The 99,688-nt window shown below is 61.2% G+C and carries 87 protein-coding genes and 5 pseudogenes; 56 read left to right on the plus strand and 36 right to left on the minus strand.

All coding sequences use genetic code 11. From position 1 onward, the window contains the following. Positions 1–1,380, plus strand: a 1,380-nt coding sequence (locus GN330_RS22065; protein WP_281349470.1) for a C-terminal helicase domain-containing protein, incomplete at its 5' end; no start/stop codon positions are given. A gap of 152 nt (positions 1,381–1,532) precedes the next feature. Here the strand turns inward: GN330_RS22065 and GN330_RS22070 are convergent. From GN330_RS22070 to GN330_RS22090, 5 genes are read right to left on the minus strand one after another with little or no spacing between them, the layout of a single operon-like run. Then, positions 1,533–2,111: a poly-gamma-glutamate hydrolase family protein gene (locus GN330_RS22070; protein ID WP_156715686.1), complete on the minus strand. Its 579-nt coding sequence runs from the start codon at positions 2,109–2,111 to the stop codon at positions 1,533–1,535. Beyond that, the gene (locus GN330_RS22075) at positions 2,095–2,604 is read right to left on the minus strand and encodes a hypothetical protein (protein ID WP_197435280.1); all 510 of its coding nucleotides are present in this window, start codon (positions 2,602–2,604) and stop codon (positions 2,095–2,097) included. The genes GN330_RS22070 and GN330_RS22075 overlap by 17 nt, the downstream gene beginning before the upstream one ends. 3 nt (positions 2,605–2,607) lie before the next feature. Beyond that, a complete protein-coding gene (locus GN330_RS22080; protein ID WP_156715689.1) occupies positions 2,608–3,528 on the minus strand; it encodes a hypothetical protein in 921 nt (306 codons plus the stop codon). A gap of 3 nt (positions 3,529–3,531) precedes the next feature. Then, entirely contained in the window at positions 3,532–6,177 is a 2,646-nt protein-coding gene (locus GN330_RS22085) for an AAA family ATPase (protein ID WP_156715691.1), read from the minus strand. Beyond that, positions 6,164–6,955 (minus strand): helix-turn-helix transcriptional regulator, encoded by a 792-nt coding sequence (locus tag GN330_RS22090; protein ID WP_156715693.1) that lies wholly within the window; start codon positions 6,953–6,955, stop codon positions 6,164–6,166. Before GN330_RS22090 ends, GN330_RS22085 begins: the two co-directional genes overlap by 14 nt. A gap of 450 nt (positions 6,956–7,405) precedes the next feature. Between GN330_RS22090 and GN330_RS22095 the strand changes: the two genes are divergently transcribed. From GN330_RS22095 to GN330_RS22135, 9 genes are all read left to right on the plus strand, one after another. Then, positions 7,406–9,121 (plus strand): ParB N-terminal domain-containing protein, encoded by a 1,716-nt coding sequence (locus tag GN330_RS22095; RefSeq protein ID WP_156715695.1) that lies wholly within the window; start codon positions 7,406–7,408, stop codon positions 9,119–9,121. A 90-nt stretch (positions 9,122–9,211) separates the two neighbouring features. After that, positions 9,212–9,685: a hypothetical protein gene (locus GN330_RS22100; RefSeq protein ID WP_156715697.1), complete on the plus strand. Its 474-nt coding sequence runs from the start codon at positions 9,212–9,214 to the stop codon at positions 9,683–9,685. Further along, complete coding sequence (locus GN330_RS22105; RefSeq protein WP_156715699.1) at positions 9,682–10,311, plus strand: DUF7007 domain-containing protein; 630 nt, start codon at positions 9,682–9,684, stop codon at positions 10,309–10,311. Before GN330_RS22100 ends, GN330_RS22105 begins: the two co-directional genes overlap by 4 nt. Beyond that, the gene (locus tag GN330_RS22110; RefSeq protein ID WP_156715701.1) at positions 10,308–10,661 is read left to right on the plus strand and encodes a hypothetical protein; all 354 of its coding nucleotides are present in this window, start codon (positions 10,308–10,310) and stop codon (positions 10,659–10,661) included. The genes GN330_RS22105 and GN330_RS22110 overlap by 4 nt, the downstream gene beginning before the upstream one ends. A 490-nt stretch (positions 10,662–11,151) precedes the next feature. Then, entirely contained in the window at positions 11,152–11,739 is a 588-nt protein-coding gene (locus tag GN330_RS22115; protein WP_156715703.1) for a hypothetical protein, read from the plus strand. A 365-nt stretch (positions 11,740–12,104) separates the two neighbouring features. Further along, the gene (locus tag GN330_RS22120) at positions 12,105–13,028 is read left to right on the plus strand and encodes an ArdC family protein (protein ID WP_156715823.1); all 924 of its coding nucleotides are present in this window, start codon (positions 12,105–12,107) and stop codon (positions 13,026–13,028) included. 417 nt (positions 13,029–13,445) lie between these two features. Next, positions 13,446–13,757, plus strand: a complete 312-nt coding sequence (locus GN330_RS22125) for a DUF736 domain-containing protein (RefSeq protein WP_156715705.1) — start codon at positions 13,446–13,448, stop codon at positions 13,755–13,757. 156 nt (positions 13,758–13,913) lie between these two features. Next, entirely contained in the window at positions 13,914–14,204 is a 291-nt protein-coding gene (locus tag GN330_RS22130; protein ID WP_156715707.1) for a hypothetical protein, read from the plus strand. Continuing rightward, positions 14,204–15,589, plus strand: coding sequence for a Fic/DOC family protein (locus GN330_RS22135; protein WP_156715709.1), 1,386 nt, complete (start codon positions 14,204–14,206; stop codon positions 15,587–15,589). Before GN330_RS22130 ends, GN330_RS22135 begins: the two co-directional genes overlap by 1 nt. A gap of 110 nt (positions 15,590–15,699) precedes the next feature. On the opposite strand, the gene GN330_RS22140 is transcribed toward GN330_RS22135, so the two are convergent. The 5 genes from GN330_RS22140 to GN330_RS22160 all read right to left on the minus strand — a co-directional run bounded on the left by GN330_RS22140 (position 15,700) and on the right by GN330_RS22160 (position 21,428). Beyond that, complete coding sequence (locus GN330_RS22140; RefSeq protein ID WP_156715711.1) at positions 15,700–17,157, minus strand: argonaute/piwi family protein; 1,458 nt, start codon at positions 17,155–17,157, stop codon at positions 15,700–15,702. Next, positions 17,154–18,494, minus strand: a complete 1,341-nt coding sequence (locus tag GN330_RS22145; protein ID WP_156715713.1) for a DUF4365 domain-containing protein — start codon at positions 18,492–18,494, stop codon at positions 17,154–17,156. Before GN330_RS22145 ends, GN330_RS22140 begins: the two co-directional genes overlap by 4 nt. Positions 18,495–19,044: 550 nt before the next feature. Next, positions 19,045–20,976, minus strand: coding sequence for a Ti-type conjugative transfer system protein TraG (traG, locus tag GN330_RS22150; RefSeq protein ID WP_156715714.1), 1,932 nt, complete (start codon positions 20,974–20,976; stop codon positions 19,045–19,047). Then, positions 20,897–21,187, minus strand: a complete 291-nt coding sequence (traD, locus tag GN330_RS22155; RefSeq protein WP_156715716.1) for a conjugal transfer protein TraD — start codon at positions 21,185–21,187, stop codon at positions 20,897–20,899. Before traD ends, traG begins: the two co-directional genes overlap by 80 nt. Beyond that, positions 21,180–21,428: a TraC family protein gene (locus GN330_RS22160; protein ID WP_156715718.1), complete on the minus strand. Its 249-nt coding sequence runs from the start codon at positions 21,426–21,428 to the stop codon at positions 21,180–21,182. The genes traD and GN330_RS22160 overlap by 8 nt, the downstream gene beginning before the upstream one ends. Positions 21,429–21,676: 248 nt before the next feature. On the opposite strand from GN330_RS22160, the gene traA reads away from it, so the two are divergent. Genes traA through GN330_RS22185 form a run of 5 tightly spaced genes read left to right on the plus strand, consistent with a single transcriptional unit; the run spans position 21,677 to position 27,638 of the window. Next, positions 21,677–24,985, plus strand: coding sequence for a Ti-type conjugative transfer relaxase TraA (gene traA / locus GN330_RS22165; RefSeq protein WP_343041060.1), 3,309 nt, complete (start codon positions 21,677–21,679; stop codon positions 24,983–24,985). Beyond that, positions 24,982–25,515 carry a conjugative transfer signal peptidase TraF gene (gene traF / locus GN330_RS22170; protein WP_156715722.1) on the plus strand — a complete coding sequence of 178 codons (534 nt, stop codon included), beginning with the start codon at positions 24,982–24,984 and terminating at the stop codon, positions 25,513–25,515. The genes traA and traF overlap by 4 nt, the downstream gene beginning before the upstream one ends. A 16-nt stretch (positions 25,516–25,531) precedes the next feature. Then, complete coding sequence (locus tag GN330_RS22175) at positions 25,532–26,659, plus strand: conjugal transfer protein TraB (protein WP_246188824.1); 1,128 nt, start codon at positions 25,532–25,534, stop codon at positions 26,657–26,659. Between the two features lie 11 nt (positions 26,660–26,670). Next, complete coding sequence (locus GN330_RS22180) at positions 26,671–27,273, plus strand: TraH family protein (RefSeq protein WP_156715727.1); 603 nt, start codon at positions 26,671–26,673, stop codon at positions 27,271–27,273. Further along, positions 27,270–27,638: a thermonuclease family protein gene (locus GN330_RS22185; RefSeq protein WP_156715729.1), complete on the plus strand. Its 369-nt coding sequence runs from the start codon at positions 27,270–27,272 to the stop codon at positions 27,636–27,638. The genes GN330_RS22180 and GN330_RS22185 overlap by 4 nt, the downstream gene beginning before the upstream one ends. A 77-nt stretch (positions 27,639–27,715) precedes the next feature. Here GN330_RS22185 and GN330_RS22190 read toward each other — a convergent pair whose 3' ends face one another. Then, complete coding sequence (locus tag GN330_RS22190; protein WP_156715731.1) at positions 27,716–27,889, minus strand: hypothetical protein; 174 nt, start codon at positions 27,887–27,889, stop codon at positions 27,716–27,718. 134 nt (positions 27,890–28,023) lie between these two features. On the opposite strand from GN330_RS22190, the gene GN330_RS22195 reads away from it, so the two are divergent. Genes GN330_RS22195 through GN330_RS22205 form a run of 3 tightly spaced genes read left to right on the plus strand, consistent with a single transcriptional unit; the run spans position 28,024 to position 31,145 of the window. Continuing rightward, a complete protein-coding gene (locus GN330_RS22195) occupies positions 28,024–28,308 on the plus strand; it encodes a type II toxin-antitoxin system RelE/ParE family toxin (protein ID WP_156715733.1) in 285 nt (94 codons plus the stop codon). Positions 28,309–28,324: 16 nt separating this feature from the next. Next, on the plus strand, positions 28,325–28,639 hold the full coding sequence (locus GN330_RS22200; protein ID WP_156715735.1) for a HigA family addiction module antitoxin: 315 nt from the start codon (positions 28,325–28,327) through the stop codon (positions 28,637–28,639). A 10-nt stretch (positions 28,640–28,649) separates the two neighbouring features. Beyond that, the gene (locus tag GN330_RS22205; protein WP_156715737.1) at positions 28,650–31,145 is read left to right on the plus strand and encodes an AAA family ATPase; all 2,496 of its coding nucleotides are present in this window, start codon (positions 28,650–28,652) and stop codon (positions 31,143–31,145) included. A 147-nt stretch (positions 31,146–31,292) separates the two neighbouring features. Here GN330_RS22205 and GN330_RS22210 read toward each other — a convergent pair whose 3' ends face one another. From GN330_RS22210 to traI, 14 genes are read right to left on the minus strand one after another with little or no spacing between them, the layout of a single operon-like run. Further along, a complete protein-coding gene (locus GN330_RS22210) occupies positions 31,293–31,505 on the minus strand; it encodes a DUF6894 family protein (protein ID WP_156715739.1) in 213 nt (70 codons plus the stop codon). Between the two features lie 26 nt (positions 31,506–31,531). Then, positions 31,532–32,158, minus strand: a complete 627-nt coding sequence (locus GN330_RS22215) for a hypothetical protein (protein ID WP_156715742.1) — start codon at positions 32,156–32,158, stop codon at positions 31,532–31,534. After that, a complete protein-coding gene (trbI, locus tag GN330_RS22220) occupies positions 32,158–33,465 on the minus strand; it encodes an IncP-type conjugal transfer protein TrbI (protein WP_156715744.1) in 1,308 nt (435 codons plus the stop codon). Before trbI ends, GN330_RS22215 begins: the two co-directional genes overlap by 1 nt. Before the next feature lie 10 nt (positions 33,466–33,475). Next, the gene (trbH, locus tag GN330_RS22225) at positions 33,476–33,937 is read right to left on the minus strand and encodes a conjugal transfer protein TrbH (protein WP_156715746.1); all 462 of its coding nucleotides are present in this window, start codon (positions 33,935–33,937) and stop codon (positions 33,476–33,478) included. A gap of 2 nt (positions 33,938–33,939) precedes the next feature. Next, entirely contained in the window at positions 33,940–34,761 is an 822-nt protein-coding gene (gene trbG / locus GN330_RS22230; RefSeq protein ID WP_246188832.1) for a P-type conjugative transfer protein TrbG, read from the minus strand. 41 nt (positions 34,762–34,802) lie between these two features. Continuing rightward, the gene (gene trbF / locus GN330_RS22235; RefSeq protein ID WP_046110280.1) at positions 34,803–35,465 is read right to left on the minus strand and encodes a conjugal transfer protein TrbF; all 663 of its coding nucleotides are present in this window, start codon (positions 35,463–35,465) and stop codon (positions 34,803–34,805) included. A 29-nt stretch (positions 35,466–35,494) separates the two neighbouring features. Beyond that, positions 35,495–36,658 (minus strand): P-type conjugative transfer protein TrbL, encoded by a 1,164-nt coding sequence (gene trbL, locus GN330_RS22240; RefSeq protein WP_343041071.1) that lies wholly within the window; start codon positions 36,656–36,658, stop codon positions 35,495–35,497. Positions 36,659–36,673: 15 nt separating this feature from the next. Further along, positions 36,674–36,934, minus strand: a complete 261-nt coding sequence (locus GN330_RS22245; protein WP_156715752.1) for a DUF2749 domain-containing protein — start codon at positions 36,932–36,934, stop codon at positions 36,674–36,676. Between the two features lie 4 nt (positions 36,935–36,938). Next, on the minus strand, positions 36,939–37,727 hold the full coding sequence (gene trbJ, locus GN330_RS22250; protein ID WP_156715754.1) for a P-type conjugative transfer protein TrbJ: 789 nt from the start codon (positions 37,725–37,727) through the stop codon (positions 36,939–36,941). Continuing rightward, positions 37,705–40,140 carry a conjugal transfer protein TrbE gene (locus tag GN330_RS22255; protein WP_156715756.1) on the minus strand — a complete coding sequence of 812 codons (2,436 nt, stop codon included), beginning with the start codon at positions 40,138–40,140 and terminating at the stop codon, positions 37,705–37,707. Before GN330_RS22255 ends, trbJ begins: the two co-directional genes overlap by 23 nt. Positions 40,141–40,142: 2 nt before the next feature. After that, positions 40,143–40,442: a conjugal transfer protein TrbD gene (locus GN330_RS22260; RefSeq protein ID WP_156715758.1), complete on the minus strand. Its 300-nt coding sequence runs from the start codon at positions 40,440–40,442 to the stop codon at positions 40,143–40,145. Then, positions 40,435–40,806, minus strand: a complete 372-nt coding sequence (locus GN330_RS22265; RefSeq protein WP_156715760.1) for a TrbC/VirB2 family protein — start codon at positions 40,804–40,806, stop codon at positions 40,435–40,437. Before GN330_RS22265 ends, GN330_RS22260 begins: the two co-directional genes overlap by 8 nt. Beyond that, entirely contained in the window at positions 40,796–41,779 is a 984-nt protein-coding gene (gene trbB, locus GN330_RS22270) for a P-type conjugative transfer ATPase TrbB (protein WP_156715762.1), read from the minus strand. Before trbB ends, GN330_RS22265 begins: the two co-directional genes overlap by 11 nt. Positions 41,780–41,803: 24 nt before the next feature. Beyond that, positions 41,804–42,436 carry an acyl-homoserine-lactone synthase gene (gene traI, locus GN330_RS22275; protein WP_156715764.1) on the minus strand — a complete coding sequence of 211 codons (633 nt, stop codon included), beginning with the start codon at positions 42,434–42,436 and terminating at the stop codon, positions 41,804–41,806. Between the two features lie 210 nt (positions 42,437–42,646). Here traI and GN330_RS22280 point away from each other — a divergent pair, with 210 nt between their 5' ends. Beyond that, a complete protein-coding gene (locus GN330_RS22280) occupies positions 42,647–43,351 on the plus strand; it encodes an autoinducer binding domain-containing protein (RefSeq protein ID WP_197435281.1) in 705 nt (234 codons plus the stop codon). A 259-nt stretch (positions 43,352–43,610) separates the two neighbouring features. Continuing rightward, entirely contained in the window at positions 43,611–44,840 is a 1,230-nt protein-coding gene (locus tag GN330_RS22285) for a Fic family protein (RefSeq protein WP_156715768.1), read from the plus strand. A gap of 145 nt (positions 44,841–44,985) precedes the next feature. On the opposite strand, the gene GN330_RS22290 is transcribed toward GN330_RS22285, so the two are convergent. Next, positions 44,986–45,261 (minus strand): WGR domain-containing protein, encoded by a 276-nt coding sequence (locus GN330_RS22290; RefSeq protein WP_156715771.1) that lies wholly within the window; start codon positions 45,259–45,261, stop codon positions 44,986–44,988. A gap of 581 nt (positions 45,262–45,842) precedes the next feature. Here GN330_RS22290 and repA point away from each other — a divergent pair. The 4 genes from repA to GN330_RS22310 all read left to right on the plus strand — a co-directional run bounded on the left by repA (position 45,843) and on the right by GN330_RS22310 (position 49,899). After that, on the plus strand, positions 45,843–47,036 hold the full coding sequence (gene repA, locus GN330_RS22295) for a plasmid partitioning protein RepA (RefSeq protein ID WP_156715773.1): 1,194 nt from the start codon (positions 45,843–45,845) through the stop codon (positions 47,034–47,036). A 69-nt stretch (positions 47,037–47,105) separates the two neighbouring features. Beyond that, on the plus strand, positions 47,106–48,116 hold the full coding sequence (gene repB, locus GN330_RS22300) for a plasmid partitioning protein RepB (RefSeq protein ID WP_156715776.1): 1,011 nt from the start codon (positions 47,106–47,108) through the stop codon (positions 48,114–48,116). 166 nt (positions 48,117–48,282) lie between these two features. Next, the gene (gene repC / locus GN330_RS22305) at positions 48,283–49,626 is read left to right on the plus strand and encodes a plasmid replication protein RepC (RefSeq protein WP_156715778.1); all 1,344 of its coding nucleotides are present in this window, start codon (positions 48,283–48,285) and stop codon (positions 49,624–49,626) included. Positions 49,627–49,713: 87 nt separating this feature from the next. Next, a complete protein-coding gene (locus tag GN330_RS22310) occupies positions 49,714–49,899 on the plus strand; it encodes a hypothetical protein (protein WP_156715780.1) in 186 nt (61 codons plus the stop codon). A 39-nt stretch (positions 49,900–49,938) separates the two neighbouring features. Here GN330_RS22310 and GN330_RS22315 read toward each other — a convergent pair whose 3' ends face one another. Then, positions 49,939–50,805, minus strand: a complete 867-nt coding sequence (locus GN330_RS22315; protein WP_425487195.1) for a recombinase family protein — start codon at positions 50,803–50,805, stop codon at positions 49,939–49,941. 227 nt (positions 50,806–51,032) lie between these two features. Here GN330_RS22315 and GN330_RS22320 point away from each other — a divergent pair, with 227 nt between their 5' ends. Both GN330_RS22320 and GN330_RS23565 read left to right on the plus strand, forming a co-directional pair. Next, positions 51,033–51,422 carry an MbcA/ParS/Xre antitoxin family protein gene (locus GN330_RS22320; RefSeq protein ID WP_154386548.1) on the plus strand — a complete coding sequence of 130 codons (390 nt, stop codon included), beginning with the start codon at positions 51,033–51,035 and terminating at the stop codon, positions 51,420–51,422. Beyond that, on the plus strand, positions 51,419–51,937 hold the full coding sequence (locus GN330_RS23565; RefSeq protein WP_185910482.1) for an RES family NAD+ phosphorylase: 519 nt from the start codon (positions 51,419–51,421) through the stop codon (positions 51,935–51,937). The genes GN330_RS22320 and GN330_RS23565 overlap by 4 nt, the downstream gene beginning before the upstream one ends. A 41-nt stretch (positions 51,938–51,978) precedes the next feature. On the opposite strand, the gene GN330_RS22330 is transcribed toward GN330_RS23565, so the two are convergent. Next, positions 51,979–52,998: an LLM class flavin-dependent oxidoreductase gene (locus GN330_RS22330; protein ID WP_156715782.1), complete on the minus strand. Its 1,020-nt coding sequence runs from the start codon at positions 52,996–52,998 to the stop codon at positions 51,979–51,981. A gap of 118 nt (positions 52,999–53,116) precedes the next feature. Beyond that, on the minus strand, positions 53,117–54,181 hold the full coding sequence (locus tag GN330_RS22335; protein WP_154386606.1) for a site-specific integrase: 1,065 nt from the start codon (positions 54,179–54,181) through the stop codon (positions 53,117–53,119). Between the two features lie 292 nt (positions 54,182–54,473). Between GN330_RS22335 and GN330_RS22340 the strand changes: the two genes are divergently transcribed. The 10 genes and pseudogenes from GN330_RS22340 to GN330_RS23910 all read left to right on the plus strand — a co-directional run bounded on the left by GN330_RS22340 (position 54,474) and on the right by GN330_RS23910 (position 65,641). Continuing rightward, positions 54,474–56,129, plus strand: a complete 1,656-nt coding sequence (locus GN330_RS22340) for a Mu transposase C-terminal domain-containing protein (RefSeq protein ID WP_343041066.1) — start codon at positions 54,474–54,476, stop codon at positions 56,127–56,129. Next, positions 56,087–57,049: a TniB family NTP-binding protein gene (locus GN330_RS22345; protein WP_246188826.1), complete on the plus strand. Its 963-nt coding sequence runs from the start codon at positions 56,087–56,089 to the stop codon at positions 57,047–57,049. Before GN330_RS22340 ends, GN330_RS22345 begins: the two co-directional genes overlap by 43 nt. A gap of 71 nt (positions 57,050–57,120) precedes the next feature. Further along, positions 57,121–58,221: a hypothetical protein gene (locus tag GN330_RS22350; RefSeq protein WP_343041067.1), complete on the plus strand. Its 1,101-nt coding sequence runs from the start codon at positions 57,121–57,123 to the stop codon at positions 58,219–58,221. Between the two features lie 391 nt (positions 58,222–58,612). Beyond that, positions 58,613–59,635, plus strand: coding sequence for a DUF1403 family protein (locus GN330_RS22355; protein ID WP_156715827.1), 1,023 nt, complete (start codon positions 58,613–58,615; stop codon positions 59,633–59,635). 2 nt (positions 59,636–59,637) lie between these two features. Continuing rightward, on the plus strand, positions 59,638–60,360 hold the full coding sequence (scpB, locus tag GN330_RS22360) for an SMC-Scp complex subunit ScpB (RefSeq protein WP_156715787.1): 723 nt from the start codon (positions 59,638–59,640) through the stop codon (positions 60,358–60,360). A 127-nt stretch (positions 60,361–60,487) separates the two neighbouring features. Continuing rightward, positions 60,488–62,431: a putative bifunctional diguanylate cyclase/phosphodiesterase gene (locus GN330_RS22365; RefSeq protein ID WP_246188828.1), complete on the plus strand. Its 1,944-nt coding sequence runs from the start codon at positions 60,488–60,490 to the stop codon at positions 62,429–62,431. A 101-nt stretch (positions 62,432–62,532) separates the two neighbouring features. Next, positions 62,533–62,720: pseudogene (locus tag GN330_RS22370) on the plus strand (DUF4158 domain-containing protein); the annotation flags it as partial. A gap of 1,271 nt (positions 62,721–63,991) precedes the next feature. Beyond that, on the plus strand, positions 63,992–64,780 hold the full coding sequence (locus GN330_RS22375; protein ID WP_246188829.1) for a MaoC family dehydratase: 789 nt from the start codon (positions 63,992–63,994) through the stop codon (positions 64,778–64,780). 155 nt (positions 64,781–64,935) lie between these two features. Further along, complete coding sequence (locus GN330_RS23905; protein WP_246188830.1) at positions 64,936–65,208, plus strand: hypothetical protein; 273 nt, start codon at positions 64,936–64,938, stop codon at positions 65,206–65,208. Then, positions 65,208–65,641: pseudogene (locus GN330_RS23910) on the plus strand (aldehyde dehydrogenase family protein). The gene GN330_RS23905 and the pseudogene GN330_RS23910 overlap by 1 nt, the downstream one beginning before the upstream one ends. Positions 65,642–65,939: 298 nt before the next feature. Here the strand turns inward: GN330_RS23910 and GN330_RS22385 are convergent. Beyond that, positions 65,940–66,668 (minus strand): FadR/GntR family transcriptional regulator, encoded by a 729-nt coding sequence (locus tag GN330_RS22385; protein WP_093037017.1) that lies wholly within the window; start codon positions 66,666–66,668, stop codon positions 65,940–65,942. Positions 66,669–67,117: 449 nt separating this feature from the next. Here GN330_RS22385 and GN330_RS22390 point away from each other — a divergent pair, with 449 nt between their 5' ends. Continuing rightward, complete coding sequence (locus GN330_RS22390; RefSeq protein WP_093037020.1) at positions 67,118–67,432, plus strand: EthD family reductase; 315 nt, start codon at positions 67,118–67,120, stop codon at positions 67,430–67,432. Positions 67,433–67,965: 533 nt separating this feature from the next. Here the strand turns inward: GN330_RS22390 and GN330_RS22395 are convergent. The 4 genes and pseudogenes from GN330_RS22395 to GN330_RS22410 all read right to left on the minus strand — a co-directional run bounded on the left by GN330_RS22395 (position 67,966) and on the right by GN330_RS22410 (position 72,527). Then, entirely contained in the window at positions 67,966–68,397 is a 432-nt protein-coding gene (locus GN330_RS22395; protein ID WP_093037026.1) for a GlcG/HbpS family heme-binding protein, read from the minus strand. Between the two features lie 4 nt (positions 68,398–68,401). After that, positions 68,402–70,597: a malate synthase G gene (locus tag GN330_RS22400; RefSeq protein ID WP_156715831.1), complete on the minus strand. Its 2,196-nt coding sequence runs from the start codon at positions 70,595–70,597 to the stop codon at positions 68,402–68,404. A gap of 45 nt (positions 70,598–70,642) precedes the next feature. Next, positions 70,643–71,057 (minus strand): annotated as a pseudogene (locus GN330_RS22405) (FAD-binding oxidoreductase); the annotation flags it as partial. 252 nt (positions 71,058–71,309) lie between these two features. Beyond that, positions 71,310–72,527 carry a CaiB/BaiF CoA transferase family protein gene (locus tag GN330_RS22410; protein ID WP_156715834.1) on the minus strand — a complete coding sequence of 406 codons (1,218 nt, stop codon included), beginning with the start codon at positions 72,525–72,527 and terminating at the stop codon, positions 71,310–71,312. Positions 72,528–72,769: 242 nt separating this feature from the next. On the opposite strand from GN330_RS22410, the gene GN330_RS22415 reads away from it, so the two are divergent. The 10 genes from GN330_RS22415 (at position 72,770) to GN330_RS22460 (ending at position 87,551) form a co-directional block, all read left to right on the plus strand. After that, the gene (locus tag GN330_RS22415; protein ID WP_156715794.1) at positions 72,770–73,888 is read left to right on the plus strand and encodes an ABC transporter ATP-binding protein; all 1,119 of its coding nucleotides are present in this window, start codon (positions 72,770–72,772) and stop codon (positions 73,886–73,888) included. Positions 73,889–74,096: 208 nt separating this feature from the next. Further along, positions 74,097–75,446, plus strand: coding sequence for an ABC transporter substrate-binding protein (locus tag GN330_RS22420; protein WP_156715796.1), 1,350 nt, complete (start codon positions 74,097–74,099; stop codon positions 75,444–75,446). Positions 75,447–75,501: 55 nt separating this feature from the next. Then, positions 75,502–76,374: a carbohydrate ABC transporter permease gene (locus GN330_RS22425; RefSeq protein ID WP_156715798.1), complete on the plus strand. Its 873-nt coding sequence runs from the start codon at positions 75,502–75,504 to the stop codon at positions 76,372–76,374. 3 nt (positions 76,375–76,377) lie between these two features. After that, positions 76,378–77,328 (plus strand): carbohydrate ABC transporter permease, encoded by a 951-nt coding sequence (locus GN330_RS22430; RefSeq protein ID WP_093037037.1) that lies wholly within the window; start codon positions 76,378–76,380, stop codon positions 77,326–77,328. A gap of 72 nt (positions 77,329–77,400) precedes the next feature. Next, on the plus strand, positions 77,401–79,050 hold the full coding sequence (locus GN330_RS22435; protein WP_156715800.1) for a GMC family oxidoreductase: 1,650 nt from the start codon (positions 77,401–77,403) through the stop codon (positions 79,048–79,050). A gap of 88 nt (positions 79,051–79,138) precedes the next feature. Beyond that, complete coding sequence (gorA, locus tag GN330_RS22440) at positions 79,139–80,521, plus strand: glutathione-disulfide reductase (protein ID WP_156715803.1); 1,383 nt, start codon at positions 79,139–79,141, stop codon at positions 80,519–80,521. Between the two features lie 1,328 nt (positions 80,522–81,849). After that, the gene (locus GN330_RS22445; RefSeq protein ID WP_093037046.1) at positions 81,850–83,502 is read left to right on the plus strand and encodes an FAD-binding oxidoreductase; all 1,653 of its coding nucleotides are present in this window, start codon (positions 81,850–81,852) and stop codon (positions 83,500–83,502) included. Positions 83,503–83,515: 13 nt separating this feature from the next. After that, positions 83,516–84,205 (plus strand): glutathione S-transferase N-terminal domain-containing protein, encoded by a 690-nt coding sequence (locus GN330_RS22450; protein ID WP_093037049.1) that lies wholly within the window; start codon positions 83,516–83,518, stop codon positions 84,203–84,205. 269 nt (positions 84,206–84,474) lie between these two features. Next, entirely contained in the window at positions 84,475–85,989 is a 1,515-nt protein-coding gene (locus GN330_RS22455) for a class I adenylate-forming enzyme family protein (RefSeq protein WP_093037052.1), read from the plus strand. Positions 85,990–86,114: 125 nt separating this feature from the next. Continuing rightward, entirely contained in the window at positions 86,115–87,551 is a 1,437-nt protein-coding gene (locus tag GN330_RS22460; RefSeq protein WP_156715805.1) for an aldehyde dehydrogenase family protein, read from the plus strand. 332 nt (positions 87,552–87,883) lie between these two features. On the opposite strand, the pseudogene GN330_RS24245 reads toward GN330_RS22460, so the two are convergent. After that, positions 87,884–88,018, minus strand: a pseudogene (locus GN330_RS24245) (NrtR DNA-binding winged helix domain-containing protein); the annotation flags it as partial. A gap of 50 nt (positions 88,019–88,068) precedes the next feature. On the opposite strand from GN330_RS24245, the gene GN330_RS22465 reads away from it, so the two are divergent. From GN330_RS22465 to panC, 4 genes are all read left to right on the plus strand, one after another. Continuing rightward, on the plus strand, positions 88,069–89,229 hold the full coding sequence (locus GN330_RS22465; protein ID WP_156715807.1) for an iron-containing alcohol dehydrogenase: 1,161 nt from the start codon (positions 88,069–88,071) through the stop codon (positions 89,227–89,229). Positions 89,230–89,233: 4 nt separating this feature from the next. Beyond that, positions 89,234–89,599, plus strand: a complete 366-nt coding sequence (locus GN330_RS22470) for an acyl-CoA thioesterase (protein WP_156715809.1) — start codon at positions 89,234–89,236, stop codon at positions 89,597–89,599. A gap of 441 nt (positions 89,600–90,040) precedes the next feature. Next, complete coding sequence (panB, locus tag GN330_RS22475; protein WP_156715811.1) at positions 90,041–90,886, plus strand: 3-methyl-2-oxobutanoate hydroxymethyltransferase; 846 nt, start codon at positions 90,041–90,043, stop codon at positions 90,884–90,886. Further along, positions 90,883–91,749: a pantoate--beta-alanine ligase gene (panC, locus tag GN330_RS22480; protein ID WP_156715813.1), complete on the plus strand. Its 867-nt coding sequence runs from the start codon at positions 90,883–90,885 to the stop codon at positions 91,747–91,749. Before panB ends, panC begins: the two co-directional genes overlap by 4 nt. A gap of 71 nt (positions 91,750–91,820) precedes the next feature. On the opposite strand, the pseudogene GN330_RS22485 reads toward panC, so the two are convergent. Further along, positions 91,821–92,392, minus strand: a pseudogene (locus GN330_RS22485) (SOS response-associated peptidase family protein). A gap of 751 nt (positions 92,393–93,143) precedes the next feature. On the opposite strand from GN330_RS22485, the gene GN330_RS22490 reads away from it, so the two are divergent. The 5 genes from GN330_RS22490 to GN330_RS22510 form a co-directional block, all read left to right on the plus strand. Continuing rightward, entirely contained in the window at positions 93,144–93,329 is a 186-nt protein-coding gene (locus GN330_RS22490) for a hypothetical protein (protein WP_093037073.1), read from the plus strand. A gap of 283 nt (positions 93,330–93,612) precedes the next feature. Beyond that, positions 93,613–94,656: a DUF3991 and TOPRIM domain-containing protein gene (locus tag GN330_RS22495; protein ID WP_156715815.1), complete on the plus strand. Its 1,044-nt coding sequence runs from the start codon at positions 93,613–93,615 to the stop codon at positions 94,654–94,656. Between the two features lie 62 nt (positions 94,657–94,718). Further along, positions 94,719–95,324, plus strand: coding sequence for a DUF1419 domain-containing protein (locus GN330_RS22500; RefSeq protein ID WP_156715817.1), 606 nt, complete (start codon positions 94,719–94,721; stop codon positions 95,322–95,324). A 12-nt stretch (positions 95,325–95,336) separates the two neighbouring features. After that, on the plus strand, positions 95,337–95,735 hold the full coding sequence (locus GN330_RS22505; protein WP_156715819.1) for a DUF3085 domain-containing protein: 399 nt from the start codon (positions 95,337–95,339) through the stop codon (positions 95,733–95,735). 86 nt (positions 95,736–95,821) lie between these two features. After that, positions 95,822–99,688, plus strand: a 3,867-nt coding sequence (locus tag GN330_RS22510) for an N-6 DNA methylase (RefSeq protein WP_156715821.1), incomplete at its 3' end; no start/stop codon positions are given.

The following is a 99,688-nucleotide window of genomic DNA, read 5'->3' on the forward strand; positions in this document are numbered from 1 at the left end:
GCCGCGATCGACCTGCGCCTGGTCATGCCGGCCATGGATAGCGAGGACGGCAACAAGCTCAACGCGCTTGTCCGCAACACATTTCGCATCTGGCAGGAGACGGCGACAAGCGAATATCTCCGCAAGGACGGCAAGCCCTTCGACAAGCCCGGCGCCGGCCAGCTCATCTTCTCCGATCTCGGCACTATCAATGTCGAAGCCTCCCGCGGCTTTTCGGCCTATCGCTGGATCCGCGACGAGCTGGTTCGCCTCGGCGTGCCGTCCTCAGAAATCGCCTATATGCAGGACTTCAAGAAGTCCGAGGCCAAGCAGCGGCTGTTCAACGACTTCAATGCCGGCAAGGTCCGTATCCTGATCGGATCGTCTGAAACCATGGGCACGGGCGTCAATGTGCAGGCGCGGCTGAAGGCGCTGCACCATCTCGACGTGCCGTGGCTGCCGTCCCAGATCGAGCAGCGCGAAGGCCGCATCGTCCGCCAGGGCAACCAGCACGACGAGATCGGGCTCTTTGCGTATGCGACGCTCGGTTCGCTCGACGCCACCATGTGGCAGAACAACGAGCGCAAGGCCCGGTTCATCGCCGCGGCTCTCTCGGGGGACACATCCATTCGACGCCTGGAGGACATGGGGGAGGGGCAGGCTAACCAGTTCGCAATGGCCAAGGCCATCGCATCGGGCGATCAGCGCCTGATGCAGAAGGCGGGGCTCGAGGCCGAGATCGCCCGTCTCGACCGGCTCCATGCCGCTCATATCGATGACCAGCACGCCATCCGTCGTCAGGTCCGCGAGGCGGAGCGCGAGATCGAGCTGTCGGGCCGGCGCATTGCCGAAATCGGACAGGACATCGCGCGCCTGGTGCCGACCGCCGGCGATGCCTTCACAATGACGGTGACAGGCGATGCGTTCCGCGAACGCAAGCTCGCCGGCCGCGCACTGATGAAGGAAATCCTGACCTTGGTTCAGCTCCAGCAGGAGGGTGACACGGTCATAGGCTCGATCGGTGGCTTCGACCTGGAGTTCTCAGGCGGGCTCTTCGGTCGGGACGGATATCGCTACACCACCATGCTGATGCGCACCGGCGCCGACTACGAGACCGAGCTTCCCGTCACGGTCACGCCGCTCGGCGCGATTGCTCGCCTCGAGCATGCTCTGTCGAACTTCGAGGGCGAGCAGGACAATTACCGCCGTCGGCAGGAGGATGCCCGCCGGCGTGTAGCGTCCTATCAGCCACGTATTGGCGAAGCCTTTGCCTTCGAGGCCGAGCTTGAGTTGAAGCGGGAGCAGTTGGCCCATCTCGAAGCCGATCTCGCCGCCAGCACGGATAACAATCCCGGCCTTGTGGTTGGGGTAGCTGAAGGTGGCACTCGCCGGGCGGCGTGAACAGGATCTGAGAAACCTCGCCGGCTGCCGAAAGCGGTGGATCATGTGCTTACAACACAAAAGAGCAAGAAGCGGGTAGCTGACCGGCTGGACGCCGATTTGCGGCAGCAACCGAGCCCACGTCGAAACGAGCGAGATCGACGACTCGGCACCTACAGCGCGGAGCGAAGCGCGTCGACAAATCTGGCGTAGGCGTCGTCGTTGTCTTTCAGCGCCTGCCGAAGGCCGGCATAGATTTCGAGCTGTACCCCGGCACGGGTGCTGCCACGGTTGCAGATATTCTGCGGTTCCATGCCGGCGTACTCGCCTTCCGTCACGACGTTGCTGTCAAAACCGGCAGCGCGCAGTGCTTCATGAACGCGGCTCCGCAATTCAGCATCGCGACCGCCGACTTGCAGGGACAGTGCGTCTCCTTCGAGACCATGAATGGTAATCACCTTCTCGCAAGACTCGATCAGCGTCAGCGCCCGCTTCTCGTCAAACCGATGAGAGGTGAGGTGCAGGGTGCGATTGCCCGTTTTTTTGAGGCCCCTGAATGCGTAAAAATTGTGATCGTCACCGGCAATCGACTCCGCAAGCTCGGCGGTGTGGAATTCGATCCCGCCCCCATGGGGCGCCGCGATTGCGACCTTGCCGCCGGCAACAGGCCGCGCAGTGACGTTGTAGTCGACGTTCTCTCGTTCCTTCTGGCTGAGCTCTTCGTAGCTCCCGTATTTATCCTTGCGCGCCATTGCTTCCTCCCGAAGGGCCTTTCCTTTTTCCTTTGAGGAAGATCACACCATCAAACGCGCCGAGCTTGGCTTTGTTGGCGTCCAAATAGCGCTTCCTGTTCGTAACCGCGGCCCCGGTCCCGAGCTCGGTGATCTTGCCGCCCCAAGAGCCGTCGCTAAGTGGGTAAATGACGATGTGGAAGCCATCGGTTTTGAGGTAAGGATTGCCTGACTGCGACACCTTCCACTTTCGCGTGAGCCACCGCTTCCGGCGGCCGGCCACGTTTCTCAGATCCTGTTCGCGGCGACGCGGATTGACGTAGTCGTCCTCCATCTTTTCCGCGCAGACGCAGCCTACATCGAGCCCATCCTGATATTCTTCGTGGGCCATGTGGTGGACGTAGCGGATTTCCGCCCGCCCGCACATTTCGCACTGTCCGTCGGGGAAGCCGAGGTCGGTGACGCCCTCACAGGTCCATCCTTTCTGGGGAACGCCCTTCTGATCCCAAAGCATATCTCAATCCCGATCGCTCGCGCCGTGCAAGGGAGCGCTGCCGTGTAGAAACATCTCCATCTCCTGCTTCAGGAGTTCGTCGTAGCGCGCCGATAGCTCGTCCAGGACTCCCATCATCTTCATCTGGCCGATCGACCAGATGGCTAGACCGCGATCGCCGAACGGGCCTCCGGTTGTCTCCTCGACGATGGCGAGCGCTTCCGCCTCAGTCAGCGGGCGGTGCAATTTCGCGCAAAGATAAGTATAGGTTGCCGGAAATTTTCCCCTGATCGAGCGCCAGGATTCCTCCGAGATCGTGGGCGCCTTAAGCACGGCTTTGCTGACGAGCCATCCTTCCGCGGCATGGGCGATGAGCTCGGGAAGCGCCTCGGCGATGCGCGTGCCCGCAGCGTGCTGAATGAATATTTTCGCTGGCAATGGATCGCGGCTCGCTTGCCATTCGCCCCATGCGAGCTCGACATCGAGCAGCAATGCGTCATTCGCCATCGCCTTCAGCCAACGTGCGGCCGCAGCCTTGTTTCCTCGATCAAACCAACGATCGAGGATTGCCTTCCGCGCCTCCACCGAAAGGAACGGATAGATGGCCGAAAGCAGGCTGTCCGTTCGCGGGCCTATGCGGCGGCCCCTGGCCGGCAGCGCAATCAGGTCCGCGCTTAATCGGTCGAGTTCGCTCGTGTTGCCGCCATCGTTCCCAACGCGGATAAGACGTGTTCGGAGCGCCCGTATGAGCACCTGATCCGCTTCAAGATAGCGGAGTGTGGCGGTGCGCAGTTCCGCCGCGCTGAGGCAAGCCACGTAAGCGTGAAGCAGATTGCGGCCGAGATCGTCCCGGATATGCATCGAGCAAGCTTCAATGCGGCCCAGCTTCAGCGCGAGCGTCTCGTCCTCTATTGCGGGGGTGTCGTCTGCAGCTCTGGATGTCATGGCTCAGCTGGGCTTCTTGGCGTCCTTTTGGCGATCGGCAATGCTTGTGAGCCAGCTCTCCAGCTTGACGACCTCGTCTAGAAGGTCCGCATGCGTGACGGTTTCCGGGTTCAGCGTTTCCGCCGTCGCGTGAAGTTCTTCGGAGAGACGACCGCGCGCGGCTGTGACGGTTTTCACGTCCGCTTCTTCGAGAACGGCTAGCTTGAACAGGCTCGTTCCCCTGATCGCATTGTCGAACCTGCCCAGCACGGGGAAGATGAAGTCGGCAATGCCTTGATCCCACGACTCGCGGAGCTGCTCGATGATACCCTTGGCGAAGATCGTCCGCCTGGCGTCGGCCCAACCATCGAAATGAGGTTTCGCCGCTTTCAGCTCGGACCGGAGCGCCTGGCCCAACTGCCACGCGGACTTCGCTTTCATCGGAAGCTCGGCTTCAACGAAGCCCGGACGACTCTGTTTGCGAGCTACCGTTTGGTAGTGGATCGGCATCGCCTTCGCCTCCGCCTCCCGGCGCAGTTCGAAAAGAAACGCGAGATCGTGCGTGAAAACGACGACTTGCCGGTGCGCGGATTCCTCGACAAGCCGGGCTGCGACACCCTTCCGATGAATGTGATCGAGGGAGGACATCGGATCGTCGAAGACGATGCCGGAATATTGCTTCGCGGTCACTAGCTCGGCCAAAAATGCCGCGAGCGCCACGCAGCGGTGCTCGCCTTCACTGAAAATATCGCCGACCGGCTCGTCCGGCTTCTCGACCAGTGTGACCTGAAAGTACGACACCGCCGCTGCGTCTTTGATCTTTTTCAGCTCGACGGGCATGCGCGCGAGCTTCAGCTTTTCGATCTCTCGGGCGAACCGCCCGCGAAGCGCGTTGGTAACGATGCGATCCGAGAGGTCCTTGTTTTTGTCCGTAACGCCGCGCTTGGCCGTATCCTTGATGGCCTTCCTGATTTCCCGCGCTACCTTGAGCCGCTCGATCTCCGCTTTTAGGTCGGGCACGAGCGCCGAAAGCCCCTCGCGTGTCTTGAGTTCCCGATATTCATCCAGCAGGGCTGTATATTCGGGGCTGCCGTGGTCCGCCGCCAGTTGGGCCGCCCGCGCTCCTAAGCAAGCTGACGCAACGGCGAGCTCGGCTTCCGGCAAGAACGCTAGCTGCTGCGGCTCCGCGGTTTCTCGAAGCAACGCGCGCAGTCGCCAGGCTGCGATCAACGCACATCTCCGTACTGAAATCGCAAGTTCCGCGTCGCCGACATCACCATCAATGAATCTGGTCAGCTCGAGAATCGATTTCATGTCGATCCTCACCTGGCGTGCGTCTGTCAGGAACGCGCGAAAGCGCAACTCGGCGGCTTCCTCCTCCGCGCGCGTGCTGCTCTTCACGAAACCCTCGAAAGCGTTGCGTCGCTTGATTGCCTCATCACCCAGCGGCTGCTGACAAAGCACGCAAAGCTCGTCATGGCCTTCTTCATCCGGAAAATGCTTTTCAGGGTAGGCCACGTCATCGGAGTATTTCCGGGCAGCCTCCCAGAGCGCGCGCCATGTCGGTTCACCGATATGTGGCAACGGCGATGCCGAGAATAAGTCATCAGACGCAAGCCGAGCGGCCGAAACAGCAGCGTCGCGTTCCCCCCTCAATTTCTCGCGGGATTGAAAGGCGTTTGCAGAAGCCGCTTCCGCAAGCCGCTTCAGCATTGCAGCACCATCGTCGAGACGGCTCTTGTGCTGGGCAAGACGCGTCGAGGCGCGCTGCGGATCCTGTGCAAGATCGCCTTCGAGCGTGATCAGCCGATGGTTTTCGTCGTCGGAGAGTTTTGCGAGCAGATCCAGCTGGACGACATTCGAAGTGGCGGAAAGTTCGAGGACGAACGCACCTGCCGCCGTGGCCGGATGGAGCTTAGAGTTCCTGATTGAAAGCGGCGTCTGGGCAGACAGCTCGGCGAGCTTGGCATCCAGATTGCTTTTCAGCTTGTCGCAAGCGCCGGCGAGGCCTTCGAGGACCTGCATCGGCTGCGGGATGTAAGCAACCGCGTTGGTCTTCTCGACGTGGACGTTTGCGCTGCGCGAGTCAAAGATGCTGATTGACGGCAGATCGGGATTCGCCGGCGTATCGGGCGTCCATGCGAAGCTCTGCTCGACCAGTCCACGCACATAGGCCAGGCTTGCCGACTGCGGCGCCTGAGGACTGCCTTCAATGTCCCTGAGAATCTTCACCCCGCGGTCACGCGTCCGGCACGCGTGCTTGAGAATACGGACGAAGCCGGATTTGCCCGAACCGTTGTCGCCGTAAATTGCCGTGAGGCCGGTCTTGGAGAATTCGAGCATCTGGTCGGGGGCGAGAGCGTTTATGCCCGTTGGTTTCTCGATACGCAGCAGGGAAATCGGTGCGCCCGTGGTTTGCTGTGCGGAGACGTGATCGCCAGACAAAAACTCATGCGGAAGAGTCGGGTCGAGGCAGAGTTTTGTCAGCTCGTCCAGGTCGTCGGAGGAAAGCGGCCCGCCGGCAACAAGGCGCCTTAGCGCATCCCGCTGCCATACCGGACGATCGCGCGACCATGCCAAGATCTCGGCAAATGCGTCGCTCTCGCCGAAGACCTGCCCAAGGTCCGGCGTCGCGGAAATCGTAGGCGCTTCGTCCTTAAGCCCCTGCATCCTCACCCCGCCCCGACCTAGCCTTGAGTGACTTTAAGGAGAGTAAGACAAAGGGCTGGCCGTGATCGATATTCACGCGCAAAGACGTCTCTCCATACTCTCCCGGAGGTGCGAGGGCGACAAGCAGCCTGCTCTGCAGCGTGTGCTCTTCGCACTCGGGCGGAAGTGTCATGCGCTCGGGAAGGCGGCGGAAGAACGACGTTTCATACGCCCAGACATCGTTGCCCTTCAGCAAGACGAGAAGCTGGCGGATGCGCCGGCGCAGCGCGATCTCTTTCCCGGGCTCGATATCCTTCAGTATGTCCCTCTTCGCATACGTGAGACCGCCAAGGATTTCGAACAGCTCTTCCGCGTAGGCGCTAGTCTCTTCGGTCAGCGCAATTTCGATTGCCGTGACGAGGTCATGGGAATGCGATGCTTCGTGGTAGAGGCGCGTCTCGTTCGATGTGGCGTAGGCATAATCCCAATCGAAGCGCGGAATGATCTGCGGCGGCTCCTCTGAGGCAGAGTCCATTTGCGGGAAAGGAGGAACGGGTAGCGGCGAGGGTACTTCCGCCGGTCTTCCTTCCGAAAAAATGATGTGCTCGCGGCGGACGCCAAGTGCTTTGGCCAATCGGTCGACCGTCGTGATAGGAATAGCGGCGTTGTCGTTTTCAATCATGCGGAGCATGCGTTCGCTGACGCCGATTTCTGCTGCCATCTCCTTTTGCGTGCTCAGACGGTCGAGCCCCTCACGCAACTCTTTGATGGTGGCTCCCTTTTGGGTGTATTTCTTCATATGTGCCTCTTTCCACTTGACACCATCCTACATCGGGATTGGCCAAAACGGGAGGCAGACGATCGGCATGCGAACGGCAAATAGGCGGCAAGAGCCCGCTCGTGGATAATATAGCGCCACTCGTTCCCATATCAGCTGCGCGAGCCACTCCGGCGGCTAGCTCTCCGGACCCTCCAAGCGGAGACGGAATTTGGTGAAATCGGGAGGGAAAGGAAACCCTCCTCGCGGATCGGCCGCACCGCTGACGCTGGCGCTCAACCGCCTGGCTCGCGATCCCGGCCGCGTCGTCCTTCGCAGGGCTGATAGCCCCGCTTGGCCTGCCGAGCAGGGATGCTCGACAGGCAGTTGCACCGGCCCGTCCGCTCCGCGGGCCGGGGGATGTCTTCGGAAAGAAGACGGAGAAGGACCCGCGACCGGCGTGGTCCGCAACCCCGAAAACGGAGCATCCCAATGGAACTCAAGTTTGTCGATCCGCGTGCGCTGAATGAGAATCCCGACAAGGCACGGCGTTCGAAGTCCAGCCCGCAGGCGGACGCCCTGCTGCTTGCCACGATCAAGGCCGTCGGCATCGTGCAGCCGCCTGTCGTCGCGCCGGAAACCGATGGCGGCAACGGCTATGTCATCGACGCCGGGCATCGCCGCGTGAAGCAGGCGATCGCGGCGGGCCTTGAGGAAATCGCCGTGCTAGTGATCGAGCGCTCCGAGGACGGCGGCGCCATGCGCTCGCTGGCCGAGACGCTCGCCCATGAGCAGCTCAATCCCGTCGACCAGTGGCGGGCGATCGAGCGCCTGGTCGCGCTCAACTGGACCGAGGAGGCGATCGCCATCGCGCTGGCGCTGCCGGTCCGCCAGATCAAGAAGCTGCGGCTTCTGGCGAACGTGCTGCCGGCCATGCTCGATCAGATGGCCAAGGGCGACATGCCCGATGAGCGCCAGCTTCGTACCATCGCTTCCGCCGCGCTCGAGGATCAGAAAGAGATCTGGAAGAAGCACAAGCCGTCCAAGGCCGATCCGCAGGTCTCATGGTGGGCTGTCGCGCAGGGTCTGACCAGGACCCGCATGTTCGCCAAACATGCCAGTTTCGGCGACGATCTGGCCCAGGCCTACGGCATCGCATGGGTCGAGGATCTGTTCGCCCCCGCCGATGAGGACAGCCGTTATACGACCGATGTCGACGCGTTCCTTGGTGCACAGCAGGAGTGGATGACGAACCATCTGCCCAAGCGCGGCGTGATCGTCGAGGCCGGCCAGTGGGGCGAGGCCAAACTGCCGCCCAAGGCCGAGCGGATTTATGGCAAGCCCGGCAAGTCGGATCATACCGCTATGTATCTCGACCGCGATGGCAAGGTGCAGACAGTGGCCTATCGCATGCCCGAGGTAAAGAAGCCGAACGGCAAGGGGGCCGCGTCGGACGATGCCGGCGACACAACGGTCGTGGCCAAGTCCCGCCCGGACGTGACGCGCAAGGGGATCGAGATGATCGGGGACTTCCGCACCGACGCCCTCCATGACGCTCTTGCCCGCGCGCCGATCGAGGAGGACACGCTGATGGCGCTGCTCATTCTCGCCTTCGCAGGCAGGAACGTCTCGGTCGATTCCGGTTCCTCGGACACGGTGTATGGCCACGCGCGGCTGGAGCGCCATGCAGCCCTTCTCTTCGGGGAAGGCGGCAGGCTCGACTACGACCGTGAGACGCTCCACCAGGCCGCTCGCAAGGTTCTGATCGAGGTCCTCTCGTGTCGGGAGAACCGCACCAACAGCGGCATCGTCGCTCGGGTCGCCGGCGACACCATTGGCGCCGACGGCTTCCTGCCGAACATGGGTTCGGACGAGTTCATGTCGTGCCTGTCGCGGCCGGCACTGGAAGCGTCCTGCAAGGGCACGCCGGTCCTGCCGCGGGCCCGGGTGAAGGATACCCGCGCCGCCCTTGTCGAGCACTTCAAGGAAGGTACGTTCGTCCATCCTTCGGCCCTGTTCGCGCCCGACGTCGCTGAGCTGACGAGCTGGGCGACCCGGCATGCGGCGCCGGACGAGGATGACGAGGGCAGCGTGCCGGAAGTCGACGAGCTCGACGGCGATCAGACCGAGGCCTCCGCCCACGATCATCCGGTCGATGACCACGACACCGTCGAAAACACCGAAGCCTGGCGTGTCGCCGCCGAATAGGCCGCCAATCCACATCATCCCGAACCATCCCCGCCGTCGGCAGTCGCGCCGGCGGCGGTTCCGTTTCCACCATGAGCATTGGAGACCACCATGTCCGCTCAACTGATCTACGATCTCGCCCCGCTCGGTTCCATCATCCGCTACTCCGACGGGGCACCGCGCCCGCCGGAGCGCCATCGCAAGAAACTCTCGGCATGGGAAAGCGCCAATGGCGGCGGCCGCCTGATCGGCAAGACGCCAGCCCGGCAGACTCCGCAGTATTCATCTCCCGCGCATTTCACGCTGCATGAAGGCGACTATGGCAGCGGCGGCGTCATCGTCCTGCGCGTCCACAAGAGCTTTTCGGTCGATTGCGGTCTTAAATTCGTCGTGACCTCCCGGCCCGCATCGGGTTCGGTCCGGGTCTTCGACCGTGCCGGCGAGGGCGCCGAACTCGTCCATCTTGCCGCCAGCCGCCAGGACGCGGAGGTCTGGCTGCAATCCCATGGATATCCGAACGCTGTGCTCGAGGACGTATCCGCCAACACCGTGGCGGCCGACGTCGTCGAGGGGAGGGCGGCATGAACGCCCCTCAATCCGAGGCAATGACCGACAACACCTCCGGATTCCCGGAAGTGTATTACGGGCGAACGAGCGATGGCCTCTTCGCGGCGCTGGTTGGCGAGAATGCCTTTGCGATGATCCCTCGCCAGAACGGCGAATACTATCTCGGCCATGCCTGGAAGCTGCCTCTGCCCATCTACGAATGGAAGCAGTCCAGCTTCTATGGTCACGGCGGGCAGCTCGACGGCAAGGCGGCGTTCCGTGCCCGTGTCGAGGAGAATGCGGAGCATCAGCGGCAATTGCGTAGATTGGCCCGTCGCAGCATCCCGGCTCGGCACGCAACCCCCTGGGGGCTATCGGATCATGCCACGCACTATGCCGAGGGCATCGTCTGCCATTCGACCCCGAGCTATGGCGGGTTCCATCTCGACCCTGACCGCAATGCTCATATCCATCCCCTTCTGAGGAGCGCCGACTGCTTCTACGAGGAGGATTGCTGCTGGGCGGCCGTTGCGAAGGCCTTTCCCGATCTCTTCACCGATTTCGAGAAGCGGTGCGCCGAGGAGACAATCCGGCACTGGTATCCCGACGCCTGGCCAAGATCCCTCACGTCCACATCTAAACGATTGCTGGAGGCCGCGTCATGACGATTGCAGAGCACATCGCCATGCTGGCGCGCATGGAAGCTGCCCGCCGGGAGACGCATGCCCATCTCCGGCTGATCGAGCGGCAGATCGTGGCGCGTGCGGAGCGCCTGATCACCACCTTCCGCGCTAGATCACGCGACTACCGGAAGTCCAGGTCGACATGGAGCCATGCCGACGAGCAGCTCTACCAGGCCACGCTGTCGGAGCTGGCCTTCTCCCGACACCGCGAGGTCGATGGGCTGACACGCAAACTCGCCCGCCAGGATGCGGCGATCGCCGCCTTCCGCCGCCGCCACGGTCTGTCGGAGGCCGATCCGGAGCCGGATATGGCGGGCCTCCGCGCGGCCTGATCCGTTGCAGCGCATCTCCATGCGCGATTCCGCGTGCCCCGACCTGCGATCGGGAGGGCAGCCCTGTCGGAACGTGTGGCGGGGCTGTGCGGGTAGCCGGGCAATGTCCGAGTAGAGCCCCTGTGGCGGCTGTCCGGTCGTGATGCCGGCGGAGCGGATTGATCTGTCGGAGATCCTCTCGCAAGCCAGTCTCATGGGACCGACCCCGTGCCGGTCTTTCCGGCGGGTTTGCTGCGGTCTGAACCAGCGGCTGGCCCCTTCAAGGCCGCTATCGCGCCGCGGAGCGGCCGGCGCCCGCCGATCTCGGCAAGGCCGGCCCGCGTCCCGCGCAGGGTCGCAGACCCCGCTTGCCCGCAAGCCAACCTTGCTCGCCTGGCAGGCCCCGGACCCTGAAGCGTCCAGCTTCCGCCGGTTCCTTTCGACCGCACCCGCAGGGAAGACCGGCACCGGGCCGGATCGCCCAAAGGGCATCGCTAGAAAGGAAGGCTCAATGTCCAGTTCAACCCGCTCCACGAAGACCAAGGCTCGCGTCGTCCAACTCCGCAAGGGGACCACCCTCGAAATGGTGCGCCTGTGCTGCCCGGACGCCAATCAGTCCGCACTCATTTCCGAGAGCTTCGGACTTGCCGTCCTCGACAGCGACGGTATCCGGGACTTCCACGAGCGCACCCTGATCGAGAGCGCCGACGCCCTCTCCGAGGGTCTTTCCGATAAGGCCATGCAGATCCATCTCCAGCGCATCGTCGGTTCCTATGTTGGGTCCGCTTTCGGAGCGGGGCAGTTCTACTCCAAGGCCGTGACCGAGGCCAAGGACGCGACCGCCCGGCTCGCCAACGACATGCGCGACGAGGATCGCGACGGCCCGGTCGGGTTCGACAGCGCCGCCCAACGCAAGCGCGAGTTCGCTGCCGACATGGGTATCCAGGCCCACGCTCTGCGCATGGCGGCCGAGGGCATGGTCGCGGCCTACGAGCACGTCGTCGGCGAGAGCTGGAAGCCCTATGAGCGCCAGGCCGATAATCCCGGCCAGACCGTCAGCCGGCAGGCCGCCGACCTCCAGATGGCCGCTCTCGGATAGCCGATACGGGCGGGGCTTCGGCTCCGCCCTTTCCTTGTCCGTTTCTTCGCTGGCCGGACCCAATGGGGCGTCGGCCTTTTTTCTATGTTGCGGCCGACGCCGCTGGCTTGCGCGGGACCGAGAGGTAATGAGGGAAGCAGGAAGACCCATGGCGATACCGGCGCAATCGCGGCCGTCACGATCGGTGGCCCTGCTCCGGTCCTCGCTCCGCGAAACGGCGAGGCCGTCCTCCACTGTCGTTCCGGCCCGGCTGCGACGTCTCTCCTTCTTCCGATTGATCCTCCCGGGTTCGCGAACCTGCGGTCCTCCGCGGTCGGACCTCGTGACGGCCGCGATCGGCGCGGCCTCGAATGGAGGTTCTGATGATGAACAGGAAAGACAAGAAACACCGTGTCGACATCTACGCCAAGATCACCGACCGCATCGTCGCGGATTTGGAGAAGGGTGTTCGTCCGTGGGTCAAGCCCTGGAGTACTGCCAACACCGCCGGTCGCATTACGCGGCCGCTGCGCCACAATGGAACGCCCTACCAGGGCATCAACGTGATCCTCCTGTGGTCGGAGGCCGTCGCACGAGGCTTCGCCTCGCCCATCTGGATGACGTTCAAGCAATCGGTCGAGCTTGGCGGGCATGTCCGCAAGGGCGAGACCGGCTCGACCGTCGTCTATGCCAGCCAGTTCACCAGGACCGAGACCGACGAGCGTGGCGATGAGGTCGAGCGCGGCATCCCGTTCCTCGAGGCCTATTCGGTCTTCAATGTCGACCAGATCGAGGGACTGCCGGATCACTATTATGGTGCGCCGCAGCCGGTGATCGATCCCGCCACGCGCATTGCCCACGCCGATACGTTCTTCGACGCGACAGGCGCCAGGGTCGTCTATGGAGGCACGAAGGCGTTCTACGCGCCCTCATCCGACCACATCCAGCTTCCGGTCTTCGAGAGCTTCCGCGATGCGGAATCCTTCGTTGCCGTCAGGGCGCACGAGACCATCCACTGGACAGCTCCGGTCCACCGGGTCAACCGCGATCTCAGCCGCTACCACAAGGATCGGAGCGAACGCAGCCGCGAGGAATTGATCGCCGAACTGGGGTCGGTGTACCTCTGCGCGGACCTCGGCATCGTGCCGGAGCTCGAGCCGCGGCCGGACCACGCCAGTTACCTCAAGTCCTGGCTCGAGGTGCTCTCCGACGAGAAGCGTTTCATTTTCTCGGCCGCCGCGCATGCGCAACGCGCAGCCACCTACCTGCATGGTCTTCAGCCGGCGGCCAGGGTTGCGGAGGCGGCCTGATGCCAAGGCCGACCGTTGCCGTCAGGGAACTCCGCCGTGGGCCGGTGTATGATGGGAGGCCGGGATGGGGATGGGCGCCTCTCGCCGTACGGAGACCCAGGCGGTGATGCCGATGAAGAGACGCCCGTCTTCATTCCGGTTGTTTCTGCGACGGGCACGCCCACCTGCGTCCTCGATGTGGCTGGTCTGACCGAAGGGCGATCTCGCTGCGCTCGGTCTCGCTCTTATCCCCGCAACGTCGGTCTCGACTTTCTTCCCCTGGCCGCTGCGCGTCCATTCCTTGCGGATCAAGAAAGTCTCTTCCCGCCGCCCTCCATTTCATTCCGGCCCCTCGGGGTGCGTGTCGATCGCCTCCGGTCTGTCGACCGCCATCGAGGTCGCGATGGTCGCGGCCCGAGAAAACAAAGGAACGAGACAATGGCTACCATCGGCACCTTCACCTCGACTGGCAACGGCTTCACTGGCACGATCAAGACCCTCAACCTCAACGTCAAGGCCAAGCTGGTCCGCGTCGAGAACTCTTCCGACAAAGGTCCGCACTTCCGCATCTTCGCGGCAGCCAACGTCGAACTGGGCGCCGCTTGGCAGAAGACCTCCAACGAGGGTCGCGACTACCTCTCGGTCAAGCTGGACGATCCGAGCTTCCCCGCTCCGATCTATGCCACCCTAGTCGAGGTGGAAGGCGAGGAAGGCCTGCAGCTGATCTGGTCCAGACCGAACCGGGACTGAGCGCCACCAGCATAGGGCCCCGCCATCCGGGCGGGGCCTGATGCTTGACGCCGCGGTCAAAAGGGATGTCCGGCCTTAGCTGTGAAAGGACCGCCGAGACTGGCTTTCGAGCCGAATTTCGGCTATACAAAAGAGCAAGTTATTGGAGCCTGGAGCATGACCTCAACGCTAGTGGAAAGCCCCGTTGTCGCGGATCGCGCGCACGCGTTGCGGCTTGCCAAACAGGTCATCAAGACCCTCGACCAGACACAGCTTGAGCCTATCGTCGCAGCGATGCTGACCGATGGTCACAAGGCTGCGCTTTCGGCAATGGCTGTGTCGCGAGACGAGCCGAACCTCTTCGAACAGTTCCTCGTCCTGTGTGAAGAGGCCGGGCTGTTGAGCGAAGCGGATTGCGATCAGCTGGGCGATGCCTATGTCGAAGCAAGGCGTGCCCGTGCCGCTTGATGAGTGACCCATATTTTTACCCGGGCACCACAGTCCTCATCAATCATTTCAACATCAGGGATCAGGCCAAACTCGATAGCAAGGAGCGTCGAGAAACCCTGAAGACGTTGAAGGGTCTGTACGACAATCCGGTCAAAGCCGAATTCGGACTCGCGCACCTGCTGGAAATACACCGGCGCATCTTTGCCCCGGTGTATCCGTTCGCCGGCGAAATCCGCCGCATCGATATGGTCAAGGCCGAGGAGAAGCTGGGCGGCGGCAGTGTCGAGTACGCGCCGTTCCATCTGGCGCGCCTCCAGGCCGAGCACTGCCTGAAGCAACTCAATGCCCGCGACTGGTCGGGTCTCAGGGACCTGTCCCGGCCGCAGGACATGGCCGCATTTGCAGGCAACATCATCGACGTGTGGAAGGTCCATCCGTTCCGGGAGGGCAATACGCGCACGACTATGACCTTCATGCACCAGTTTGCGGCGGCCAAGGGCTTCGCGCTGGACCGTCAGTTGATCCGTGCGAATGCTGAATATGTCCGTCACGCGCTGGTGGTCGGCACCCATGGTGAAACCCATTATCTGACACGCATCCTCACCGACGCGCGCCAACGCGAACATGCGCGCGAGCAGAGCCAGGCACGGATGGAGGCCCAAAGCCGCACCGACATTGGGCAGGTAGAACGGGCTGCATTGCTTCCCGGCCGGACCCTCGCCACGGAAGTTCCGAAGGTCGAGCTGCTAGAACGGATCGCCGCTTCCGAAAGCGCCACCGAGGCGATGAAACGCCTTGTCACCACGGCAAAGACGGTATTTACCGACTACCGGCCGGTGGTCGAAACTATCAGGAGTGCCGCTTTTGACGGCGAGATCGGCGATCGGCAGATGATTTTGGAGCTGCGGGATGCCCCAGAACGGTTCGGGCCGCTCGCGGGCAAGGGCGCCATTCTTGCGAGCCGGCAGGAGCGGGAGGCGCATCGCAACGCTGTCGCTGCACAGTCCGCCCTTCGCGGGATCGCCGAGAGTTACCTCAAGATCGTGCATGGTATCCGGCAGACGATGCAGCAGCACCGTCATGACGAAGTGCGGCGGGCGAGCGTGGAGGTCCCGCGGCCGAGCGATCAGCTCATGAGCGCGCTTGATCGGGGTGATGTGCTCTCGCCCGACCTCAAGGTCGAATTGCGGCAGACTACGAGCGCATTCGAGCGCCGTTTCGGCGATGATTTGGCCGCATTGCGCTCGGGCAAGAATCTGGGTCCACTTGCCACTAGGCACGGCGTCGATGAGAAGCAGCTCGAGGAAGCGAGAGGCGTACTGAAAGCGCTCGACAGGGCCCAGGCTCAGGTGCGCACCAGGGCACAATTACGGTCTCTCGATAGGGGTGGCCCTATCCGATAGTTTCAAACCCTCTGGACGAGGCATTCAGCTATGCCTGTCGACCGGCCGTGCGCGGTCGGTCAACCTCCTTGGACTTCGCCTTTGTGTCGCACTTCCACTTGTAGAAGGGATTATGTGTATCTGCGGAAATCAGGCGAAACCGCCGTTCCGAATTCAATATGCTTCAGGATACGCCCGACCTCCCGCGCCGCCTTGATTGGCGCAGGCAGTTTCTGGTCGAACTGCGTGCTGTTCCAGTTGACCTTGGTCAGCGCCAGAACCTCTCCGGCAATCTTGGTGATGGCGCTGTCGCAGTTCTCGTGCGGCACCAGCAACAATGGACGCGGAACCCGCAGTCCCGGGAACGTGCCATAGTACGGCACACTGCCGCGCGTGTAGAGCAGACCCTTTCCTCGAAGATCGACAAAGGTGCCCCGCAATACCGGGTAATTCCCGTCGCGAAAAATGGCGATCGGCGAGCTTTCCTGGACCCAGACTAGATCGCTGAGGTCGATTCCGGCGCGGTGCAGCGCGGCATCGATTCCTTCAGCCTCTTCCGCCCTGAACCTGGAGGTCTTCAGGATGACGATACGCGCGGGGACATGACGGTGATGGGCCTTATAGGCAGCAATCGACTGGGTCACCAGGTCATCGGCATCCTCAGCCGTGAGATAGGGATGACGGCCCTTAGACTCCGTTTGCGCACGGGCGCCGCGCAGAATGAGACCGCGACCGCGCTCATCGAACATCTGCGCTGTACTGGTCCAGAGCTGCTGGCCATCAACGTCACGGTAGAAGCCGATGCCGAGAAAGCTGGTCCGCAGGCCCGCATCATCCGGCAACAGACGCCACGGGACCTTTCCCGCCTTGTAGAAGAGAGCGTTCAGCAGATTCCAGGCGCGGGTTGCTTTGGCCTGCGTCTGGCGGTTGCTGCCACGTTTCACCTTGCGCGGGATCTTGGCAGCGTCGTCCCATGTATCAGGCCAGACAATCTGCGTCGGCACATCGAGGTGCAGCGTCTTTGCCTTCAGCAGGTCACGAAAATTCAGCAGGCCGTCCCTGTCATCCTCGTCTTCATCCTCCGCTGCCTCTCCCTCCTCGCTCTTTGCGTTCACCAGCTTTTCGATCAACGCAACGGGCAAGGCTAGGACGATGACGTCCGGCTTGACGCTGCTTTCGATCAGGGCAGTCAACTGCTGCGAAATCATCTCCACGGCCTGGCGCACGGCCTCGTCATGCCGGCCTATGGCCCGGATGTCGTTGACCTGGCTGCGAGACAGCGTACCTGCCGCACCATCCGGCACCTCAAACTTGCAGCGAAACGGATTCTGATTGCCCAGACCCGGAAAGTCCGGGTTCAGGTTGATCAGCTGCTTGCCCTCACTTTCGATGCCCCGTCCTGTTTCATCAAGAAACTCCGTGAACCCCGCGACCGTATCGTCGGTGCCAATCACGCCCACGCGCACCACTTCACCCGAACGGGGCTGAAGCGGCCCGAATTCGCGTAAGCCCTGCCGCGGATCGCAATGCTGCCCGCCGTCGCCGAATTCCAGAACAGGTTCATCGAACACGCGCGTCCTGAATGTCATGCGGACAGCCCTTCCTCAAACAGGTCCGCAGCTTCCATCTCCCTGGCTCGAGGGTCGGTACGGTTCCACGTATCTTCAGGAACGGCCTGCGCCAGTTCTATCAACGGCAAATGCTCGAAACCAATGAGATGATCGTTTGCGCCCGTTTTCTCGAAGAGGTCATCTTTTTGCACGGCGCTTTCCGCAAGAAGGCTTTGCCACATGATGACTTGCCCACGCACCGCCGCGTTACGTTCGAGCCGCTTCTTCCCGGCCAGCAATGCGCCGGGAAAAGGATGCGGAATGAACCCGTTGCGCGTGAAATAGAACGTCGGATCGATAACGATGAACCACTCATCGCCAAGCCGTTCAAAGCGAAAGTTCGCGGCGTGGTGACGGACATAGCCCGGCTTGTCGGGAAATTTCTTGTTCGGATAATAGCCCACCACCCTGGCCGATGCGTCTTTCACGCTTGAGGCGTATTTGTAGCGGCGCGATTTGTTGACCCCCAGGGCATGGAAGTAAAACAGCCTCTCCTTGGCAAGATGGCTGATCTGGCCGGATATCTGGCGCACGACACTGCGGCGCAAGAGATCGATCGTGTCATTCGTGTCATCGGGATCATCGTTCTGGGTGAAGAGCGCGGTCTCAACCGCTTCGACCTGATCGAGGTCGACAATGGCGCTTGTTCCAAACTCTCTCGGATCGAAGAAGGATACAAAACGCCGCTTGCGAATGACCCAGTCGAAGCGCGTGTTCTTCTGCTTAAGCAGATCAGGTATGGCGTCTCTGCCTGTGCCGAACGGTGACGAGGCCACGAATATCTCGTCCGGCGGCCGGATACGCATCATGTTCATGATGGCGTTCTCGCCCGTATTCAGAGGCGGGAGATAAACACCGGGCGTATGCCGGTCGATCGTCAAAGCGGCCAGGCGGTCGGCGCAACCGGGACCAAATACATCTTCGTCCTTGTCGAACCGAAGACGGCGCTCATCACCGCGCAGGCTGTCTGTCACATCCTTCCAATACGCGGATCCGTCGGATTGTCGCCACAGCACGATGATGACCGGGATGTTGTACCTGCGCCAATAGGCGAGATCGTCTGCCTTCAGCACATACTCAAATTGGCGGTCGGTCTCCCGAATATACTGGCCCCTTGCCGTCGCCTTCACCTGGACGCCCAACAGTTTTCCAAGCGGGGCGCCGCTGCGCGGATCGCGCAACTCAATCAGGCCGTCGGTTCCGGCCTCCAGCCTGCCACGGTTCTCATAGATGAATCCTGTTTCGAGCACGATCTTCTTGACCGCAGTCTCGCCAAGTTCACCCAGAACCTGGTTGTCGGTGATTCTCTTGCTCATGGCGCGAGTATAGGCGCTTTCCTGCTGCCTGCGAGCAGATTGTTCCCGTTATGTTTCCGCATCCCCACATTTCACAGCAGCGCGCGTCACTACGCGGCCGGGCTGTCGTGAAGGAACCGCTTTGCGGCGTCTGCCGCCTTTCGGCTTCGATCTCTCGCGTATCTGAAGGGGGTGGTTTCGACGCAAGCAGACCTTCTCGTTGGAGATCGCCACGTCTGTTACAATCATGCCGTCACCCTACCCGCCGTTCGGCAATGGTCAGCAACGGTCCGAATACCGAAATCATACTTAGAGTCCTTGCTGGCAGCCACCCATGTGGGCGTTGTCGTAATGCTTGAAGGAACCCTTTTCGTCAGCGAGCATAGTTGTGTGAGCGGCCGACGTCAGGCGGCCAAGATACAGAGCCCCGTGCCGTCCCTGTTTTCCACACCGCCAACGGCGGGGCGGAGCGAAGCGGAGCAGGCGAGGGGGCTGAACGCGCTTCCCACATTGCGCCGAAGAGAAGCCCCCGAGCTTGTGGTAAACGGGGGCGGGACGGCTTCCGTTTTAGCTAGGATCCAGCCGCTCCCGTCTTCGGTTGAAAACCGCTCTTGCCGACGAGCGCAGCCATTTCCGGACGGCGGAAGTAGATGGCGCGACCGCACCGCAGCGGCGGATTGCCACCGGTCAGGATGATCTGCTCATCGGCGCGCATTTGGGTGACTTCATGCGGCAGGATCAGCGGGCGTTGCGAGAGCTGTTGGGAGCGGGTGCGGGACGAACCCATGTCGCGCGAGGTTCGGCTGACCTGGTTCACCTCCACGGTGGTCATGCCGCAGCGCTCGGAGATGTACTTCGCTGTCTCCGGATCGTTGATGGCCGAGAACGACACCCAGGACGCGGACTCGAACCACTTGGAGGTCGCATCACGGCCGCCAAAGGCTTCGCGCATCTGACCGAGTGACTGGAACAGCATCAGCAGGGTGATGCCATATTTGCGGCCAGCATCGCGGGCGGTTTCGATGATGCGCATGTAGCCGAGGCGGGCGGCCTCATCGAGAAGGAACAGGGCGCGTTCCTGCATGTCTCCGTTGCGATTGTAGATTGCCTTGAGGAACGCACCGATGATGACACGGGCCATGCCGGGATGATTTTCGAGCGTCGACAGATCGATGTTGATGAACACCGTCGTGCGCCCGTTGGCGATATCGTCGGTCCTGAAAGTGTTGCCCGACACGATGGCTGCGTAGCTGTCGTAGGAGAGCCAGTGCGTCTCCTTGGCGGCGGTCGCATAAACGCCGGAGAAGGTTTGCGGCGTCATGTTGATGAAGGGGGCGATGACCTCCTTGACGAACCGGGAGGTCGAGCTTTGATAAAGATCGGCGAGCTTTTCCTTGAGCGTTTCTTCCGGCTCGGCGAGCCGCGCGCGAACGACGCGTAACGACCGTTCGCGTTGCGTATCGTCCGGATCGGACAGCATCACGTCGGCGATGACGCCGGTGATGAGCTGTTCGGCCGAGACGCGGAAGAAATCGTCAGCGCCAGAGGTGACGCGCGGCTTCTCCGACATCAGCCAGGCCGCCACCGAGGCAATGTCTTCCTCTGGCGCATTGCCGAAGCGGCCGATCCAGTCGAGGACGTTGAAGCCGATGTCGGGGCGTTTCGGATCGAGAATCAGGACGTCCTGCCCATGCGCCTCGCGATGCGCGGCGACCATAGGGGCAATCTCGGTCGAGGGATCGAGGACGATCAGCGAGCCCTTGAACTTGAGTGCGGTCGGCACGACCACGGAGGTGGTCTTGTAACCGCCGGAACCAGCGAAGACGATGCCGTGGGTCGAGCCGAAGCCGCAGTCGAAGCAGACCAGCGGTGACTTTCCTCCCTTGCCCCACGTCTCCTTGCGGCGCGGATCGAAGTTGATGCCGGCGACGGCATCCTCGTCGACGCGATAGCGTTCGCCGAGCACGATACCGCCGCTTTCAGGAAAGAGACGAGCGATTGTGGCGCCGTTCATCCAATGGCTGTCGCCATGGATGGCGCGACGGCCGGAGAGCCGTTTCGGACCTGTCGCTCCAAACGCGGCATTGCCGCGCAGCGCAACCCGCAATCCGAACATGCCGGCGACGAAGGCCGTCGCCGCGCCGCCGATGGGGTAGAGGTCGAGGTAGGAGAATATCGTTCCTTCGGGCACATGGCTGGCGAAGGTGGACAGGCGCGTCATCTCGGACAACGCTGCGAAGGCGACGGCGGCAAGGCCGCCGATCAGGACGCCGAGGCCGGCCGACTGAATTGCAAGTGAGCCATTCGCGGCGAACAGGAAGATGACACCGATCGCGGCGGCAGCTGCATAGGGCAGGGCAAGACCGATCCGCCCAAGCGTCTGATAACTCTCCGGCGAATTCCCGAATGACGCAAGCCAGGTCTCAATCCCCTGGAGCGCGAGCACGATCCCCAACATCATCAATGCCGGTGCGGCCAGCAGCATCAGCTTCTTTGCTGTCATTGTCGAATATCGCCTTTCCGATTGCTGCCCATCGGGCCCGCTCTTGCTTGTCTCCGAGCTGCCCGGCAGCCTCGACTAGTGCGCCTAGGATGACGGCGCGATCCTCGCTGCGAAGCCCCGCCTTTACGACGAGCCCGCCGAGCTGGATCTTCTCGCGCGCATCCTTCTTTCGGGCTTCCGTTTGTGACGCCCGATAGCGGCGTTCATGCATCAGAAGCGTCCGCTTGAGAGCGAGCAGCCGGCTCGGATGCCTTCTGCTTCGTTCTCGTTTGAAATCGCTTTGCCATCTCTTCGAAGCCTGCGACCAGCTCTGTGTCGGACGCATTCACGTCGCCCAATCCGGCCTTTAGCGCGAGCCGGCCGATGCGTTCGGCCTCCTTGGTCTCGGCAAGCTTCAGCTGCTCCTGCAGGCGTTCGATTTCCTCGCGGATGCGGGAGGAGGGTCGTCTCATCGGCTGGTTCTCCGGTTGCGGGGATGGTCAATGCGATGCGGAGAGTCGCATTGGACGTGCGCGCAGCGCACCCTGCGAAAAACCACAGGTAGGCGAAGCCTACGCATTGCGGGAAGAATCCCGCCGTTCGGAAGAACGGTCCAAGGGCGCAGTAATACGTTTCAAGCAACGTTGCTGCGTTCGGCCCCCGGGAGGGACCGCGCTCGACCGAACTGCATTCGCGTTCGGATCGAGAAAGCACCTGTCCCGTGGCGATCACGCACTTCACGCCCCAACTGATCAGCCGCGGCGAAGGCCGCAGCGCTGTCGCGGCGGCCGCGTATCGCCATTGCGCCCGCATGGAGAACGAGCGCGAGGGCAGGGTGGCCGACTTCTCGCGCAAGCCCGGCATGGTGCATGACGAGTTCGTGTTGCCGGCCGATGCGCCGGACTGGGCGAGAGCACTTGTTGCCGATCGCTCGGTTGCCGGCGCATCCGAAGCCTTCTGGAACAAGGTGGAGGCGTTCGAGACCCGCAAGGACGCTCAACTCGCCAAGGAGTTCATTCTGGCTCTGCCGCGCGAGCTGACGACCGAGCAGAATATCGCAATGATGCGCGAGTTCGTCGCCGAGCATGTCAGCACGCGCGGGCTGGTCGCGGACTGGGTCTATCACGATGCGCCGGGCAATCCGCATGTGCATCTGATGACGACACTGCGGCCGCTGACTGAAGAGGGATTCGGCGGCAAGAAAGTGCCCGTGATCGGAGAGGACGGACGTCCGGTCCGCTCGAAGTCCGGTCAGATCATTTACAAGCTCTGGGCTGGTGACAAGGCGGACTTCCTCGCTTTGCGGGAGGCCTGGTACGCCGCGCAGAACAAGCATCTCGAATTGAACGGCCATGACATTCGTATCGATGGCCGCTCCTATGCCGAGCGCGGTATCGAGCTGGAGCCGACCACGCATATCGGGGTTGCCAGCAAAAACATTCAGCGGGAGGCGGAGGCTGAAGGGCGCGCGGCCAGGCTTGAACGGCTCGCATTGCACGAGGAAACGCGGCGCGAGAATGCACGCCGGATAGAGCGCCGACCGGAGATCATACTGGACGCGATCGCGCGCGAGAAGAGCGTCTTCGACGAGCGGGACGTCGCCAAATATCTGCACCGCTATGTCGATGATCCCGGCCAGTTCGCGAACTTGTTGGCGCGCGTCATGGGAAGCCCGGAAGCCGTGAAGATCGAGGCGGAAGGGGTCGATCCGGAAACCGGCGAGCGACTGCCGGAGCGTTTTGCGACGCGTGACATGATCCGCATAGAAGCCGAGATGGGGAACCAGGCCGAGCATCTCGCGACGAATGGCCGGTTCGGCGTCTCAGTGAGCGCGCGGGCCGAAGTCATTGCCGGCCAGGCGCAGATTTCCGACGAGCAGAGCATCGGCCTGGAACGCATCACCGGCGACGAGCGCCTTGCCATCATCGTCGGCCGCGCGGGCGCCGGCAAGACAACGATGATGAAGGCAGCGCGCGAAGTATGGGAGGCTTCGGGCTATCGCGTTGTCGGCGGGGCGCTTGCGGGCAAGGCCGCCGAGGGGCTGGAGAAGGAAGCGGGCATTGCCTCGCGAACGCTGGCGTCCTGGCAACTTCAATGGGAGCGCGGCCGTCTTCACCTGGACAACAAGACCGTGTTCGTGATGGACGAGGCGGGCATGGTGTCGTCGCGCCAGATGGCGGACTTCGTTTCGGCCATTGCCCATGCCGGCGCCAAGCTTGTTCTTGTCGGCGATGCCGATCAGTTGCAGCCGATCGAGGCGGGCGCTGCGTTCCGCTCGCTTGCCGATCGCGTCGGCTATGCCGAGCTCGGCACGATCTATCGGCAGCGTGAGCAATGGATGCGCGCTGCCTCGATGGATCTTGCCCGAGGCAAAATTGGAGCGGCGATCTCCGCCTATCAGGGGCAGGGACGCCTGGTCGGCATGGAGTTGAAGGACCAGGCGGTAAGTGCGCTCGTCCGCGACTGGATTGCAGACTACGACCCGAACCGATCGAGCCTGATCCTTGCGCATCTTCGCCGCGACGTGCGGACACTGAACGAGCTGGCACGCGGCGCGCTTCTCGAGCGTGGTTTGATCGAGCAAGGCCACGCCTTCCGCACGAAAGACGGCATGCGAAATTTCGTGGCTGGCGACCAGATCGTGTTCCTGAAGAACGAGGGTTCGCTTGGCGTCAAGAACGGCATGATCGGTCGCGTTGTCGAGGCAGAGAAGGGCCGCTTCGTCGCCGAGATCGGAGACGACAAGAGAAGGGTGGACATCGACCAGCGGTTCTATCGCAATGTCGATCATGGCTATGCGACCACCATCCACAAATCGCAGGGCGCCACCATCGATCGGGTGAAGGTGCTCGCGACCCTCTCGCTCGACCGGCACCTGACCTATGTGGCGATGACCCGGCATCGCCATGACGTGAAGCTTTATTACGGACGCCGCTCTTTCGAGAAGGCGGGCGGGCTCATCCAGAACCTGTCGAAGCGTGGGGCCAAGGACACAACACTCGATTTCGCCGGATCGAAGCTCTACGAACAGGCGCTTTCCTATGCCAACAGTCGCGGTCTCTACGGCGCGCGCGTGGCGAAAGCCCTGATCGAAAACCAGCTCCGTTGGATCAGGGAGCAGCGCGATCGGCTCGAGACGGCCGCTGCCAGGCTCTCAAGCCTCATCGGGCGGTTCGACCGTGCCGCCGATCGTCAGGCAGCGGCTGCGGCGACCGCGACTGCCTCGTCCGTTTCCCAGCCCTGGATTCGCGGTATCGCGACCTGGGCCCAATCCATCCCGCAGCTCGTGGAGGCCAAATTGCAATCAGACGCCACACTCACCCATGCCTGGACCCAGCTTCGCGACCGCGTTGCCCAAGTCTATGAGAAGCCCGATGGTGCGATGACTGCGATGAACCTTTCCGCAATCATGGGCGCCAATGAAGCGGAAAGGCGGGCAGCGCAAAGCCGCATCGTCGACCAGCTCGGTCGCGATCCGGAGGCTTTCGGTGCAATGCGCGGCAAGACCGGCATGTTTGCCTCATCGGAGGCCAAGGCCGAGCGACAGCGGGCCTTGAACAACGTTCCGGCGCTCAGGGACAACCTTGCCCGCTATATGCGGCTACGCGCCGAGATCGGAGATCTTCGCACCGTCGAATTGTCGCGCGAGCGCGACCGCAGCCGGGTCGACATTCCTGCATTGTCCGGTTCGGCGCAGAGCGTGCTTGACCGCATCCGCGATGCGATCGATCGCAACGACCTTTCGGCCGCGCTCGGTTTTACCCTGGCCGACAAAATGGTGAAGGCAGAGATTGACCAGCTCAACAAGGCGCTCGACCAGCGGTTTGGAGAACGGGCCTTCCTTGGCTCGAAAGAGGCCAAGGGTCCGGCCTATGACGCAGCCGCGGCACAAGTCGCCGAGGGCGACCGCTCCAAACTGGTCGCAGCCTGGCCGAGCTTCAGTGCCGCGCAGCGCGTTGCGGCCTACGAGCGGGCGCAGCAGCAGACCCGGGCCGAGAGCCAAATCCGCGATCAGGGCATGACCCGATGACGAGACAGGGCAGGGCGCTTGCGATCATCGGCGCCGGCACCGTCCTCCTCGGTTCGATGGCGGCAGCCTTCACATGGGGCGGCTATCGGGTGAACGTCACACCCTCATATCCGTTGGGCCTTTGGCAAATAGAAACGCTGGACCGACCGATTGCGGTCGGCGACCGTATCTTCATCTGCCCGCCTGCCGGTTCCTCCGTCGATCTTGCCCGCGAGCGCGGATATCTGCCGCGCGGGCTGTGTCCGGCCGGGACCGCACCGCTCATCAAGACCGTCGTCGCATTGGCCAGCCAGTCCATCCGTGTCGAGGGCCAGGTCATCATTGATGATGCGCCGTTGCCAGCTTCCACTGTTCATTCCCGTGACGCCGAGGGACGGCCGATGGCCCCCTGGACGGGCGGCGTCGTGCCCGAGGGCGAATTGTTTCTCCATTCCGATTTCGTTGGTTCCTATGATTCAAGATATTTTGGGCCGCTTCCGGCCGCCGGCGTCCTTGGCCTCGCACGGGAAGTCCTCACCTTCACGCCGTAGTCTCCTGCACGCGGCCTTGTTCGTCGCCGGCGGCGTCATCACCGGCGCATTCGGATGGAGCGGGCATCCGCTCGCCTTCGCCGTCGGCATAGCCTTCCCGGCGCTTTGGGCCTTCGCTCCTTCGCGCACGGTTGCGGGTCTGGTCGCGCTGGCGCATTTTCTCGGTGCATCGCGCGGCCTGCCGGTCGGCGCCTCGATCTTTTTCGGCGCGCAGCTCGCCATCGGCCTTGGCCTCTGGCTTGCCGCCTCGCTCATGTTTGTTGCTGTCCATGCTGCGCTGTGGACATCGCGCGGCGGCTGGCGCCGGCCCGTTCGCTACGCGACCGCCGCCGTCCTTATGAGCGTGCCGCCGTTCGGGATTGTCGGTTGGGCCCATCCGATCACAGCAGCCGGAGTTCTCTTCCCGGGCTGGGCCTGGTTCGGCCTTGCCGCGACCGCCGCCCTGTTGCTCGCGATGACGACACGCATATGGCCGATTGCAGCCGGCGTTGCAGCGCTCGCCTTCGCCTGGTCAGCCTCGAGCTGGACGCCGCCGGTCGAGCCGGAAGGCTGGCGGGGCATCGACACCAGGTTCAGGTTCGAGCAGCCCGGCCAGTATGCCGATTATCGTCAGCAGGTCTCGACAATACGACTGGTCGGGGCCGCCGCCGGCGACGGCGCCCGTGTCGCGATCCTGCCGGAAAGCGCCGTGGGCTTGTGGAGTGCCACCACCGAGCGGCTTTGGACGCGCGAGCTTTCCAGCCTCGACATCATGGTCAATGGCGGCGCGGCCATCGTCGATCCTGTCGGCTACGACAATGTGATGATCGGGGTTTCGGGGAAGGGCGCGGAGATCCTTTACAGCGAGCGCATGCCGGTCCCGGTTTCCATGTGGCAACCCTGGACCACCGGCGGGGCGCACGCGCGGTTCTTCGCCAATCCGGTCTTCGAGTTCGCCGGGCTTAAGGTTGCGCCGCTCATCTGCTATGAGCAGCTGATCATCTGGCCCGTCATCCAGTCGATGTTGCATGCTCCGGACGTGATTGTTGCGACCGGCAATGCCTGGTGGACCGGCAACACCAATATCGTCGCCATCCAGCGGTCGAGCGCGCAGGCCTGGGCCTCGCTGTTCGGTCTGCCACTGGTGATGGCGTTCAACGAATAGGAGATAGGGTCATGATCGATGCCGAACTGATTCAGCAATGCGCCGATCCCAGCCTCAAGCTCGAGATCGTCCAAAAGTTCATCGAGGAAGCCGGCGGCGCCGACCATCTGACCGTCACGGTGCGGGCAGGGGAGCGCATCATCCTTGTACCGAAGCCGACCACCGAGGACGAGGCGATGCAGCTCATTCAGCAGAATTTGGGTCAGTCGGTCGTCAAGGTAGGGGTGACACAGTATCCGGCCGGTCTCGGCATTCAGGACAAGTCCGAGCTCAGCCCCGACCTCCTCGATTCCTGCAAGAATATCGGAATGGGCACCGCGCTCTTTGCCAAGGTCTATCGCATAGTCACCGAGTGGCACGGTGCGCCCGCCCAGGAGGCTCTTGACGACGCAATCCTCGCCTACAAGACCGGCCGGTTCGAGGGCCGCCAAGTCTTCTATGAGTCCGACCCTGGCGAAACCGAGCTTGCCAAACCGCAGTCAGCGGAGCTTGGCGAGCGGGTTGCGGCCGAGGGCACCGGGCCATCGGAGCCGTCTCTTTCGGAGGAAGACCCGAACAAGGCCGGTATCCGCATCGATCTCTCCGGAATCAGCAACAACAATAAAGAGCAATGAGCAGCCACATCACCGTCACCATCATGCTTTGCGTATTGTCGTGCGAACCTACCGAAATCCGCGTCTGGGACGGGGATTCCTTGCGGCTCGGCATGACGCAGGAGGCAGAGGCGATCCGAATCTTCAACATCGATGCGCCGGAAATCGAGGGACAGTGTGCCTATGAAAGCGATCTGGCGCAGCACTCGAAGCATAGGCTCGCAGAGCTGCTGGCCGGTCAGCGCGTGGAGATCCTGCGCGAAGGGGCCGATCGCTATGGCCGCACGCTCGCCGTAGTCCGCGTCAACGGACGGGATGCCGGTGACATTCTTGTTCGCGAAGGCCTCGCGCGGACGTGGAGCGGCCGGCGCGAGCCGTGGTGTTAACGAGACGTGCGAGCGTCCAACCTTATGGAACGTTTTTGGAGTGGCCGTTTTCGACCTGGCGTGCTGAAAATGGACCTTCAACGAAGATAGCGCTCAGGCGGGTCGGTCAGGATGACGCGCAGTTGCTTGCCGGGGAAGGCTTCGATGACATACAGCTCGGCGTTCTTGACCGGCGTATCCAAGGGGCAGTCGTTGGACACCCGCAGCGTCTGCTTCGCAGGCAGCGTACCCGCGTCAGGGCTGTAGACCATGGTGCATCGCGTGCCCATGCGATTGCCAGCCTAGTCACTCTACGTCGCAGGGTGGAGCTGTTTTGCTGCGCATGCAGTTGACGCGACCATTGACGCTTGACGTAAAGCGTCAAGGCCTATACGGTCTATGATGCATGATCCTGAGCTATCGAGACAAGAAGACTGAGCAGTTCGCGAAGGGAGAGTTCGTCAAGGCCTTTCAGGGTTTTGAAGATCAGGCAGCCCGGCGGCTGTCTATTCTGAACGCGGCACTCTCGCTCGATACGCTCCGCGCCCTGCCAGGAAATCGGCTCGAAACGCTCAAAAGTGATCGCGCCGGACAGTATTCCATTCGCATCAATCAGCAATGGCGCATCTGTTTCGAGTGGCTGGCCGATCAGACCGGGCCGAGCAATGTTGAAATCGTGGACTATCACTGAGGAAGGAGATCAGGCCATGTTTATGAGAGCCGTACATCCCGGCGAAGTCCTGAAGGACGAGTTGGAAGAGCTGGGCGTATCGCCGACCGAGTTTGCGCGGCAGATCGACGTGCCGCCAAACCGTGTCAGCCAGATTATCGCCGGAAAGCGCGCCGTCACCGGCGATACCGCGCTGCGCTTCGGGCATTGGTTTGGCACCGATCCGCAGTTCTGGCTCAACCTGCAAAGCGCCTTTGAAATCCGCGTCGCGGAAGATAGGGCCGGGCGGGAGATCGCGCGGCTGCCGGTGCGGGCCGGAGCGTCGGGGCCTAACGCCCCGAACGCTGCCTAAGGTCTGACCCGTGCGTATCACCCGGCTCCACATTCAGAATTTCCGCTGCATTAAAGACCTCGCCATCGACCTTGGCGAGACCACCGTCTTTATCGGGCAGAACAACGCCGGGAAAACCGCGATCATTGATTCTGTCCGCATCGTTCTGACAAGGCGGTGGGGGCAGCGCGGCACGGGCTTCACTGAGAACGACGTTCACCGGCCCGACCCCGATGGAGATCCCCGCGCGCTCCCGCCTGTGACCATCACGCTGATCATGGAAGAGGGCGAGCCCGGAGAGTGGGACCCTGACATGGTCGCTGCGCTCAACGACATCCGGCGCGAGCTGGGGAGCGGCAAAGGCCGCGGCCCGCACTGGCTGATTTTCAATGACGAGGCGCACCACGCCTACCGTCGCGGCGACGCGGAGGCTGACGACCAGTCACTCGACGAGGACAAGGACCTCGCAAAGAAGAACGAGCGGGAAGCGACAATCTGGATTGAAGGGCTCGACCGGATCAACAAGCTCGCGGGCGGCAGCCGTAGGCGTGGCATCAATCTCTGCATCGACCTATCCGCGACGCCCTTCTACATTCAAGGCTCCGGCAACGAGGTCGGCAAGCCGTTCCCGTGGGTCGTGTCCGATTTTGGCTTGCTCGACGCGATCGAATCCGGGCTGGTCAAAATCCCGCAGCTCCCCGCGCGGGACGTGACGGGTGCCGAAGAGGCCGCCTATTTCAACATCTGGAGATGGGTGCAAGCAAAGGCGAAGGAAGAGGGCTACGGCACCAACCTGACCCCCGAAATCGTGATGAACTATGCCAGCGCGCCGATCAATCTTCTGGCGGCGGAGTGGCATCAGCGATTCGTAGAATGGGAGCAGTTCTCGAAGCAGCAACACAAGCACCCTGTGCCGCCGGTGTTCATCGTGGTCTGCCGTGACACCGCCGTCGCGAAAGAGGTTCATGCTTGGCTGGCGAACGGGAATGACGGCTACGGCGTGTCGCCGCCATGGTTCCGCAACACGCCGGGCCAGGAAGTGACGGTCCGCATCGACTCCAAAGTCATCGAAGACATCGAGGAAGGCGGCACCAAGGATGAGACGCGCCGGTTGCGCTTCATCCTCGACACCGTGGGCAAGGCCGAGTGGCCGGGCGGCAAGGTGCCGGAGGATTGGTCGGAACTGGTACGCAAGCACAATGATAAGGTCGAGAGCGACGACAATGACGGCGCGCTGAAATGGATCGACGAGCGCATCCCGCCCGGCAGGGACGTGCGCTGTATCGTCTCTGTAGCCATGCTCGCAGAGGGCTGGGACGCCAACACTGTCACCCACATCGTCGGACTGCGCCCGTTCGGTTCGCAACTTCTATGCGAGCAGGTCGTGGGCCGCGCGCTGCGCCGCAAGAGCTACGCGCTGAACGAAGACACCCAGATGTTCGCCGAAGAGACGGCCAAGGTCTTCGGCGTGCCGTTCGAGTTGATCCCGTTCAAGGTCGCTCCGGCGGGGCCGACGCCGCCGCAGCCAGACCCCAACCATATCTATTCCGTGCCGGAGAAGGCGGCATTCGAGATCACCTTTCCGATCGTGACTGGCTATCATCAGTCCGGTCAGTTCGAGGTCTTCGTCGATTGGGATCAAGTCGCCAAGGTGACCATCGATCCGATGAAGATTCCGCAGATCGTTGAGTTGACCCCGCTCACGACCCCGGATGGCGCTCTTGCGGCCTACGGTCCCGGCGAGAAGCCGGTTCTCTCACTGAAAGACTGGCGGGCGATGTTCCGCGATCAGCAGGTGGCGTTCCGGCTGGCGCGGGAAATCTGCACGCGCTGGCAGGCCGACAACGGAGCGGCAGCCGTCCCGATACAGCAGCTCTTCCCGAAGGTCGCGTTTGCGGCCAAGCGGTTTCTGGCCGAGAAACTGGATCGAAAGGGCGGTAGCCAGCCCTGCGACGTGCTTCTGGTCGGCGAGTACATGCAGGCTGCGATCGGTTCTCTTCTTGAGGCGATCAAGAAGGGATCTTCGACCGCCCAATCCGAAGTCGCCGTTGTGCCGCAGGGGGCCGCCGGTCGGGGAAGCACGCTGTTCGTGGATTTCCACACGACCAAGCCGATCTATCCGGTGACACGCTGCCATCTCAACGCGATGGTCGCCGACACCCAGAAGTGGGAGCAGAGCTCGGCCTTCCTTCTCGACAGCCATCCCGGCGTGAAAAAATGGGTGAAGAACGATCGGCTGGGTTTCTTCATTCCCTACCGCAATCGAGGACTTCCGGCGCGCTATATCCCGGACTTCCTTCTCGTCACTGACACGGATCAGAACGTGGTTGTGGAGATCAAGGGGCAGGTGACCGACGGCGCGGACGCCAAAGCCAAAGCCGCGCAACGGTGGACAGCGGCCGTCAACCGTCTGGGGCAAAACGGCACTTGGCACTACCTTCTGGTCACCGATCCCGGACGCATAGGCGACATGCTCAACCTATTCACGGAAGCCCAATGGGATGAAGGGCCATTCGAGTTGAGATAGTCATCAAAGCGGCACGCTTCGGGAGCCCATTTTCCAGCAGCAGAGCCCGATCAACCGCCCTCGCGGTGCCGGCGTTCGTCCCAGCACACTGCGAAGCTGCGGCTTGTGTGCTTTGCCCGTGTAGACGGATATGCTGGCACTTCGTCGCTATTTTAAGCCGTTTGTGTCGACCGTTGCGACCGCCCTTCCCTTTCGGCCAACCACTCTTACCTCGATCTCACGATGCTCCGGTTCTTCGGCTATTTCCGACACGATCCGGTGGGCCATCGCGATCGCTCGAGCGTCGTCATCGTGCGGTTCTCCTTTTCGATCCAGGTACTCCTCCTCGCCGCTGTAGATGTGGAAGTAATAGCGGGGCATTCATCCTCCTTCGGGGCCAAGCTGCATCAATCAGAAGCCGGGTTGACCTTGAGAAATACACGGTCATCCCAAGACGAGATGTTCCAGCGATACGCTCCGCCGAAGGACCCGGGCGTTTCGTCGGCGTTGGTCTGGATGACTGTGCCGGACACGGTCACGGTCAACGTTCCGTTGGGCACAATGGCGATCTGATCGAGTTCGGCGCGGGCTCGTTCCGGAATCTCTGGCGTACTGACTTCAATGGTTCCGTCGTCCATGCGCCGAATGCTCAGGAAGTTATCGGCTTGCGACTTCGCCCGCGTATTCGGCACGCCGATTGCGGACCCGCTTGCGTCCAGCTCGCCGGTGAGATTGACGACGAGATCAAAGCGCCCTTCCCCGGCATAGGTGAAGCGCTCAAAGCCGGGCATTCGAGCGGCCTTGCGCTCTTCCGCCCGCATCCGGTCCTCTTCCTGTTCTGTGAGCACGTGGCCGTCGGCAAGCGCTTTAGCGACGCGGGGATCAGCGAGGCGGGTTTCGACACGCATGTCGTACTCGTACCCCTCGAGCACGATGTTGGCGTCGATGGTTTCCGGCACGAGGCAACCGGTCAGAAGCACTCCAACCGCAATGGCCGCGGCGGCATTGCGGGCGAGCGAAAACAGCCTGGCCATCAGCGATAGGCTCCCGGGAAAATGATGTCCTGCTCGACGATGATGTTGAACCCATAACCTGGGCGGATGGTGAGGGTCGGCTGGACATTGAGATTGCGGGAGATGGTCTGGTCCGCTACCCGGCCGAAGCTTTCCGCGAAATTGCGCCGTGCGGCATCCGAGGCGGTGTCCTGCGTCGCAAGCGTCGAGCTTTCTGGCACCGCCATGTCGATGCCGGTGCCGATCAGGGCGATGAGGATCGCGGAGCCGAATGTCTGCAGGAATTTGTTATCGACTTGATCGCGGAAGCCGCCATAGCCTTGCGCGTCGACGCCGGCCATGCCGCCGATCTGCAGTGTCGATCCATTCGGGAAAATGAGATCAGTCCAGATCACCAGCACCCGGCTTTGCCCGAACGAGACATTGGAATCGTACCGGCCAAAGAGCTTGGCCCCTTGCGGCACCAACAGCCGATGGCCGGTCGCACTGTCATAGACGTTCTGGCTGACCTGGGCGGTGATCCGGCCGGGGAGGTCGGAGTTGATACCGGTCACGAGCGTTGCCGGGATCACCGAACCGCGTTTGAGCTCAAAGGGCGACTGCTGCGGCACGACGCGGTTCGGCAGATAACCGAGATCGGCAATGCTCTGATTGAAGAAGTCAGTCTTGCCGGCCTGGTTGTTCGGGTCGGCCTGTTGCCCGGCGCCGCCGGCGCGCAGCGCAGCCGCATAAAGATCGGCCATGCCGGCGCGATCGCCAGGCGCGCCCTGCCCCGTCGTCGCCTGTTGCGTTCCCGCTTGTGCCGCTTGCCCTACGTTACCGATATTGACCGCAATCGGGCTATCGTAGGCAGCATCGTCGGCCTGGAGCCTGGCCATACGCTGCTGATGCAGCAAGCGAAACATCTGCTCGTCCTGTTCCCTTTGCAGCCGCTCACGCCAGTCGGCTTCACTTTCGACCGGCGCCGTCTGTTGCTGTTGCTGTGTTGTCGGCTGGCGCGGGAAAGGATTGGTGGATTGTGGCTCCTTCTCCACCTGTTCGACCGGCTGCACCACCTGAATCTGCTGCGCGGGGCGCGGCTCCTCGATCACGCCGTCCGAAACGCCGCGCTTGAGCTGGTCGGCGAAATCGGTCGCCGGCGCGCCGGTCGAGGTATCGAGCGTGCCCCCACTCCGGTTGAGGCCGCGGATCGAGAGGCCCCAAATGATAACGCCGAAGAAAAGGACGACCAGGCCGATGAAGAGAAAGACCGGCAGCTTGTTCAAGCGCCGGATTTTGGGCTTCTCGTCGCCGCCTTCGGCGCCGGGAGAGAGATCGAGCGAACTCATGGCTCCCCCCTCAGGTCGTACGCTGCATGACAGACAGCGGGCTTGTCGGTGTCGCGCCGGTCGCCGACATCGCATAGGAGCGGGTCAGCTCCACCGAAGGCGTCGAAATCCGGGTCATGACGGCGCCCTCGAACGTGTCGATGACATAGGCGAGCGGGATCATCGTGTCGCCGGAGGCCTCCTGGTTCGAAGCAACGGCATAGCCCCAGCCGCGCAGCGACTCTTCGAGCGCGAGGCCGAATGCGGAATCGTCGGGCTTGATGACGATCGTCCCGGTGCCCGGGCCAACATGCTCGGCGAGCTTGGAGACCATGTCGCCGGCGACGGCCGCAGCCGCGGCCGGCGAGAGATTGGCGGCATCGGCACTGACGGTCGGCGTGAAGTATCCTCCGCCCGTGGTGGTGCATCCGGTTGTTGCGCCGGTGAGAAGAACGAGTGCCAGAACACGGGAAAGTCGGTGGATGGCGCGCATGATCAGCCCCTCCTCGAAATGGTGATCTTCTGCTGGCGGGAGCCGACGCCGGAAAGCAGCACGGCGCGATCGAACACATAGTCCACGATCATCATCGTGCCGTTGAGCCGGTAATTGACGATACGGTTTTCGCCGCCCGAGACGACGAACAGCACCGGCGCATCGCCGCTCATCATCTGGCCGGGGAACTGAATGTAGGTCTTGGCGCCATCGGTGTAGACGCGGGTCGGGCGCCAGCGGGCTTGTCCGCTGATAGTGAAATTGAAGCTCAGGTTTTCGGCCGGGACGCCGGCGCCGGGGATGATGCTCGCCTCGACGCGCGCGTTGAGGGCATCGAACTTGGCCTGCACGTCCTCGGGATATTCGAAGGCAACGCGGGCCATGTAGTCGCGATGATGCGACCTGAGCCGGATGTGGTAGGTGCGCCGCGATGTCGTCACCACCATGGACGTCTCGAGCCCGGGTTCCGAAGGCTTGACGATCAGGTGGATTTTCTGGCCTTCGGCCGAGCCGGAGGTTGCCGGCTCGACCTTCCAGCGAACCGTGTCGCCCACCAGCACGTCACGCACGGCTTCTCCGGCCTGCAGCTCGATTTCGCAGAGCTGGAGGGGCGAGCAAACGACGGACGGCTGCGTTTGGCCGTAGAGGTAAATGACCTTGCCGTCCGGCCCCCGCGTCATCACCGCGGCCGTGCCCTGCCACTGAGTGGAAAGTCCGGTTCCCCGCGCTTCGTTGCCGCTGAGGCCCTGCTGATCGGCCGCAACGGCGACATTGAGGGCGAACGTGCCCAGCAACAGGGTTGCCGCACACACGCCCGCGTGCATTTTCTTGAGGTTGAACATTACTCTTACTCCGCGAGCGTTTCTCAAAGCTGGGCTGTCCAATCGAAATCCTTGAGGTAGAGGCCGATCGGGTTCAGACGAATGACCGCCTCGTCCTGGGGCGGCGAAAGAGTCACGGTGGCGATGCCGCGAAAGCGGCGGGTGCGTAGTTCCTTGCCCGCGCGGTCACGCTCGATCTCGCTCCAGTCGACCTGGTAGCTCTGGTTCGAGAGGGCGACGACGTTGTTGACCTCGATCGAGACCGTCATGGTGCGGGCGCGATCGAAAGGCGAATTGTTGCGGAACCAGTTGTTGACCTTCTCGGTCGCCGGGTCCTGCTGCTTCAGCATCGCGTAGGTGCGGTCGATATATCCCTTCTGCACGGTCGCATCCGGGGTGATCGACCGGAAATTCGACACCCAGGCGCCGAGCATCGAGCGCACAACGCGCTCGTCGGCATATTCGATCTGCGCGGGGAAGCCGGCCAGGACAGCCGCCCCGAGCTTGTCGACCTCGACCACATAGGGAACGAGCTTGACTTGTGTCGACTGATAGAGGGCATAGCCGAACCCGATCACCGCCATGCTCATCGAAAGCAGGCCGACGGTGCGCCAGGCCGAGGCCGCGCGCATGTAGCTGCCGTAGCGCTCGTTCCACTCATAGCGGGCGGCCAGATACGGATTGTCGGGGTATTTTCGCTTCGCCATCTAGCCTCGCCTGATACGGCCGGCCGACCTCACGAGTCGGCGTCCATCTTTTTGTTTGAACTTCTGGAACTGGTGCCCGGATTGGTGCCTTGCCGCAGCTTGTCGTTGGCAAGGCCGAGGGTCGAACCCATCTTGGCGCCGGGGATGCCCATCAACTTGTCGGTCGCCGCGGAGCCGACCGCGCCACCCGCGGCTTTCAACCCGGCCATTGCAGCCGCGCCACGCGATGCGCCGGCTTGCGATGCCGCCGAGGCGGCAGCCATCCCACCTTTGACGACGCCGGCGCCGCCGGCCGCCATGCCAGCACCGACCGCCGCGAACCCGGCAACCTGGCCACCGCTGCGGATGGCTTCCATGCCGTTGCCGACGGAAACGCCCTGGACGACGCCCTGAATGATGTTCGGCACGTACATGGAGATCATGAAGACGACGACCGAAATGCCCGCGATCGTCAGGGTAGTGAGGAATTGATCGTCGGAAGCCGTATCGTTCGAAAGGCCGATTAGCACCTCGGAGCCGATGCGCGCGATCATCACGAGGCCCATCAGCTTCATGCCGACTGAGAAGGCGTAAACGAGGTAGCGGACCGCGAAATCCTTGGTAAAGGACGAGCCACCAAGGCCAAGCATGATCATGCCGGCGAGCAGACCGACATACATTTCGACCAGAACGGCCACGAAGATCGCCGCTACGAGGGCAAAGCAGATGACAACGACGATCATCGCGAAGACCGAGGCCATGGCGAGGGCATTGTCCTCCCAAAGGCCGAACCGGGCATTTTCTGAGAGTTCGGATGCTACTTTGACGCCGGCATTAAAGACGTCGGCCGGCGAAGCCGACCCGCCATCCGCGCCGAGCTGAAACAGGCTATCGACAACCGACTTGGCCAAGTCCGGACCCTGCTGCAGAACAAAGAGGAAGAAGCCGATGAAGAGGCTTCTCCGCACAAGCTCTGCAAACCATGTGTCAAGCGACGGAGCCTGGATCGCGAGCCAGATCGCCGCGATACCCACTTCTATGCCGGCCAGTATCCAAAACAGCGAGGTTGCCGCATTGATGACGGTGTCCTGCCAGCCCTGCGCTGCGCTGGCGACCTGATTTTCGAGATCGGTCAGGATCGAACCGTCCTGCGCAAAGGCCGGATCGACCATGGCAAGCCCGGCGATCATCAGCCCAGCCAATCTCAATAGCATCGAAGCGCGCATGACTCAGTTGTCGCCCCAGCGGGGCGCTATCTGCTGGCCTCCCGAGGTGGGGTAGTCGTCGGGATTGGCGTTGAAAAAGTCCTTTGCCCGCTCGGCGGCTGCCTCGCGTCCCGCCGCTTCTTGCTCGGCAAGTTCGACTTGGCGCTGGAGGAGCGCTTTCACTTCCGGATCGGTGCTCGGGATGAACACATAGGACGCCGCGCCGCCTGCAAGGGCGGCAACGATCGCGATCACGACGACGATGGGGAGTTTGAGCGTTGCCATGGGGTCACCACCGAGGCTGCATTTGTTGGCCGCCGGAGGTGGACGGTGCGGTAGAGCCGAAAAAGGCGTCGCGGCGAGCCTGAGCGAGATCCTTTTCAGCCTGCTCCGACTGATACCAGGTGCCCATCATGGTCATCTGCTGAGAAACGAGACCGCGAAGCTTCTGCATCTGCTCGACCTGTTGGGTCGCGATCTGATGCCCGACCTGCAAGGCCTTCATCTGGCCATCAGCCGACTCCGATTGGGAGCGTAGTTGCGCCATGGTGGATTCTTCGGTTGAGAACTGATCGGCCGTGAGGCCAGCCGCCGCCAGCGTTCCACCGATTGTGTCACGGTTGGTGTCCGACCAGGACTGATAGCTCGACGAGAAATCCTGCCCGTTCGGAAGACCGTTCTGGAAATCGGCGTAGCTGTCGAAACGCTGCTTGAGCACATCGTCGAGGTTTCCCATCGAGAAGGCCATGCCCTGGCCCTGCTGCACGATGCCTTGCAGGTTGGCGAGGTCCTGTTGAGCCTGTCCCCACACGTGATCGGGAAGCTGCATGGTGTTCTGCAGCATGTTCTCGTAGATTCGAATCTGGTTTGCGATCTGCTCCACCTGGTTGGAGATCTGCGTCACCTGATTTGCGATCTGCTCGGCGTTCTGCCCGCCGAGCGCGATCAGCTCCCCATTGTTGAGGATCTGCGTGAACTCGGTCGCGCCGGTGAGCGCCCCGCTGGCTTGGGCCGGCGCGGCAGGGCTGACAGCGATCAGGACGCTTGCGAGAGAACTACGCAAGAAGAGCTTCGGCATTTTCGATACCTCTATGCTTGAGCCAGTGGACGGGCCATTCGTCGCCATGGTGGACGCGCAGCTCATCGACGCGCTTGATGGCGGCCTTGTCCGACGCGCCGACGAAAGACAGGGTGATGGGCCCGAGGGCCATGTCGAACAGACGCCGGCCGTCAGGCGAAGCGACGTAATATTCACGCTTTGGCAGAGCGGTCGCGACGATCTCGATTTGCCGCTCGTTGAAGCCGATGCGCTCATAGAACTCGCGCGTGCCGCTTTCGCGCGCTGCGCCGTTCGGCAGGCAAATCTTGGTCGGACAGCTTTCCTTGAGCACGTCGATGATGCCGGACTTTTCCGCGTCCGAGATTGACTGCGTTGCCAGAACGACGGCGCAATTGGCCTTGCGCAGCACCTTCAGCCATTCGCGGATCTTCTCGCGGAAGGCCGGATGGCCGAGCATCAGCCAGGCCTCATCGAGGATGATGAGGCTGGGGGCGCCGGTCAGGCGCTTTTCGATGCGACGGAAGAGGTAGAGCAGCACCGGCACCAGGTTGCGGTCGCCGAGGTTCATCAATTCCTCGATCTCGAATGTCTGGAAATCCGAGAGGGTCAGGCCATCCCGCTCGGCATCGAGCAGATGCCCCATGGGACCATCGACGGTGTAGTGGCGCAGCGCGTCCTTGATCTCCCGCACCTGCACACCCGACACGAAATCTGAGATCGACCGGCGCGTCGAGGCGGCCATAAGCTCGATCTGCCTGGCGATCGCATTGCGATGGTCGGGCGTCACTTTCACACCCTGCAGCTCGACAAGGGTTTCCAGCCATCCGGCCGCCCAGGCCTTGTCGCCATCATCTTCCAATTGGGAAAGCGGGCAGAAGGTTAGCGCCCCCCCTGCCCCGACATCATAGTGATCGCCGCCGACGGCGACCGTCAGCGGGTACATCGACTTGCCCTTGTCGAAGGCGAAGAGCTGGGCTTGTCTGTAGCGGCGGAACTGCGCGGCGATCAGCGCTAGCAGCGTCGACTTGCCCGATCCGGTCGGACCGAAGATCAGGGTATGACCCACGTCGCCAGAATGGAGGTTCAGACGGAACGGCGATGATCCGCTTGCAACCTGCATCAGCGGCGGCGAGCCGTCGGGATAGAACGGGCACGGCGCCACCGGTGAGCCCGACCACACCGAGTTGAGCGGCACCAGATCGGCAAGGTTGCGGGTATTGACCAGCGGTTCGCGGATGTTGGCGTACCAGTTGCCGGGCACACTCCCAAGAAAAGCCTCGGTTGCGTTCAGCGTTTCGATGCGCGCGGCAAAGCCTTCGGCCTGGATCAGCCGGCGCACGCCTTCGGTCTTTTCGCGAAGACGAGCTTCATCGTCGTCGAACATGACGATGACCGGCGTATAGTAGCCATAGGCGACGAGCTGTGAATTGGCCTCGGCAATGGCGTCTTCGGTCTCCGCCACCATCAGCGCCGCGTCCTGGTCGATCGCGCCCGAATTGGTCTGAAATAGCTGGTCCATGAACGGCCGCACCTTTTGCAGCCACTTCTTGCGCGTGCGCTCGAGCCTTTGGCGGGCCTCGATCGGATCGAGGAAGACGAAGCGGCTCGACCAGCGATAGGTGAGCGGCATCAGGTCCAGAGAATTGAGAATGCCCGGCCAGCTTTCGGCCGGAAAGCCGTCGATCGCCACGACCGCCAGATAGCGGTTGTCGACCAGTGGCGAGAGACCGTGATGGAACTCGGCCGTGACGACGAAATCGAGATACATCGGAATGTCGGGAAGGCGGACCGGATGGTTTTCGCCGACGATGCAGAAGCGGGCGAATTGCAGCAGATCATCATATTTGGCGATGCGGCTGCCGCCGCGTTCCATGGTCTCCTGTGTGACCATGCGGCGGATCGAGACGACGTTTGCCATATATTGCTCGAATTCGCGGATCGAACGCCGGAAGTGATCGAGCGCGCGATCGGCAAAGGTCGTCGCGCGGGACTCATCGTCCGAATAGACATATTTGACGAGGCCGGACTTGCGCTTCTCCGGTTCGCGATAGGTCAGGATGATGGCGTGCTGGCTCTCATAGTGCCCGTCCGCTGCCTCGAAACGCTTGCGCCGTTCCTCATCGATCAGTGCGCTCACCTTGTCAGGGAAGTGGCAGTTGTCCCGTGCTGGGTAGGCCGTCGCCGGCACGCGCACGGCTTCGACCTGGATCATCCAGCCGGTGCCAAGGCGGGCGAGAATGGCATTGATCTGGCGGCTGACCTCATTGCGCTCGAAATCGGTCGAACTTTCGCTGTCCGGACCGGCGAAATACCAGCCGGCCATCAGGCTCCCGTCCTTGAGCAAGAGCGTGCCGTTGTCGATCAAGGCCGCATACGGCAGCAGATCGGAAAAGGACGGGCCGGAATGGCGAAACCTCTTGAGCGCAACCATAGTCAGAACGTCCGCCAGGGCGTGGAGGTCGGCCGGTAGTAGGGCCGGTATTTGATGTGGCGCAGGTAGACGCGGCGCATCAGCGGATCGGCTTTTGCCATCATGCGCAGTAGCCCGACTACCACGATCCAGACACCCACGCCGAGCAGCGCCGACACGGTCGTCAGGATGACGAAGACGAGAATGACCGCGGCGAGCCCAGTCAGAAGCACCAGCTCACGGTCAGCCCCAAAGAGCAACGTTGGACGCGAAAGGGCGCGGTGTATCCGCGCCGTCGCCAGCCGGCTTTCCCTTTCAGCCATGCGGGGCAACCGCCGGCGCTTGTTCGTGCGCCTTAAGCGGCACGCCGATGGACGAGCCGCTGGAACCGAAGAGACCGACGATCTGTGTTGCGCCGAGCAGGATGCCGGCGACGAGCACGATGTAGCAAAGCCGGCGGGCGAAATCGTTCAACTCGCCGCCGAAGATCAGCATGCCGCCGGCAATGGCGACCGCCGCGAGCGCAATGGCGCCGGCGACCGGGCCGGTGATGGATTCCTGAATCTGTTCGAGAGGCCCTTCCCAGGGCAGGCCCCCTCCCCCGCTGCTGGCGAGCGCCGGTTCGATCATGACGAGCGATGCGGCCGCGAGGCCAAGGAGAAGCGTGAGAGCCTTCTTAGACGACATGAAGATTTCTTCCCTGCATGGATTCCGATTTCGACGCGCCGACCGGCGTGGTGAGGTATCGCCCGTCGTGAAAGCCTTCGACCTTCAGGATCTCGCGAACGGTTCGCCCGCCAGGAGCGCGTTCGATCGAGACGATCAGGTCGACCGCCTCTCCGATGACTTCCGGCATCGGCTGGGAGCTGACTTCGGCAACGAGCTGTTCAAGGCGGGTAAGAGCGGCGGCGGCCGAGTTCGAGTGAACCGTCGCGATACCGCCCGGATGGCCGGTGTTCCACGCCTTCAAGAGAGTGAGGGCCGCGCCATCGCGGACCTCGCCCACGATGATGCGGTCTGGACGCAGCCGCATCGTCGATTTCAATAGACGGCCCATATCGACCGTGTCGGTGGTGTGCAGGATCACATGGTTTTCCGCCGCGCATTGGATCTCGGCGGTGTCTTCCAGGATCACCAACCGATGCTCCGGCGTGGTCTCGACCAGCTCCGCCAGGATTGCATTGGTGAGCGTGGTCTTGCCTGTCCCTGTGCCGCCAGACACGACGATGTTGAGCCGGTTGACGATCGCATCGCGGATCACATCGACCTGCTCGGGTGTCATGATGCCATCGGCGACATACTGATCGAGGCGGATCAGCATCGAGGCGCGCTTGCGTATCGTGAACATTGGCGCGGGCGCTGCCGGCGGCAAGAGCCCTTCGAAGCGATGCCCCCCAATGGGCAGTTCCCCGGAGATGATCGGCCGGTCTTGGTCGACTTCGGTCTTGAGGGCGTGGGCGACCTTGCCGATGACGGTCTCGGCGTCATGGGAGGCCATCCGCCCCGCCGCCGCTATCCCCTGCCCTACCCGCTCGATGAATAGATTGCCGTCGGGGTTCAGCATCACCTCGACGACCTTCGGATCATCGAGCGCGCTCGTGATCGAGGCGCCGAGTGCGTCCTGCAGGCTGAGGATCAGCCGTCGTGTCGACTCGCTCATGAATCGCCCCCCGAGCTGCTCAGGTCAGGCCGCGGCGGCTTCAACAGCGGCCGGGAAAAGGGGGAGGTAGCTCGACGGCCGCACCAGCTCGAGACTGGCTTCGTCGGCAGGTAGGAGGCCCGCGACAGCAATGGTATTGCCGACGGGATGTGGAGACCCGAGCCGCTCCAGTGGCCACTTCGCCCGATTGAGAATGCGCTCAAACCGAACGTCCGTAACAGTGACGATCCGGTCGAAACCATTGGCCACCGACCATTCGATAATGCCGGCGAACAGAGTGTGGGTCGCATCGCGCAGTCCGCTCGCGGAAACGATGTCGCTGCGTTCAGTGTCGATGCAAAAGCGCGAGCTCTCGACCACGCGGCCCGATTTGGGCACGCAGGAAGCGTCGGCCAGGAACGGAAATGTCTGACCGAGCATCGTTGGTCCAGTGGACGGCAGCAGCCGGGCGCAACCGATCACCTGACCATCGTGGCCGACGAGCACGAGATAGGTCGGATCGAGCCGGTCGTACTCGTCCTTTTCCTGGTTGTGTTCGACCTGGACGTCCCAGTCTAACCTTTGCTTGAAGACCTTGGCGCGCAGTTCGTGCATGCGCTCGAGCAGACGTTGCTCACTACTTGTAGCCCTCGTGCGGCAAATGGCGACGACGCGCATGACCCAATCCTTAACCCATTGAATTGCGGTCTCTTGAATCCCGTGCGGCGGCGCACCGCCAGCTGTGAAAAGTCACAGGGGATGGAGAGTCGTCGCCGTGATAGACAGGGGGGAGTGCCCAGGGGCCGTTGCCGCACTTATGGCTGAATTGCGATGCAACTCGAAATTGCGACTACCCGAATTGAGGACAAAAACACCCGGAGAGGATCGTTGCCGAGCAAAGCCTTCGACCAGTTGCGAGACGCACTAGAAACGGCCCAGGGGATGGCGCCGGTCAAAGCCGCGGTGAAGGAGTTCGCCGGCGAATTGGGGTTTGACTGGTTTGCCTATCTCTCGGTTTGTGGGCCGGAGATCGACACGTTTTCGACGTACCCGCGCGCATGGCAAGGCCACTATATCAACAAGAAATACGCGAGCATCGATCCCGTCGTGCAGGAAGCCCGCCGTTCTGAACGCTGCTTTGCGTGGTCCGAACGCGATCTTGGACGAGCATTGTCGCCGGACCAGGTGCGCTTCCTTGGAGAAGCCGGGGATCATGGCATCGCATCGGGGATATCAGTGCCCGTGTCGGCCGGATTTGGCAGGACGGTATTATTCACGCTCGCGTCCTCGAACCGGTGTGACAATTGCCTGGTAAAATGCCCCTTCCTTGCCGCTTCGATTGCAGCGCACGTGGATGTCTATGCGCGGCGCTGGATGCTCGAGCCGATGCCTGCTGTCACCGTCAAGCTAAGCCCCAGAGAGAGGCTTTGTCTGAGCTGGATGGCAAAAGGCAAGCGCATGTCCGAAATCGCGCAAATCGTCGGAACCAAGGTCCGGACGGTCGAGTATCACCTGCAAAATGCTCGGCGAAAGCTGGATGCCACCAATGTCACTCACGCCGTGGCGCTTGCGGTGCGTCAACAGTTGATCTGATCCTGTTCGACCGCGTGAAGGCCGTTCCGCCTCTACCTCATGTAAGTTGTGGTTGGCGACGGCAAGAGAGTTGTCCGCGATGGCGCCTACGGCCCCGACCCTACCCGGCCGGCCGTTTGAGGCATGTTCGGGTTCGCGTCTTGATCGGCTGCCGATATCGGCAAGGGAGATCGGCAACTAATATCGGCAATTGTGCTGACTTGTTGTCTCTAATGCCTTACATTGCAATCCATTGAGGCACGATAGAGATCGGCAAAGAATGCTTGAAACCCCTGCCCGGATCGAGCCGCTGTTTTTTGACGACGCGGTGCCGACCGTTCTGGCCGATCTTGCAATCGAGCTGCAGAAGGCCGCCGATGAACTCGGCCGAGGCTTGCATCCGGAGTCCGCTGACGAATTGGCCGATCTCGTACGAGTCATGAATTCGTACTATTCGAATTTGATCGAAGGCCACAACACCCGACCTCGAGATATCGAGAGCGCACTGGCTGGCGCCGAGATAGATCCCGAACGTCGTCCCCTCGCCTTGGAGGCGAAGGCCCATGTTGAAGTTCAGAGGATGATTGACGGCCTCGGGTTGCGCGGCGAGCTGCCGAGCCCGACTTCGATCGATTTCATTCGGTGGGTCCATCGCGCCTTCTATGACGAGATGCCCGAAGAGTTCCGGTTCATCGACAAACCTGATGGCGCCAAGGCTGAGATTGTTCCCGGCGTGTTCAGGATGTCCACCGAACATGATGTCGCTGTCGGCCGCCATCAGCCGCCATCGTCTGACAGGGTGGTGGCTTTTATGGAGTATTTCCAGAAGCGGTTTGCCATGGCCGAAAAGCAGGCGAGCCTGCGGATCATCGCGATTGCGTCAGCTCATCACCGCCTCAACTACATCCACCCGTTTCCAGACGGTAACGGCCGCGTCAGTCGCCTGATGTCTCACGCCATGGCGCTCAAGGCCGGTATTGGAGGCAATGGCCTTTGGTCGATATCTCGTGGTCTCGCTCGTGGCTTGAAAGATCGTGGCGAATACAAGCGCATGATGGATCACGCCGACAGCCCCAGAAAAGGTGATCGTGATGGCCGGGGAAATCTTTCGGAATCAGCGCTCAAGGATTTCGTCGAATGGTTCCTTACGGTCGCGCTCGACCAAGTGCGGTTTTCGACCGCAATGTTCGACCTCGGACGGCTCGATGCCCGCTACCGCGCTCTAATAAAAGATGTCGTCGACGATAAACGAGCGCCTGATCTCGTGGCGGCCGTATTGCGGCACGGTAGGCTGCCCCGTGGCGAGACGAATTTCGTGCTGAAGACATCCGAGCGCACGGCACGGAACACGCTGTCGGATCTCGTCGAGCGCGGGTTTTTGAAATCTGACACTCCGAAGGCACCAGTGCGCATTGCCTTCCCTCTCGATTTCAGGGAACGGTTGTTTCCGAATCTCTTCACCGATGTCGAACCCAATGTTCCGGAACCGCCTTCACTGTCTTTCAGATGAGTGGAATTTCAGGGGTGACAGCTAGAACGACTCTATCCGGCCCGCTAGGAAAGTAGGAACACTGCCTTCGGTCAGCCGAATATCGACATGGTCGGCCCTATGCCGCTGTGCAAGCCCTTGTAGCCGCGGCAATAATTGCCGGTGATTATGGGACCTTGGACTGGACTTTGACCTCGGCAGTGACGGGTGTGTATCCCCGTCGGATCTTACGCGCGAGCCAGGCCTCGAGCGCTTCGCCGGCTTCAGCGGCCGACGCATAGAGGTCAAGGCGTTGTCGGCCGAGCGAGCCGATCCGCCCCCATGCGCGCATAAGCGCCAAATCACCGTACAACGACGGTTCTATAGCGAGTACATAAAACCTCGCAACGTTGCGAGCGCAATCGCGGCGCTCAAGGACGACTTGGAGCTTCGGCTCGACCATGTCTGATTGTCACCGACTTCCGGTGCCCACGTCCAATTCATTGGCTGAATCGTTTGGGCGCGAGGGATTCACGTCGGTGATAGTTGCCTCTGCCGAGAAAGACGATCGACCGGAGGGAATTGTGGTTGTCTACTCGCCGCGTCCGCCGGTCCATGATCTTTGAGCCACCGTGGACGCCGTATAGCCGGCTAAGAGTCAGATGTTATCGGTTGAAAGTGAGTCGCCGCAATGGAGCGGCAGTCGCGCCGACTCACCCAGTTTGACGCAATGCACGACTGTGAAACTTCTCAGGGTTCTGCATGGATCAAGCAAGCGGCACGTGGCATTGAACGTTCTCTCGGAATGGCCAACGGCGGAGTAAGTAAGCGATTGAAAACGCAATGGAAAGTGTAATCGCCGACGCCGCGGATCCAGACTGTGATGCTCCGCTGAGTGATCTTATTGGAGTGGACCTGGGCATGTCGTTAAGGTTTCGTTAACCCAAAATCGCTTGCCAGAGAACGGGAATCGCTCATACTGGCGCCAGATTGGCCGAAAGGTCGAATATGGCGCTATTTTCTCGTTCGGGGGACAAAGCGGAGATGGCATTTCTCCCAAGTTTTGAGTTTGACGACAAGATCCTTGCCCAGGGGGCCGAGATCTCGCGCAAGCTCGACCAATTGCGCATCGAGAAGTTTCCGACCGAGGGGCAGAAGACCCTTCGGCGGTTCTCGATGGCCGAAGTCGCCCACTATCTTGGGATCAGTCCGAACAATCTGAAGCGCCTCCATCTTGAAAAGAAAGGTCCTGAGCCTTTCGTAGGTGCCGGCGGGCGGCGTTTTTACGCGGCCGAGCAGATGACCGAGCTTCGAGACTATCTCGATAAGCACGGGCGATCGGATTCCAAGAAGTATGTGCCCTACCGCAAACCTGGCGAGAAGCTGCAGGTCATTGCGGTCGTCAACTTCAAGGGTGGATCGGGAAAGACCACCACCACGGCGCACCTCGCGCAGCATCTGGCGCTCACCGGTCACAGGGTCCTGACGGTGGATCTCGATCCGCAGGCTTCGCTTTCAGCCCTCCATGGCTTCCAGCCGGAGCTCGACAAGAACCCCTCGCTCTACGACGCGATCCGGTACGACAACCCCGCCCCGGCCGAAGATGTCATCCGCAAGACGAACTTCCCCTTGCTCGATATCATCCCGGCGAACCTGGAGCTGCAGGAATATGAGTACGAGACGCCGCTTGCCATGCAGTCTCCGTCTCAGGAAGGAAAGCGGTTCTTCACGAGGGTCGCCCGGGCATTGGATTCGGTCAGTGAGCGCTACGACGTCGTGGTCGTCGATTGCCCTCCGCAGCTTGGCTATCTGACGCTGTCGGCACTGTCGGCCGCCACCTCGGTTCTGATCACCGTCCACCCGCAGATGCTGGACCTGATGTCCATGAGTCAGTTTCTGCTGATGCTGGGCAATATCATGAAGTCCATCAAGAATGCTGGCGCGAAGGTCCAGCTGGACTGGCTGCGCTATCTCATCACCCGATACGAGCCCACGGACATTCCCCAGGCGCAGATGGTCGGCTTCATGCAGTCGATGCTTGCCGAGGAAATCCTGAAAAGCCCGATGCTCAAATCCACGGCGATTTCTGACGCCGGCCTCACCAAGCAGACGCTCTATGAGGTCGAGCGATCGAACTTCAATCGCGATACCTATGATCGGGCGATCGACAGCATGGATGCCGTGAACTTCGAGATTCAGGGGCTGATCCACCAGGCATGGGGGCGGTTACGATGTTGACTGCCGTCAAAACAGCCAAAAAAGCCCACGGTTTCAAGCGCATAAGCCGCATAAGGGGGTGCTAGTCAAATGGCGCGGAAAAATCCCTTTGCCAGCATCATGGACAACGGCGACGCTCCCGCTGAGCGCCCAGTTGCACGAGACTACACCTTCAAGGGGGCATCACGCTCGCTCATAAGCTCGATCGACGAAATGGCGGCCCAGGCAGGCAAGCTGCTCGAGGGTGAGACGATAATTGAGGTTGACCCCGACCTGGTGGACCAATCTTTCGCCAACGACCGGCTCAACGTCGATCAGGAAGATTACGAGGCCGACTACGCTCAGGTGTTGGAGTCGATCCGCAGTTCCGGCCAGAACTCCCCGGCGCTCCTTCGCCCCCACCCGCAGCGGCCCGGCCGCTACATGCTAGTCTTCGGTCGCCTCCGCTGGCGCGCCGCAAAAGAGCTTGGTCTCAAGCTTCGCGCTGTCATCAAGGATATCTCCGAGCGCGATCATGTGATCGCCCAGGGACAGGAAAACAACGCGCGAGCGAACACGTCCTTCATCGAGAAAGCACTGTTTGCCGCCGACATCGTTCAGCGGAAATTCGACGAGGACAACGCCACAGCCCTCGCCGCAATCGGTGTCGATCGGCCGACGCTTTCAAAGATGCTCTCTGTCGCCTCGATGCCCAAGGATCTGCTCGAAGCGATCGGCCGCGCGAAGGCTGTCGGTCGTGATCGCTGGTATGAGCTCAAGCTCCTCCTCGACAAGCCGGGCAATGTCGACACTGCCTTGGCTCTGGCATCGAGTTCCGATTTTCATGGGATGCCAAGCGAAGCGCGGTTCGATGCGGTCGTCGCGAAGCTGAAGGCATCCAAGCCGCGCCGCCGTGCCGCGCTGGCGCCATCCAAACGCAGCTGGGCGCCGTCTGATGGGCGTGTCGCCGCGGAGATGGTGGCCAGTGGCAAGAAATTCACCATCGCCCTCAAGGCGAAGGGGACCGACGCAGCAGCGTTCGGTGACTACCTCTCGGAAAATCTCAGCGAGTTGTATGAGGCCTTCCGTCGGGAAAAACGAGCAACCACGAACGGAGATTGAGCGCAAAAGAAAAAGGCCCCCGAAACGGCAATTCCGGAAGACCTTCTCTTTAAGTTTGGCGACTGAGAGAATCCCACTTCCGCGAATCATAGTCAAGACCATTCAGGTCGGTTTGAGCGCCGATTCGGCGAGCAGGTTTCTTTTGCCTAGCAATAGGTGAAGGACAATGCAGACGCATATCTCAACGACGCCCTTTGGGCGGCGGCCGATGACGCTTGGCATGATTTCAAGCCAGGTGGCCGCAAAGGCAATACCGGCGGACCTCACTGTCCACAAATGGCATGTCTTCCAGCACATTAAGGAAGCCCGAGGCGCCTTGGGCGCGACCGATCGCGCACTGGCCATACTTGACGCGCTGCTTTCGTTTCATCCGGACACGGCACTCTATGGCGACAGCGAGCTGATCGTCTGGCCGTCCAATGAGCAGCTGATCGGCCGCGCCAATGGCATGCCACCTGCGACGCTACGGCGGCACCTGGCCGTCCTGGTGGAGTGCGGCTTGATCATCCGCAGGGACAGCCCCAACGGCAAGCGCTACGCTCGGAGAGGGCAGGGGGGCGAGATCGAGCAAGCCTACGGCTTCGACATCTCTCCGATCGTGGCGCGCGCAGCGGAGTTCAAGGAGCTGGCGGAAGTCGTCCGAGCCGAGAAGAAGGCCTATCGGGTCGTTAAGGAACGGCTAACCATATGCCGCCGCGACATCGTCAAGATGATAGACGCAGGCATTGAGGAAGGCGTTCCGGCAAATTGGGGCAAGGTCCAGCAAACCTATCAAGCCATTGTCGGCAAGATTCCCCGTACAGCGCCCCGCCAGGTCCTCGAAGCCATCGCAGCCGAGCTTGAGGATCTCTGGGCTGAAGTGCGGGAGGCATTGGAATCATTCGTAAAAACAAAGAATATGAGCGCCAATGAGTCTCATATCGAGCGCCACATACAGAATTCAAAACCAGACTCTAAATCTGAATCTGAAAGTGGCTTAGGAGAAAGGAATGAAGCGAGCGGCAGCGCAGCGGAAACCGACAACGTGCGGAGCTTGCCGAAGCGCGAGCTGCCGTTGGGCATCGTGCTGGATGCCTGCCCGGACATGCTCTGGTTGGTGAAGGGCGGCGGCGGAATCCGCAACTGGCGTGAATTTCTGGCCGCAGCCGAGGTTGCCCGGCCGACCATGGGCATCAGCCCGAGCGCCTGGGAGGAAGCGCGAACGGCAATGGGTGAGCAGCAGGCGGCGATTACCATTGCCGCCATCTACCAGCGACAGGACCAGATCAATAGCGCCGGCGGCTATTTGCGCAGCCTGACCGATCGGGCGAAGGCCGGGAAGTTCTCGGTCTGGCCGATGATCATGGCCTTGCTGCGGGCGAAGCTTGAGGCGTCCAAAGCTGCCGGAAATGGAGCTGAAGCTGCTGCGGTCGATCTGGAAACGGCGGGGAAGGTCGTTCGCACCGAATCGCGACTGGAAATTAGTGATGCATTGCGCCGAAGCCTCGACAAGCCAGGGCGCGGATCGTGATGAGCCGAGCGGGTTTGATCGGCGCCATGACCGTGGATAGTGGTGCCGAGCTTGTTGGGAAGAGCGCCATATGCGAGGATCGAGGAAATGAGAAACGAACACGACCGGGAACCGACGCCCGATGAAACCGCCGGGATGGTGTGGTGGAATTCACTTTCCGAGGCCGATCGTGCGGATTGGCTGTCGCGCGCCGGCAGCGCTGTTCCAGCCGATGCCTGGGCGGCGTACAAGCGGAGCGGGGATGTTGGTCGTCAGCCGCGGATCGTAAACTGAGGGCTGTCCTGCAGTGAGGTTGACGCGGTAGGGAACCGGTCACGGCGCGAGCGGCTCCCCGGCGAGACCAAGCCGGCGGGCCCGATCGAGCAGGTTCTTGACCGATGAGGCTGACCATTTGGCGCTCCCGCGCGGGGTTCGTTCGTGCAGGCGCTCGAGCTGGGTTGCAATATCGCGGAGCGACAGGTCCGGGTTAGATTGCGAAATCCCCGCCACCAGGGTCATCAACCGATCTTCAGGAAGCCGGGGAGAGGCTCTATCTAGCAGCTTTGGATCGGCCAGGCGTTCCGTGACGAGCCATTTCACCGCGCGTCGCAGCCGTTCGGGCGTCCAGTCGACCCCGCGCTGCTTCAGGACCCGTGCGACATCGTCCCAATTGTGGTCGGGGCGCATCCGGCGCACCGTTGGAAGCCACGCATTCATGTTGGATTGCACGCGTGCGCCATATGAAGCCCGTTGGACCGCGGTCATTTTGGCCAGCGCTTCAGGTCTGCGCTCCCGGATGCCTGGATTTCCCGGCAGCCGCCCTTTCGATCGCGCCGCGGCGATGCCGGCCTTGGTCCGCTCGGAGATCAGCGCACGCTCGAGCTGGGCGACGGCGCCGAGGACCTGCAGCGAGAACATGCCCTGCGGCGTTGAGGTGTCGATCGGGTCGCGCAGCGAGCGGAAATGCGCGCCTTTTTCGCTCAGCTCCTCGATGACGTCGAGCAGATGGCTGACCGAGCGCGCCAGGCGGTCCAGCCGAACCACAACCAGCACGTCGCCGGCGCCGATCTCGCTCATCAGCCGCGATAGGGCAGGGCGGGCACGTGAAGCGCCCGATCCATGCTCCTGGACGACGACGTTGCAGCCGGCCGCGCAGCTCGATTTCCTGCGCGTCCGTCGCCTGTTCGTCCGTCGACACACGAGCGTAGCCGATTTGCCGGCCCTGTGGTCGAGCGGAACGTCGATTTTGGGCGTCACGAGCCATTTGCTGCGTTTCTCAGCGTGGAAAAGGAGTGATTGTACAAACACGGAAGTTATCAGCAAACGATCGGTTGGAGACGCATCGGCTTCCGAACTTGAAAATAGCCGAGGAGTGTCATATCTTTTGCACAGTAAATGCGACTATGTGTATGACAGGATGGAATCCTATGGGCCAGGCCCTCAAGATACCCGTGCAGAATGAACCTTTGGTTTTGTCCTATATGGACCGGGCCGGGAAAATTGCCATCAACCAAGTGGCGGACGGCTTTGGAATGTCCAAGGGCCAATTGGCCGAGACGGCCGGCCTTGCCCGCGAAACCCTCTATCGGTTGGAGCGCAGCCGCACGATAAAGACCCAGGGGCGTCTACGTGAAATGCTCGAGATCATCAGTCGCGTGACGGAATGGGCGGGCGGAAAGGAACAGGCGATGGCCTGGTACCGAGCCCAGCCGCTGCCGGCATTCGGTGGTCGCACCGCCGAAGCCCTCGTGAAGGAAGGCAAAGCCGCTGCCGTTCGCGATTATCTGGATCATATGGCCCTCGGCGGCTTTGCGTGAGGTTCGTCAGAACCTGCTATAGGGCACATGATCCGCGTTGGGCCTTCAAGCCGACTTCCGGTGAGGGAGCCGCGATCAGGGGTGCGCGCTTCAATCCCAAAGGTGTGCCAGCGCTATATCTGGGGCTCACCATCATGACGGCGGTCAAAGAAGCCAATCAAGGCTTTGCGCATCGGATCGACCCCTGTGTGCTGTGCTCCTATGAGGTCGATTGCGAGGGCATCGCAGACCTGACGACCGAGCAGGGGAGGGGAGAATTTTCCGTCGCGCTCGAGGACATGGCCTGCGCTTGGGCAACGGTCCTCAGCGACGGCGAGCGTCCTGCATCCTGGTCCATCTATGACCAACTGCGGCTTCAAGGCATTGCCGGTATTCTGGTTCCGAGTTTTGCTCCGGGTGCCGAGACAGAAGATCGCAACCTAGTGCTTTGGGACTGGGGTCCGGATCTTCCGCACAAGGTGACTGTATTCGACCCGAGCGGCCGGCTGCCGAAGGACCAGTTGTCCTGGCGATGAAGCAATTGCGGAAGGACAGAGGGAGCTTTCGGACGGAGGCGTCAGCGCCAACCCAAGGCCGGGGCGACGTGGGTCAGGATCGCCTCGATGACATGCGCATTGTCGTCGACACCGAGCTGGTTGGGGACGGTGAGCAGCAGCGTGTCAGCCTCGGCGATGGCCTCGTCGCCCTTCAACTGCTCGATAAGGACGTCCGGCTCGGCGGCATAGGAGCGGCCGAACACGGCGAGCTTTTCAGGCTCGATGTAACCGAAATGATCTTCGCTCTCGTTGCCGCCGAAATACGCCCGGTCGCGATCGTCCACCAACGCGAAGATGCTGCGGCTGACGGAGACCCGCGGCTCGCGCGTGTGACCGGCCGCCTTCCACGCCTCGCGGAAGGCGCGAATCTGATCGGCCTGCTGGAGATGAAAGGGTTTTCCGCTCTCGTCGAACTTGAGTGTGGAGCTCTGCAGGTTCATTCCCAGTTTTGCTGCCCATTCCGCAGTTGCGTTGGTGGCGGCGCCCCACCAGATGCGATCACGCAAGCCCTCCGAATGTGGTTCGACACGCAGCAGGCCAGGCGGGTTCGGAAACATCGGGCGCGGGTTGGGTTGTGCAAAGCCTTTGCCGCGCAGCACGTCGAGGAACACGTCGGTGTGCTGCCGGGCCATGTCGGCATCGCTCTCGCCCTCTTGCGGAACGTGGCCGAAGTAGCGCCAGCCATCGATCACCTGCTCTGGCGAGCCGCGGCTGATGCCCAGTTGCAAACGCCCTCCGGCGATCAGGTCGGCGGCGCCGGCGTCTTCGGCCATGTAGAGCGGGTTCTCGTAGCGCATGTCGATGACCGCCGTGCCGATCTCGATGCGGCTGGTCTTGGCGCCAATCGCCGCCAGCAGCGGGAACGGCGAGCCAAGCTGGCGGGCGAAGTGATGCACGCGGAAATATGCCCCATCCGCGCCCAGCTCTTCGGTAGCAACGGCCAGATCGATGGACTGCAGGAGTGCATCGGATGCAGACCGTGTCTGCGACTGGGGCGAGGGCGTCCAGTGTCCGAACGACAGAAAACCGATCTTTTTCATGAGAATGCCACGTCAGAGTGAAAGGCGCTCGCGTTATCTAGTTATTGAACCGCTGGCGCGCCACGCCGAATTCGCCCACCAGATGTGCGAGAAGGGCAGGGGAGGGGGTTTTTTGTCCCTACAGCCCGCTTGCCTTGGTGAGATTGACTCGAAACCGATCGCGGCGCCGCTGATATCTACGGGTCATCTCGGCGGAGGCGTGGCCGAGCTGCTTTTGCACGTAGCGCTCGTCGACCTCGGCCGACGAGGCAAGCCCGGCGCGCAGCGAATGCCCCGCGAACTTTTGTTCTCGTTCGCCCTCGGAAAGATCGCCGCGTACGCCGGCCGCCAGCGCTGCCCGCTTGACCAGGCGTGCCACCTCCTGGTCGTTGAGCCGCTCGCTGCCCACCTTTTTGCCTTGCCCCGTCACCCTTCGGAACAGCGGCCCGTGGGCAATGCGCGCGAGCTTGAGCCAGGTCTCCAGCGCCACGACCGGGCAGGTCGTGTCGGACGAGCCCCGGCCGATCTCGACCTCCCGCCAGCCGGTCTTGCCACGCAACGTGACGAGCAGGCCTTTTTCGAAGACCTCGATCCAGCCGCGGCCGTCCTCGGTTTGGTCGCGGCCGACGTCCAGGCCGACGATTTCGGAACGACGCAGCCCGCCGGCAAAGCCGAGAAGCAGCATGGCACGGTCGCGCAAGCCGCGCAGGGTACCCCGATCGAGGGTTTCCAGCATGGCCATGAGATTCTCGGGCAGGATGGCTTCCTTCTGTACTGGCGGTTTTGCGTGGCTGTTGCGAATGCCGGCCATGACGGTGGCGATGTGCCGGTCTTTCCTGTCCAGCGGCTGGCCACGCTGTGCATAGTTCCACGTCAGCGAGGAGAGGCGCCGCTCGATCGTGGATACGGAGTTCGGCTTCTTGTCGCCGGTCGCCTTTCCTGAGGCGCAGGCGGTGATGTAGAGGCCGACCAACTGCGGATCGGGCGGGAACACGTCCAGACCTTGGCGGCGCGCCCAGGCGCAAAAATGCTTCCAGTCCGCAGCGTAGGCGCGGCGGGTGTTGGCCGAGCTCGCCGCCTCGACATAATCGCGCGCGCGATCGGCCAACGCGTCGAGATGCGCCGGCAGGCGCGGATTGGCGACGGCCGGAAGAGGGGAGGGGGCTTCGGCTGACAGTTCTTCCGGGGCGCGACCCATCTCCATGACGACATCGATGATGTCGGGCAAATCGTCCGCAGCTTTCGCCTCCAGCCCGGCCGACGACCGCAGACCTAAAGCATCGTCCTGCGCCCCCGTGCTGTGGGGCGGTGCGGAGGGTCGCGCGAGGCGATTTTCGGGCTTCTGCTCGACGATTCGGGCTGTCACTCGCGTTTTTTCAACGGACGGCAAGTGATTGATCTGGCGCGAATCATCTTCGGAGTTCATTGGCGGATTCTAGCCGAATCAGCGGATTTTTCGTAGTATTCGAACGGACGAACTTTACAGCGAGGCCGCTGTGGTTCACGAGCCAGATAAGGACACGGTCGATGATGCCGCCTGGAATGAGGCGGTTGCAAGGGAGGCCGTGATCCGTAGCCTGGTCTCGCTTGACCGCCCCGGCCGCTCAGATTTTTTCAGGGCTTGCCACAAGCTCGGCCTCAAGCGAACCCGGCTTTACGAACTGATCAGGACGTATCGGGAGCATCCGGTCACGAGCTCGCTGTTGCCGCGCTCGGCCGGCACGAGACAAGGCAGCCGCCGATTGCCGAACGAGACCGAAGCGGTAATCGCTGGAGCGCTCCGGGACTTTTACTCGACGCGCCAGAAGCCGAGCATCAATCGGCTGCACAAGGAGATCCGCAGGCTCTGCCGATCGCGTGGCGTGCGCGCACCGTCCTGGCATGCGGTGAAGGCACGGATCGCGACCATGGACCCCGCCGAATTGGCCAGGGCACGGGAAGGATCGAAGGCGGCACGTGATCGCTTCCGGCCGGTACCGGGGGAATATACCGCTGAGTGCGCGTTCGACGTCGTCCAGATCGATCACACGCTGGTCGATGTCATTGTCGTCGATCGCCAATATCGACGGCCGCTGCAGAGGCCGTGGCTGACTCTCGCCATCGACGTGGCGAGCCGGATGGTCGCGGGCTTCTACCTGACACTCGAGGCGCCGTCGACGGCCTCGGTTGCTCTCGCAATCCAGCACATTGTCCAGCCGAAAGAATCCTGGCTCGCAGGGCTTGGGATCGATGCGGAGTGGCCGATTTCCGGGTTCCCGGACACGATCCATCTCGACAATGCCAAGGAATTCCGGTCGCAGGCGCTACGACGGGGCGCCGAGGAACATGGCATCGAACTCATCCATCGTCCGGTTGCCACGCCCCATTATGGCGGGCATATCGAGCGGCTGATCGGCACCATGATGGGCGCCGTCCACCTTCTCCCGGGCACGACGTTCAGCGACATCGACGAGCGCGGCGGCTACGATTCTGCCGCCAATGCGACGATGACGATGGATGAACTGGAGCGCTGGATGGCGCTCGAGATCACGCGCTACCACGCCGATCGGCATGGAGCGCTGGGGATCCCGCCGCTCGCCGCTTGGCACGAGGCCGCGGTCCGCCGTGTCAGGCCGGTGCGTCATCCCCATGATCTCGCGGGTTTCATGATCGATTTCCTGCCCAGTGTGGACCGGCTGGTGCGGCGTGACGGCATTCACCTGTTCGGTCTGCGCTACTGGGATGACGTGTTGAGCATCTGGGCCGGCCGGGTTGATCGGCCGTTGCGCGTTTCCTACGATCCGCGCGATCTTTCGAGGATTTTCGTGCGTGCTCCGGACGGTAAGCGCTGGCCGATCCGCTTTGCCGATCTGCGGCGCCCGCCGATCACGCTTGGCGAACATCGCCGCGCCCGGACCGCCCTGCGGGAACGCGGTCTGGCGTTGGTCGACGAGCAACTGATCTTCGATACCATCGAGGCGCAGCGCGCTCTGGTCGATGAGGCGACGGTGCGCACCAAGGCAGCGCGTCAGCTGGTGGAAAAGCGCGAGCGAGCGCTCGGTGCCGCAGCGCCAAACAAATCGCCGGCGCGGACCGAGCCTGCGCAAGCTGACGAAGACCGCCCGATCGATTGGAGCAAGGTGCCGGTCTACGCCGTGGAAGAATGGTCGTGAGAGGGGAGGGGACATACGAACATCTCGACGAGCGGTACCGTCGCTACGCCGAGCTGCCTGACGACGAGCGCATCGCCTGGATCAAGGCCGATCGCTGGATCGGTTTCGAGCAGGCGGAAGCTGCACTTCTCCGCCTGAATTCCTTGCTGGCCTATCCGCCGCGCGACCGCATGCCTTGCCTGCTGATCTATGGCGACACCGGCATGGGCAAGACCAAGATCGTCCGGAAGTTCGAGCGTGCGCACCCGGCTACCTTCTGCCAGTCGACCGGAGTTACGAACAGGCCTGTCGTCGTGGCGCAGGTGCCCTCGGAGCCAGTCGAGCGTGACCTATACCGGGAATTGCTGGCCAGTCTGCAGGCTCCGGCGCTCGTCGGTGGCGCGCTTGCCCGGGAGAAGGACATCTGCCGCTCGCTGCTGCGCACCGTCGGCGCCAGGATAATCGTGCTCGACGAGGTCAACGGCATGCTGGCAGGAACCTATCGCCAGCAGCGGATTTTTCTGAATGCGCTGCGGTTTCTCGCCAACGACCTGAGAGTCCCGCTCGTCTGCGTCGGCACCGATCTGGCGCGCCAGGCCTTGCTCACCGACGCTCAACTCGCCGAACGTTTCGAGGCGTTTCATCTCAAGCCCTGGAAGAACGATCACGCCTTTGCGCGGCTCTTGAAGAGCCTGGCGGGAATCCTGCCGTTGCGTGCCGCGTCCGATCTCGACAGAGAGCCGGTTCGTGAGCGGATCCATCTGCTCACTAGCGGCGTCACGGCGCGAATTTTCCGGCTGATCGAAACAGCCTCCGAGGAGGCAATCCGGTCGGGAAGGGAGCGGCTGGACCTGATGAGCTTCGGAGACGATCTCGTTCTGCCGCTTGTGTCGATGACGCAATCGGCACGCCGGCGAATGCCGCAAGCGGCGGCCGGGTGATGGAGCCGGGTCGTCTACCCGTCGCGCCGCGGCCCTGTCGCGACGAGCTACTGTCCTCCTGGATGGCGCGCGTGGCATGCCGCTATGGCCTGACGGCGCCGGAACTGGCCGGCTATTTCAGTGACCTGTCGTCACCCCTGCTTATCGACGATGGCGCTCCGGCAACCGGCCAGACGAGCGTGTGGGCGCGAGCATGTGGCGTCGACTCCGATCGGTTGCAGCGCCTATCCTTGAGCAGGCGCTATCCGCGACGGCCCCGATCTTGGTACGTGAGCAGGGGGCCGGAATGGACGCCGTCGACAGTGACCGGGTCGACTCCGATTTGTCTCGCCTGCTTCACTGACGATCACGCCGCGGGCCGCGACGCCTACTTGCGAGCCGGCTGGGTGTTTGCCGAACGCTGCATCTGCCCGGTCCACGGCCACCTGCTTCGCGATCGTTGTGTATCGTGTCACCGGCGTCTTTCTGTGGCTTTTCGCCTGCGCGAGGGATGCGCTCGGCCTGTTTGCAGCCATTGCGCGCGGCTTCTCACCGATAGGGGAGGGGAGGGCGCTCAGCCACAGGATCCCGTCCTCCTGGCGACGGCGCTGGCCACCCAGCAGCGGATCACGGCATGCGTCAACGGAGGCAAGGCCGAGCGGGAGCAGTTCGAGAAGGCGCTTGCGACACTTTGGGCGCCGCTCGACCACCCCGCTGCAGCGCGACCCGCACTGGCGCTGTGGTTCAACGAAGCCGGCTGGCGCTCTCCCTACGACGTCCGGCATGCCGTCGGCGCCGATTCTCCGCTCGGGCAGTTGCCGGTGCGCTGGCGTTTCCTCACGCTGCTTGCCCTCAACGATATCTTCGGCCCCGATCCGTGCGTCGACGGTACGTCGCCGCCTGGCGCCGCCCACCTGGTGCGGCGGGCCGCGCCACGGCGGGAACGGCTCTCAAGGTCGAGCCGACGGCCACATGTCCAGCTACAGAAGCGCTCCTCGGCCGAATACGAGCGCCTGGCGCGTCAAATTCTGGCTGATCCGCGCTGGATCGCCGCCGAAAAGCTGCCACGGCGGAAACGGGAGCGTGTTCGAGCAGGTCTGATCGATGCCGCGCTTGCGGGGAACTCGGCGGCACCTGGGGCAAGGCTGTCGCCCCGGCCGCGGAGCGGCGGGCGGGCGATTCAGATATCGTGAGACTCCCCGCCGTGTCGCGTAGTCTCACAATTCCGACTCAGCCAGTCTCACAATTGTGCTCGGGGAATCTCATAACCGTGCGCGAGATTTCGATCGCAGGCACGATTGACGCCTATTCTGGCGCTCTGCTCGACGAGAGAGGCCATTCCTCGGCAAGGGGTCCGGGAATGGGCCGCAAACCTGGTCCGCTCAATGAACGCGAATTCTCGTCGATCTGACGCCTAAAGGAGGCTGTCCGGCGATGAAAAACGAGCCACATGGGCCATTTCCGCCGCATGCCAGATAACGACCGATAAGGCAACATTATCAGTCATTTTGTCTCCACGACAGGCGCGGCGGTTGGTGGTTAAATGAATTGCCAAAAGCGCCGCGCTGATTCATCGTGGTTTCGATGATTCTCCGCCCCAAATCTCTTTCCCGCCACCACGCCCCGCTTGCCGGTGCCCCTTCGACCGTGCCGACGGCACCCGTCCCGGCCTGGTTGCGCCGGGCGGTTGCCGATGCGCAAAACCTTGCCGGAAAAGAAGTCGCGGACATCGCGCTCGTTGCCGGCGCCGCCATCGGCGCCTTGGATGCGGTGGTCCGCCGCGACGAAAAATGGGCCGGCGCCTGGCGGCAGCGGCTGGCGCTTGCCGCGGCCGCGACAACGGCGAAGCAGGCCGGTCGCGTCGAGGAGTCTTTGGCACTGCGCGACGCGGTGCTGCTGACGAAGCCCGGTGATGATGTTGGCCCCGCCGGTCGCTTGCTGTTGGCGTGGCGCCGGCTGGCGACCCGACCGGCAGAAGAACTGCTGACGGAGAAAAATCTCGCTGCGGTGCTGGAAGAGTTTGGTTTTTTCGCCCGCGACGGCGAGGTGGTCAGCGACCTGGCGGGCGAGCTTCGGCAACTCGCGGTCGGCGCCGGGACGGTCGAGATGCTGACCGGCGCGTTCATGGCTGCCGAGCGTTGCGGGTTTGGGCGCGCCGTCGGCGCCTGGCTCGCCGATGTTTTGCTGGCGCAGCGGCTGGGCTGGGCTCATGCGATTCCGCTGCTGGGCGGCGAAGCGGCCTTGGGTTCACACGCCAGCCGCCGGCGCGGCGGGCCCGCCCTTGTCACGGCCACGGGAATCGAGATGGACGGGGAGGGGACAAAAGAACTGCTTGCCGCGCGGGCGCGCGCCGCGCTGCGCGCCATCGATCTGTCCGCCGAGCTCGAGCGCCGGGCGGACAAGCTCCTTGCAGTCGCGCCCAAACTCAGGGCCAAAGCAGCGGACGCCGTGGTCGAAAGACTCCTGTTCGACGACGCGCTCGTGGCATCAGAAAAGATCACCGGCATGAGTGAGCGCGGCCTGCGCCGCCTGTTCGACCGGCTGCAAACACTCGGCGCCGTGCGCGAGCTCACCGGGCGCCCCACGTTCCGTATCTATGGGCTGTGACGATGGCGGCTGGTTCGACGAAGGCTCGCCGAGACAATGGGGATGGGCAACGACCGTTGCTTGATCGGGAGCTGGATCATTTGCCGCCGGAGGCGCGCTGGCGCGAATGGATGCACCGGGTCGAGGCAACCATCTTTGCCGCCAGCGAGCCGGTCGGCCGCGAGACGCTGGCGAAGATCGTCGGCAAGAGCTGCAGCGTTGATCTCCTGATCGACGACATTCGGGAAGAACTGCGCGGCCGGCCCTATGACCTGGTCGCCGTCGCCGGCGGCTGGAAACACTTGACCCGGCCCGCCTATGCCGATGCCATCCGCAGTGCATTTGGCAGTGCATTTGGCACGGCCGTCGGCGGGAACGGGCATGCCAAAGACCTGACGCAGCCGGACGTGCTGGTGCTGATGTGCATCGCCTACTTCCAGCCGATCACCCGCGCCGAGTTGTCGTCCTTCTTCGGCAAGGAGGTCAGCCGCGACCTGATCGGCCATCTGCGTGGAGCAAAGCTGATCGCCGCCGGGCCGCGCAGCCCGACGCCGGGCGCACCTTATACCTACGTCACGACCAAAGAATTCCTGCTCGAGTTCGGGCTGGACACGCTGCGCGATCTGCCGGATTTCGAGGCGCTCGAGGATGCGGGCTTGCTCAGCAAGGAAAAGCTGCTGGCAGGGGATATCATGCCAGAGTTCGCCGCTCGCCAAGAGGACGTCGGAGACGAGACGAGCGAGTAGTTGGACGCTGACGACGGAACGACCGATCACCCGATCGATCGTAACCGACTGAAATCGTTAACGTGCTTTTTATCGCGCTCGCCTAGCCTCAAGCGCAATGAGGCTAGTGGATCTGGCTGGGTCGGAATTGACAAGCGACGTAAAGAAAAGAGCGATTGAAGCAGGAATCCTCGGTGATCAGCTCGCGGATTTAAGGGCTGGTCTCTTCTTTTCCATGCCGATCTCCACGGTCTTGTCGACGTTGGTCCTGATCATGGAAATGGTATCCGGCACCGATCGTTCTGCGGTCATCTGGTTTATTGTCGTCAACCTCATAAACGGCGCGCGAATTGCCCTTGCGCTAACAAACCGTGGCAGAGCGGCGACCAGCGGCGACCCGGCGTGGCGTTCAGTTCGCCTACGATACTACGAAGGCTTGGCGCTTCTGTCTGGGTTCGCGTGGGCATACCTTGCGGTACTGACGGCTGGCTATTCCTCTCCTCAATCTTCTCTGCACTTGATTATTCTGGCGGGCATCTCTGCGGGAGCGGTCACTTACGGCAGCTCTCGTGCTTTCGTTGCGATCAATTTCATCACCCCGCCGCTACTGGTCGCGTTCGGGTGCCTTGCGGCGGCGGGGGACCTCGATAACGCAATTCTGGCGTTCACCGTCGTCCTTTTCCTTGGAGGTCTCCTTCGCGGCTCTATCATCGGCCAAAATCGATTCTGCGAAACCAGCCGTCTCAAACACGAAGCCAGACAGTTTGCCGCAGAGATGGAGGAGAGATCGAGGCATGATCCGCTGACGGGACTGCTCAACAGGCGCGGACTGGAACAGGCAGTCGATCGGTTGAATTCCGATGACAAGCCGTTTGTGGCGATGCTGGTCGACCTCGATGGTTTCAAGGCCGTCAACGACACCTATGGCCATAGGGTAGGGGATGAACTGCTAAAAAGCATCGCTCGCCGACTTGAGCAAGAGGCGCCTCAAGGAGCCGCGCTCGCCCGTGTTGGCGGCGATGAATTTGTAGTGCTGTTCCCCGTCCGCATTTCAGCAATCTCCGTCACGGATTTGGCATCCAGGATCGCGAAACAGCATTCGCTTAGAGAATCTGTACAGGTTGGCGCGTCCATTGGGATTTACGAGACCGACAATCCAAAATTGACGGATATTATGCTCCGCGCAGACACCGCGCTGTTTGCCGCCAAGCGTTTAGGCAGAAACCATTTCCGCGTCTTCGACGACAAGCTGAACAGCGACCTCGAGCGCCGACACCGCATTGAGCGGGATTTGAAAACCGCCATCGACAGCGGGAATCTGGCGACTTGGTTTCAACCTGTCATCCGCCTGGAAGATAATGCCATCGTAGGGTTCGAGGCGCTATTGCGCTGGGACCATCCGCTTTATGGTGCAGTCCCGCCGCCGGATATCGTCACCGCCGCCCGTGAGCAAGGACTGCTTCAGTTGGTGACAGAGAAAGTTCTCCTCAACTGCTGCACCATGATCGCAAATCTGAAGGCAGCCGGACGGCGCGATGTCCGGGTGGCGATGAATCTCTCGCCCCGTGAACTCGAGGTCGGAAGCGTAGATGCTCTGATCCTGGATCGCCTCCAAGCCAGGGGGCTTCCAACCGATATGCTAGAGATCGAGATTACCGAAGAAGCCCCCCTTGATCATGAGCGCGTAGGCGAGAAACTCGGACGCCTCTCCGAGGCAGGAATATCTATCGTCCTCGACGATTTCGGCACGGGATTTTCGACCTTGGTTTCGCTCAAAGACGGCTGGATTCGAAAGATCAAGATCGACCAGACTTTCGTTCGCGACCTCGCGAATTCGATAAAAGATCAGGCCCTTGTGAGATCGATCATTGATCTCGGGCGCGCTCTTGGCAGGGAGGTCATGGCGGAAGGCGTGGAAACCGATGCTGACCGCCAAATTCTTCGGTCGCTAGGCTGTGAAACGGCGCAAGGCTATTATTTCTCCAAAGCACTTCCCATGAAGGAAGCCCTTGATCTGGCCCCACAGCAGCTTCCCGAAGGGGCCGGAAGAGGAGCTGTTCAGAATCTTGCGATAAGGATGAGCGGTGAGTGAACACCGGATATTCGCTGTGGATATGTCATTTGCCTCCTCCTGTACGGCTAAGCTGCTTTGGACGGTGGCTCGGCCACTACCGTTCTCAAATGGAGTGGAAAGTGGCCCGACGTGCGCTTCTCAAAGAATACGAACGAAAGAGCCACGAGATATTCCGATCGACGAGGACAGTCTGATCCGCCAATATTCTCTTTTGCCGGCCGATTTGCTGGAAATCAAGCTACGGCGGCGCGAACACAACCAACTCGGTATTGCGATCCAACCCTGCTTGATGCGCTATCCCGGCCGGCCACCTCACTGGTGGTGAGCTCAGCTCGGAGCCCTTAACGGCCGTTATGTCTACGGACTGCGCACGCGTGCGGCTGAAAGGATCCTGCCAAGACTTGAAGTGATCCGGGAAGTGCGAAACGTGCTCGATGCCCTGTGACAAACGTCATAACGACGGGTGGAATCGACTGCGCCGCGGCAAGGCGAACCTGGACGGAAAACCGGCAAGCTATTCGCCGGCTTTCCTTGTCGACCTGTCACGTCGCAGTCTGTCGACGGAGTGCTTGAGGGTAGCGTGAGACCGCCGACCCGCTGAAAACGCCCGACCCCTTTGAGGGTTCCACCAAAAATTCAACCTAGCAATCTGCCTGTGGCATGACGGTGGCGGGGATTGCCCCATGCCGACCTCCTAAAGCGGCCCCTTCAGGGGTTAGTCAATCAACTAAGGCTCCGGGCTTGTCACCGCGCTATCCCTAGGTTTGCCGGCCACTTCGCCGCCAGGCGGGCAATGGGCTCTTGGATTTGGGGCGACGGGGGCAGACCAAAAAAGCGGGCAGCCGCCAGTCTCGATTTGACCTGCGCCATCTCACCGTTGGAAAGAACGACAACGTCACCCCGAGGCGGGGATCCAGCGCGAGCTACCGGTTTCGAATCGAATACCCCGGCATTTGCGAGGAAGAACGCAGCCAGGGTCATGACGATAGTCAAGGCGAAGCCGGCAACACACCCTCCACCTAGCGTGGTATCATCATCGGGTAGGTAACGCCGGCTCATGCTTTTGACATCCTCCTGTGAAATCGCACCGAACAGTAACCCCGCGTCGAGCAGGATTTATCGACCTGATTTCATTGCGAAAATTAGAATTGTCCAAGGATCTAAGAAGGCGCAAATCGCAACCTTCGAAAATCTGGGAAAGAGCAGCTGAATCAGACACTTGAGCATGCTTGTGCTTGGGGTTACTGTTCGGCGCGATTTCACACCTATTCGCTGCTGGGCGAGACTGATGGTGCCATCAAATTGCCGGAAATTTGCCTGAAGCAGTTTGGGACCGACATGAAGCAATGGATCAAAAACGACTCTCGATCTCATCCGGGATCATCCGGCAATCGGACGCTTTTAGCGCCGTATTGATGTCCGTTGGCAATTGACCCGTTTTCCGTTCCGGCATGACCATGCCTCAAGGCCACCTCCCACCGAAAACAGATGCCTTCAGAACGCTAGCGGGGGTCACCTTGAAACAGCAAACAGGGTCAATTGCTGACGGAAATCAACAATGCAATGTCAGGAAGTCAAATGGCTGAGCCGTCCTATCGCGTCCAGGCGTTCAACAGCGCCACGCACTCCGAAAACAGGATGCACGATGATGCGGTGGCGCAAAAATATGGCTTCAGCGGCGGCCTGGTGCCAGGCGTCGATGTCTTTGCGTATATGGTCCACGTTCCGGTGGCGAAGTGGGGACGAGCCTTCCTCGAGCGCGGCCTGATGGAGGTGCGCTTCGCGAAGCCGGTTTACGATGGCGAAACCGTGGTGGTTACGTCCGAGCCTTCAGACGACGGCCTAGCGATTGCGCTCAACGGCAGCGACGTTCGAGCTGCCGGCAGTGCCTCGCTGCCGGACGCGCCACCCCCGATCTCCGTTGGCGATTATCCCGAGACTGCGCCGGTTGCGGTGCGGGGGCCGGTCGATCTCAGGTCTTACCAGGTCGGCAAATGGCTCGGAACGGCGCCGCGCTCCTGGCCGGGCCAATCTGGAGCGGACTATCGGGCGGAAGTACGCGAAACCGATCCGATCTATGCTCGCGAAGGGTTGGTGCATCCCGGTATGGTGCAGCGGGTTATGAACCGGGTCTTGATGGAGAACGCTTTACTGGGGCCGTGGATTCATCTCGGCAGCCGCATGCAGATGCTGTCCACAGCTGCTTGCGATGAAGAGTTGGTCGCGCGGGCACGCGTTACCGCGAACTACGAAAAGAAGGGCAACCGTTTCGTGGAAGTAGATGCCGTTGTTGTTGCGAACGGCCGGAAGTTGATCGCCCACTGCCAGCACATCGCGATCTATCAACTTCGCGAACGAGCAGCGTGAGGCACAAGGCTGTCGAGCAGCATCGTCACCGGCGCACCCGGTTCTGCAGGCCGTCAAAACAGATAAGGGAACGCAAGACACGCACGTGACAATCGCTCCACCAGACGCGGACGGGGATTCTAGTCGCCTTTCAAGTTTGTCCCCCAGGACAGCCCGTGTCTGCTTTGGCGGCGCGGGCATCCTTACAACGGAAGCAATCAAAGATGCCCAATGCGGCGCTGGTATATCCCGATACGAAGCTCTTTATTGATGGCGAATGGCGTGAGGGTCGCGAATGCCGGACTATTCCGGTTATTGATCCGGCGACCGAGGAGACGATCGGCTCGGTTGCACATACCGCGCGCCGGATCTCGACGCCGCGCTGGCCGCCGCCGATCGCGGCTTCAAACTCTGAAGCTCAACCTCGGCGTTTGATCGGTCTAAGCTGATGTGCAAGGCCGCCGGCTTGCTGCGAGAGCGCGGAGATCGCATCGCCTGGCTCCTGACGCGCGAGCAAGGCAAACCTTTGGCAGAGGCCAAGGGCGAATTGATGGCGGCGCCGACATCATCGATTGGTTCGCTGAGGAGGCGCGCCGCACTTGCGGCCAGGTGATTCCGGCGCGCGCGCGAAGAGCCATGCAGATGACGCTCAAAGCTGCCGGTCGGTCCGGTGGCCGCGTTCACGCCCTGGAACTTCCCGTCAATCAAACAGTGCGCAAGCTCTCCGCGGCGCTCGCCGCCGGCTGCTCGATTATCGTTAAGGCGCCGGCACCGCCGCCGGCGGCGCCTGCCGAGCTCCTTGGCGCCTTCGTCGATGCCGGCGTGACCGCCGGGGGTCGTCACTCTGGTCTCTGGCGCGCCGGCGGAGATCTCCGAGTGTGAAAATGCGCCGGCCAGTGACCCCGCGTCGAGCAGGATTTGTCGTGCTGATTTCATTGCGAAGATGAGTGTTGTCCTAGGGATCTCAGAAGGCACGATTGTGACCCTGCGAATCTCACAAAGAGCAGCTGTATCAAACTCTTGAATGTTCCAGTACCTAGGGTCACTGGCCGGCGCATTTTCGCAGCCGATCGCCTAATCAGATTCACGCGCTCGAAGGCGCACTGAGTCAGTCGGTCTGGTCGGCATCGAGGTATCGTCCCTCGGTTCATTACGCTTCGGCACCTTGGGGTCGATTGCACTATTTGGTAGTTTGTTCCGGCGCCGCGTGGAGAGTCTGCCATGTGGCCAGGGCTCGGGACAAGTGTCGGTCCATCATTCCCACTGCCAAATCGGTGCGACGAGCCTCAATGGCTTCAAGTATCTCACAATGATCGTCGTAAGCTTGCGTGCCCCGTGAGTAATCTGAAAAGTATATTATGCGACGCTGTTTTGAGAATTCATAAAATAATTTCACCGTGCGAAGCAGTACTCTATTCTGTGTTGAAGCGACGATTCCAAGATGGAACGCTTCATCCTCAGCCTCAATTGTCTTTTTGCTATCAATTGCAAGCTTCGTTTTGTAGAGGATTTCCCTCAGCCGATCTACGTCCTGATCTCGCCTTCTATCGCAGGAAATCCGTACGCCCTGCAGCTCCAGAATACTTCGCACTTCAAACACGTCCTTAGTCTCTTCAGGCTGAAACGGCAGGCCAGAAGACGCACGAAGAACGAGGGCCTCGATGCTACTTTCCTCAGAATTTCTAAGATAGATCCCAGAGTTAGGCCTTCGCTCAATCACACGCATCGACTCGAGAGCGGCCAAAGCCTCGCGAACCGCCCCGCGACTGACATTGAACCTGTCGGCAAAGTCACGTTCCGACGGCAATCGTTCGTTCGGCTCATAGCGACGCTCATCAATGAATGAGAGTATTTTCCCTACAACGTTCGGGACACCGGCAATCCTATCGCTTTCCGTCTTCTCAAGCATTTTTCGGTCTTTTTTCCAGCCGTCAGTCCATCCCAACCAGGTCCATCCCGATACGGAAGGGTCATAAATCATACGCGTTGCTTGGCAACTCGAACCCAAAGTACCAGTGAAACCCTAGCCGGTCTACCAAATTGGTTAATCCGGCTCCGCGCTGAAGCTGCCATATGCCCGATGGCTAAGCCACCCGTTCATTAAACTCCCCACGGCATGCCTTGCGCGTAGAGATGGCCAAGCGCGGCGCCCGGCCAACACCAAGCCGATGGCCTAGCCGTAAACGCCGTCCGCCGTTCAGGGCCTTCCTCTATCGCCACCGCACCCTCGAGACGCAGGTCGAAACTACCTTGCTCTCGTCAAACTCATTTCAGCTAAAATCTAGATGCAATTCATGGGTCGGTGACCTATAAATGCCCCCGGAACGCTCGGAGAGGCGTTCAGGTAGGAGCCCGACCATGATCAAGATGAGCGTCTACTATCCGGCCCATGGCGGCTCGAAGTTCGACCACGATTACTACTGTGCCAGCCACCTGCCACTGATCAGAGAACGAATGGGCGATGCCTGCCTGCGCTACGAGATCGAGAAGGGCCTAACGGGCCGCGAACCTGGAAGCGCGCCGGAGTTCGTCGCAGCGTGCCACATCTACTCACCGAGCCTGGGGACATTCCGGGAGGCGTTCGGCCCACACCGCGCGGAGATCGTCGCGGACGTCGCCAACTATACGGACATCGCACCCATCGTGCAGATCAGCGAAATCGTTGGAGCGTAAGGGCTTCGGTGCGTCAGGCTTGGCCGTTGTCCGGGATCGGCGTCGTGCTGGCCATGACCAGCTAACCGGTGCCGAACAGATCCACGATCAGGAACGTGTCGTTGCCATTCATGCGACAACTACTTTGCTCTCGTCAAGCGCGCTTCAGCCAAAATCTGGATGCGCTCTATGAACCGGTGAAGTAGACCGGCGCTGGCGAACGGTTCCAGAAAGCACCCGAAGCCTGCATCATTAACTCCATCTATCTTCGAAGTAGGGGTCAAAGTTCGGTCGTGCGGATACCCGCCGGGACCAGCGCCGCGTCGATCATTGCCATGACCATGTTCTGCGGGGCCTTGCCGATGTCGATGACATGTCGGCGGTGTCTATAGTGAGGGTGAACATGCGTCGCTCTCCTCACCTGCGAAGAGTAGAGCGAAGGTGCAGCCCGCTCACCGACTTGAGGCCAGCCTGCCGCAAAGTTCATCGGCAAAACCCGCTTCCAAGCACATCTCGCACGCAAAAGCCGTTTCACGCTTTTGCTTGGAAATGGGTTAGCCCTTGTCCGCGGCCAGGCCTACCTGTTCGACAGCGTGCGCCGCGCAGATTTCGTCGTTGTCCGATGTATCGCCGGAGATTCCGACAGCACCGAGGGTTTCGCCCGCTTCCCCGCGTATCAGGACACCACCGGGAACCGGCACGATCTTCCCGCCGGAAACGCCGGACAGGGCTTGGACAAAATGAACACGCTCGGCGGCGGCCGCGTTCAGCCAGCGGGAGCCCGAGCCGACCGCCAGCGCGCCATAGGCTTTGCCAAAGGCGATCTCGAAGCGGAGCATGGAAGAACCATCCTGCTTCTGGAATGCGATGAGGTGGCCGCCTGCATCGAGCACCGCGACCGAAAGCGGCTTCAGGTTGAGCTCCCGCCCTCGATCCAGCGCGGATTCGATGATGCGATTGGCGACATTCAACGTGATGGTATTCATTGTTTTATCCCGTTCCGAGAACGTTCTCGCCTGCCCCACTGGCCTTCAGCTCCAACCGGCGGGCATGCAGCACCGGCTCGGTGTAGCCGCTCGGCTGAGCGCGGCCCTTGATGACCAGATCACACGCGGCCTGGAAGGCGATCGAATTCTCGAAAACCGGCGCCATCGGCCGATAAAGCGGGTCGCCCTCGTTCTGCCGGTCGACGACCGTTGCCATGCGTTTCATCGTCTCCATCACCTGATCGCGCGTACAAACGCCGTGATGCAGCCAATTGGCGATGTGCTGCGAGGAGATGCGCAGCGTGGCACGATCCTCCATCAGGCCGACATCGTTGATGTCGGGCACTTTCGAGCAGCCTACACCCTGGTCGATCCAGCGCACGACGTAGCCCAGGATGCCCTGCGCATTGTTGTCGAGCTCCTTCTGGATCTCTTCGGGCGTCCAGTTCGGCCGCAGGGCAACGGGGATCGACAGGATGTCGTCGAGCTTGGCCTTCGGCCGGTTTTTGAAACCTTCCTGCACGGCGTGCACATCGACCTTGTGGTAGTGCGTCGCATGCAGCGTCGCGGCGGTCGGCGACGGCACCCAGGCGGTGTTGGCGCCGGCCTTCGGGTGGGCGATCTTCTGGTCGAGCATCGCCGCCATCAGGTCGGGCATCGCCCACATGCCCTTGCCGATCTGGGCATGACCGGCGAGCCCGCATTCCAGGCCGGTGTCGACATTCCACGCTTCATAGGCGGAAATCCACGCCGCCTGCTTCATGTCGCCCTTGCGGATCATCGGCCCCGCTTCCATCGAGGTGTGGATCTCGTCGCCGGTGCGGTCGAGGAAGCCGGTGTTGATGAAGACGACGCGTTCCCTGGCGGCGCGGATGCATTCCTTGAGGTTGACCGTGGTGCGGCGTTCCTCATCCATGATGCCCATCTTCAGCGTGTTGGGCGCCATGCCAAGTGCGGCCTCGACGCGGCCGAAGAGTTCGACAGTAAAAGCCACCTCCTCCGGCCCGTGCATCTTCGGCTTGACGATATAGACCGAGCCTGTCCGCGAATTGGCACGGCGGCCATTAGGGCCGACATCGTGCAGCGCGATCAGGCTGGTGATCATCGCGTCCATGATACCTTCCGGAACCTCATTGCCATCGCGGTCGAGGATCGCCGGGTTGGTCATCAGGTGGCCGACATTGCGCACCAGCATCAAGGAGCGGCATTTCGCAACGAAGGTGGAGCCGTCCGAGGCATTGTAGTCGAGGTCCGGATTGAGTTTGCGGGTGAAGGTCTTGCCGCCCTTGTTCACCTCCTCCTCGAGATCCCCTTTCATCAGGCCGAGCCAGTTGCGGTAGACGGCGACCTTGTCCTCGGCATCGACCGCGGCAACGGAATCCTCGCAGTCCTGGATGGTGGTCAAGGCCGATTCCAGCCAGACATCCGAGATGTGGGCGGGGTCGTCCTTGCCGATCGCCGACGTCGGATCGATCAGCACTTCGATGTGGAGACCATTGTTCCTGAGCAGAAATTGTGTCGGCGACGCCGCATCTTCAAGGTAGCCGGCGAATTGCTCCGGGCGTTTCAGGCCGGTAGTACGCCCGCCGTCAAGGCTGACGGCAAGCGCTGCGTTCTTGACGGAAAACCCTCTGGCATCCGACCATTTCGCACCGTCAAGCGGTGCCGCGTCGTCAAGGAAATCCTTCGCCCAGGCAATGACCTTGGCACCGCGCTTGGGATTGTAGCTCTTGCCCTTTTCCGCGCCGTCGGTCTCGGGAATGGCGTCGGTGCCGTAGAGCGCGTCATAGAGCGAACCCCAGCGCGCGTTGGCGGCGTTCAAGGCATAGCGGGCATTCATCACCGGTACGACGAGCTGCGGGCCGGCGACGGTGGCGATCTCCGGATCGACGTTTTCGGTGGTGACCTTGAAATCCGGACCTTCGTTCAGCAGGTAGCCGATCTCCTTGAGGAAAGCCTTGTAGGCCGCCATGTCGGACGGCGCGCCGTTGGCGCGATGCCAGGCGTCGATCTTTTCCTGCAGTTCATCGCGCTTTTCGAGCAGCGCCCGGTTCTTCGGAGCGAGGTCGCGAACGATCTTGGCGAAGCCGGCCCAGAACTCTGCGAGCTTGATGCCGGTGCCCGGCATCGCGCGCTTGTTGACGAAATCGTAGAGCCCGCGATCGACCTGCAACCCGCCGATTTCGATTCGATTTGCCATGTCCAAAGCTCCGTTATGGCGCCCCCACAGGCGCGTATCGTTTCGCGGGTTCGGTGCATAGAAAAACCCTTCCACTTCCAGCTCTGCGCTGACGGAAAGGTTCGTGACGCCGGTCTGAACCCTGATGAATCGGTTTGCGGTATCAATCTCGCGAACATCCCGCACCACGCTATCGGCCGTCGGAAGTGCGCCGCCTGCCAACGATGTCTCCGCACCGCGCGGGATAACCGGAACCCGCAGATTGTGGCAAATTCTCATCGCCGCCGCTACCTCCTCGGTGGTGCGAGGCAGAACCACGGCGAGCAGCGGACATCGGTACGCCGTCAAACGCGTATGCCCGGGTTTCCTCCGGGTCCGAGACGATCGCGTCCGCGGGAAGGACGGTACTCAACGTGGCGACGATCTCGGGCTTATGGGCGATGATCGCGGCGTCGGGAACGGGCATGGCGATGCTGGACATTGGCTCAATTCCGTCTGACCGAAAGCAGTGAATAACCGGACGCTCCTTCGCGCTCGCCTTCATCGAAGGCACACGAGATGCGCAGGCTCGCGACAAGCAGACTCACGAGCATCACAGCTATTTCCCGCGCGCCGCGCGAGAAATCCGGAGCGAAGGGGAAGCGCGATATTTCGCTGCGGCGGCTCGCCCGCGATGACCTTGGCGCGTCGAACGGCTGAGACCGAATCCGGAGCGCACGCAGCCCACCCTGAATCATCCGCAATAGATAATCTTGTCCTTCTCAAGTCGCGATATTTCATCGTCGCCGATGTTGAGGATTGAATTGAGGATGTGCTTCGTATGCTCCCCAAGCATGGGGGGGCTGATGGTGTACTCAATTTCTGTCTGAGAGAATTTGATCGGATTGGCCACGAGCGGCACGGTCTTGCCCGTGGTGTGGGGAAGATTGATCTGCAATTCGCGATGGACGACCTGCGGATGCACGAATGCCTGGTCGAGTCGGTTGATCGATGCGCATGGTACGCCGATGGGTTCGAGAAGCGCGATCCAGTGCTCGGTTGGTTCCTGGGCAAGGCGTTCGGCCACGATCGGGATCAGAGCGTCGCGGTTTTCCAAGCGATCCGTGTTAGTGATGAAACGGGGGTCGTCGCAGAGCACTTGCAGCCGGGACGCCGTGCAGAACTTCCTGAACTGCTGGTCGTTCCCCACCGCAAGCACGAATGACCCGTTGCTCGATTTGAACACCTGATAGGGCACGATGTTCGGATGGGCGTTTCCATATCGGCGCGGCGGCTTCCCCGTGGTCAGATAATTCAAGTTCTGGTTGGCCAGAGCGGCAAGCTGGACATCAAGAAGCGCCATGTCGATATGCTGGCCCTCGCCCGTCCGCTCGCGATGCAACAACGCCGACAGCACACCTGTTGCGCTATACATTCCGGTGAGGAGATCGGAAATCGGGACGCCGACCTTCTGAGGGCCGCCGCCGGGCTTGTCGTCCGCCTCGCCCGTGATGCTCATCAGCCCGGATATGGCTTGGATGGCCATGTCGTATCCGGCTACGTTTTTCATCGGGCCGGTCTGGCCGTATCCCGTAATGGAGCAGTACACGATGTCCGGCTTTATGAGCCGGAGCGCTTCATAGTCTAGCCCATACCGTTTCATGTCGCCGACTTTATAGTTCTCTATGAGAACGTCGGTCTTCCTGACCAGAGATCGAACGATGTCCGCGCCTGCTTGCGTGGCGATGTCCACGCAAATCGAGTGCTTGCCGCGATTGGCGCTCAGGAAGTAGGCACTCTCGGTTGTTCCATCAAGATGCGGTGGCCCCCAGTGGCGAGTGTCGTCGCCGGTGAACGGGCGTTCGATTTTCCAAACCGTCGCCCCTAGATCGGCCAAGAGCTGCCCGAGCCAAGGGCCCGCAAGAATCCTCGATAAATCGAGAATATGGTATCCGCTTAACGGTCCTGCCATATCAACAACCCACATTCGAGATTAATAGCTTCTTTACAGAAGCTGTGGGTAATGCGTAACTGGAGTTACCAGATTGGTCAATCCAATTTTGGCGCCCACCCATCCGGGGCAATATCAAATCCACGTCGCAGACATTGACGAAACTGCGAATCTGGTCTATCCAAATTGGTCTACAACAAGGCCGCCGGGAGGGCGGCCTGCGATGCCCGCACTGGGGATCACGTTTAGGGAGGTTTTGCTGCATGGCGCGAATATCGCTCCAAAATGTCTCCAAGTCGTTTGGTGGCGACCAGGGCCCCTGGGCCGTTAATAAATTCTCCCTAGAGGTAGAAGACGGCGAGCTCGTTGTTTTTGTCGGTCCTTCGGGATGCGGAAAATCGACGACACTGCGGATGATCGCTGGCCTCGACGACACCACGTCGGGCACCATCACGATCGGCGGGCGGGATGTCACCGGTCTGCCACCGAAAGATCGCAATGTTGCGATGGTCTTTCAGAACTATGCGCTGTATCCGCAGAAGTCGGTCTACGACAACATGGCGTTCGGCCTACGGGTGCGCGGTGAAGCGAAGCAGGAGATCGACCGGCGCGTGAGGGCTGCAGCGGCCAGCCTAGACCTCGAATCCCTGCTCCACCGCAAACCGCGGCAGCTTTCGGGCGGGCAGATGCAGCGTGTGGCACTCGGGCGTGCGCTCGTGCGGGACCCCGATGTTTTCCTTCTGGACGAGCCGCTTTCCAATCTGGATGCGAAGCTGCGCGTCAAGATGCGGGAAGAAATCGCGACGCTCCATGCCCGTCTCGGGGCAACGATGATCTTCGTGACACATGACCAGGTCGAAGCAATGACGCTTGGAGACCGTATCGTGATCATGCGCGATGGCCTGATCCAACAGGCTGGGAAGCCTCTCGAACTCTACGATCGGCCTGCAAACACGTTCGTAGCCGGGTTTATCGGTTCGCCCGAAATGAACCTGATCGACGGGCAGTTGTCCGACGCAAGCGGGCGGCTCGAGGTGCGATCGGGAGACCTTTCGGTAGGCATACCAGAAAAGACCTTCGCCAGGAGCGGACAGAACGTGACGCTTGGAATCCGGCCCGAGCACCTCGTCATCTCTAACGGCTCGCCGCTTGAGATGACCGTGAACTTGGTCGAGCAGATCGGAGCGCAGACTTATCTCATGGGCACGCTGGCCGGCCATAAGATGCGTGCCGTCCTCCAGCGTCGTGATGAAATCCGCGCCGGTGACAAACTCCCTATCGCCTTCCCGAGTGAGCGGCTTCACCTGTTCGACTCCACTAGCGGTGCGTCGCTGCGGATGGCGCAAACGGGCGGCAAAATCGGCGTAATGGAAAATGCGTAATGGCCCTCTGCGAGAGCGGCGGGTCAGGCTGACACTGCGCCCCTGGACCGTGGGGGCGTCACCGGACTTCAGCAGGAGCTCTGTGTCGCGTGCTAACGATAGCACCTCTGGAGCGTCATAAAGGAGGGTCAACGCTATACTCGATACCGGCGACGTTAATTCTTGGCATTTGGCTTGAACTGACAAGTTAACAAGGGAGGAGCAGGAAATGAGCATTTACATTCCAGGTAGAGGGAGAATGGCGGTAGGCTTGTCCGGCATGACCCGCCGCAACTTTCTTAAATCCGCTGCCGCCGTCGGAGCAGCAAGCCTCGCGGCGCCTGCGGTGGTGCGGGCCCAGTCCGGCGTCACGCTTCGGTTTCTCAACAACGAAACTTCGGTCGCTAGTCAGGCGGCCCTGAAAAAAGCGTGCGACGACTACGAGAGCAAATTCGGCGTCAAGATAATCGTCGATTCGAGCCCCATTAGCGGCACGATGCAAAAAGTGATGGCGGCGGTCGCTGCCGGCCAGCCCTATGACATCATGACTTCCGGGTTCATCGCTGGAATCTTGGAGTATATTCACGCCGGCGCCATCGTTCCGGTGACCGACCTGGTCAAAAGGTATGACTGGGGCAAGAAGGCCGCATGGGAGTATCAAGGTGAGAACTGGTACTATCCGTTCGATTACAACCTCGTCGTAAATTATTACCGGAAAGACCTCTATGCCCAGAAAGGTCTGAAGATCCCGGAGACGTGGGACGACTTCTTGAAGAACTGCCAAGCGCTTACAGTCGTTAATGGTGGAAATATTGACGTCGGCGGCTGTGTCATACCTCTTGCAAGCGACGGCTCGACCAACTGGGCGAGCTTCGGAAATATGTTCGCCGAAGGCGCGGAGCTCTTTGACAAAGACTGGAATGTCGTTTTCGACCAGGGCGAGAATGCTGATCGTGCCACGCGCTTCTTGGATCTCTATGGCGAGTTGTACAAGACGATGCCGCCCGGCATGAACGCCGTGAGTTACGCTCAACTAATGAGTCTCTTCGCCACCGGAAAGGCGGCACACAGTGTCTATTCTGGTCGGTTGGTCGAAGCGCTTGAAGCGACTAACCCAGAACTCGCCGATAAGTACGGAATATTCCCCTCGCCTGGTAGTACCGGTCAAAAGGCCCTTTCGTATGCTTTTGACGGCTTCTGCGTAGGGAAGTCGAACCAAAGCGAGGAGGCGATAAAGTTCCTTCAGTGGTTTGCAGAAGAGCATTACGTCGATTGGCTGCTTTCAGCATGGATGAACAACCATCCGGCGCGCCTGGACATCTATGAGAACGAGCGTTGGAAGAGCCATCCCATGATCAAGAAGCATTGGAATACGATGATGACGATGAAGTCCTACATTGAAAGCGACAACATCAAGATCATGGCAATCGACACCAGCGGTCCTTCGATCGATATGCGCGCTTGTAACGTATTCAACGCGAATGTCATGCCGGAAATGCTCCAGCAGAAAGTCCTCGGCAACGCCTCGTCGGCTGATTGCGTCGCCGCGACTGCGCAACGCATTCGCTCCGTCATTTAACTGCAGATCGGGGCGGCCTCCGCCGCCCCGATCGTTCGTCCAAGGGATGATTCTTATGGTTCAGGACCGGCGAATTGTTGCATTGTTTATTGGCAGTATCTCGCTGCTCGCATTTATTATTGGCGGCCCGTTGATTTACGCGGTTATGCTATCATTCTATTCGGCCCGTTCGTTTATGAGCGAACCCGAGTGGGCCGGCCTGAGCAACTACATCAAGGTATTGCAAGATCCTCTTTTCTGGAATTCGTTGACGAACGGCCTCACAATCGCGCTTTCGTCGATTGTCCTGCAGGTAGTTCTGGGCGTTGGTATAGCGATGGTGCTTAACAAGCGCTTTCTTGGCCAGACCGTTGCACGTTCGATCGCTATTCTTCCCTACTTCCTGCCGACAGTTGTCGCCTGCCTAGTGGCCCAATGGGTTCTCGAGCCAAATTACGGATTGGTAAAGAGCGCTCTGGCATCCATCGGTGTTGGAATGCTCGATTGGAGTTCTCACGCCTTCACGGCCAAAGGCACAATCATACTCGTCAGTGTGTGGTTGTGGACACCTTTTGTCGTAACCTGCGTTCTAGCTGGTTTGCAGACGATCCCAACGCAACTTTACGAAGCCGCTCGCGTCGATGGCGCCGGTGCTTGGACGCAATTCTGGCACATCACGATACCAGGCTTACGCTCGGTTCTGATCGTGGTCATCCTTCTGCGTGGCATCTGGATGTTCAACAAGTTCGATCTGATATGGCTTTTGACAAAAGGCGGGCCGCTCAACCAGACAGAGACCTTGCCTACCTTAGCCTATCGGAAGTCGTTTATTGAGTACAACCTGGGCGGGGGCGCCGCTGTGGCAACGATCTCCTTCCTCCTGCTCTCAGGCGTCATTCTCATCTATCTGCGCCTGTTCCCCATCGATGATGCAAAGCAAGGGCGATAAGAAATGAAGAGCCATGTCGAGCGATTGCCCGTTGATTCCAGTCGCCAGATACCTGAGCGCGAACCGATTCGTCCGAGATCGTCGCTGCAACACGGGAGCAAGGTTCAGGAAAGCACTTTCTGGAAACCATTCAAAAAGCTATCGGCAAAAATTGCCCTTTATGCAACAGTACTCGTTATCTGTCTTTATTCACTCTTTCCGATATACTGGATGATCATTTCGAGCCTAAGGCCCGCGGAGCGCCTTTTTCTCGATACATCTCTCGTTTTCTGGCCGCCGGACCTGACGTCTTACGTCTCCCTCTTCCGGCAGACGAATTATATCGTCAATTTTCTGAACAGCGCTCTGATGGCGGTTGCGACGATTACCGTCTCCCTCGTGCTGTCGGCATTTGTCGCTTACGGCGCCACCCGGCTGCGCTTTCGGGGCAAGACTATGCTCGTTGCATCGATGCTTTTTGCCTACATGTTCCCACCCCTCATGCTGGCCATCCCAATGGCGGCAGCTTTCCGAACGATCGGCCTCACCGACACACTGTGGGGGCTGTTGATCGCCCATCTCGCAATTTCGCTGCCGCTGGCGGTGTGGTTGCTCTGGGGTTTCTTCAAGTCAATGCCGTTTGACCTTGAGGAGGCTGCGATGGTTGACGGCTGTTCTCAGTTCGAAGCGTTCATCAAGGTCGTCTTGCCATTGTCCGCTCCCGGGCTCATCACTGTCGCCATCTTCTCGTTCCTTCTCTCTTGGGCCGACTATGTGTTCGCGCTGATACTTATTATGAGCGACCAAAGAAAGACGCTCCCCGTTGCTCTGCAGTCGTTGCTCGGCGCGCATGATTTGCGTTGGGGTGAAGTCTTGGCCGGCGCTTCGCTGATAGCTCTGCCTTTGTTTGTAATATTTATCTTTTGCTATCGGTACTTCGTCGCCGGGCTGTCAGCGGGTGCGGTGAAGGGATGATCCCGTCAAAAAGCGGAAGATCGGTCGCGTTTTGACCTGGATTCCAAAAGCATCACCATCGGGAGAAGGTTTATGGCGAGCTACGACTATATTATCGTTGGTGCAGGTTCGGCCGGATGTGTTCTGGCAACTCGCCTGAGTGAAGACGCTAATGTGAGCGTATTGCTGATTGAGGCGGGCGGGGGGAAGTCGATGTTTGTCGATATGCCCGCCGGAATCAAGGTTCTCTATACGAGCGGTCGATACAACTGGCGGTTTTGGACTGAGCCGCAGCAACATCTAGACAATCGCCGGATCTACATCCCAAGAGGGAAGGTCATTGGAGGGTCGTCATCGATCAATTCCATGATCGCTATGCGCTGCAACCCGTGGGACTACGATTCGTGGGCGTCTCGGGGCATGCCTCAGTGGAGCTTTGCCGCGATGCTCCCCTATTTGCGCAGGATTGAGGATGCGAGCCTGGTCGCTGAACCTGATAATGGAACGCGTGGGCACACCGGGCCCATTAAGCTTTCCTACGGGCCACGGCGCCCGACCGCACAGGCGTTTGTCGACAGCCTCCTCGCCGCCGGTTTACCAGAGAACCATGGATTCAATGGACCCTCGCAGATAGGCGCAGGTTTCTACGAACTTACGATAGCAAATGGAAAGCGGTCCGGCTCATTCAAGTACCTGGAACGCGCCAAGGGACGCCCGAACCTCACCATCCTCTCCAATAGTCATGTTCGTCGCATTAACGTTGAAAGAGGTGGTGCCCGTGGCATCGTCCTGGTCCAGAACGGCCGCGAGAAGACGATCAACTGCGATCGAGAGGTTCTGCTGACGGCAGGCGCGATCGGTTCGCCGCAGCTTTTGATGCTGTCTGGTATTGGGCCTGCTGATCATGTGAAGTCTTTCGGCATCAAACCCGTTCACGATCTTCCGGGCGTGGGTGAGAATCTTCAGGACCACCTGGACCTCGCGGTTCGCTTCGAGTCATCGCAACCGACGACGTTGACCCCCTATATGGGCCTCCTGAGGGGCGGCATGGCCGGCGCTCGATATATTCTCAAAGGCGATGGTCCGGCCGCTTCGCAGGCCGTGGAGGCGGGAGCGTTTTGGGGCCCTGACCGATCATCTCCGTTGCCGGAGTGGCAGGCACACTTTGCCAACGTCCTCCGCAATCCGCCGGCCGGCGAGCGTATCGCTCACGGTTTCGCTGTTCGCGTATGTCAGCTCAGGCCACAAAGTCGCGGTACGGTAAGATTGCGAAGCGGAGACCCCGCCGTTCCACCGGCGATCGACCCGCGTCTTGCTTCCGAACGTGCAGACCTCGAGAGCCTGAGAGATGGCACGCGCGATATGTGCGATATGATGATGCGCGGACCACTCAAGAACTTCATAAAACGTCCGTTGGATGCGGAAGTGTTCGGCAATCTCTCCGAGCAGGAGGCTTTCCTGCGAGCGCGGGCCGAGACGGTGTATCACCCCGTAGGGACCTGTCGCATGGGCGCTGACGATGCATCGGTCGTGGACCCGAGCATGAAAGTCCGCGGTGTTGATGGTGTACGGGTGATCGACGGTTCGGTGATGCCAACGCTTCTAAGCGGCAATACGAACTTGCCGATTATGGCGATCGCCGAAAAAATCGCTGACGAACTCATTCACGGCGAAAGCGTTTCGCGTGATCACCCGATCGCTGGGGAGATGCTTGCGCACGGGCGCCACGCGCCCTCCTCCTGAAAGCCTCCGTTTATCGTCCGAGGAACGCTGTAGCGGTGCGAAAAGCGCCCAGGCTGTTTTCGCAAATTTTTTGAACTCGCAGGGTACGATGGCCGATTTTGATGTTGACTTGGCAGTAATTGGTGGTGGTTCAGGCGGGGTCCGCGCCGCACGGGTCGCTGCTAGCTATGGAGCCAAGGTCATCGTTGCTGAAGGAGATCGGGTCGGCGGCACCTGCGTTATCCGTGGCTGCGTACCAAAAAAGCTTATGGTCTACGCTTCAGATCTCCAGAAAGAGATCGGGAACGCGGCTGGCTTCGGATGGTCGGTCCCCCCAGCAAAATTCGATTGGGGAGTATTGACGGCAAACAGAAACAGGGAAGTCGCCCGTCTCGAGATGGCATATACGTCGACGATCGAACGTTCGGGAGCGCGCCTAGTGAAAGAGCGCGCAACGTTCCAAGACGCACGCACCTTGCGTCTTGCCAATGGGGAGACGGTGCGCGCTCGAAATATACTTATTGCCACTGGCAGCACGCCGAACCACGGGGAGGCAATACCTGGCATCAAGCATGTCATCTCGTCCGACAAGGTCTTTGAGCTTCGTGAACTGCCGCAGCGGATCCTAATTCAAGGAGGGGGCTACATTGCGGTTGAGTTCGCATGCATATTCGCCGGTCTCGGTTCGAAAGTGACCTTGGTTTGTCGCAGCGACAACATCCTGCGCGGTTTTGATGAAGACGTAAGGGCACATGTTCGTCGTGCTCTGGAGGAGCAGGGAATTCTGGTCGTCACTTCCTGCTGGATCAACAGGGTTGACAGGATTGACGAAAGCAGCGGGCTATTGAAAGCTAGTCTTTCAAACGCTGAACAGCTCGTCGCAGACCAAGTCATGTTTGCGATCGGACGAAAGCCCAACACGCAGGACCTAAATCTCCAGAATTCTGGCGTTGCGCTAAGCCCTGACAGCGGCGGCGTCGCGGTCAACGAGAACTCGCAGACCAATGTGCCCCATATCTACGCGGTCGGCGACGTGACAAACCGCGTAAACCTTACCCCTGTAGCGGTGCGCGAGGGCCAGGCCTTTGCAGATTCGGTATTTGGCGAGCGTCCCACGCAGGTCGACTATGCGGATATCCCGACTGCGGTTTTCTCGCGTCCGGAAGTCGGATCCGTTGGGCTATCAGAGGCACAAGCCTGTGCCCTGTTTGAAAGGGTGGACATCTACAAAACGGATTTTCGGCCCATGAAGGTCGCCCTCTCCCACAGCTCCGAACGAATGATGATGAAGCTCGTCGTAGATGCAGATTCCGGGAGGGTTGTCGGCTGCCATATTGTCGGATCAGGCGCGGCGGAGATCATCCAGGCGGTTGCGATTGCGATAAGAATGAAAGCCGTAAAGGAGGACTTTGATGCAACAATGGCTCTTCATCCAACAGCGGCGGAAGAACTTGTCACGATGCGGACACCGACCAAGCGCTGCGTTCGATAATGCATTTGTGTAGTCAGTCGGACTCTTCTCGCTTCACCTCAATGCGCTGGGAAGACCATGCTGAGGCGGTCGAACTTCGGTCTTAGGGGTGCTCGCAGCTCTCATCTTTGCTACCATGAAAGCTAATAACGGCTAATCACATGAACAGCCCCTCTAACCGCGTGTGGATAATAGTCAACGATGGATTCGAAGGCGTTGCGATAAGCTATTTGGACGCCTCAGCTGCTGGCAACTTCCAGCAGCCTTCAACTCATCCATTTTCACTCGTGAGAACAATTCGTCGATTTATAAGCAATTTATGTCGATCAGCATTCACGAGGACATATTAGCACATGCCTCTGTCGAGCTACGCATTTCCTAATCGAAGTGCTCTGACTCAACCGCAGCACTCTGAATAGCCACAGGATCTCGGAGGCTCCATGTGTGGATGTATATGGACCCCGCCCAATTGCAACAGTCGGCTGGATCAGGATCGATGGTCACAACTGCCGATGTATATCCGGCTGCGTGATGCGGCTGGACAACGTCTTCGCCGCGAGCCTCGATGGGTTTTCGCCGCTTCCACCTCAAAGCCCCGATGACATTGGTTAACGCCATGCCGGTCCACACATCAGGTTCTGGAAGCGACGGGGTGACCGTTTCGCCATCTCCTGCCATTGGCTGCAATTGGCGGGGTGGGACCTCCTTTAGTTATTGGCCGCTTCTATTCAGGCCGCCTTCACCGACAGCGCGGCCCCTTTGCGGAAGTCGACCGGCGTGCTCGCAACATAAACCGTCACGCCCGAAGGGATGCTTGAGTACGTTCAGCTGGCGTATCTGGTCTGGTCGGTGCAGGTGCGCCAGCGGACGCAGCTGATCGACGCTTTGCGCGGGCATCTTGCCGAACGCGGCATCATCGCACCACAAGGTCCGGCTCACCTGAAAACCTTAGCTGCCGCGATTGATGCCGCCGAACCAGCGATGCCCCAACTGGTCCTCGACGTTGGTCGCGTATACCTCGAGCAGGTCGACCGGTTGAGCCGCGAAGATTGGAGAGCTGGAGAAATCCTTCGCCGCGAAGCCCCACGCGGGGAGGATACACCCACCTTCGGACCACGCCGGGAATTGGCCCGATCACGGCCATGGCGGTGGAAGCGTGTGCGCCCCCAATGGCGACCTTAAGCGAGGTCGCGACTATAGCGGTGGCGCAGTTCGGAGCGTGATCTGCTCCGAGAGCCATTGACTGAGAAAACTGGATATGCCAAATTGGTCAAACCAGATCGCGATGTTTTCCCAAACGATGCGCACCTGGATGGTTGGACGTCGAAAATCTCGAAGGAGGAAGCGCCGTGGCGAAGGAAAAGAGCGGCTACTATGGCACGCGAAGGAAATTCTGGTCGTGGGGATATGAAGGTGAAGATAACTCCCAGGACGAAATCCGTACCATGCGAGACCGCGTGGAGCAGCGGCTTGGGATTAAGGATATCGAAGTTCTCTCGGACCCGACCCTTGATGAGATTGAACTTTATCCGTCGCGCATAAAGATCCCGCGAACGCTGGAAGATTTCTGCACCACGGAAAAGTGGGACAGAGTTGTCCATACCTACGGTAAGGGTTTTAAGGACATGACCCTTATCTACCGGCGCGATTTCAAGAAGGCTCCGGACGTCGTGGCCTATCCGCGCGACGAAGAAGATATTGCCGCCATCTTCGACTGGTGTGGCGAAAACGGCTATGCATGCATACCGTATGGCGGTGGATCGAGCGTCACAGGAGGCTTCTGGGGTCCCGAGCGCGACGCCTTTCCCGGCGTGGTCGTTATTGACCTGGGCAACCTCAACCAGATTCTCGAAATCGACCCTGTGTCACGCTGCGCGCGGATCCAGGCAGGCATTCTCGGGCCGGCTCTGGAAGAACAACTGAAGCCGCACGGCCTCACCCTGCGCCATATTCCGCAATCGTGGGAATTCTCATCGCTGGGCGGCTGGATCGCAACCCGGTCGTCCGGTCACTATGCGACCCATCTCACGCATATCGACGACATGGTGGAAAGCCTGCGCGTCGTCACGCCAGCGGGGACGATCCAGAATCGCCGGCTGCCTGCCTCAGGTGCGGGACCAAATCCGGATCGCATGTTCATCGGGTCTGAAGGCACGATGGGCATCATCACTGATGCATGGATGCGTCTGCAGGGGCGTGTGAAATTCCGTGCGAATGCATCGATCTCCTTCAAGTCGTTCTATGAGGGTGCCAAGGCCGTCCGTCAAATCACCCAAGCGGGACTGTTCCCGGCGAACGCTCGCTATCTCGACGAGCAGGACGCCAAATTCTACGGCGCTGGAGACGGCACCGATTCCGTCTTGCTGCTGGGCTTCGAATCCGCCGACCATCCGGTGGACGCATGGCTGGAGCGTGGTCTCGAAATCTGCAAGGACTTCGGTGGCGTCGTGAAGCAGCGCGCGGGAACAGCAGACAACGCGCTGGAAACCAGCCGCAGCGGGCCGCAGGGTAACTGGCGGCACCAGTTCAGGTATCTGCCCCGGCTGATGCATACGCGCGCTGCGATGGGAATCGTGAGCTTCACGTTCGAAACCGCCTATACTTGGGATCGGTTCGAAGAAGTCGATACCGAGATCATGCGTCGCGTGCGAACGGCCCAGAAGGAACATCTTGGCGGTGGCATCGTCTGCCGCAGGTTCTCCTTCCTGTATCCGGACGGTCCGGCTCCATACTACTCGATCATGGCTCCTTCGACACATGCCAACAGCCTCGAAGCCTATTCGATGCTCCACGACGTGGCGTCGGACGCCCTAATAGAGCTCGGCGCCACCATCACGCACCATCATGCTGTCGGCAAATCGTTCCGTCCTTGGTACGACAAAGAAGTCGATCCGTTGTTCCGCCGTGTGCTGGCAGCCGCCAAGACCGAGCTGGACCCGAAGTGGATGTTGAATCCTGGGCTGATCGTCGACAAGCCCACAGGGCTCAAGATCGTCGGATAGGGGTTCTTCAGCGATGATTGATCTATACTTCTGGCCAACCCCCAACGGGTATAAAGCCGCTATAATGCTTGCAGAGCTGGACTTGGAGTACCGTGTTATTCCGGTTGATATAACCGCAGGAAAGCAATTTGAGCCGGAATTCCTGAAGATCAATCCAAACAACAAAGTGCCGGCCATCGTTGACCACGATGGCCCGCACAACAAGCCTTACGCTGTTTTTGAATCGGCGGTTGTTCTACTCTATCTTGCGGAAAAGTCCGGAAAGTTCCTTTCTCAGGATCCGGAAAAACGATACGATACGCTAAAGTGGCTTGTGTTTCAGAATACCACGATGGGCCCAATGCTGGGCCAAGCACATCATTTCATGGTGTATGCGACTGAGAAGATCGATTACGCCATCGAACGTTACGACCGGGAAGTTGGTCGAATATACAACATTCTCGAGAAGCGCCTTGCCGAATATGAATATCTCGCCGGCGAGTATTCTATCGCTGACATCAGCACATTCCCTTGGGTTCGCACGCGGAAATTGCATCGACGCGACCTGTCGGAGTACCCGAACATTGATCGTTGGTACCAGGCGATCAAAGACCGTCCGGGGGTTCGTGCGGGCATAGACACATTGTCCGACAGCAAGCAGTGGGAAGCGAAGCCGGGCACCGACGCTTGGAAGAATATGTTCGGAAAGAACGGCAGTTCGTAACAATCACACAAAATCCTCCCAGGCGTCAGGCGCGGCGGTCTATTCGTCGCGCCTGAGGCCGCGTGGCGGCAGTTGATGTAGGGCGGTCCCTATGGGGCTGGCGCAGGATCTTGGAAATTTTGCGCGGCCGAAAAGCCGTTTGAAATCGCCCAATACGTGACCACGAACTCGGCTGATGGATCCACTATCTACTTGACAGCCGGTAAATTGGATGACCAAATTGGATATACCAATTGTCGCGCAGGCTATCAGGATTTGGGGAAATTGAGATGGATTTTTTGGCCGAGCTGCCTCGTCGCATTCATATGATCTTGGAGGAAGGGGCAACGTTCGGCGACTCCCGTATCGCCTTTACAGATGAAAACGGGATTGATTGGTCCTTCCGCCGGCTGATCGACACGGTCGCAGCTGTCTCTGATGAAATGCGACAACTCGGGGTTCGGCAGGGTGATCGGGTGATGATCATCTGCGAAAACTCGATCAGGGCTGTGGTTCTAATGTATGCAGCAAGCCGGTTGGATGCATGGGCGGTGCTAGCGAATGCCCGGCTCAGCAAGCATGAACTTGCCCTTATTGAAGAGGATTGCCAGCCGCGGCGTATATTTCGCACCGATTCCAACTTGTCTGCACAAAATGCGGACGACGGCAATGCTGATGTTCGGCTCTTTACTGATATCGGCGCCGTAACGGTTGGTCCATTAAATGAGAACAGCCAGCCGGAAGAAGTTCACGAAGGATCCGCAGAGCAAGTCGCCGTTCTGATCTATACTACCGGGACCACGGGGCGCCCTAAGGGCGTCATGCTTAGCCATCGCAATTTGATTTTCGTCTCAAGCAGGGGAAGACGAACACAGTCTCTCGCTCCCGATGATGTCGCCCTGTGTGTCATGCCGATATCTCATTCGTACGGGCTCGTGTTGATGCAAGGCATGTTGTACGCTGGCGCGCGTATGAAAATTATGCCACGATTTTCACTACAGGAGGCCCTAGATGCTGTTCGCAGCGGAGAGTTGACGGTTTTCAACGCCGTTCCTGCCATGCTGACACGGGTGGTGGCACATGTTGAACAGACGGGCGAAAAGCTCACGCCAAATAACCTCCGGTACGTCTACACGGGCACCGCGCCGCTCGACCTGTCACTACGTAAAAATGTCGAACGGCTTTTCGGCGTGGTCTTACAGAACGGATACGGATTGACTGAAACGTCGCCGACGATCAGCCGGTCTCACTATTCGATTGGCACCGACGACATCCATATTGGTCCACCGATAGAAGGGGTCGAGATCCGGATCGTCGGGCCTGACGGTCTCGATGTCCCAGAGGGAAAGCCGGGAGAATTGCTGGTCAGGGGCCCCAATGTGATGTTGGGATACTATCGCCAGCCGAAAGCGACCGCCGAAGTTATCGACGAGGATGGCTATCTTCACACAGGCGATATCGTCAGTCGCAACGAACGCGGCGAACTGGTTATTCAAGGCCGATCAAAGGAATTGATCATTCGCTCCGGCTTCAATGTCTATCCTCCGGAAGTCGAAGCCGCCCTGAATGCACATCCCAGCATTCTAAATTCTGCCGTGCTCGGACGTCCTGTTGAGGGAAATGAGGAAATTATTGCCTTCGTTGAAATGTTGCCTGAACGGCAGTGCGAGGTGGATGAGATTAAGTCCTTTCTGAAGAGCCGCCTTGCCCAGTATAAGCTGCCGCAACAGATTATCGTTATGCACGATTTGCCGGTCGCTCCGAATGGAAAGATAAAGAAGAACGACTTGAAGAAATATCTCTAGATAGTTTGAGCTGTCGGTTCGACACTTCCTTCCGAAGCGCTCTGGACCATGAGTCCGACCCATATAGTATCTCCGACAAGGTCCGCAATCCCGCAAAAAACTCGATATGGAGAACCCGCCTCGCCATGACAACCTTGCATGCTAACCTGATCGATGGAGCTTGGGTCGAAGGCGAAGCCGCGCCGAACATTAACCCCTCCAACACCAACGAAGTCGTCGGCACCTATGCGCGTGCTACTCGAGCTGACTCCCAAGCCGCGATCGCCGCCGCTAAACGTACGTTCCCGACATGGTCGCGCACGAGCCCTTTGGAGCGTCACGCGGTGTTGCGCAAGGCGGCAGACGAAATTCTCGCCCGCAAGGACGAACTCGGCCGACTTTTGTCGCGCGAGGAAGGCAAATCGTTGGCCGAAGCAGTCGGCGAAACGATTCGTGCGGCCCAGGTTTTCGATTACTTCGCGGGCGAAACGCTACGGCTGGCCGGCGAAACGTTGCCCTCTGTGCGTCCGGGTGTCGTGGTGGATGTGACGCGTGAGCCGGTCGGCGTGATCGCTATCATCACGCCGTGGAACTTCCCAATCGCCATTCCGGCGTGGAAAATTGCGCCGGCGCTCTGCTACGGCAACACTGTGGTATTCAAGCCGGCTGATCTCACCCCTGGCTGCGCTTGGGAGCTGGTTGACATTCTCCACCGCGCCGGGCTGCCAAAGGGCGTACTCAATCTCGTAATGGGCCGTGGTTCGGTCGTCGGCCAGACCATGCTCGATAGCCCCGACGTAGATGCGATAAGCTTCACAGGCTCAGTGGAGACCGGCCGGCGTGTGGCGGCCTCCTGCGTCGAACACGGCAGGAAGTTCCAACTCGAGATGGGCGGTAAGAATCCGCTGGTCGTGCTCGATGATGCGGACCTCAACGTGGCGGTCGACTGCGCCGTCAACGGTGCATACTTCTTAACTGGCCAGCGCTGCACGGCTTCCTCACGGCTGATCGTCACCGAAGGCATCCACGATCGTTTTGTCTCGGCAGTTACCGACAAGCTTAGGAGCCTCGTCGTCGACGACGCGCTCAAGCCGGGAACGCAGATCGGTCCGGTGGTGGACGAGAACCAACTCAGTCAGGACGAGAAGTATATCGCCATTGGCCGTGAGGAGGGCGCTAAGCTGGTGTGTGGAGGCGAAAGGCTGAACCGTGAGACGCCCGGCTTCTTCTTGCAGCCCGCCTTGTTCACCGAGGCAACCAATAATATGCGCATCAGCCGCGAAGAGATTTTTGGTCCCGTCGCGGCGGTAATTCGTGTCAAGAATTATGAAGAGGCGCTGGAGACCGCGAACGATACGGCATTCGGCCTGTCCTCGGGGATCTGCACGGCCAGCCTGAAACATGCGACGCACTATAAGCGCAATGCCGACGCCGGCATGATTTTTGTCAATCTGCCCACTGGCGGCGTCGACTTCCATGTACCGTTCGGCGGCCGCAAGGCATCGAGCTTCGGCCCTCGCGAACAGGGCCGCTACGCCGCCGAGTTCTACACGACCGTCAAAACGGCCTATACGCTGGCCTGACGGGCTAATGCCGGTCCGCTTACCAGCCCCGAGGTGCCCGCGCCGTGACGGCTTCGCCCATGGCGCAGGTCGCTGTAACGATCCCGCCGGGGCGACCTTGCCTCGCTCGGCCGCGCGAGAGTCGAATAACACCTGCCGCGATTGCCAGGCAGGTACTGGCGGCGCCAATTACTCAGGGAAGAAGCAGCTCGTGCAGCTGGAACGCTTCGTGAGGTCGAAGCATGCTCGGGATCTGCCAAATAATGCACTCTGCGATACTACGAGGTCGGCGCCTGAACTAGAGCAAGAGATGTTCCCACGGGCCTCCTAGGAAGCCGGGATAGCGGGTCAACCACCAGTTCCTGCTGTTCGATCAGCCGGCGAAAATTCTGCTTGTGGACCAGACGGCCAGCATGCGCCTACACCGCGCGCTGCTGCAACTGCAGCAGCGTAAACTGCGGCGGCATCAGTTTGAACACGCGTGATCTGGTCGAAAAGCCAGTCGTTTCGGCCGTCTGACTCTAGAGGAATTCGCCCGATGCAAGCCTTCACCTTCAATACGACCCCCTCGATCGTCTTCGAAGCCGGTTCGGCCAAGCGCTTCGGCGCGATCGCAGGCAAACGGCTGGGCCCGACGGTGCTGTTCGTGACCGATCCGGGCCTGCGCAAACTCGGCCTATGCGATGCAGCCATCGCGTCGCTGGAAAGCGTCGGAGCGTCGGTTGCGATTTTCGATTCCGTCGAAGCCGATCCTTCGCTGGCGACCGTGATGAAGGCGGTGGAAGCTGGTCGTTCAGCCGGCGCGACCGGCGTCGCCGGCTTCGGCGGCGGCTCGTCGCTCGACGTGGCGAAGGTGGCCGCACTTCTTCTCGGCTCCGGCGAAGACATCGACGGCGCCTGGGGCGTGGCGCAGGCGAAGGGACCGCGCCTGCCTCTGGTGCTGGCGCCCACGACGGCAGGAACAGGCTCGGAAGTCACCCCGGTTTCAATCATTACGGTCGGTGACGAGGAGAAGCGCGGCGTGTCCAGCGCCATCATCCTGCCGGACATTGCGGTGCTCGATCCGGAATTGACGCTGGGCCTGCCGCCGGCAATCACCGCAGCCACCGGCGTCGACGCGATGGTGCACGCAATCGAAGCCTATGCCTCGAAGAACGCCAACAACAATCCGCTGTCGAAGATGCTGGCCAGACAGGCCCTGCAACTCATCGGCGCCAATATCGAAAAAGCGGTGCTTGACGGCAAGGATGTCGAGGCGAGAGGGGCGATGTTGCTCGGCTCCATGCTCGCCGGCCAAGCCTTCGCCAATTCGCCGGTGGCCGCCGTCCACGCGCTTGCTTATCCGATCGGGGGGACGTTCCATGTTCCGCACGGCCTCTCGAACGCGCTTGTCCTGCCGCATGTCCTGCGCTTCAACGCGCCCGACGCCGCCCATCTCTACGCCGAGATCGCCACGGACGCTTTCCCGCGTCTCGCGGGGGAGGAAGGTGTCCAGGGGCGCTGCGCGGCGTTCATCGAGGAACTGGCCTCGCTATCGAAAAGACTTGGCCTGCAGCCGCGCCTGCGGGATGTCGGCATCGGCGAAGAGCATCTGAAAAAGATGGCGGCGGATGCGATGAAGCAGCAGCGGCTGTTGGTCAACAATCCGCGCAATGTCTCGGAGCCGGATGCGCTCGCCATCTATCGCGCGGCATGGTGAGACGATGAGCGAGCGGTCTTCACCCACGTCGCGCAATGCCTACAACGCGTTTCGCACAATCACCACGCGCTGGATGGAAAACGACATCTATGGTCACATGAACAATGCGGTGCATTATTCGCTGTTCGACACTGCGGTGAATGGCTGGTTGATCGGCGAGGGCCTGCTGGACATCCATGGCGGCGACCAGATTGGGCTCGTCGTCGAAACCGGGTGCCGCTATTTTTCTGAACTTGCTTTCCCCGATAAGGTAACGGCCGGTATCCGCGTCGCCAGGCTCGGAACGTCCTCCGTTCGCTATGAGGTTGCCCTGTTTCGGAATGAAGAAGAGATCGCCGCGCTGAAGGCTTCTTCGTCCACGTCTAGCTAGGGAAGGAGGTCGGCAACGCCCCTCACTGTGCGGTGAGAATACCGGCACCAGGGAGACATCTCCAAGACGCCGTCAGCTTGTCAGCAATCAGTCTGCTTGCCGTCCCCGGTCCCAGCAATCGCAGAAGCTACCCCACGCTCCAGTTTACTCGGAATGGCGCTGTTGTAGGGGTCAGAACAAGCACCGCAATCAGATCCACGTTCACTTCGTGGCCCTGGTCCCGTTTTCTGGTTCTCCTCAGTGTTTTTGGAGGGAGTATCTTCCATTGCGTACGGCTTGTGTCCGAAGCCTCCGTCGAGGCTGATTGGTTCAACTTCCGACGAACGTGGACTGCCCCCGACCAGCCGTCAACGTCTCCGGCGACATGAAGTTTTTGTTCTTCGCATCTGCACAAAATTGTGCCAAACGCCCTCAGGCGGTTAACGTAAGGGAAGGAATGCCATGAGCGCGACAGGTGAAGTGAAGGCCCTGACGCCCCCCGATATCGTGTCACACAAGGGTGGGACGCCGCTGGTTTGTCTCACTGCCTACACGACACCGATGGCGAGGCTTGTCGATACCACCTGCGATATCGTGCTTGTCGGTGACAGCGTTGGCATGGTGCTGCACGGCTTGCCGTCCACGCTGGGCGTCACGCTCGACATGATGATCATGCACGCACAAGCGGTGCGCCGTGGCATCGAGCGGGCACTGATGGTTGTGGACATGCCGTTCGGGTCCTATGAGGAAGGGCCCGAACAGGCCTTTCGCAATGCCGCCCGGCTGATGGCCGAGACCGGCTGCGCCGCCGTCAAGCTCGAGGGCGGCGAGAGTATGGCGGAGACGATCCAGTTCCTGGTCGCGCGCGGCATTCCGGTGATGGCGCATGTCGGCCTGACACCACAGGCAGTCAATACTTTTGGCGGCTACAAGGTGCAGGGGCGTGGCAACGATGCGGAACGCATCTTGCGCGATGCCGACGCGGTTTCAAAAGCCGGCGCGTTTGCCGTTGTGCTGGAGAAGGTGCCGGAAGCGCTCGCTCGCAGGATTACCGCCGACATTGCCATCCCCACCATCGGTATCGGCGCCTCGTCAGCCTGTGACGGCCAAATCCTGGTGGTCGACGACATGCTTGGCATGTTCACGGACTTCCGGCCGAAATTCGTCAAGCGCTACGCTGAACTCGGGGAGCGGGCACAAGCCGCGATCGCAGCCTACGCAAACGAAGTGCGCGAGCGGCGCTTTCCAGGTGCAGAGCATGTCTTTGGCGATCAGCCCAAAACGATCAAGGGTGGAGAAGCGGCATGAATGTCCCGATTGTCAGGGCCGTGGCGGATCTTCGCACGATCGTTGCGGGATGGCGTCGCGAAGCAGCCAGCATTGCTGTGGTGCCCACTATGGGTGCCTTGCATGAAGGGCATCTCAGCCTGGTGCGTGCCGCGCTCGAAAAGGCCGACCGGGTGATCGTGACGCTGTTCATCAATCCAAAGCAGTTCAACAGCGCAGCCGATCTTGCCGCCTATCCGCGTACCGAGGTGGAAGACGCTGCAAAGCTGGCGCCACTGGGTGCGCATCTGCTTTACGCGCCGGACGCTGCTGAAATCTATCCGGAGGGTTTTGCCACCGCGGTTTCGGTCGGCGGCGTCAGCGAGGGCCTGTGCGGCGCGTTTCGGCCGGGTCATTTCGATGGCGTCGCCACCGTCGTCGCCAAACTGTTCCTGCAGACCGGAGCCGATCTCGCGTTTTTCGGCGAGAAGGATTTCCAGCAGCTTCATGTGGTTCGCCGCATGGCGCGGGATCTGGACATTCCGATCACCGTCATCGGCTGTCCGACAGTCCGCGAAGAAGACGGGCTGGCGCTCTCTTCGCGCAACGTCCGGCTCTCACTGGCGGAGCGACTGGCTGCACCGAAGCTCGCGTCGATTCTGCACACAGCAGCCGGACAGATCGCCAACGGAGCGCCGGTCAGCCTGACACTGGCTGAGGCGCGCGCTGCCATCCTTTCGGCAGGCTACCGGGAGGTGGAATATCTGGAATTGCGAGCAGACGCCGATCTTCGGCCTTTGAACGCACTTTACTGTCCCGCGCGTCTGCTGGTGGCCGCCTGGCTCGGCAACACACGACTGATCGACAATGTCGAAGTTGTTCCCCTGCTGTCGCTTAGCAGTTAACCGAAAGAATGCGCCGGTTTGGTTCGGGTTGACCATTTAATCATGAGAATATGGGCTGCGGGATTCTCAAATTAACTGCAATTGCAGGGAAGGCCTCGGCCGGTGGGCTTGAGCAGTTCGCCCTGCGGCTTGGTTAAACGGAGCCAGTCCGCCCAGTTATCTGGCTGGAGCACGACCACCTGACGATCATGGTAGGGCGCGACGTCCGGCCCTGGACTCGTCGTCAGCATCGTGAAGGAGGCTGGGTGATTGCCCTGGGCCTCACGCCATAGCCCGGCGATGGCCATGAAGGGGCTCCGATCAGGCTGAAGCGATGTTTGGTTTTGGGGTACTTCTTGCCGGTGAAGAAGAAGGCGCTGACCGGGACGAGGCAGCGCTTGCTGTCGGCGAAGTCTCGCCCTTCCGATCTAAAATTGAAGACCGGCCCACCCCTGGGCCCCGATGGCGGGAAGCTGAAGTTCATCTGGACGAGTTCGATCATGTCGCCGGCCGCACGCATGACCGGTCCCATATCGTTGATCCTGATATCGTCCGCCTGGGGCAGATCGAGTTCTGTCTGTTGCGTTGGTATCTCCAGCTCCAACGCCTGCATCATCTGGCAGTATTCAACCCAGCGAACGTGTTGCTCATAGGCATTGCACATCCGGTAAGGATAGCGTGAACTTCAAAATCTTTCGAGGGGTGGGGCGTCTTCCTCCGGAACCGGACTGTCGGCGAAGCTGAAGCCCCGCGGTGCGGGTCTTCACCCTCCGGGCGTCCATCCCTGACGCGGGCAGGGGCATTCGTGCAGTTGGGGGGAGTGCTTCTGAGATGCTGAGGGCGATTTTGGCGTGGGTAGAGAGGCGGCGTGCGATCCGTCGCCGATGGCGGGAAGACGCCAGGCGCCTCGTCCGTCTCCACGGCCCGACTGCCTATTATGAGGCACAACGGCTTGCCGCAACATCCCGCGCGATCGAAGACGGCCAGTTCCTCCACTGGGCAAAGGTAGCTGCCGAGGTGGCGCGGATAGAACCGTCGGCCGAGATGGATATCGACGTCGTCCGGTCGATTGTCGATCACGAACTTCGTCATCGAGTTCATTCGGATCCTGAGCCATGACACGAAGAGGCGGGTCGCCGCGACAATACTGAGGGCACGTCAAGCCCGGTCTCTGCAATGGCTCTCTGCTACCGGGAAGGATGCGACTGGGTGCGGATCCATCCACGCGCAGGTCCGCCCCCGCTTGCTGTGCTGGCTTCCTGGTCCAGGTCCGTCCTCCTCCAATCAACCCACAAGGGGTCCGCTACGCGAGCGTGCGGCCGCTGCGGCTTCGCCTGTGCGGTGATTGCGGCCGGGCCCCGGACCCGACGGGCACCAGAGCGGGGATCGGCCCCGCCCATGGACGGAGCCCTTCAATGTCGCACGATCTTTCACTCGCACAGAACCATGCCTGGAACCTCGCCCGCACCCTGATGGTGCCGGTTATTCTCTTCAAGGTCGACGACGAATACGGCGTCATGCCCGCCGACGAACTCGACGACGCCGAAATCGAGCCGCTCTTCGAATACGATCCCTACCAGGGCGGTCGGCCGGCTCATTGAGCCGGCCTTCCTCGCGCGCCAAGCGCCCGGCCGTCTGAAGGCCGGGTTGCGCGTCGCATCGTCCTTTCCCTGCTGGTGGCGGGACGCCACGAGCCCTTATTGGGACGAGGTTTTGCCGCTTGCGCCGGGAAGCCCGCAAGGGAGGCTGCGCCGCCCCGGCAAGCCGGTGCGCCCCTGCGGCCTTCCGGCTTCGCGGCCGACCTCGAGGCCTGCCGGAAAGGTAGACAAACAGATCTGGACAAGGAAAGGGCCGGACGCCCCGCGGCGCCGGCGGGATTGACCCATGGAGCAGCATGAAATCGAGACATTGCGAGACACGGTGCCCTGCGCTGCCGTGCTCGCGCGCGAGGGCTGGAAGGTGGACGTCAAGGAGAGCACCGCGCGCGCCGTGAAGTACCGACGCGGCGAAGGTGAGATCATCATCGTCATCCATAACGGCAGGGGCTGGTTCGATCCGCTGTCGGACGCCAAGGGCGACGTCTTCACGCTCGCAGGTCACTTGGCCGGTATCGCCTTTCCGGCGGCCGTCGAGGCGGTTCGCAGTCTTGTCGACCATGTTCTGGCCACGCCGTCCTGGAGCCGCCCGAAACGCACAGGCACTCCTCTTTCGATCACTGAGCGATGGCGGCGTCGGCGACCACCGACCATCGGATCGCGCGCCTGGCGATATCTGGCAGATGAGCGTGCGATCCCGATATCCATTCTGCAGGCCGCTATCGCACAAGGCCTGCTGCGCGAGGGTCCGAGCGGCAGCATCTGGACGGCGCATGTCGACCAAACCAGGCAACTGATCGGATGGGAAGAACGCGGCCCGCAGTGGCGTGGCTTCTCCACCGACGGAGCCAAGGAACTGTTCCGCCTCGGCAACGAAGCAGCGCTTCGGCTCTGCGTCACCGAGGCGGCGATCGACGCCATGAGCCTTGCCGCGCTCGAGAGGATGCGCGCTGACACCCTCTACGTCAGTACCGGGGGCGGGTGGTCGCCCGCCAGCGATGCCGCGATCCGGGCGATCGCCGCGAACGCCGACATGTTGATCGTCGCGGCCACCGACAATGATCGGCAGGGCGAGATCTATGCCGGTCGTCTGCAGCAGATCGTGCGCGAGACCGGGTGCCGATACGAGCGGCTGCGGCCTTCCACGCAGGATTGGAACAGCGATTTACAAGGACGGGGGGATAGGAAACCCGGGAATGGAGGGGGAAAGGAGAGCGGAATCGCTGCCGCATGCCCGGCCGTCGCGTCAAGGGAGGCTGCGCCCGGCTTGCGCCGGCCCTTGACCCGCCGGACCGGAGAGGCGGCCGCGCGAAGGGGTGATGAGAAGGCATGAAGATGATGATCCGGTCGGGTGGACAGGATCGCGCTTGATGCCGACGGACGACAGGAGCCGCCATGATCACCCAAACCCCATTCCGCAAGGTCTTCGAGGGCATCGCCTCGCGCCACCAGATGTTCCAGATGTTCGATCGCCATGGCCAGGCGCCGATGAGCAAGGCACGCCTCACCGGCCGGCTCTATGATGGGGAATGGTTCGAGATCGGCCGGGCCGAGCATGACTACATGTTCGAGATCCTGCCGCCGCTCTGGACGCGCGGCGACATGTTCGCGCTGCGCGAGTTCATGACCGGCGCGATCACCAGCGTCTTCTTCGCGCTCTCGATCGATGGCCGCATCCGCTATTTCCACGCCTATTGCGATATGTCGGCCAAGGGTTCGGCCGCGCGCCTGCGCGATGTGATCATCGAGCGGGAATCCCGCCCGGTGCGTGCCATGACGCGCACGGAGCGGCTCGACCACATCTGGAGCACGACCCATGCCGACTATCGCGGCTATGCGGGTGAGCGCTGGCCAGAGCGTGACCGTGGCGCTCGCACCATCACCGTCTACGGTGGCCCGCAGGGCACGGTGCTGAAGCTGCTCGACGACCTCACCGAGGCCCAGATCAGCGCCAAGCTGCCGGTCCATCTTCGCTACCTGCCCGCCGCAATTGCAGCCTGATCGGAGGCTGTGATGTTCACATTTCCTATTCTCGGCGTTCGCAAGGTGATCGAGCGCGGCAAAGCCGATGCCGCCGCCAATGGGGGATTTCGCAATCCCTACTACGGCATCAAGCCCGGCAAGGATGAAAAGCCGGGACTCTGGCTGGTCGGTGACCAGGGGGTCTACATCATGTCGAACGGCAAACTCGCCGACGGCGCCCGTCCGCTCGTGGTCTATTCGGACGAGTGCCATCCTATCGGCAATCCGGACTGGTGGCATTACAAGCACCGCCATTTCGGCGGTGACGACGGCATCGAGTTCCTCGACGCCGACAGACTGATCCCGATGTTCGATCGGAACATGCGCTGCACGCATCTGCGTGTGCAACTGACCGAGACCGAAGTCTCGCTGTCGCTGATCGCCCGCTAGTCCATCCCACACGCTCACCAGCTCTCCACGCGGCCGCAAACGCCGGTCGCGTGAACGCGCTTGCCCAATTCCAGGAGATTTATCCCATGTCCCATGACGACCCCTTCACACTCGACCTGTTCGGCAATACGGCACTGTCCTCGGGGCTCAGCCTCGGCGTGACCGCCTTTTCCGACAGTCCGGCCAATGATCCGGACGATGACGATCCGTCCCCGCAGTCTTCCGCGCGCGCCGTGCCCGCCACGGCGGACACGCAACTCTCGCGCAGGGCACCGAAGGGCGAAAACTTCCATCTCGCCGGCATGCGCGGCCTCGCCAGATCCTGGCGCGATCGCGCCCGCGACAATCTTGTGGCGATCCGGCTCGCCGCCGATCTTCTTGAAGAGCAGCGCTCGGCGACCACCGCGGAGCAGGCGGCGCTGATCAGGTTCACCGGCTTTGGAGCTTCCGAACTGGCCAATGGTGTGTTTCGTCGGCCGGGGGAGGACGGCTTTCGCAAGGGCTGGGAAGAGATCGGCGTCGAGCTGGAAAGCGCCGTCGATGCCGGCGACTATGCCTCGCTCTCGCGCTGCACCCAGTATGCCCACTTCACCCCCGAATATATCGTCCGGGCCGTCTGGTCGGGCCTGCAGCGGCTCGGTTTTCGCGGCGGCCGTGTGCTCGAGCCGGGCATCGGAACAGGGCTTTTTCCGGCGCTGATGCCCGATGATCTGCGGGACGCTTCGCATGTGACCGGGATCGAGATCGACCCCGTTACCGCCCGCATTGCCCGGCTTCTCCAGCCGCGGGGCAGGACCCTCAATGCCGATTTCGCCCGGATCGACCTGCCGCAGCACTTCGACCTGGCGATCGGCAATCCGCCCTTCTCCGACCGGATCGTGCGAAGCGACCGGGCCTTCCGCGCGCTCTCGCTCAGGCTGCACGACTTCTTCATCGTCAAGGCCATCGACCGGCTGAAGCCCGGAGGTCTCGCCGCCTTCGTCACCTCGAGCGGCACGATGGACAAGGCCGATAGCAGGGCGCGCGAGCAGATCGTACGACAAGCCGATCTGGTCGCCGCCATCCGCCTGCCCGAGGGCAGTTTTCGTGCCGAAGCCGGCACCGATGTCGTCGTTGACATCCTGTTCTTCCGCAAGCGAGGGGAGGGTGAAGCCGCCGGCGACGTCGCCTGGCTCGACCTCGTGGACGTTCGCGCCGCCACCGAGGACGAAGGCGCGATCCGCGTCAATCGCTGGTTCGCCGAACATCCCGACCTGGTGCTGGGGGACCACGCCTTGCGGCGCGGCATCTACGGTCCCGACGAAACCTATACCTGCCTTCCGCGCGCCGGCGTCGATCTCGATGCAGCCCTGACCACGGCCGTCCTTGCCCTTCCGGAGGCACTTTATGATGGCGAGCCTGAAAACATTGAGGCTGACGCCGGGGACGAGGGCGTACCCGATGTCGCCACGGCAGGCGAAGCCTCTATCCGTGAGGGCAGCTATTTCATCGGCAAGAACACCGCCCTGATGCAGATGGTCGACGGCGAGGCCGTAACCATCGCCGTCAGGAAGGGCAGGCGTTCGGACGGTGTCTCGGAGAAACACGCCCGCATCATCCGCAAGCTAATCCCGATCCGTGATGCGGTGCGCGAGGTGCTGAAACTCCAGGAATGCGACCGGCCGTGGAAGCCGGCCCAGGTCAAGCTGCGCATTGCCTGGTCGAACTTCGTGCGCGCGTTCGGGCCGATCAACTTCACTACCGTCTCGACCACGGAGGATGAGGAATCCGGCGAAGTGCGAGAGACGCATCGCCGTCCCAATCTCCAGCCGTTCCTGGACGATCCCGATTGCTGGCTGGTGGCGTCGATCGAGGACTATGATCTCGAGACCAATACGGCCAGACCCGGGCCAGTCTTCACCGAGCGCGTGATCGCGCCTCCGCCGCCGCCCGTCATCAGTTCGGCCGCCGATGCCCTTGCCGTGGTGCTGAACGAGCGCGGTCATGTCGATCCCGACCACATCGCCGAACTGCTGCACCGCGACGTGGATGAAGTGATCGCCGAACTGGGCGATGCCATCTTCCGCGATCCTGCCGATGGGTCGTGGCAGACGGCGGATGCCTATCTCTCGGGTGCCGTCCGCTCGAAGCTGGAGGCCGCAGAGGCCGCCGCGGCGCTCGATCCCGATTTCTCTCGCAATGTCGCGGCTTTAAAGGAAGTCCAACCGGCCGATCTGCGGCCCTCCGACATCACCGCCCGTCTCGGCGCCCCCTGGATTCCGGCGGCCGATATCGTCGCCTTCGTGAGGGAGACGATGGAAGCCGACATCACCATCCACCACACGCCGGAACTGGCCTGCTGGACCGTCAATGCCCGCCAGCTCGGCTGGAGCGCCGCCGGCACGACGGAATGGGGAACGCATCGCCGCGATGCTGGGCAGCTTTTGTCCGACGCGCTCAATTCCTCCATCCCGCAAATCTTCGACACCATCAAGGACGGCGACACGGAGCGGCGCGTCCTCAATACGGTCGAGACCGAGGCCGCCAAGGAGAAGCTGCAGAAGATCAAGACGGCGTTCCAGACGTGGATCTGGTCCGATCCGGATCGCACCGACCGATTGGCGCGGCTCTACAACGACACCTTCAACAACATCGCCCCACGACACTTCAACGGGGACCACCTCCAGCTTCCAGGCGCCTCGGGCGCCTTTTCTCTTTATGGGCATCAGAAACGTGCGATCTGGCGCATCATCTCGGCTGGCTCGACCTATGTCGCCCACGCCGTCGGCGCCGGAAAGACGCTCTCGATCGCGGCCGCGATCATGGAGCAGCGCCGGCTCGGGCTCATCAACAAGGCCATCCTGGTCGTTCCCGGCCACTGCCTGGCGCAAGCCGCGCGGGAGTTCCTGGCGTTCTATCCGAATGCGAGAATTCTCGTCGCCGACGAGACCAACTTCGTCAAGGAGAAGCGCCATCGGTTCTTGTCGCGCGCGGCAACCGCGAATTGGGACGCGATTATCATCACCCATTCGGCGTTCCGCTTCATCTCGATACCCTCGTCCTTCGAGCAGCAGATGATCCAGGACGAGCTCGAACTCTACGAGGACCTGCTCACCAAGGTCGATCGCGAGGACCGGCTTTCGCGCAAGCGTATCGAGCGCATGAAGGAGGGGCACAAGGAGCGGCTCCAGGCACTGTCGACCCGCAAGGATGATCTGCTCACCATATCCGAGATCGGCATCGACCAGATCATCGTCGACGAGGCGCAGGAGTTCAGGAAGCTCTCCTTCGCCACCAACATGTCAACGTTGAAGGGCGTCGATCCGAACGGTTCGCAGCGGGCCTGGGACCTCTATGTGAAGTCCCGATTCGTCGAGACGAAAAATCCGGGCAGGGCGCTGGTGCTCGCTTCCGGCACCCCGATCACCAACACGCTCGGCGAAATGTTCACCGTACAGCGCCTGATGGACAACGCGTCGCTCGCCGCACGCAGGCTGCACGAGTTCGATGCCTGGGCATCGACCTTCGGCGACACCTCGACCGAACTCGAATTGCAGCCATCGGGCAAATACAAGCCGGTCACGCGCTTTGCCCAGTTCGTCAACGTGCCCGAGCTGATCGCCATGTTCCGGTCATTCGCGGACGTGGTCCAGCCCGCCGACCTGCGCACCTATGTCAAGGTGCCGGAGATCGCCGGCGGCAAGCGCCAGATCATCACCGCCGAGCCGACCCCTGCCTTCAAGGCCTATCAGCGCCATCTCGATCAGCGCATCAAGGCGATCGAGGAGCGCGACGGGTCGGCGCAGCCCGGCGACGACATCCTGCTCTCGGTTATCACCGACGGTCGCCATGCCGCGATCGACCTGCGCCTGGTCATGCCGGCCATGGATAGCGAGGACGGCAACAAGCTCAACGCGCTTGTCCGCAACACATTTCGCATCTGGCAGGAGACGGCGACAAGCGAATATCTCCGC

It is taken from the genome of Nitratireductor arenosus (assembly GCF_009742725.1).
GTDB classification, from domain to species: domain Bacteria; phylum Pseudomonadota; class Alphaproteobacteria; order Rhizobiales; family Rhizobiaceae; genus Mangrovimarina; species Mangrovimarina arenosa.

Excerpts from the sequence above, each read along its gene's own strand:
- traG (WP_156715714.1), bottom strand. The coding sequence starts at position 20,976 with ATGACAGCAAAGAAGCTGATGCTGCTGGCCGCACCGGCATTGATGATG.
- GN330_RS22435 (WP_156715800.1), top strand. The coding sequence starts at position 77,401 with ATGGCGAGCTACGACTATATTATCGTTGGTGCAGGTTCGGCCGGATGT.
- trbB (WP_156715762.1), bottom strand. The coding sequence starts at position 41,779 with ATGAGCGAGTCGACACGACGGCTGATCCTCAGCCTGCAGGACGCACTC.
- GN330_RS22395 (WP_093037026.1), bottom strand. The coding sequence starts at position 68,397 with ATGAATACCATCACGTTGAATGTCGCCAATCGCATCATCGAATCCGCG.
- GN330_RS22185 (WP_156715729.1), top strand. The coding sequence starts at position 27,270 with ATGAGCAGCCACATCACCGTCACCATCATGCTTTGCGTATTGTCGTGC.
- GN330_RS22415 (WP_156715794.1), top strand. The coding sequence starts at position 72,770 with ATGGCGCGAATATCGCTCCAAAATGTCTCCAAGTCGTTTGGTGGCGAC.
- GN330_RS22085 (WP_156715691.1), bottom strand. The coding sequence starts at position 6,177 with ATGCAGGGGCTTAAGGACGAAGCGCCTACGATTTCCGCGACGCCGGAC.
- GN330_RS22420 (WP_156715796.1), top strand. The coding sequence starts at position 74,097 with ATGAGCATTTACATTCCAGGTAGAGGGAGAATGGCGGTAGGCTTGTCC.
- repB (WP_156715776.1), top strand. The coding sequence starts at position 47,106 with ATGGCGCGGAAAAATCCCTTTGCCAGCATCATGGACAACGGCGACGCT.
- repA (WP_156715773.1), top strand. The coding sequence starts at position 45,843 with ATGGCATTTCTCCCAAGTTTTGAGTTTGACGACAAGATCCTTGCCCAG.
- GN330_RS22140 (WP_156715711.1), bottom strand. The coding sequence starts at position 17,157 with ATGACATTCAGGACGCGCGTGTTCGATGAACCTGTTCTGGAATTCGGC.
- panC (WP_156715813.1), top strand. The coding sequence starts at position 90,883 with ATGAATGTCCCGATTGTCAGGGCCGTGGCGGATCTTCGCACGATCGTT.
- GN330_RS22455 (WP_093037052.1), top strand. The coding sequence starts at position 84,475 with ATGGATTTTTTGGCCGAGCTGCCTCGTCGCATTCATATGATCTTGGAG.
- GN330_RS22070 (WP_156715686.1), bottom strand. The coding sequence starts at position 2,111 with ATGGCGCGCAAGGATAAATACGGGAGCTACGAAGAGCTCAGCCAGAAG.
- panB (WP_156715811.1), top strand. The coding sequence starts at position 90,041 with ATGAGCGCGACAGGTGAAGTGAAGGCCCTGACGCCCCCCGATATCGTG.
- GN330_RS22285 (WP_156715768.1), top strand. The coding sequence starts at position 43,611 with ATGCTTGAAACCCCTGCCCGGATCGAGCCGCTGTTTTTTGACGACGCG.
- GN330_RS22460 (WP_156715805.1), top strand. The coding sequence starts at position 86,115 with ATGACAACCTTGCATGCTAACCTGATCGATGGAGCTTGGGTCGAAGGC.
- GN330_RS22090 (WP_156715693.1), bottom strand. The coding sequence starts at position 6,955 with ATGAAGAAATACACCCAAAAGGGAGCCACCATCAAAGAGTTGCGTGAG.
- traF (WP_156715722.1), top strand. The coding sequence starts at position 24,982 with ATGACGAGACAGGGCAGGGCGCTTGCGATCATCGGCGCCGGCACCGTC.
- trbH (WP_156715746.1), bottom strand. The coding sequence starts at position 33,937 with ATGCGCGCCATCCACCGACTTTCCCGTGTTCTGGCACTCGTTCTTCTC.
- trbG (WP_246188832.1), bottom strand. The coding sequence starts at position 34,761 with ATGCACGCGGGCGTGTGTGCGGCAACCCTGTTGCTGGGCACGTTCGCC.
- GN330_RS22335 (WP_154386606.1), bottom strand. The coding sequence starts at position 54,181 with ATGGAGATGGGTCGCGCCCCGGAAGAACTGTCAGCCGAAGCCCCCTCC.
- GN330_RS22505 (WP_156715819.1), top strand. The coding sequence starts at position 95,337 with ATGTTCACATTTCCTATTCTCGGCGTTCGCAAGGTGATCGAGCGCGGC.
- GN330_RS22095 (WP_156715695.1), top strand. The coding sequence starts at position 7,406 with ATGGAACTCAAGTTTGTCGATCCGCGTGCGCTGAATGAGAATCCCGAC.
- GN330_RS22470 (WP_156715809.1), top strand. The coding sequence starts at position 89,234 with ATGAGCGAGCGGTCTTCACCCACGTCGCGCAATGCCTACAACGCGTTT.
- traI (WP_156715764.1), bottom strand. The coding sequence starts at position 42,436 with ATGCGCGTCGTCGCCATTTGCCGCACGAGGGCTACAAGTAGTGAGCAA.
- GN330_RS22245 (WP_156715752.1), bottom strand. The coding sequence starts at position 36,934 with ATGGCAACGCTCAAACTCCCCATCGTCGTCGTGATCGCGATCGTTGCC.
- GN330_RS22075 (WP_197435280.1), bottom strand. The coding sequence starts at position 2,604 with ATGCTTTGGGATCAGAAGGGCGTTCCCCAGAAAGGATGGACCTGTGAG.
- GN330_RS22330 (WP_156715782.1), bottom strand. The coding sequence starts at position 52,998 with ATGAAAAAGATCGGTTTTCTGTCGTTCGGACACTGGACGCCCTCGCCC.
- GN330_RS22320 (WP_154386548.1), top strand. The coding sequence starts at position 51,033 with ATGGGCCAGGCCCTCAAGATACCCGTGCAGAATGAACCTTTGGTTTTG.
- GN330_RS22200 (WP_156715735.1), top strand. The coding sequence starts at position 28,325 with ATGTTTATGAGAGCCGTACATCCCGGCGAAGTCCTGAAGGACGAGTTG.
- GN330_RS22490 (WP_093037073.1), top strand. The coding sequence starts at position 93,144 with ATGTCGCACGATCTTTCACTCGCACAGAACCATGCCTGGAACCTCGCC.
- GN330_RS22115 (WP_156715703.1), top strand. The coding sequence starts at position 11,152 with ATGTCCAGTTCAACCCGCTCCACGAAGACCAAGGCTCGCGTCGTCCAA.
- GN330_RS22080 (WP_156715689.1), bottom strand. The coding sequence starts at position 3,528 with ATGACATCCAGAGCTGCAGACGACACCCCCGCAATAGAGGACGAGACG.
- GN330_RS22100 (WP_156715697.1), top strand. The coding sequence starts at position 9,212 with ATGTCCGCTCAACTGATCTACGATCTCGCCCCGCTCGGTTCCATCATC.
- GN330_RS22110 (WP_156715701.1), top strand. The coding sequence starts at position 10,308 with ATGACGATTGCAGAGCACATCGCCATGCTGGCGCGCATGGAAGCTGCC.
- GN330_RS22195 (WP_156715733.1), top strand. The coding sequence starts at position 28,024 with ATGATCCTGAGCTATCGAGACAAGAAGACTGAGCAGTTCGCGAAGGGA.
- GN330_RS22135 (WP_156715709.1), top strand. The coding sequence starts at position 14,204 with ATGAGTGACCCATATTTTTACCCGGGCACCACAGTCCTCATCAATCAT.
- GN330_RS22120 (WP_156715823.1), top strand. The coding sequence starts at position 12,105 with ATGAACAGGAAAGACAAGAAACACCGTGTCGACATCTACGCCAAGATC.
- GN330_RS22215 (WP_156715742.1), bottom strand. The coding sequence starts at position 32,158 with ATGGCCAGGCTGTTTTCGCTCGCCCGCAATGCCGCCGCGGCCATTGCG.
- GN330_RS22390 (WP_093037020.1), top strand. The coding sequence starts at position 67,118 with ATGATCAAGATGAGCGTCTACTATCCGGCCCATGGCGGCTCGAAGTTC.
- GN330_RS22465 (WP_156715807.1), top strand. The coding sequence starts at position 88,069 with ATGCAAGCCTTCACCTTCAATACGACCCCCTCGATCGTCTTCGAAGCC.
- GN330_RS22310 (WP_156715780.1), top strand. The coding sequence starts at position 49,714 with ATGAGAAACGAACACGACCGGGAACCGACGCCCGATGAAACCGCCGGG.
- trbI (WP_156715744.1), bottom strand. The coding sequence starts at position 33,465 with ATGAGTTCGCTCGATCTCTCTCCCGGCGCCGAAGGCGGCGACGAGAAG.
- GN330_RS22255 (WP_156715756.1), bottom strand. The coding sequence starts at position 40,140 with ATGGTTGCGCTCAAGAGGTTTCGCCATTCCGGCCCGTCCTTTTCCGAT.
- GN330_RS22355 (WP_156715827.1), top strand. The coding sequence starts at position 58,613 with ATGATTCTCCGCCCCAAATCTCTTTCCCGCCACCACGCCCCGCTTGCC.
- GN330_RS22130 (WP_156715707.1), top strand. The coding sequence starts at position 13,914 with ATGACCTCAACGCTAGTGGAAAGCCCCGTTGTCGCGGATCGCGCGCAC.
- gorA (WP_156715803.1), top strand. The coding sequence starts at position 79,139 with ATGGCCGATTTTGATGTTGACTTGGCAGTAATTGGTGGTGGTTCAGGC.
- GN330_RS22145 (WP_156715713.1), bottom strand. The coding sequence starts at position 18,494 with ATGAGCAAGAGAATCACCGACAACCAGGTTCTGGGTGAACTTGGCGAG.
- GN330_RS22105 (WP_156715699.1), top strand. The coding sequence starts at position 9,682 with ATGAACGCCCCTCAATCCGAGGCAATGACCGACAACACCTCCGGATTC.
- GN330_RS22410 (WP_156715834.1), bottom strand. The coding sequence starts at position 72,527 with ATGGCAGGACCGTTAAGCGGATACCATATTCTCGATTTATCGAGGATT.
- GN330_RS22385 (WP_093037017.1), bottom strand. The coding sequence starts at position 66,668 with ATGCTTGAGAAGACGGAAAGCGATAGGATTGCCGGTGTCCCGAACGTT.
- repC (WP_156715778.1), top strand. The coding sequence starts at position 48,283 with ATGCAGACGCATATCTCAACGACGCCCTTTGGGCGGCGGCCGATGACG.
- GN330_RS22500 (WP_156715817.1), top strand. The coding sequence starts at position 94,719 with ATGATCACCCAAACCCCATTCCGCAAGGTCTTCGAGGGCATCGCCTCG.
- scpB (WP_156715787.1), top strand. The coding sequence starts at position 59,638 with ATGGCGGCTGGTTCGACGAAGGCTCGCCGAGACAATGGGGATGGGCAA.
- GN330_RS22400 (WP_156715831.1), bottom strand. The coding sequence starts at position 70,597 with ATGGCAAATCGAATCGAAATCGGCGGGTTGCAGGTCGATCGCGGGCTC.
- traD (WP_156715716.1), bottom strand. The coding sequence starts at position 21,187 with ATGCATGAACGCCGCTATCGGGCGTCACAAACGGAAGCCCGAAAGAAG.
- GN330_RS22265 (WP_156715760.1), bottom strand. The coding sequence starts at position 40,806 with ATGTCGTCTAAGAAGGCTCTCACGCTTCTCCTTGGCCTCGCGGCCGCA.
- GN330_RS22260 (WP_156715758.1), bottom strand. The coding sequence starts at position 40,442 with ATGGCTGAAAGGGAAAGCCGGCTGGCGACGGCGCGGATACACCGCGCC.
- GN330_RS22430 (WP_093037037.1), top strand. The coding sequence starts at position 76,378 with ATGAAGAGCCATGTCGAGCGATTGCCCGTTGATTCCAGTCGCCAGATA.
- GN330_RS22290 (WP_156715771.1), bottom strand. The coding sequence starts at position 45,261 with ATGGTCGAGCCGAAGCTCCAAGTCGTCCTTGAGCGCCGCGATTGCGCT.
- GN330_RS22495 (WP_156715815.1), top strand. The coding sequence starts at position 93,613 with ATGGAGCAGCATGAAATCGAGACATTGCGAGACACGGTGCCCTGCGCT.
- GN330_RS22160 (WP_156715718.1), bottom strand. The coding sequence starts at position 21,428 with ATGAGACGACCCTCCTCCCGCATCCGCGAGGAAATCGAACGCCTGCAG.
- GN330_RS22190 (WP_156715731.1), bottom strand. The coding sequence starts at position 27,889 with ATGGTCTACAGCCCTGACGCGGGTACGCTGCCTGCGAAGCAGACGCTG.
- GN330_RS22125 (WP_156715705.1), top strand. The coding sequence starts at position 13,446 with ATGGCTACCATCGGCACCTTCACCTCGACTGGCAACGGCTTCACTGGC.
- GN330_RS22450 (WP_093037049.1), top strand. The coding sequence starts at position 83,516 with ATGATTGATCTATACTTCTGGCCAACCCCCAACGGGTATAAAGCCGCT.
- trbJ (WP_156715754.1), bottom strand. The coding sequence starts at position 37,727 with ATGCCGAAGCTCTTCTTGCGTAGTTCTCTCGCAAGCGTCCTGATCGCT.
- GN330_RS22425 (WP_156715798.1), top strand. The coding sequence starts at position 75,502 with ATGGTTCAGGACCGGCGAATTGTTGCATTGTTTATTGGCAGTATCTCG.
- GN330_RS22210 (WP_156715739.1), bottom strand. The coding sequence starts at position 31,505 with ATGCCCCGCTATTACTTCCACATCTACAGCGGCGAGGAGGAGTACCTG.
- trbL (WP_343041071.1), bottom strand. The coding sequence starts at position 36,658 with ATGCTATTGAGATTGGCTGGGCTGATGATCGCCGGGCTTGCCATGGTC.
- trbF (WP_046110280.1), bottom strand. The coding sequence starts at position 35,465 with ATGGCGAAGCGAAAATACCCCGACAATCCGTATCTGGCCGCCCGCTAT.
- GN330_RS22375 (WP_246188829.1), top strand. The coding sequence starts at position 63,992 with ATGGCTGAGCCGTCCTATCGCGTCCAGGCGTTCAACAGCGCCACGCAC.
- GN330_RS22180 (WP_156715727.1), top strand. The coding sequence starts at position 26,671 with ATGATCGATGCCGAACTGATTCAGCAATGCGCCGATCCCAGCCTCAAG.